Genomic DNA, 110,752 nt, shown 5'->3' with positions numbered 1-110,752 from the left:
CAGCAACGCCGCACCACCGATCGCGCCGATCGCACACGCCAGGACGACCGCGATCGTGATCGGCCGGGAGATTTCACGCAACTCACGGCGATACCCGAACGAGCCGCTCAGCGCTCCAGGGAGCAGTCCGATCGTGTTCGACGCGTTGGCCACCACCGGCGGAATCCCGAGCGCGATCAGGGCCGGGAAACTGATCAGCGACGCGACGCCGACCGTGGACGTCAGCATGCCGGCCCCGAGCCCTGCTGCGATGACGGCCAGCTGCTCCGGTCCCGTCACGACAGCACGCGCGGCGGACGGGAGGAGGACGGATGCACCCTGACAGCATAGGAACAGCGCCCTGGCCGATCCGTTCAGCCTCCGGATTCCGCTGCGAAGCGTTCGATCCGCGCCACGACGTCCGCCAGCGGCGCGGCCCCGTCCAGCTCCAGATCCGCGCCGTCGCGCAGCAACGGTTCGACCGTCTCCTTGAATTCCAGGCTCCGCGCCAACTCCTCCGGCTGCTTTCCGTACACATTGGTGGTCCGATGGGTCAGTCGCTCGGCCATCACCTCGGCCGTCACAATGAGCAGTACGACGCCGGCGAATCGATCCCGGAACTGCCCCATGTTCGACGCACAACCACTGACGAACAAGACACCGTCCCGCTCATCCGCCAGCAGCTCCTTGACCCGGTCCGCTCGCCACACCCAATCCCGTCCCGGCTCGGACGGCGACGGGCCGCCATCGGCGCTGTCCACCCATTCGGACCATGCGTCGGAGTCCAGATCCACCGCCCGATGACCGAGCTCGGCCAGCCGCGCGACGACGGTCGACTTCCCGACTCCGGACATCCCGGTCACCAAGATCCGTTTCATCGCGTCAGGCTACGACCCAGGCGAGCCAGTGGGGACAGGCTCAGAGCGAGCGGTGAGAGGAACAGGCCCGCGGTGGCGGCGAAGAGTGCAGTCCGGATGCCGAAGGCTCCGGCCGCGGCACCGCCGAGGAGGGCACCGAGCGGGGTCAGGCCCATGCCGAGGAAGTTAATCGTGGCCACGACACGTCCCTGGACCGGGAGCGGAGTGACCGCCTGCCGGATGGCCGTCACCGCGATGTCGACGGTCTGACTCAGTACGCCGTACAGGACGTTGATCGTGATTAGTGCGGCCACCACTGCCGGTCCGGAGCCGTGGAGCGCTGAGGTGCACAGCATGACCAGGTCGGAGATCAAGGCGGCGAACACCACGACCCGGCCGTAGCCGAACCATCGGGGCAGCCAACTGGACAGGAGCGAGCCGATCAGCACGCCCGGGCCGAACGCGGCGAGCACCAGGCCGACAACTGCACCCGGCAGGTCCAGCGTGCGCGTCACGAAGAGCAGGTACACGGTGGTCAGCGCGGTGAAGGAGAACTGGTACACGCAGGTCGCCGTCGCGATCGCCCGCAGCGACCCGTCGTGCACGACGATCCGCAGTCCGTCGCGGATCTGCCGCACCACGCCGCTGAACGCCTCGGAGCTCCTGCTCGGCAGCCGCCGGATGCGCCGGATCGACAAGCTGGACAGGGCGAACAGCACCGCGCTCGCGAGGACCGCGATCGGCGCGGTGAGCAACGACACCAGTGCGCCACCGAGCGCCGGGCCGCAGATCTGCGCGGCCGAGCGAGTGGTCTCCAGCATGCTGTTGCCCTGGGCAAGCTGATCACGCTCGACCAACCGCGGCAGGGCAGCCTGGTACGCCACGTCGAAACAGACCGTGAACACGCCGGCGGTGAACGCCACGACGTACAGGAACGGCAGACCGAGCATCCACCCGAGTGGGACGGCCGCGAGGACGAGCGCTCGGCCCAGGTCGGCGTACACCATCACGGTGCGGGATTGCCAGCGGTCCACCAAGACGCCGACGAACAGCGAGAAGATCAGGATCGGGAGCTGCTGGACAGCGCGGAGCGCGCCGAGCTGGGCCGCCCCGGCCCCGAGTGAGACGACGGCGACCAGTGGCAGGGTCACCTGGCCGGCAAAGCCAGCGAGTTGCGATGCGGTCTGGCCGAGCCAGAGGCTGAGGAAATCACGATGCGCCCACAGGCTGGGCGTGCGCGACGGCAGCGACACGAGGAAGTCCTTGGAGTCGGCCCCGGGCAGAACGCACCAGGGCAGGAGGAACCGTGCCGCTTACCCGCAAGCAGCACGCGATGACGATTGAGGTCAGCGCGTGCTCGATTGACCGGGCATCCCCAACTCCTCGAAGTGTCGACTCGGCCGACAGCCTATTTCACCGTCGCCGCGGTCGCACCGGATTTGATCAGCGGACCTTGACCGCGACAGCGCTGCCCTTGCGGACGTTGCGGCCGTCGGTCACCTCGACGTGGTAACCGAGGGTCTGGCCGCTGCTCAGGCGGCTGTCGGTGAACGTCGTGATGGTCGGCGCCGTCCACGGGTACGAGTAGCGCGACCACGTGCCGATCCTGGTCTTACCCCGGAACACCGTGTACGTCAGCAAGGTGTTGTCCAGGTCGACCACCGTGGAGAAGCTCACCGTCACCTTGTTCACGCGGCTGCTCGAGACCTTCGGCGCACCTGGCGAGGCCGGCACCGCACCCCCCGGAGCATTCGTGAACCGGGTGAGGCCCTGCTGCGGTACGCCGTTCACCTCGGTGAAGTCGCCGCCCGCCCACAGGTCGTTGCCGCCGGACGCGAACGCCAGCGGCCCGACCAGGGTCTCGCCACCGGCGTCGGTGTTCGGGAACCAGGGGCCGAGCTTGCCGGTGGACGTGCTCAACACCAGCAGGTGGTGCATGCCGGTGTTGTCGCCGAAGCCGCCGTCCCCACTGCAGTCGTGGGCATGCGAGCCCTTGTAGAGCCAGTTGCCGAGGGCTTTGATCGCCTCGGTCGCGCCCAGGCAGTGGTTCTGCCACAGCAACTTGCCGGTGGTCGCGTCGGCGGCGAGTACGCCGTCGTAGCAGCCGATGCCGCTGCCGGCATTGGCCACGAAGACTTTGTCGCCCTGCGTCTCGATGTCCTTGACCCGGCTGTCGCAGTCCGGCGTCTCCGCCGGGATCGCGGCGGCGGCCGGCATCGCGAACGCGGCACCGGTCCTGGCGTTCACCATGGCGAGTGCGTGATGATCCGCGCCGTTCAACGTCGTGAAGCCGCCGCCGACGAAGACGCGCGTACGGTCGACGGACAGGTCGATCGCGTGTACGTCGTCGTCCGCGTCCGGATTCCACGGCAGCAGCGCGCCGGTGTTCAGGGCCACGGCGGCGAGGCGATTGCGGGTGACCTTGCCCACCCGGCGGAAGGATCCACCCAGGTAGACGGTGTTGCCGGTGATCGCCAGCGCCGCGACGCGGTAGTTGACCGCCGGATCCCACCCGGCCACAAGGTTGCCGGTGGCAACGTTGAACAGCGCGACGCGCTGACGGGGCTGGCCGTTCACGGCCGTGAAGTCGCCGCCGATCACGACCCACTTGCCGTCCGGGGAGGTCGCGATGCTCCAGACCGGGCCGTTGACACTCGGGGCGAACCGCGTTGGAGCACCGGTGGTCCGATTGAAAGCCGCGACGTACTTCCGGGCCGCGTCCCCCTCGCCCACCGGCTTGCCCGGCGGCCTGATCCGGGTGAACAGGCCGCCCGCGAACACCGTGTTCCCGGCGACGGCCAGCGCGTTCACGCTGGCGTTGGTCTGCCACGTCGGGTACTTGACCGCGGACAGGGCCGAGGCGAACCCCGACGGGGCCTGGCCCGACCGGCCACCCGTCGCCGCCACCACTGGCCGGCCGGACGGGACCAGCGCCGCGGCGACCACGGCCGCGGTGGTGACAAGTGCCAGAACTGCCTTCTTCATGAGCGCCCCCAAGGGCCGCTCCGGCGGATGGCGCCAGCCCATGACTCGTGCGTTTGTGACGGTGTGCCAGCACACGATAACTCTCGGCTCACAGCGGCTGGTCATCGCGGTGGGTTGACGAGGTTTTATTAGACGGCTAAGTTTTCTGGTTAGCCGACTAAATGTTAGTGGAGGAGCGGTTCATGGAGCTGGGACTGAAGGACGCGGCCGTGCTGGTGACCGGTGGGTCGTCGGGGATCGGGCGGGCCACCGCGGTCGCGTACGGGCGCGAAGGTGCACGGGTCGCGATCACCTACAACTCCCGGAAGGACGCGGCCGAGGCGGTCGCGGAGGAGATCGAGGCGGCCGGCGGTACGGCGTACGTCGTACCGATGGAGCTGAACGAGCCGGAGACGATCGCGGCCGCGGCCGCCTCGACCATCGAGCGGTGGGGCGGGCTCGACGCGGTGGTGGGGAACGCGGTCAACTGGGGCAACCTGGGGTTCAACGACCGGCCGGAGAACATCGAGGACGCCAAGCCGGAGTGGTGGACCCCGATCCTGCGGGCCAATCTCGAGGGGAACTTCCATCTGGTGCAGCAGGTGGCGCCGGCGCTGCGGCGTTCGACCCACGGTCGCCTCGTGCTGCTGACGACGGATGTGGCTGTCCGTCCGCTGCCCGGGTCCTGGCCGTACGGCGCGGCGAAGGCCGGGCTGCACGGGTTCGTCACCGCGCTGCAGCACGACCTCGGGAGGGACGGCGTCCTGGTCAACCTCGTGATGCCTGGTATCACCCTGGAGAACGGCGAGCACCGGGTCATCCCCAAGCCGGCGCTCGACCGGATCGCGGCCGGGTTCAGCGCCCGCAAACTGCCGGACACCACCGATGTGGCCGACGCGATCCTGTTCCTCACCTCGCCGCGGACCACCGCGATCCAGGGCGAGATCGTGCGGGTGACCGGAGGTCAACTGCTGGCCGGGTGACCCACCGACGGCCCGCAATCCGGGGTCTGTGGGCGGGAACGCTTGTACCGTTGGCCTAGGACACCTGGCAAAGGAGCGTCGCGATGGCCCGCGCACTGATCGTGGTTGATGTGCAGAACGACTTCTGCGAGGGCGGGAGTCTGGCGGTCAGCGGCGGAGCGGATGTCGCGTTCCGGATCGGCGAACTGCTGCACAAGTGGCACGAGGACGACCCGGCGGACCGGCAGTACGCGTACGTCGTGGCGACCCGGGATCACCACATCGACCCGGGTGAGCACTTCTCCGACCACCCCGACTACCTGGACTCCTGGCCGCGGCACTGCGTGGCCGGCACCGACGGCGTCAGCTTCCACCCGAACCTGGACCCGCAGCCGTTCGACGCGATCTTCAACAAAGGCGAGTTCGCGGCCGCCTACTCGGGCTTCGAGGGCAAAGCCCACGAAGGCGGCCACGAACTCGAGCACTGGCTGCGGTCCAAGGGTGTCACCGAGGTCGACATCTGTGGACTCACCACCGACTACTGCGTCCGAGCGACCGCTCTGGACGCCCACCACGCAGGTTTCGCCACGACGGTCCTCACCACCTTGACCGCCGGAGTCGCACCCGCCACCACGCAACAGGCACTCAGCGAACTCCGCGCGGCCGGCGTCACCCTCACCTGACCGGCGCCCCCGGGCCGATCGGGGATCAGGACGGCGACGATCGCCACCGCCGCCGGCCCGAACACGACCGTTGCCCGCAGCAACCCTTGGTCAAGGCCTGCGGATGTCTCAGCGTTTGGCCGCGACCTTGAGGACCACGTCCTTGTCTCTGATCAGGAAGCCGCCCTTGACGAAGTAGCTCGCCGGCACCGTCTTGGGTGTGGTCACAGTGTTGCCCACGGTGAGCCGGTACTCGGGGACGGTGTAGCCGCGCTGCTTGAGGATCGCCAGGACCTGCCCGACCCGCAGGTTCTTGTACTTCACGCCCTGCAGGGCCTCGCCACGACCGTCGATGGCCCCGGAGAACGACAGATCCTCACCAGGCCGCGCGGCACGGGCGACGACCAGGGCCGCGTCGCCGGAGTAGTCCTTCGGGATCAGGAACTGCGGGACGCACGGGTAGGTCCCGGCCTGCACGCATCCGGCCGGATCCTCGCTCTGTTCGATGTCGGGCGAGTCCGGCCCGAACATGGCCGCGGGAGCCTGACCAACGACCGAGGGCGAACCGGGCAGCAGCTTGAGCGTGATGTTCAGATGACGCTTCTTGAATTCCTTGTTGTAGCGCGCGGTGTCGGCGAGCGGATCGACGATCCGCACCCTCAGGTAGTTCCCTTCGGGCGTGAACGACAACGCGGGGCCGAGGGCCTCGTGACGGGAGTCACCCGGCAGTTCGACGATGGTGATCGCGGCGGCCGCAACGACGGTGGCGACGACGAGCACCGGCGTCGCCCGCAGGTCGTCCCGCAGCTTGTCGGCGAGCCCGTGCCGCCGTGTCTCGCCGCGGCGATGGTTTGCGAGCACCCGCCGGGCCACGCCGTACAGCCAGGGGAGTGCCTGCGCAGCCGGTACGTCGTCCAGCCGCCGCCAGGCGATCAGGAACGTCTCGGCCACCAAGTCGGCCGCGTCCTCGCGGATGTCGAGCCGCCGTACGACGTACCGCAGTACGGCGTCGTGGTGACCGGTGAACAGGTTCTCGAAACGGGTCAGCCGGAGGTCGGGAGGAGGCTCGAGCACTTCGCCGGCCTCCCCCGACCCCACCGGGGTCATCGTCTGCAATCGCGTCATACCCGGTTTGTGTCCGGGCGGCGCGACTTCTTACGTCAAGGGTTCACGACGATGGGGGCACCGTTCGAGACCAGGGACCAGTCGACGGTGTGGAAGGCGGCCGGGTCGACCGTGCCGGTGCTGGTGACGTAGTCGATCATCAACTGGCGGATCTCGACCTGGCGGTTGTAGACGACCGGCGCGGTCTTGACGTGCGGGAAGTTGCCGCCGCCGGACTGCCGGTAGTTGTTGACCGCGACCACGAACTGCTGGTCGGCGGCCAGCGCGACCCCGTCGTACGCGAGGTCCGTGATCCGCGACCCCACCGCCTGGGCGATGTCGATCTTGTAGGTCAGGGGCTTCGACAGGCCGCCCATGATGTCGTAGTTGTAGTCCGGCGTACCGGTCGGTGCGGTCGGGGTCGGGGCATTGGTGACCTGGTCGGACGGGAACGGCCCGGTGCCGGTCACCTGCTTGAAGTACTGCGCGGAGAACTCGAGGTAGTCCTTGACCTGCGCACCCGACATCGTCACCGCGAGCAGCGTGTTGTCGAAGATGTAGAGCCCGGCCACGTCGCGCACCGAGACGTCACCGGCCGGGATCGCGGCCGCCCGGTTGAACGGCGCGGCGATCGCGAGCACCGGCAGCGAGGCCTGCGGCGTACCGGCCAGGGCCTTGGACACCGCGTCGGCCTGGATGAAGTTGACGAAGTCCAGCGCGGCGGTGTCCTCCCACGGCGCGGTCGCCGCGGACATCGCCTCCTTGCAGGTGCCGATCTTGCCGTTGACGTACTCGACGACCTTGTCGTGGTCCTTCTGCAGGACGGCGACCACCTTCGGGTCGGCGTCGACCGTGTTCGCGTTCAGCACCTGGCTGTGCCGGCCGACGACCTTCCAGCGGCCGTGGACCTTCTGCAGATCCAGGTCGATCAGCGACAGCCGCATACCCCACTTCAGCGGCTCGGTCAGCACGACCTGCTCGCCGCTGGTCGTGTTCGTGACGAGGCGCTCCGGGATCTCCAGGTGCGCGTGCCCGACGAGCACGGCGTCGATGCCGGGGACGGTCTCGGCCATCAGCACCGACGCGTTCTCCGGGTACGGCAGGGCGTCGCCGTACGACGAGGAGAGGTCCATGCCGGAGTGCGCGGACACGATCACCACGTCGGCGCCGGCCTTGCGGACCCGTGGGACCCAGAGCTTGGCCAGCTCGACGATGCCGCCGAATTTGACCTTGTGTTGTCGACGTTCGCCTTGTCCCAGATCGCGATGCCCGGATTGGTCAGGCCGAGGATGCCGACCGTGATCGGCTTCTCGCCCGGCACGTGCACCCGCTTCAGCACGTACGGCGGGAAGACCGGAAGGCCCGTGGTCCAGTCCTGGGCGTTGGCCCCGAGCAGCGGGAACCGCAACTGCCGCTGGAACTTGCGCAGGATGTCGAGCCCATAATTGAACTCGTGGTTGCCCAGCGCCGCAGCGTCGTACCCGATCTGGTTCATCGCGGCCGCCATCGGGTGGATATGCCCGCCGGTGATGGGTTCGATCCGGGCGAAGTAGTACGCCAGCGGGGTGCCCTGGATGGTGTCGCCGGCGTCGAGCATCAGCGGGCCCGGCGCGTGCCGCTCGGCGGCGATCCGGTCCCGGACCGCGGTGACCAGGGTGGAGATCTTGGCCAGGCCGATGTCGTTGTGCGCGGCGTCGTCGTACTCGGCGTTCTTGAAGTAGTCCCAGTTCAGGACGTTGCCGTGCAGGTCGGTGGTACCCATCACGGTCAGCCGGACCGCCTTGCCGCTGCCGCCATCGCCGTGGCCGGCGTACGCGGGCACCGCTTGGAACCCGGCCGCGGCCAGCGCCGCGGCACCGCCGATCACAGTTCGCCTCGTCATCGTCGTGCGCTCACCGCTGTCCGTCATCATTCGCCTCACGTGTGGTCGCTGCTGCCTGCGCCGGGGTCCCCGGCATCTGGTCACCCTAAGGCCGACACACCCCGGACCCCATGTCCGGATGGCCCCGCCGACGCGAGAGGATGCCGGTCATGACCAAGCCGCCCGGCAAGATCCTGCCGTTGGTCGCCGCCCTGCTCTGCGGTGCCGTCCTCGCCCAGGCCGCCAAGCCGTCCGACCACTCGATCACCAGCGCCGCGCCCGTCCTCCAGGCCGCCTCGGCGCATGGACCGCTGAGTCCGCCGATCACGCACAAACAAGACACATCGGTCGGGCCGCGGAAACCGCCGCACCCGTCCCAGCGCAGTATCACGCCGACGACCGCGCCGGACGACTGGAACCTGACCGCGCACGGCAAGGTCCTCTATCTGACGTTCGACGACGGACCGCAGCCCGAGTGGACGCCGAAGGTGCTGCAGGTCCTGCGCAAGCACAAGGCGCACGCGACGTTCTTCGTGCTCGGCATCCAGGTGGCGCAGTTCCCGGAGCTGGTCACGCTCGAACGGGCCGCCGGTCACCACGTCGGCAACCACACCTGGGACCACAAGACGCTGACCCTCCTGCCGGAGGCGAAGATGCGGCAGGAGATCGCGTCCGGCGTGAAATCGAAATGCCTGCGCCCGCCGACCGGGGCCACGAACGCCAAGATCGAGGCGACCGCGGCCGCCTTGCATCAGCGCCAGGTCCTGTGGGATGTCGACACCGAGGACTGGACCAAGCCGGGCACGGCGAAGATCGAGCACGAGATCCTCCGCGGCGCCAGGCCGGGCGCGATCATCCTGATGCATGACGGTGGCGGCAACCGCTCCCAAACCGTCGCAGCCCTCGACAGCGCCCTGACCAAACTGACCAAGCTGGGCTACACCTACCAGAGCCTGCCCTGCTAGCCGCTAGCGACGGACGCCGGCGGTGCCCCCGGAGAAGTGCTTGAGGGCCTCGTCGATGACGTGGACCGGCTGGTCCAGCGACTTGACCAGATACAGGCCGGTCGGGCGCAGGAGCGGATTGGGCTTCACGACGGTCCGGACCGCGGGCTGGTCGAGGCCACGGACGCCGGCCGTGGTGGCGCCGACGCCTGGAGCAAGGTCCAGCTCGAGGGCGTACTGACCGAAGAGCTTCTCCTGCCGGAAGCCGCGGACCGTCGACCACGGCAGCACGACCGGGTACGCCGCTCCTTCGCAAGCCAGCTCCAGCGCCTTGGGCGACATCCGCATGGCGACCGGCTGGAGCTCGTTGGCGGCGTACCAGCGTTGGCGCTCCGCCTGGAGCCGCAGCGCCAGGACGGTGCTGAGCACGAGCGGGATCATTGCCGCGATCAACAACACGGCGAACGGCCACATCCCCGCACCACGGAACGCGAACACCGCGTAGAGCGCGGCGACGATGCCCACGGCGCCGATCACCAGCGTCACCCAGGCGCCGCGCCGCTGCACCTTCGCGACGATCTCGCGCCGGCGCAGCACCGCATCCCGATCGACGCCGACGACAAAGGTCCGCGCCGCCTCCCCGTGCTCACTCACCGGTCAAGAATCCCACACGATCCAGGCCTACGAGCTGCGGCGGCCGGCCCAGGTCCAGGCGTAGACGCCGTCGTCGACCGCCTGACCGCCCTCGCCCAGCTCCAGCGGACGGAACGTGTCGACCATCACCGCGAGCTCCTCGAACCGCTCGGCGCCCAGTGAGGCCTCGATCGCAGACGGCTGCGGCCCGTGCGCGTACCCACCGGGGTGCAGCGAGATCGAGCCCAGTCCGATCCCCGACCCCTTCCGCGCCTCGTAGTCGCCGCCGCAGTAGAACATGACCTCATCGGAGTCGACGTTCGAGTGGTAGTACGGCACCGGCACCGACAGCGGGTGGTAGTCCACCTTCCGCGAGACGAAGTTGCAGACCACGAAGTTGATGCCCTCGAACACCTGGTGGACGGGTGGCGGCTGGTGGATCCGCCCGGTGATCGGCTCGTAGTCGCTCACGTTGAACGTGTACGGGTACAGGCAGCCGTCCCACCCGACCACGTCGAACGGATGCGTCGCGTACGTCATCCGGCTGCCGACGATCCCACCGGGACCGCTGCCCCGGTGCTTCACCAGCACCTCGACGTCCGTGTCCTCGACCACGAGCGGCTCGCTCGCCGCGTGCAGGTCTCGTTCGCAGTACGGCGAGTGCTCGAGGAACTGCCCGTAGCGGGACAGATACCGCTTCGGCGGCGCGATGTGGCTGTTCGCCTCGATGCAATACGCGTGCACACCGTTCGGGCCGGGGAGCCAGCGATGCGTGGTCGCCCGCGGGATGATCACGTAGTCGCCCTCGACCGCGTTCAGCACCCCGAACACCGTCTCCACGGTCGCCGACCCCTTCTCGACGTACACGCACTCGTCCCCGATGGCGTTGCGGTAGTACGGCGACGGCTGCTCGGCGACGACGTACGAGATCCGGACGTCGCCGTTCCCGAGGACGAGCCGGCGGTCGTCGACCGCATTGCTCTTGGAGGTGTCGGTGAACAGGTCATGCAGTTTCAGGTGCCGCGGGGTCAGTGGGTGATTGGCCACGGTGGCCAGGTCGGGCAGGTCCCACACCTGCGAGTCCACGATCGCGGACGGGACGCCGGCGTGGTACAGCAACGACGAGTCCGATGAGAACCCCTCCTCCCCCATCAGCTCCTCGTAGTACAGCCCGCCGTCCGGTTTCCGGAACTGCGTGTGCCGCTTCGGTGGAACCTGGCCGACCTGCCGGTAGAACGTCATGACCCCTGCTCCCGGACTTCTCACAGTCCATCCGATTATCGGACGCATGCGTCCGCTTACCGAAAGCATCCGTTAGGCTCAGGGCCATGTCAACCGTCCCTGCCCTGTTCCGGCACCTGGTCGACGACGCATCGATGTTCCCGCCCGGGGACCTGCCGCTGGCCGAGGCCGTCGCCGCCCACCGCGCGCACCGCCGGGCGCCGTACGCCGATCTGGTCGGACCGTTCGTGTGCACCGACGAGGACCTGGTGAAGGTCTCCGCGGAGGCCGCCCGCGACGGCGCCGGCCCGCTCGAGGTCGCCGTCGTGATCACCGGCGGCGCCGGCGGGATCGAGCCCGCGGTCCGGTACGGCGACCGGTCCCACGACGTCGAGGTGAAGGCGATCGAGGTCCGGCTGCGGAACGAGGACGACCTGTCCCGCAACGCGCTGCGCGTGGTCCGCGCGTGTGACGACTGCCTCGACGAGGAGACGGCGTACGTCGAAGTGGGTCTGGACGGGGCGTGGGAGCGCGCACTCGACGTCGTCGCCGATGCCGGGTACGCCGCCAAGCTGCGGACCGGCGGGCTCGATGCGGCGTTGTTCCCGTCGGAGATCCAGGTCGCGGCGTTCATCACCGCCTGTCTGGATCGCGAGGTCGCGTTCAAGTGCACGGCCGGGCTGCACAACGCAGTCCGACATACCGCGGCCGGCACCGGGTTCGAGCATCACGGGTTCCTGAACGTGTTACTCGCCACCCGGGCGTCTCTCGACGGCGCCTCACAGGACGAACTGGCCGCCGTACTGGCGTCGCGGGACGGTGACGCGCTCGCCGACCGGGCCCGCGAACTGTCCGAGGACCAGGCCGTGAGCACGCGCCGCTGGTTCACCTCGTTCGGCTCGTGCAGTATCGAGGAACCCCGCCACGACCTGACCGCGCTGAACCTGCTGGAGGGGCCCTCATGACCTGGATCGACATGCCGCCGAACTCGCCGTTCGGGCCGGACAACCTGCCGCTTGGCGTGTTCCGGCACGGCGACGAGGACCCGCGGGTCGGTGCCGCGATCGGTGACCAGGTGATCGATCTCGCGCCGCTCGCGTCCGCGCAGATGCTGGACGGCGCACAACTGTTCGCCGAGCCGACGCTGAACGCCTTTCTCGCGCTCGGCCGCCCGGCCTGGCGCGCGACCCGCAACTGGCTGCTCGAGCTCGTCCGCAACGAGAACGACCGGGACACCGTCGAGCCACACCTGATCCCGCAGTCCGCCGTCACGATGCAGCTCCCGTTCGACGTCGGGGACTACGTCGACTTCTACGCCTCCGAGCAGCACGCGACCAATCTCGGCCGGCTGTTCCGCCCGGACTCCGAGCCGCTGCTGCCGAACTGGAAACACCTCCCGGTCGGCTACCACGGCCGGTCCGGCACGATCGTTGCCAGCGGCACCGACATCGTCCGCCCGTCGGGTCAGCGCAAGGCGCCCGACGCGCCCGCTCCGACGTACGGTCCGTCCCAGCGCCTCGACATCGAGGTCGAGCTCGGCTACGTCGTCGGTACGCCGTCCGCACTCGGGAAGCCGGTGTCCGTGCGGGATTTCCGCGAGCACGTGTACGGCGTGGTGCTCGTGAACGACTGGTCCGCGCGCGACCTGCAGGCGTGGGAGTACGTGCCGCTGGGACCGTTCCTCGGGAAGTCGTTCGCCACGTCCATCTCGCCGTGGGTCGTCTCGCTGGAGGCCCTCGAGGCCGCAGCCGTCCCGCTTCCGGCGCAGGATCCGCCAGTCCTCCCCTACCTGGCGAGCGACGACCTGGTGAACTACGACATCACCTTCGAGGTCTATCTGAACGGCCAGCTGGTGAGCTCACCGCCGTACAAGGACATCTACTGGTCGCCGGCGCAGATGCTGGCGCACCTGACCGTGAACGGCGCCTCGGTCCGGACCGGGGACCTGTACGCGTCCGGCACGGTCAGCGGCCCGGCGAAGGACCAGCGGGGCTCGTTCATCGAGCTCACCTGGGGCGGGCGTGAGCCGCTCGTCCTGGACGGCAAGGAGCACACCTTCCTCGAGGACGGCGACAAGGTGACGATCACCGCCTGGGCCACGGCTGCCGACGGCACCCGCCTCGGCCTCGGCGAGGTCACCGGCACGATCCTCTCCTGAGCAAACCTGTTCATAAGTGTTCGTTTCTCTTGACGTGTTAGCGGTTACGTGCGAACTTTCTGCGCATGAAACCTTCAGTGGGGTGTGGAGTACTGACTGTAGCGATGGCTGCCGGCGTGTTGAGCGTGCCTGTGGGTGCGCACGCCGCCGGTGATCTGACGCTTCGGTCGAACGACTTGACGGTCACCGTCGGAGCCGACTTCCCGCGGGTGATCAAGTACGTCGACAATGCCTCCGGCCAGGCTCTCGGCGGCCAGCCGGATGCGATCTCGACGGTCACCATCGACGGAGTGGCCCGGACGGCGCACCTGTCCGCGCCACCCACGGTCAGTGGCGGGCGAGCGTCGTACCACTTGGCGTTCGACGCGCTGCCCGGGGTAGAGCTGGACGCGAGCCTGAGCGTGAGCGGCCGGGTGACGACGTTCGCGATCGACGCGGTCCGCGACACCGAGACCAGCCGCGTGCACACCATCGACATCCCTGATCAGGACCTGGTGTCCGTCGCGAGTACGGACGCCGGGGCGACCACCGCCTTCACCACGCTGGACCCGGACTCCACTCGCACCGCGGACAAGATCACGCCCGTCACCGCGGCGACCCCGGCCGAGCCATCCGCGACGGGAGCGGCGTACGCGTTCGTGAACACCAGCGGTCTGGCCGCCGGCATCGAGTCGAACTCCGTCTACGACAAACCCTCCGGCCAGTCCGTCGACGACGGCGCCCGGTTCTGGCACCAAGCCCGCAAGGCAGCCGACGGCAGCACCCGTGTCGGCGTGTGGAGCGGTCAGTGGACCTACCGCGCCGACACCTCGCCGTACACCGAGCCGTTGCCCTGGGCAAGGTCGTGGTGACGCCGGACGCGAACCAGGACCAGACCGTCGACTGGCAGGACGGCGCGATCGCGTTCCGCTCGATCATGACCGAGCCGCAGGGCGGCGACCAGGTCAAGGACCGGGTCGTCACGCACATCCCGTTCAACTTCGCCAGCCAGGCGACGCACCCGTTCCTGCGGACGCTCGACGACGTCAAGCGGATCTCCCTGGCCACCGACGGGCTCGGCCAAATGGCCCTCCTCAAGGGGTACGGCGCCGAGGGCCACGACTCGGCTCACCCGGACTACGGTGGCAACTACAACACCCGCGCCGGCGGCCTGACCGACCTGAACACGCTGCTGAAGCAGGGCAAGTCCTGGAACGCCGCCTTCGGCGTCCACGTGAACGCGACCGAGTCCTACCCGGAGGCCAATGCGTTCAGCGAGGACCTGGTAGACAAGAACTCCAAGGGCTGGAACTGGCTGAACCAGAGCTACTACATCAAGCAGCGCCCTGACCTTGCCACCGGCAACATCGTCAAGCGGTTCCAGCAACTCCGCGACGAGACCGACAAGAACCTGCAAGAGCTCTACATCGACGTGTACTACCAGTCGGGCTGGCTCGCCGACGGCCTGACCCGGCAGCTGGCCGGACAGGGCTGGCAGATCGCGACCGAGTGGGCCGACCGGCACGAGCGCACCTCGCTGTGGTCGCACTGGGCCAACGACCTCGACTACGGCGGTCCGACGAACAAGGGCCTGAACAGCCAGATCATCCGGTTCGTCCGCAACCACGAGAAGGACGTCTGGAACAACGACCCGATCCTCGGCCAGTCCGCCATCGTCGAGTTCGAGGGCTGGACCGGCGAGACCGACTGGAACGCCTTCTACGCCAACATCTGGCGGCGGAACCTGCCGGCGAAGTTCCTCCAGCAGCAGAAGATCACCGACTGGAACAGCAACGACATCGCCTTCACCGGTGGCGTCCGCGGTGCGGTCGAGAACGGCAAGCGGACCGTGTACGTCGGTGCCGCGAAGGTGCTCGACGGCGACAAGTACCTGCTGCCCTGGGACAACAACAAGAAGCTCTACCACTACAACCCGGCCGGCGGCCGGACGACGTGGCAGCTCCCGGCGGCCTTCGCGGGCGTACCGAAGTTCTCGGTCTACAAGCTGACCGACAACGGCCGGGTCAAGGTCGCGTCCGCACCTGTGCACAACGGCGCGATCAGTCTCGACGCGACCGCCGGTCAGCCGTACGTGATCTACCCGGACGCGGCGCCGTCACCGCGGAGCGCGAACTGGGGTGACAGCGCGCACCTTAAGGACCCCGGCTTCAACGCCGGCAACCTCGCCGCGTGGAACGCCACCGGCGGCGCGACGATCGACACGCTGGCCAACGGCCAACACGTCGCATCGCTCGGCAGCAAGACCTCGTCGCTGCGCCAGCGGATCACCGGCCTCACCCGCGGCCGCATCTACAGCGCCTCGGCCTGGATCGAGGTCGAACCGGGCAAGTCCCGACCGACCACGCTGACGGTCGACGGCGTACGCAACGTGGTGACGAGATCGACCGCCCAGAACATGGTCGCCTCCGACGACAAACAGGGCGCCTACTACCAGCGAGCCCGCGTCGTCTTCGATGCCAAGGGCGACAGTGCCGACCTCAGCATCAGCGCGGCCGGCGGGGCCGCCAAGGTTCGCATCGACGATGTCCGCGTGGTGGAGACGAAGCGTCCGGCCGCCGGACTTGTCGACGACTTCGAGAATGTGGACCAGGGCTGGGGACCGTTCGTGAAGGGCGATGCCGGTGGGGTCACCGACCCACGGACCGTGCTCGCTCGCAAGCACGCGCCGTACACGCAGGCCGGCTGGAACGGGAAGCTCGTCGACGACGTCCTCGACGGTGAGTGGTCGCTCAAGTCCCATGAGGAGAACCAAGGGCTGGTCTATCGAACCGCGCCGTGGACGGTGAACTTCCAGCCGGGCCACAAGTACAAGGTCAGCTTCGACTACGCCAGCGGTCGGGCCGGCCAGTATGCGTGGGTCCAGGGCGTCGACCGGCCGGACTCGGTCGAGGTCAAGTCCACGCCGATCGGCGAGCAGCGGACGAAGGCGGCCTTCAGCCAGGCGTTCGTGGCCGGATGCGGCGGCGACTACTGGGTGGGCCTGCGCAAACTGTCCGACGGCGGTGACCAGGCGGACTTCATCATGGACAACTTCGCCGTCACCGACCTCGGTACGACGTCGGAGCCGGCCGACTGTACTTCGGTCGGGGTGTCCGGTGTGACCGGTCTCGTCTCCGGTGAGGCGAACACGGTAGTCACCACGTTCACCAACGACGATGTCGTTGCCGCGAACAACATCACGCTGGGATTGACTGCTCCGGAAGGCTGGACCGTCGCGGCGACGACTCCGGCCACCCACGCGACTGTTGCCCCCGGCGCCAGTGTGACGACCAAGTGGGACGTGACCCCGCCGGCCGGCACGCCGGAAGGCAAGTACGTGCTGACGGCAACGGGTGGTCAGTCGACGATCAGTGCCGAGGCGACCGTTCTGCCGCCAGGTATCGTGCCGCAGTCCCGGATCACGGTGGCGGACGTGAGTAGTGAGGACGTCGCCACGGGCGGTGCGGCGACGTCGGCGCTCGACGGAAACCCCAGCACGCTGTGGCATTCGGCGTGGTCGGAGGTGCCGACGCCGGCGACCTTCCCGCACCACATCACGCTCGACCTCGGATCGACGTACCAGGTCGACGGGTTCAGCTACCTGCCACGGCAGAGCGGGACGAACGGGATGTTCAAGGGCTACGAGCTCTACGTCAGCGCCGACGGCCAGGACTGGGGTACGCCGGTCGCGACCGGCGAGTTCCCGAACACGACGGCGACGCAACGGCTGGACTTCGCCGCCAAACCCGGACGGTTCGTGAAGCTCGTCGGCACCAGCTCACTCAACGGCGCGGTCTTCGGATCCGCCGCGGAACTCAACGTCTACGGCACCCACTAAACGCCAAACCCCCACTTTCAGGGGCCAACCCCTGAAAGTGTTGTGGTTACTTGGTGATGGTGACGCTCGCGGTCTTGGCGGCGCGGTCGCGTCGTGAATGCTTGTGTTACGAGTCCGTCTCAGGTCCTGCCGGCAGGACCAGCCGGGCCAGCGCACCACCACCGGCGCACGCGCCAAAGGTCAGCTCGGCCCCGAGCACCTTGGCGTGGCCCGCCGCGATGGTCAGGCCGAGGCCGTGCCCGACTCCGCGCTCGGCCATCCCGGACCGGAACCGACGCGGGCCCTCGGCAATCAACTCCTCCGGGTAACCGTTGCCGTGGTCAACCACCTCGACGGTCCGGCCGCTGACCGTGACCTCGACCGGCGGCGCACCGTGGCGCAGCCCGTTGACGATCAGGTTGGCCAGGATGCGCTCAACCCGGCGCGAGTCCGTGGACACGGTGACGTCGGGACCGAGCTGATGCACCACCACGCTGTCCGGCGGAAGCGCCTGCTGCATCCGCAGCCGGCCGACCGCGGAACCGACGAACGCCCCAAGGCCGACCAGCTCGAGGTCGGCCTGCTCGACACCGGAGTCGAACCGGGCGATCTCCAGCAGGTCCTCGACCAGGCGGCGCAGCACCTTGGCTCGGTCCCGGACCAGCTCGCTCGGCCGCCCCGCGGGCAGCAACTCGGCCGCGGTGGTCAGCCCGGTCACCGGAGTCCGCAGGTCGTGCGCGACGTCGGCGGTGAACCGCCGTTCGGCCTCCAGCTGACCACGCAATGAGCTGGCCATCGTGTCCAGCGCGGCGGCCAGCGATTGCACCTCGTCCTTGCCCTTGCCGACCGCCTCGGCCGCCGACGCGTCCAGATCGCCGGCCGCGATCCGGCGCGCCGTCCCGGCCACCGCGACGATCCGCCTGGACAGGCTGCCGGCCAGGATCACGCTGACCAGGGCGACCAGCGCGACCGTCCCGAACCCGCCGAGGACGAGCGCCTGCTGCAGCGCCTTCATCGAGTCGTCGCTGGTCTCGTAGTCCTGCTCGATCGAGAGGATCTTGCCGTCCTTGACCCCGACCGCCGCCCACATCTTCGCGCGCGGCGACCCGGTCTTGAACGTCGCCCGCTTGCCCTCCAGCACCGCCTCGCGCAACTGGGGCGGCAGATCGGGGTCGTCCAACTTCGCCCCGAGCACCGGGACGTCGTTGGTGTCGTAGTTCTGCGCCGCGAGCTGGATCCGCTCGTCCGCGAAACTGCGTGTGCGGTCGAGCCGGGCCGACTGCGCCTGGGTGTAGACCGCGACACACAGCACGAGAATCGCGAGCGCCGAGACCAGCAGGAAGATCAGCCCGAGCTTGCCACGGAGACCCACTCCTAGGCCCGCAGCTTGTATCCGAATCCGCGGACCGTTTCGATCCGGTCCGCGCCGATCTTGGTCCGCAGCCGTTGCAGGTGGACGTCGACCAGGCGGCCGTCGCCACCCCACTCGTAGTCCCAGACCCGCTGCAGCAGGGTGGAGCGACTCAGCACGACACCCGGGTTGTTGGCGAACTCGATCAGCAGCTTGAGCTCGGTCGGTGTGAGCTGGACGGTCGACCCACCACGCCGTACCTCCAGGGCCTCGCGGTCCAGCTCGAGGTCGCCGAACGACTCCACTCCCGAGCCGGCCGTCGGAGTCGGTCGCTCCGGATCGGACACCGCCCGCCGCAGCACCGCCCGCAGCCGGGCCACCAGGACCTGCGTGTCGAACGGTTTGGTCACGTAGTCGTCCGCGCCCGCCTCCAGCCCGAGTACGACGTCGAGCGCGTCTCCGCGGGCGGACACCATCACGATCGGGACCGTGCTGGTCTCCCGGACCCGGCGGCACACCGAGATCCCGTCCAGCCCGGGCAGCATGATGTCGAGCATCACGACGTCGGGATGGATCTTCTCGAATCGTTCGATCGCTTCCAGGCCGTCCTCGGCCGTGGTCACGTCGTACCCGTGGCGTTCGAGGGTCAGTTGGGTCGCCTCACGGATCACCGCGTCGTCCTCGACCATGAGAATGCGCGCTGCCGGTTCTTCCGGTACCACCGAACTTCAGTCTCCCTTATTGGTCGGTCGAGCTCACCTTGGCCATCTGACGGCCGTCCCAACGGTAGACCTCGATCCGCCCGCCCGACGGGCAACAGACCTTGTCGTCGATCGTGAAGATCTTCGACTCGACGACCAACTCACCCTGCGGGCTGGCATTGACCGTCGGCAGATCGGCTTTCAGGCTCCAGATCGGTCGCGGGCCCGAGGGCTCGACGGCGATCAGGAAGAAACCGAAGACGAAATTCTCCAGGGTGTGGATGAAGACGATCTGCTGAGGAGTACCGCTGTGCATAACATCAACGGTCTTACCCCGGCTGAGGCAACGCGGAATCACCGTACATTTCTCCAGCACGCTCCGCGCGTACTGCGGCAGGTGCTTGTCGGCGAGCAGTTTGACCCGGACCTGGCCCAGGTCGACGGCCACCTCTGGCGTCAGCTTGGGCTCCGGTTGCACGCCGTTGGTGCCCAGGGCGATGGACGGCGTCGGGCTGGCCGGGGGCGCCTCGGCCCCCTCGACCCGCAGGCCGCCGCCGTTCGCGCAGGCGGACAGGACGGTCAGGGCGACGAAAGCTGCGACGGCAGGGATCGCGGTACGGCGAAGCGCGGCAGGCCACCGACGTCCCGAAGGCCGCGTGCGCATAGGGCGCCTCCTACCCTGCCTCATCGATTCCCCCGGGAGATTCAGACAACTACCTTCCATAGTGCTGGCCGGACGTCACAGTCGACGGGCATGGACGTCGAATGGCCTCGGCAGTTCCGTTGCGGTTGAGTCACAGCCGCTACCCGGCCACGACCTTGCCGGGATTCAGGATGTTCTTCGGGTCCAGGGCGGCCTTGATCGCGCGGTGCACGTCGATCGCGACCGGGCCGATCTCCTCGACCAGCCAGGTCCGTTTCAGGACGCCGACACCGTGCTCACCGGTGATCGTGCCGCCGAGCTCGAGCCCGATCTCCATCACCCGGTCGAACGCCTGCTGTGCCCGCGCGGCCTGGTCCGGGTCGGTCTGGTCGAAGACCACCGTCGGGTGCATGTTGCCGTCACCGGCGTGCCCCAGCACCCCGATCGTGATGTCCAGCTCGGCCGACAACTGCTCGATCCGGCCGATGAAGTCGGCCAGCCGCGACCGGGGCACGGCGACGTCGTCGATCATCGTCGTCCCGAGTTGCTCGAGCGCGGTCAGCGCCGCCCGCCGGCCCTCGAGCAGCAGCTCGCCCTCGGCGTCGTCCTCCGCCTCGATGCACTCCAGCGCACCGTGGTCGCGGCACAGCTTCGCCACCGCGGCGACGTCGGCCGCACCGGCCTCGCCACCCGCGTCGGACTGCGCGATCAGCATCGCCGCGGCGTCGTCCGGCAGATCCATCCGCTTGTACTTGTTCACGGCGCGGATCGTGGTCCGGTCCATGATCTCCAGCAGGCTCAGCGAGACCCCGCTGCGAATGATCTCGAGGATCGCCTCGCCCGCCACGACGCCGGAGCCGAACAGCGCCGCCATCGTCCGCGGCTTCGCCGCCTGCGGACGCAACGCGAGCGTCGCCTCGGTGATGATGCCGAGCGTCCCCTCGCTGCCCACGATCAGCTTGGCCAGGTCGTACCCGGCGACGCCCTTGACAGTCTTCCGGCCGGTCCGCAGCACCCGGCCGTCCGCGAGTACGACCTCCAGGCCGAGCACATAGTCCGTGGTCACGCCGTACTTCACGCAGCACAGACCGCCGGAGTTGGTCGACAGGTTGCCGCCGATCGAGCAGAACTCCCAGCTGGACGGGTCCGGCGGGTAGAACAGCCCGTGCTCGGCGACGGCCCGCGACAGTACGGCGTTGTAGACGCCGGGCTGGGTGACGACGTACCGGTCGACCGGCTCGATCGCCAGCACCTTGTCCATCTTCTCCAGCGAGATCACGATGCAGGCGTCCAGCGCGTTCGCCGCCCCGGACAGCCCGGACCGGGCACCCTGCGGCACCACCGGTACGCCGGCCTCCGCCGCGATCTTCACCGCCGCCTGCACATGCGCGGTCTCCCGGGCCAGTACGACGGCGAGCGGCATCCCGGCCGGGCAGAACATCGCCCGGTCGTACCGGTAACTCTCCATCCGGTCCGGATCCGTCACCAGCGCTTCGGGAGGTAACGCCTGGCGCAGTTGCTCGACAACGTCACTCATACTGCGAGCCTAGTAGCTGCCTCCGACGTGACGCGCCAGTAACGGTGTCCGCTTCCGGAAGATCACCCCACGCGTCACCCCACCGGGTGAGCGGGCTCAGCGGGTGCGCTTGGTGGCGTTCTCCGAGATCTCCTCGTAGCCGCCGCCGTAGTTGTGGAACTCGCGGCCGATCGCGGCGAAGGTGACAGAGCCGTCGGCCGACTTGACCTTCGGAGTCCGGCAGGTGCGCTGGCCCTGGACCACCGCGCCGTTGCCGCCGCTGGTGTCACAGCTGAGCACGCGACCACTGTTGGCGCCGCCGTACTGGATCAGGAAGGCGTTGGCCTTCGCGTTGGCCACCACCGGCGATGCCATGGTGATCTCGGCCCAGTACTGCGAACACCTGTCCCGGACCAGCCGGACCGTGCCCCAGCTGGGTGGTCTCTGATCGCGCAGCATCGGCGCCGACGAAATGGATCTCGCGCCCGAACAGCTCGCGGCTTCGGCCGCCTGGGCCGGTGTCGCGGCGAGGGCGATCGCGCCCACCCCGGCCAGGCCCACGGTGCTGAGCAGAATGCCCAGAGTCTTCATGACGAAACCCTTCCTGAGCATGCGCCCCGACGCACACTCAGGAAGGCACACTACGCGAACAGCCCCTGCCCCGACAGTCATTCCGGTAATCGGACGGCGACACGCCGTGTGCAGTTGCTATCGGCAAGCTTCAGGGGTGGCCGGCACTCCTAAAGGTTGCCCCGGCGCTCTTGTTCGCGCTCGATCGCCTCGAACAGGGCCTTGAAGTTGCCCTTGCCGAAGCCGAGCGAGCCGTGCCGCTCGATCAGTTCGTAGAAGACGGTCGGGCGGTCGCCGACCGGCGCGGTGAAGATCTGCAGCAGATAGCCGTCCTCGTCGCGGTCGACCAGGATGCCGCGGGACTGCAGTTCCTCGATCGGCACCCGGACCTGGCCGATCCGGGCCCGTAGCTCCGGGTCCTGGTAGTACGAGTCCGGCGTGTTGAGGAACTCGACCCCGTTCGCCCGCATGATGTCGACCGTCCGCAGGATGTCGTTGGTGGCGAGCGCGATGTGCTGGACGCCGGCGCCGTCGTAGAACTCGAGGAACTCGTCGATCTGCGACTTCTTCTTCGCGATGGCCGGCTCGTTCAGCGGGAACTTCACCCGGTGGTTGCCGTTGGCGACGACCTTGCTCATCAGCGCGGAGTAGTCGGTGGCGATGTCGTCGCCGATGAACTCGGCCATGTTCACGAAGCCCATGACCTTGTTGTAGAAACCGACCCACTCGTCCATCTTGCCGAGCTCGACGTTGCCGACGACGTGGTCGACCGCCTGGAACAGCCGCTTCGGGTGCCCCGCCGGCCGGGTCACCTGCGTGGTCGCCGCGACGAACCCGGGCAGGTACGGCCCGTCGTACTTGCTCCGGTCGACCAGCGTGTGCCGGGTGTCGCCGTACGCCGCGATCGCGGCCCGCCGGATCGTGCCGTGCTCGTCGGAGACGTCGTTCGGCTCCTCCAGTACGACGGCGCCCTGCTTGCGGGCGTGCTCGACGCACTTGTCCACGTCCGGCACCTCGAGCGCGAGGTCGGCCACGCCGTCACCGTGCTTGCGGTGGTGCTCGAGCAGCGGGCTCTTGGGGCTGACGCCACCGGTGATGACGAACCGGGCCGAGCCGGCCTTCAGGACGAACGCCTTGCTGTCCATGCTGCCCGTCTCGGGGCCGGAGTACGCGACCAGGTCCATCCCGAAGGCGAGCTGGTAGTACTTCGCGGTCTGGGTGGCGTTGCCGACCACGAAGACCACCGCGTCCATCGCGGTGACCGGGAACGGGTCGGTGCTCTCGTCGTACGGCACCAGGCCGACGAGCTGCTTCAGCTGGTCGAGGTCGAGATCGGCGTCGAGCTCTGCGGGGGTGAGGTCGGTGCTGGTCATCGTGATCCTCCCGGTTCGGATGCGTGCACCGAGCCTCGTGGTGGGGAGGCAGGTTGCGCAACAGTTCCTTGTTTCATTGCGCAGGTTGTTCAGTATGCTGGGGTGACTGCTGGACTATTTGGTCAGCCTGACCACTGCGGGAGGTGCCATGTCGGTGGATGCGCTGGACGCCCGGATCCTGGGGCTGTTCGCGGCCGAGCCGCGGGTCGGCGTACTCGAGGCGTCGCGGCGGCTCGGGGTCGCGCGAGGCACTGTGCAGGCCAGGCTCGACCGGCTGCAGCGTGACGGTGTCGTCCGCGGCTGGGGGCCGGACATCGACACGACCGCGATCGGCTATCCGGTGACGGCGTTCGCGACGCTGCAGATCGAGCAGGGCTCGGGCCACACGGCCGTGGCGGCGGCGCTGGCCCGGATCCCGGAGGTGCTCGAGGTGCACACGATCACCGGCGCCGAGGACCTGTGGTGCCGGATCGTCGCCCGCTCGAACGCGGACCTCCAGCGGGTGATCGACCAGGTCGTCATCGTCCGCGGCATCCAACGAGCATCCACAGTGATCGCGCTGGCCGAACAGATCCCGCATCGAGTGCTGCCCCTGGTCGAGGCGGCCACGAAGAACTAGGCGAGACGCTTGGCGACCTCCACCGCCGCGCGGGCCACTCGGGGGCCGACGAAGTCGCGGTCGAGTTTGCCGAGGACGACGACGCCGATCGAGGCTTCGACGCCCGGTACGCCGAGGACCGGGGACGACACGCCCTGCGCGCCGGCCTGCAACTCCCCCGACGTGACCACGAACGGCCGCCCGGCCGGGTCGGGTTTGCGGCGTCCGGCCAGGATCGCCTTCCCGGCCGCGCCCTGGTCGAGGGCATGGCGGGAGCCCATCCGGTAGGAGACGTGGAAATCGGTCCAGCTCGGCTCGATCACCGCGATCGCCAGCGCCTCATCGCCATCGGCCACGGTCAGGTGCGCCGTCGCACCGGTGTCCTCAGCGAGTGATCGCAGGACCGGCAGCGCCGCATCACGCAGAGTGGGCTGCACGCGCCGGCTGTAATGCAGCACGGCCAGACCGAGACGGGCCCGGCCTTCACTGTCACGGCGGACCAGGCGGTGCAGCTCGAGGGTGTTCACCAGGCGGTAGACGACGGTCCGGCTGACTCCCAGCGCGGCTGCCAGTTCGGTGATCGAGAGACCGTCCGGAGCGTCCGCCAGCAACTCGAGGACAGTGAGTCCCCGGTCGAGCGTCTGAGAGGTCTCCGCGGGCACCTCCGAAGAGTATCCGTTTTTCGGGCGCGGCCCGATGGCCCCGTATCTTGCTGCCGTGCGAAATTACTGGGCGCTCCTCCCCGCCGTCGCCGTGATCGTGGTGCTGATCCTGGTCTATGCCGTTCCGACCCTGATCAATCCGCAGTGGACCAGCTCGATCCTGGCGCTGTTCCGCCAGCACCCGGTGGACCCGCAGGCGACCCAGGACGAGGCTCAGCGGGCGGCCGGCGTGCTCGGCCCGCAGCAGATCAGGTCGCGGCGGATGCTCGCCGCCGCGATGGTGGTCGGCGCGGTCGCCCTGATCGGCTTCAACGTGTCCCTGAACCGGGAGGCGAACGGCTGCCACATCGCCGCCCGGGCGTTCGGCGCGGTCGAGGGCGATGGCAAGGACGCCAAGGACCCGTGCATCAACATGATCTTCGGCAGCTTCTTCGGCGACGGCACCGGAACGACCGAGGAGACGAAGCCGCAGCCGGTTCAGTCCTACCAGCTGGTCCGGAAGAAGCACCCGACCTACCTCCCGTGGATCCAGAACGCGCCGGACTACAAGGAGGCCGACCTGCTCATCGGGACCAGCATTGAGTGCAACGGGGATCTGCGGGTCGAGGAGGGCGACGACAAGATCACCGTGCTGGTCGACAGCGACTCGCCGTGCCCGCCCGCGACCGAGGTCTCGCTCACCGCGATCAAGCTGAAGAAGCCGCTCGGCGACCGCAAGATCGTCACCGTCGACGACCAGCCGATGCAGCAGATCGACCCGGACGTCGACTCCTGGCCGACCGTGCTCAAGAAGCTGGTGACGGGCGGCTAGCGCAACGCGCGGACCTGCGAGTCGTACTCGCGGAAGGGCCGGTTGCGGGCCAGCAGGATGAGCAGGCCGACGATGCAGACGGTCGCGCCGCCGAGCAGCGCGATCGTCGGGGTGGTGAGGGACGCCGCCGTACCCGCGACGAAGTCACCCAGGCGCGGTCCGCCGGCCACCACCACGATGAAGACACCCTGCAACCGCCCACGCATGGCGTCCGGAGCGGCGGACTGCAGGATGGTGTTGCGGTACGCCGAACTCACCATGTCGGCCGCCCCCGACATCGCGAGCAGCCCGACACCCAGCCAGATCGTGCGCGACAGACCGAACAGCCCGACCGCCGCGGCGTACACCGTGATCGCGACGACGATCGCCACGCCCTGACGACGCACCCGGCTCACCCAGCCGGAGAACAGCACGCCGACCAGCGCGCCGAGCGCCGGAGCCGCCTGCAGGACACCGACGGTCCGAACGCCACCGGCGAAGAACGCGCCCGCCACGGCCGGGAACAGCGCGCGGGGCTGGGCGAACACCATCGCGAGGATGTCCGCGAGGAACGTCGCCAGCAGCGCCGGCGCCGCCCGCAGGAACGTGAACCCCTCGAGCACCGACCGCAGCCCGGCCCGCCGGACCAGTCCCGTCGGCGGCACCGGCGGCAGCCGGAACAGCGCGTACAGCGCCGCCGTGAACGTGATCACGTCGACCAGGTACGCCGCCGCGAACCCGTGCCACGCGATCACCGCCGCCCCGAGCAGCGGGCCGGCGGTGAAGCCCAGGTTGAAGGCGGCCTGGCTGAGCGTGTTTGCGGCCGGCAGCAGCTCGGGCCGGATCAGCCGCGGGATGATCGCGGACCGGGCCGGGTTGTTCACCGCGAAGCACGCCGACTGGCAGGCCACGACGGCGTACAGGATCCACACCTGGTTCCAGTGCAGCTGCGACTGCAGCACCAGGATCATCGAGAGCAGCCACAGTCCGGATGACGAGACGAGCGCGAGGGTACGCCGGTCGATCGCGTCGGCCATCGCCCCGCCGTACAGGCCGAAGACGATCAGCGGCACCAGTGAGCACAACCCGACCAGCCCGACCGCGAACGTGGAGTGCGACAGCGCGTACACCTGGATCGACACGGTCACCGCGGTCATCTGCTGCCCGAGCTGCGACACCGTCGACCCGACCCACAACCGGCGGAAATCCGCTGACTCCTTCAGCGGGCGGATGTCGGTCAGCAGCGGCACTCTGACAACTTATGTCATCACGTGAAGTATCAGACCCGCGGGAAGTGTTCGTCATCGAACGGTTCGCCTACGGTCAGGCCGAGACCGTCGGTGACGACGTGGCCGACACCGGTGTACGTGGTGGCCGCGTCGATGTAGATCGCGACGTGCGCGATCCGCGGATCGTCGGTGTGGTTCGGCGTCGCGGAGTGGGCCAGGTAGGCGTTGTGGAAGGTGCAGTCGCCCGCCCGCAGGGGGATCGTCAGCCGCTCCTCCCAGCGCAGGTCGGGCGCGGCGCGGAACATGTCGTCCCGGTCGGCCAGATCCTGGCTGCGCAGATCCTGGTGTCGCTGCGAGCCGGGGATGAACGTCATGCACCCGCGCTCCACCGGTACATCGACCAGCGCGACCCAGGCCGACAGCGAGGCCCGCGACCCGGCGTGCGGCCAGTACGGCGCGTCCTGGTGGAACTCGGTTGCCGCGCCGTTGTGCGGCGGCTTGATCAACAGCTGGTCGTGCCAGATCCGCACCGGCACCCCGGCCAGCGCGGTGGCGGCCGCGGCGAGCCGCGGGTCGAGGGTGAGCTCCCGCAGTACGGCGTCGTCCCGCCAGACGTTGACGTGCTGCTTGAAGATCGGCGACCCGTTCGCGTAGTCGTCCGCCGACGCGCTCGCCGCGATCGCGGCATCGCGGAACCGGGCCGCCTCCTCCGTGCTGATGATGTTCCGGATCCGGACCACGCCGTCGCGACGATAGGCCGAAATGGTCTCTTCATCCAGTACGGCGGGTGCCGTAGGGTCGGTCGTGGTCATCGGTGTGCTCCTCGAAATCCGTTGCCGGGAAGGTACTTCCAGCCTGCGGCGTGCCGGCTGTGGATGACAGGCAGTGGTTGACCAAGACTTGACCGATCTTGACCTGTGAGGTGCGCGTGCACAACGTTCTGAGCAGCGAGGTGTTCCCCGACCAGCGTCTTCCGGTCGCCGGTGAGCGGCTCGAGCTGGTGGCCGATGTCGCGCCGCACAGCCACGCGTTCTTCGAGATCGCGGTCGTCGTCGCCGGCCGGGGTACGCACCTCTCGGCCGCCGGCGAGGTGCCGCTCCGGCCCGACTCGGTCGTCGTGCTGCGGGCCGGGCGAGTGGCACGGGTACACCGACTGCGCCGGCCTGGTGGTGCGCAACGCCTATCTCGGCCCGGACGTCTTCGGGCTGCTGTCCGGCGCCCTGGTGCCCGGCGGAGGAGCGTCGTACCCGGCTCATCCGGCGGTCCAGCAGGCGATGCGCTTGCTGGAGGCAAGCATCGACGAGCCGTGGACGCTGGACCGGCTCGCCGCGCTCGTCCACCTCGCTCCCGGGTATCTGGTCCGGCTGTTCGGCCGGACCGCGGGGATCGCCCCGATGGCCTACCTGGACCGCCTCCGCGCCGAGCGGGCCGCGGGTCTGCTGATCGAGACCGAACTGCCGATCGCGACCGTCGGCGCGATGGTCGGCTGGCACGACCCGAGCCATGCCAGCCGCCGCTTCCGCGCCACCTTCGGCCTCAGCCCCTCCCGCTACCGGTCCACCTTCCGACCGTAGGCAAAGATGGGTGCATGACGTCGCTGCGCACGCCTGACCCGAACCCCGGCTGGCTGTCCGAGTTCGCGCTTGCCGAGACCCGGTCGCGGGTCCCGATCCTGTACGTCGAGGCCGTCCCGGCCCGCGTCGACACCTTCGGCCAGATCGAGCAGATCGGGGTGCTGCTGCGCACCTCGGCCGCGACCGGCGAGATCACCCGGACCCTGGTGTCGGGCCGCGTGCTGCACGGCGAGTCGATCCGCGACGCGTTGCAGCGCAATATCGAGAAGGACCTCGGCCCGACCGCGTTCCCCCGGCTGCCGGTCAGCCTGGTGCCGGCCACGGTCGCCGAGTACCTCCCGTTCCCGGGCGTTTCACAACTGCACGATCCCCGCCAGCACGCGGTCGCGCTCGTGTACGTCGTGCCGGTCACCGGCGAGTGCGACCCGCGCCAGGACGCGCTGGAGCTCACCTGGCTGACCCCGGCCGAGGCGCTCCAGCCGAGCCTGCTCGCGGACCTCGAGGGTGGCCGCGGGCAACTGCTCAAGCAGGCCCTCGCCTGGTCCGGCGCCATCGTCTAGTCTCGCGCCCGCGTCACCACGGCAGGCGGCCCGCTTCGGCGTGCACCTCACCCGTCGCTGCGTCGGAGCCCAGGGTCGCCAGCCGGACCGCCACGGCGGCGCCCTCCGCGGGCGTGCGCGGCGCGTCCCAGCCGCCCATGTCCGTCGCGCAGTTCCCGGGGTCGGCGGCGTTCACCAGGATCCCGGTGCCACGCAGCTCGTTGGCCAGCATCACCGTGACCATGTTCACCGCGACCTTCGACGAGTTGTAGCCGAGCGTCAGTACGGTCGACATCCGCGACTCCGGATCCCCGACCTGCGCGAACGACGCCAGTGACGTCGACAGATTCACGACCCGCGCCTGTCCAGCCCGAGACAGTAGCGGCAACAGCGCCTGCGTCACCGAGACCAGCCCGATCACGTTGGTCTCGAACGCCTCCCGCAGTACGGCGGACTCCACTCGCGACACCGCGTCGTCACCGACCGGGATGATCGCGGCGTTGTTCACCAGTACGTCGAGGCGTCCGTACGTGCTCTCGATCTCCTCGGCCGCCGACCGCACCGACTGCTCGTCGGTCACCTCCAGCTGGATCCCGGTCGCATCGAGGCCCTCGGCAACCAGTTCCTTGGCGGCGGCCTCGCCGCGGGCCAGGTCTCGCGAGCCCACCAGCACAGTGAACCCGGCCTGCCCGAGCTGCCGTGCGATCTCCTTGCCGATGCCCTTGTTGGCGCCCGTGACGAGCGCGATCTTGTGCGTGGTCATGCGGTCCAGGCTGCTGCGGTCCGGCGTACGGAGGCAGAGCGAGTTGAGCCTGGGATCGGCAGTCCCTGGTTGCGGTTGGCGACGGCTGCGATCCTGGGTTCATGGATCGGGGACAGCTCGCGGAGTTCCTGCGCCTCCGGCGAGAGGCGTTGCAGCCGGCCGATGTCGGCCTACCGGCGGGCCTGCGGCGACGGACGCCGGGGCTGCGGCGGGAGGAGGTCGCGAGCCTTGCCACCATGTCGACCGACTACTACACCCGGCTCGAGCAGGGCCGCGGTCCACGCCCGTCCCGCCCGGTGCTGACCGGCCTGGCCCGCGCACTGCGGCTGTCCGACGACGAACGCGATCACCTGTTCCGGCTCGGCGGCGAGCAACCCGGTCCGCCTCCGGGTCCACCGGCCGACGTGCGGACCGGCGTACTGCGGATGCTGGCGCGGCTCGACGTACCAGGGCTGGTGCTGGACGCGAAGTACGACGTCCTCGCGTGGAACCCACTGGCGGCGGCGTTGATCACGGACTTCTCCGCCCTGCCGCCGCGGGATCGGAACCTGCTGCGCCTGCGGTTCCTGACCGACCGGCAGACCCGGCTGTTCGGCGAGGACGCGACCCGGGAGTTCGCGCGGGAGGCGGCCGCCGACCTGCGGGCCGCGACCAGCACCTACCCGGACGACCCGGCCATCGCGCGGTTGGTGACCGATCTGCTCGACGGCAGCGCGGAGTTCGCGGCGATCTGGGCGCGGCACGAGGTGCGCCGGCAGCAGACCCTGTGCCAGACGATCTTCCACCCGGAAGTCGGCCGGATCGACGTGATCTGCGAGGTCCTGGTCATCCCGGAGCGCGATCAGCGCGTCGTGCTGTACACCGCTGACCCCGGCTCCCCGTCCGACCAGGCGCTCCGGCTCCTCGAGGTGATCGGCACCCAGGAACTGACCCGGGGCTGAAACCTGCCGAGCCCGGGCCCGGGTCAGGCGCGGCGTTGGGTGGCCCAATCGCGGATCAGCTCGATGCGTTCCTTGAGCTGGGTCGAGGAGGCGTGGGCGGCGGCGGGGCCGCCCAGTTTGCGGCGGAGGTCGTTGTGGATGACGCCGTGCGGCTGGCCGGTGCGATGGTGCCAGGCGGCGACCAGGCCGTTCAGCTCGCGGCGCAGGAGGGCGATCTGCTCGTGGGTGGCGAGCTCGGTCGGCGTGGGGTCCTCGCGCTCCTCGGCCGCGCCGCGCCGGGTCCGCTTCTGCGCCGCCAGCGACTTCGCCTGCCGCTCGCGCAGCAACTCCCGTACCTGATCCGGCTCGAGCAACCCCGGCAGGCCGAGGAAGTCGAGCTCCTCGTCGGAGGCCTGGTCGCCACCGGTCCCATAGTCACCACCGTCGAAGACGACCCGGTCGAAGCTCGCGTCCGACCCGAGCGCCTCGAACTTCGCGTCCAGTTCGTCGCTGGCCGCCTCGGTCTGGTTCGCCTTGGCGAGCAGGTCGTCCTCGAGGGCGAAGATATCGCCGTCCTCGTTGCTGTTCTTCCGCCCGAGCACGTGGTCGCGCTCGGCCTCCATGTCGGCCGCGAACCCGAGCAGCCGGGTCACCGACGGCACGAACACCGACGCCGTCTCACCCCGCTTCCGGGCCCGCACGAACCGCCCGACCGCCTGCGCGAAGAACAGCGGCGTCGACGTCGGCGTCGCGTACACCCCGACCGCGAGCCGTGGCACGTCCACACCCTCGCTGACCATCCGGACCGCGACCATCCACCGCGAGTCCCCCTCGGAGAACTTCGCGATCTTCTTGCTCGCCGCCTTCTCGTCGGACAGCACCACGGTCGGCGCCTCGCCGGTCAGCTCCCGCAGCGTCTTCGCGTACGCGCGGGCCGTGTTCTGATCACCCGAGATCACCAGCGCGCCCGCGTCCGGCATGTGCCGCCGGACCTCGGTCAGCCGCTTGTCCGCGGCCGCCAGCACCGCCGGCATCCACTCGCCTGCCGGGTCCAGCGCCGTACGCAAGGCCTGAGCAGTCAGGTCCTTCGTCAACGGTTCACCCAGCCGGGCCGCGACCTCGTCCCCGGCCTTGGTCCGCCACCGCATCTCACCGGAGTACGACATGAAGATCACCGGGCGTACGACGTGATCGCGCAGAGCGTGACCGTATCCGTAGGTGTAGTCCGCCTTGCTCCGCGCGACGCCGTCCGGCCCGTGCTCGTAGGTGACGAACGGGATCGGGTTGTCGTCACTGCGGAACGGCGTACCCGTCAGGCACAACCGGCGGGCCGCGGGCTCGAACGCCTCCCGGACACCGTCACCCCAGCTGAGCGCGTCGCCGCCGTGGTGCACCTCGTCCAGGATCACCAGCGTCTTGAACCGCTCGGTCCGGACCCGGAAGGCCAGCGGGTTCACCGCGATCCCGGCGTACGTCACCGCGACACCCTGGAAGTCCTTGTTGGTCTTGCCGCGCCGGCCGGCGAACGCCGGGTCGATCGCGATCCCGGCCCGGTCGGCCGCCTCGGCCCACTGGACCTTCAGGTGCTCGGTCGGCGTCACCACCGTGACCCGCTCGATCTGCCGCCGGTGCAACAACTCGGCGGCCACGGTCAACGCGAATGTGGTCTTACCGGCTCCTGGGGTCGCCACGGCGAGAAAGTCCCGCGGCTGCTGGTCGAGATAAAGCTTGAGCGCCTCCGCCTGCCAGGCCCGCAGCTTGCTCGCGGTCCCCCAGGCGGCGCGGTCCGGATACGCCGGCGGAAGCACGGCTGGTCCAGCTGGCACGCTCGAATCCACGGACGGCATACTCCCCCGTTAGTCGACTGTCGGCCGTGCAGGAACGTTACCTGACTTCGCCGGCAAACCTCGACCGGCGTGTCGGGGTACGGGCGGTCTGTGGAGAAAGTTCCCGGGTTCGCTGGAGTTGCGTTCTACACTTTGGGGCATGAGTACTCAGCTGACCCCTGGCGCCGAGACGGTCGTCGACGAGCGGACCCAGCCGTCGCTGGAAGAGCCCGGCGATCACGAGCGGTTCTCGCACTACGTGCCGAAGGACAAGCTGACCGAGGCGATGGTGATGGGCACGCCGGTGGTCGCGCTGTGCGGCAAGGTGTGGGTGCCGAGCCGCGACCCGCAGCGCTTCCCGGTCTGCCCGGAGTGCAAGGAGATCTGGGACTCGCTCAACCCCGGTGACGACGGCGGCGAGGAGTAGGCCCGGACGTCAGTTCAGGGTCGGATCGTCCGGGTACGTCGCCAGATACGCCATCTGATCGTTCTGGCGGCGGAGCACCCGGCGCCACAGGGTGTCGGGGTGCAGGCTGAACACGTCGTCGGGTTCGGACTCGACGACGTACCAGGCGCCCTCGGTGATCTCGCCCTCCAGCTGCCCGCTGGACCAGCCGGCGTACCCGGCGAAGATCCGCATCCGCTGGATCGCGCCCTCGAGCAGCGCCGGCGGTACGTCGAGGTCGATCAGCCCGATCCGCCCGAAGCACTCCCGCCAGCCGGGCGGGTCTGCCGACTCGATCACCTCCGCGACGGCCAGCGCGCTGTCGGTGCCGACCGGACCGCCCATGAACAGCACGCCCGGCTCGTTCACCGTGTTGGACCAGTCCGGGAGCACCCGGTCCACGGCCAGGTCGGCCGCGCGGTTCACCACCACCCCCAGCGCGCCGTCGTCGTCGTGATCCAGCAGCAGGATCACCGACCGGCGGAAGGGCGGCTCGTCGAGCAACGGGGTCGCCACGAGCAGCGAACCGGTCAGGGTCGTGGCCGTCATAACTCCATCATGTCGTACGACGGAGCACTCGGAAGGCCAGCCAGGCACCGAAAGCAACACCGGCGAGGTCCGCGATCGCGTCGAACGGATCGCCGTCGCGTTGCGGCAGCAGGTAGTGCTGCACGATCTCGCTGACGATCGCGTTGGCGACCAGTGCCGCCAGCAACCAGCGCGCCTGTACTCCGACCTTCAGCCCGAGGAATGCGACGGACGCGAACAGGAAGAAGTGCGCGATCTTGTCCACCTGCGGGATCCCGACGTGCGGACCAGCCTCCCGCGGCGCGTAGACGCCGTACAACTGCAGCGCGCAGGCGGCGATGAAGCCGATCCGCCACGCCCACACCGTCACTCGCGACCCGGCCGTCGCCCCCGTCAGAGTAGATGTCACCCAACCACCGTACTCACAGCGCCGGAGAGTCGTCCGGGAAGCTCTCGGCCACCGGGGCCTTGCCGCCGGCCGCGTCGCGGACGGCGTGCGCGACCATCGTGTGCACCTCGGGGTGGAACACGCTGGGCACGATGTAGTCCGCGTTCAGCTCGTCGTCGGTGACGACACCGGCCAGCGCCTTCGCGGCGGCCAGCTCCATCTCGATCGACACCTTCGACGACTGTGCGTCGAGCAGACCGCGGAAGACGCCCGGGAAGACCAGCACGTTGTTGATCTGGTTCGGGAAGTCGCTGCGCCCGGTCGCCACCACGGCCGCGTGCTCGTGTGCCGCGGCCGGGTCGACCTCCGGGTCCGGGTTGGCCAGCGCGAAGACGATCGCGTCCTTGTTCATGGTGGCGATGTCGGCGCCGTTCAGGATGTTCGGCGCGGACACGCCGATGAACACGTCCGCCCCGCTCAGCGCCCCCTTCAGGTCGCCGCTGTACTTCGCCGCGTTGGTGTTCTCCGCGATCCAGCGCAGCTCCGGCGACAGCCCGTCGCGTTCGGTGTGGATGACGCCGGCGATGTCGGCGACGATCGTGTCCTGCACGCCGGCCTCGATCAGCAGCTTCAGGATCGCGGTGCCAGCCGCACCCGCGCCGGACAGCACCACGCGGACCTCACCGATGTCCTTGCCGACCACGCGCAGCGCGTTGAAGAGCGCCGCCAGCACCACGACCGCCGTACCGTGCTGGTCGTCGTGGAAGACCGGGATGTCCAGCTCCTCGCGCAGCCGGGCCTCGATCTCGAAGCAGCGCGGCGCGGAGATGTCCTCCAGGTTGATCCCGGCGAACCCGGGTGCGATCGCCTTGACCACCTGGATGATCGCCTCGGTGTCCTGGGTGTCCAGGCACAGCGGCCACGCGTCGATCCCGGCGAACCGCTTGAACAGCGCCGCCTTGCCCTCCATCACCGGCAGCGCGGCCTTCGGGCCGATGTTGCCCAGCCCCAGTACGGCGGAACCGTCGGTGACCACCGCGACACTGTTGCGCTTGATCGTCAGCCGGCGCGCGTCCTCGGGGTTGGCCGCGATCGCCAGGCAGACCCGCGCGACCCCCGGCGTGTAGATCATCGAGAGGTCGTCGCGGTTGCGGATCGGGTGCTTGGCCTCCATCGAGATCTTGCCGCCGAGGTGCATCAGGAACGTCCGGTCCGAGACCCGGGCGATCTCGACGCCCGGTACGGCGCGCATGGCCTCGACCAGCCGGCCGGCGTGCTCGGTGTCGGCCGCGGCGCAGGTGACGTCGATCCGGAGCCGCTCGTGACCGGACGCGGTCACGTCGAGCGCGGTGACCAGACCGCCGGCCTGCTCGACCGCGGTCGTCAGCTTGCTCACCGTCGAGCCACCTGCGGGCACCTCGAGGCGAACGGTGATGGAGTACGAAACACTCGGCAAGGCAGTCACGCGGGTGATCCTCTCATGTCACTGGTAAGCCCTGGAGGTTACGTACGCGATATGCAGGACAGAGGTCGGGCCTCAGCTCCCCGACACCGTCACCTTGGTGAACAACGGCCGGCCGCTCGGGGGCATCACGAAGTTCTGGACGCGGGAGCGGACGGCGGCGTTGGAGGCCAGGTCGGCGGGGAAGATGCCGACCGCGTCGTCCCAGATGATCTGACCGGCCTGTTGGTAGAGCTGCGGCCGTTGAGCCTGATCGACCGACGAGCGGGCGTCGAGGAGGAGTTTGTCCAGGGCCGGGTTGCAGTAGCCGTTGCGCTTGGCGGTGCAGACGTAGAGCCGGGCCAGTGTGTAGTCGGCGTCGCCGGTGCCGGTGACGTTGGTCTGCAGGTTCATGTCCCAGTTGAGCTTGCCGAAGTCCTCCAGCCACTGGGCGCGTTCCTTCTCCAGCGGCTTCACCGTGACGCCGATCTTGGCCCAGTCCGAGATCATCGCCTGCGCCAGCGCGCGGATGTTCGGTCCACCTTCCAGGGGCCACTGCATCGACGTGCTGAACCCGTTCGGATATCCCGCCTCGGCCAGGAGTTGCTTCGCCTTCGCCGGGTCGTAGTCGTACGGCGACAACTTCGGCGCGCCGATCACGCCCTGGGCCAGGGGCGCCTGCGCGACCGACGCGAGATCACCGAACAGGTCCTTGACCGTGCCCTCGAGGTTGAGCGCGTGCCACATCGCCTGCCGCACCCGCTTGTCGTCGAACGGCTTCCGGTTCGCGTTGAACCAGTCGAAGTAGTACGTCCAGCTCGGCGTCGTCGAGTAGCTGATCCCGTCGCCGCCCTTGACCGACCCGACCTGGTCCGGCGGGATCTGCGTCAGTACGTCGACCTCGCCGTTCTCCAGCGCGGTGATCCGCCCGGCGACCTCCGGGATGTTCACGAACTCCAGCTTGCTCAGCTTCGGCGCACCATCCCAGTACGCCGGATTGGCCGCGAGCTCGAGCTTCTCATCGGGCTGGAACGACGTGACCGTGAACGGCCCGGTCCCGATCGGCTTGGTGAAGAACCCGTCGGTGTTGATCTTGTCCGCCGGCCCGATGAACAGCAGCGTCAGCGAGCTCAGCAACGTGCCGAGCGGCTTGCTCGTCTTCACGGTCACGGTCTGGTCGTCGGTCGCCGCGAACGACGTCACCGTCGAGTACAGCGGTACCAGCGGGCCGTCGAGCTTCTTGTGCCGTTCGTACGACGCCACCACGTCCTTCGCGGTGAACGGCGTACCGTCGGAGAACTTCACACCGGACCGGAGCTTGAACACCCAGGTGTTCGGATCCGGGTTCTCCCACGAGGTCGCGAGGACCGGGACGATCTTGCCGTCGTCGACCCGGACCAGCGGCTCCATGATCTGCTGGATCGTGGTCTGCACGCTCTCCTCACCGGCGTACTTGTAGGTGTCCAGCGACACCGGGAACATCGCCGGTGCGTAACGCAGGCTCTGCTCTCCATCACTGCTCGGCTCACTCGCCGGCGAACACGCGCTTAGCGCTGCCAGTGCGGCGACGGCGACCGCCGCCACGATTCGCTTCCTCAACACAGGGTTCTCCTTTGCGGGGCAGGGGTCACGAGGCGGTGTCGCTGGGAGGCCGCGTGAAGGTGTAGGTGGCGACGACCGGGTAGTGGTCGGACGGAGCCCGGCCGTCGTGGAAGAAATCGACGACTTCACTGGTCCGCGCGGCGAGCGGCCCGCGGGCGAAGATCCAGTCGATCGCCTTCGGTGGTGAGGCGAGCGGCGACAACCGGGTCCCGATCGGACCGGTCGCAACCGTCGGCACGACCGGGTGCGTCACCGGTGCGTGCCGGCCGAGCGCGGTGAAGCTGTCCAGGAACCCGGCGTTCCCGAGTTCCCACTGCGGTGGACCGATGTCGTTGATGTCGACGGTGAACAGGCAGGCGGTGTCCCCGGCCAGCCGCTCCAGAGCTTCGGCGATCTCGCGTGCTTGACCGACCCGCCGGTTGACGTGATCGGATCGCTCGTCCGGATGCCCGGGCCAGGTCAGGTGCGCCGTACTGAAGATCAGCTCGACGTTGTCGATTGTCTGCAATCGGACCCAGAACAGGCGCGCGTCCGGGGAGAGGATGCCGACGTCTTCCGCGCCGTGCTCGACGTATGTGAAGAGCTCCCGTCGCCACCACAGATTGCTCTGCGTCTCCCACCCCGCCGCGCCGTCCACGCGCTCGTGACCCGGCAGCGCCTCGTCGAGCAGCTTGCGGGTGACCGGCCGCAACTCCTGTACGGCGAGGAGGTCGGGCGGGCGGGTCGCGAACAGCTGGGTGATCGCGTCCTGGCGCTGGTCGAGATGGAAGTCGGCCCACAGGTTGTAGGTCATCACCACGAAACTGAAGTTGCTCAAGGCAAGGGTCATGCCGGCTGCTCCTCGGTCGTTCCGGCGGTCGGGACGTTGTACGCCGTGAGTGTCGTGACCGCGAGCATGGCGTCGGCCTTCAGCGTTGTGAGCGAGCAGTTGACCGGTGGATCGAGCCACACCTCACCACCGGGCGGAAGCCGCAAGGTGGAGGCGGCGGCGACCCGGATCGGACCGCCGTGCGTCACCACGAGAACTCGATCGGCCCGGGAGCCGGCGATGTCGCGGATTGCGTCCCAGATGCGTTCTCGCAACTGCGCGAAGGTCTCGCCACCGCCGCGGGCGACGTCCTCGCCTCGCGCGAAGGCCTCCACGACTGCCGGCTCCTCGGCGTACACCTCCGCGAAGGTCCGCCCACCCCAGGTGCCGACGTCGATCTCCCGCCAGCGCCTGTCGACGCGAACATCCGCGCACGCACCACCGTCGACGTATGGCTGCAGGGTCTCGCCGACCCGCTGCAGGTCGCTCGCGACGATCCGATCGAACGGCCCGGTCGCCCGAAGGTACTCGGCGGCCAGCTTCGCCTGCCGGTGACCGAGTGGACTGAGGCCGGTGCCTTGCTGGCCTTGGTAGCGGTCTTCGGCATTCCACAAGGACTCGCCGTGCCGAAGCAGGACCAGTTCAGTGCGGCTCATCGGGCGGCTCCGGAGAGTTCGGTGGCGAAGTGACACGCGGCGGGGTGGAGGTCGAGCCTCGTAGCGAGCGCCGGGTCTTCGTGGGCGCAGATGTCTTCGGCCTTCCAGCAGCGCGTGCGGAAGCGACAACCCGATGGCGGGTCCGCGGGCGAGGGGACGTCGCCGCCGATGATGATCTGCTCGCGGGCCGGCTTGTCCCACGGCTTCGGATCCGGGATGGCCGACAGCAGCGCTTGGGTGTACGGATGCAGCGGCCGGTCGAACAGGTCGTCCTGCGGCGCGTTCTCGACCACTCGCCCGAGGTACATCACCGCGATCCGATCGGAGATATGCCGTACGACGGACAGGTCGTGGGCGATGAACAGGTACGCCAGGCCGAGTTCCCGGCGGAGGTCCGCCAGCAGGTTGAGCACCTGGGCCTGCACGGATACGTCGAGCGCGGAGACGGCCTCGTCGCAGATCACGAGTTTCGGGCGGAGGGCCAGTGCGCGGGCGATGCCGATCCGCTGCCGCTGACCGCCGGAGAACTGGTGTGGATATCGCTGCGCGTGATCCGGGTTGAGGCCGACGCGCTCGAGCAACTCGCGGACCTCGACGTGGAAGCGGTTGCGGGGCACGACGTCGGGGTGGATCTCCCACGCCTCGCTGATGATCTGGTCGACCGTCGCGCGCGGGTTGAGCGACGCGTACGGGTCCTGGAAGATCATCTGCAACTGCCGGCGGACCCCGCGCATCGATGCCTTGGGCAACGAGGTCAGCTCCTCGCCGTCGAACACGATGCTCCCCGACCGAGCCTTCTCCAACCCGGCGATCGTCCGCGCCACCGTCGACTTCCCCGACCCCGACTCCCCCACCAGCCCGAGCGTCCCGCCGGCGGGGATGTCGAAGGAGATGCCCGCCACAGCCTGGATCTGCCCGACGGTCCGTCGAAGCAGTGCGGACCGCAGCGGGAAGGTGGTGTGCAGGTCCCGCACCGACAACAGCGGAGTCTCAGCGGGCATTGGCGAGGACTCCTTCGGGGTGGTGGCACGCGGCTTGGTGGTGGGCGGGGCGGCCGGGGAGGGCCAGCAGGGTGGGCTGCTGTTCGGCGCAGAGGGAGTCGGCGTGCCGGCAGCGTGGACGGAAGGAGCAGCCGGAGGGGAGGGAAAGGAGGTCCGGTGGCGAACCCTGGATCGGGATCAGGCGGTCGCGGGAGCCGTCGAGGGCTGGGATCGAACCCATCAGACCGGACGTGTACGGATGGCCGCTGTGTTCGTAGACCTCGCGGATCGGGCCGGTTTCCACGACGCGACCGGCATACATGAGGACCACGCGGTCGGCGACGCCGGCCACGACGCCGAGGTCGTGGGTGATCAGAAGCAACGACATGCCGTCCTCGGCCTGGAGCCGGGTCAGGAGGTCCATGATCTGGGCCTGGACGGTCACGTCCAGCGCGGTGGTCGGTTCGTCGGCGATCAGCAGCCGGGGCGACAACGCGAGCGCCATCGCGATCATCACCCGCTGCCGCATCCCGCCGGAGAACTGGTGCGGATAGTCGTCCAGCCGCTTCGACGCGGCCGGGATACCGACCCGCTTCATCAGCTCCAGAGCAGCCGCCCGTGCCTCCCGCCGAGACGCACCGCGATGCCGCCGGAACATCTCCCCGATCTGCGCACCCACCCGGAACACCGGGTTCAGCGAGCTCAGCGGATCCTGGAAGACCATCGCGATCTCGCGCCCACGCAAGCCTTTCGCCGTACCAGGAGCGAGCAGGTCGCGACCGTCGTACGTGATCGACCCACCGGTGATGCTGCCGGCGGGCTTGGGCACGATCCCCAGCACAGCCTGTGCGGTGACACTCTTGCCGCTGCCCGATTCGCCGAGCAGCGCGACGGTCTCGCCAGCACCGACCTCGAACGACGCTCCGTCGACGGCCGTCACCACGCCACCCGACGTGGCGAACTCGACCCGCAGGTCGCGGACACTCAGCAAACCCATCACAGACTCCTCAGCCGGGGGTCGTAGCGGTCCCGCAGCGCGTCGCCGAGGACGCCGAGGGACACCACCAGGAAGGCCAGCGCGATCCCCGGGATGGTCGAGATCCACCACGCGTCCGCGAGATAGTTGCGCCCGTTCGCGATCGTCACGCCCCAGCTCGGCGTACTGGCCGGCGTACCGAGGCCGAGGAAGCTCAACGACGCCTCGGCCAGGATCACGTGCCCGATCTCGACCGTCGCCACCACCAGCACCGGCGCGACACACGCCGGAAGCACGCACCGCGTGATCAAGCGCCAGGTCCCCGCACCCAGCGTCCGCGACGCGTCGACGAACTCCCGCCGCCGCGTTGCCAACGCCTGCCCGCGGGCGACCCGGGCGAACGTCACCCAGTTCGACACCGCGAGCACGATCACCACGTTCACCACCGACGGCCCGAGCAGCGCCGCGATGAAGATCGCCAGCAGGATCGAGGGGAACGCCAGCTGGATGTCGGCCAGCCGCATCAGTACGCCGTCCAGCCAGCCACCGAAGTAGCCCGCGCCCAGCCCGATCGTCACCCCGATCGTCCCGGCCAGGAGCAGCGTCGCCAGCCCGACCGCGATCGAGATCCTTGCCCCCTGCAACATCTGGGCGAACAGGTCCTGGCCGACCTGGTCGGTGCCGAAGATCGCGAAGGACCCGTCGGACAGCCGGCTGAACGGCGGCTTCAGCCGATCCGCCGTCCGGGTGTCGACCGGGTTGTACCGGATCAGCCACGGCCCGATCGTCGCGGCGACGACGTACACGCCGATCACCGCCAGGCCGAACCGGATCCGGACCGAGCCGGCCCTGGTACGACGTGGCGCGGCCACCGGGGCCGCGACGGACAGCTCGACAGCCATGGTCAGTCACCCGCCAGACGGACCCGCGGGTCCAGGAAGCCGTAGAGAAGATCCACGAGCAGATTGATCAGGACGAAGATCGTTGCCACCAGCAAGATCGAGGCCTGGACGACCCCATAGTCGCGCCGCCCGATCGAGTCGATCAGCAGCCGACCGACGCCGGGCCAGGCGAACACGGTTTCGACGATCACCGTCCCGCCGAGCAACGCGCCGAACTGCAGCCCGACCACGGTCACGATCGGGATCAACGCGTTCCGCAGCGCGTGGACGAGGATCACGACCTCCTCGCCGAGTCCCTTCGCCCGGGCCGTCTGCACATACCCTTCGTGGACGACCTCGAGCAGGCCGCTGCGCGTCAGCCGGACCAGGATCGCCAGGAACGGTAACGCGAGCGTGATCGTCGGTAGCACCAGATGCGACCACGTCCCGGATCCCGCGCTCGGCAACACCTTCAGACCGCGCGCGAACACCAGGATCAGCACGATCCCCAGCCAGAACGACGGCGTCGACTGTCCCATCAGCGAGAACACCGAGATCGTCCGGTCCACCCAGCTGTGCGCCCGCAGCGCAGCGATCACCCCGAGCGGCAGCCCGATCAGCAGCGACAGCAGCAACGCGGTCGTCGCGAGCTGCATCGTGGCCGGAAGCCGTTGCAGCACCAGGCTCATCGAGTCCGCGTTGAGCCGGAACGACTGCCCGAAGTCGAGATGCACGACGTTCACCAGGTATGTCGCGTATTGCTGGATCAGCGAGTGGTCGAGTCCGAGCTGGGCGCGCAGCGCTTCGACCTGCGCCTGGTCCGCATCGGGCCCGAGCATGATGTACGCCGGGTCGCCGGGGACCAGCCGCAGTACGACGAAGATGATCGTCACCGCACCCCACAGCACGAACAGCGAGAACACCAGCCGCCGGACGACGTACGCCGCCATCAGACGCCGCTCCGCAGTACCGACACCACGCGCCGTACCTCCTCGATCGAACCGGCTTGGACCAACTCCGCCCCCAGCGCCCCGGCACACCGCCCGTCGGTGTCCCGCACCGGTACCGCGACCATCCGCGGCAGCGAGGCGACCGGCCGGGAGTTGTGCGCGAAACCGCTGACCCGAACGCGCTGCAACGTGTCCAGGAGGTCCGGCGTACCGGTGACCTGATCCGCCGGCAGAGCCGCGAGGTACGCACGTCCGAGCGCACTCTGGCGCAGAGACACCGCATGGCCCGGTCGGATCGAGCCGCCGCCGGCCACCGCGGCTACTTGCAGCACGGTGCCGACGCTCTTCGGCAGTGGCTTCGCGAGGACCACCAACCGGCCGAGCCGATCACCGAGCGCGGTCAGCGACTGCTCCGGCCCGGCCCGACGGTGCGCCGTTCGCCGCACCGCGGCCAGCCCGTCGAGCGCGGTGTAGCGGTGGTCGTCGACCCGGTCGGCCAGGCCGTGCTCACAGAACGTCGCGAGGATGCGGTGCACGGTGCTCTTGTGCAGGCCGACGCTGACGGCCAGCTCGGTCACGCCGTACGCGCGGTCCTCGCGGTTCAGCTCGGCCAGCACGGTCAGGGCACGGCTCAGCGACTGCATGATGCCTCGATTCCGTGAACGTTAACGGTAGCGTTAATGCACCGTAGAAGTGTGTTATTTACGTGTCAATAGACCACCGTTGCTGTGGGCGGAACAGCCGATTGACGGTCAGTTCCCGTGAACGTTAACTTCACTGACCATCCACCTGATCCCGCCTTCTGGGAGGCTTTGCGTGACGACATCCGACGTACGCGCCGCGCTGCTGGCCGCCGATCCCCGGCTGTCCAAGTTCTCGCCGTTGCCCCGCATCCTGGCCTTCGACGAGTTCGACAGCGGAACGCACGGCTGGTGCGAGCTGCTCGGCAACTACAACGGCCGGGGCGACCTCAGCACGGTCGACGACCACATGCGCGACTTCCGGCCGCCACAGCTGTCGGCCTGCAACTTCTTCGACATCGGTACGCACGGCGCCCTCAGCGGCACGTACGCCCTCAAGCTCGCCACCCGCCCGTACAAGGGCCACACCGCGGTCGCGATCCGCCGGCTCACCATGAGCGGTCGCGGGCTCGTCCAGCTGGAGACGTACTTCGCGTTCAAGTCCGAGGCAACCCTCGGCGGCGGCGCCGAGCTGGACAACTTCGGCGATGTGCAGTGGGACGGCAACACCCATCCGTCCGAGGCGCAGTTCGGCGCGTTCACGGTCGCGACCGACCTGTGCGGCGACGGCGGCCTGCGCTACCACACCGTCGCGCGATACCAGAACACCGATATGGACAATCACTTCACCCGGCAATGGATGGCTCCGGTCGTCCCCGAGCCGACGCCGCGTGAACACTTCGAGGGCAAGGTGAAGCTGGAGTACGCCGCCGACTTCACCGCACCGAACCCCGAGGACTGGCAGGCGTTCGGCGAGCCGCAGGAGCTCTGTTACAACGAGGTCCCGACCAAGGTGAACTGGCACTACCTGCGCTGGCTCGTCGACACCGAGAAGCGGCGCAATATCGAGCTGCAGGTCAACGACCGGGTGATGGATATGCGCGACGTGCCGGTTCCGCCGTACGAGGAGCGCTACGAGACGCTGGAGAACCTGCTGAACTTCTACTTCTCGGTCCGCACCCACAGCTCGGTCCGCAACTTCTTGTTCCTCGACTCCGTCCTCATCTCGGTTGATTGGTAGGCCCATGCGACAGTCCATGACGGCGGTGCTGGAACGCGACACCACGTTCGAAACCCGCTTCGCCACCGAGCCGTACGAGGTCGCCTGGGCCGGTGAGGCGCGCTGGTTCGTCCAGCACGTCGGCGGCGACGGTACGGCGACGTACGTCACCCAGGTCTCTCCCGACGGCATCACCTGGTGCGATCTCGACGACAGCGAGCACGTGGCCGAGCCGGGCACGCTGATCAGCTGGCCGGTCGCCGGCTTCGGCCACTGGCTCCGGCTGCGCGCCAAGGTCGACGGCTCGGTCCAGGTGCGGATCCACCTGGCCGTGAAGGCCTAAGCTGCCACAGGGGAGGTTGGATGACGGAGGTGCGGCGACCGACGTTGCGGGACATCGCGGCGGCGCTCGGGCTGTCGGTGAACACCGTGTCGCGCGCGCTCGGCGACAAGGACAGCGTCAGCGCGAGGACGCGCGCGGCCGTGCAGGCCGAAGCGGCCCGGATCGGGTACGTCCCGAACACGCTGGCCCGGTCGCTCGTGCTCGGCTCGGCCATGACGCTGGGCCTCGTCATCACCAACCCCTCGAACCCGTTCTACGCGCAATTGATCAGCAGCATCGAGCTCCGGGTCCGCGCCCAGGGGTACTCGTTGCTGCTGCTGGTCACCGACGAGAGTGCGGAGAACGAGCAGCGCGCCACCGACGCGTTGCTGCGGTCTGCGGTCGACGGCGCCGTGGTCGTACCGGTTCAGGCCGAGTGGGACCACTGGCGCCGGGTCCGCGACGCCGGCATCCCGCTGGTGTTCGTCAATCGCGATGTGCCCGAGCTCGACTGCGACATGGTCGGAGTGGACAACGAGCGCGGATCCTACGACGCAACCAGTCACCTGATCGCGGGTGGCGCACGGAGATTCCTCGTGCTGGAAGAGGATCTGCCCATCACGACGACCGCCGACCGCGTCACCGGCTTCCGCCGGGCGATGTCCGATGCCGGCTTGACGGTGGCCGACAACACGATCCGCGCCGTACCGACGAGGCGCTACGACTCTCTCGCCCTCCCCTGGCAGCCGGAGGAGGCCTATCGCTTCGCCCAGTCGATCCTGACCGACGGTCATCCAGATGCCATCGTCACCGGCAACGACTACTTCGCCCTGGGCCTCCTCCGGGTCCTGGCCGAGGCCGGGTTGGAGGTGCCGGGCGACGTTGCGGTCACCGGGTATGGCGACCACCCGTACGCGGCCTACCTGCAGACCCCGCTCACCACAGTCCGCCTCCCGGCTGCCGAGGTAGGAACCACCGCCGTCGACCTCCTCCTCCAACGGCTTCGCACAAGCACACAAGAGCGCCCACGCAAGACGCTGATCCGCCCGGAGCTCGTCGTCCGCGCGTCTACTCTGAGTCCAGCCAGGCTCTGACCGACTCGTTGTGCTCGCCGAGCCGTGGTGGTGGGAGGTTGGTCTCGCGGGCGCCGGCGTACGGCTGGTCGTCGAAGCGCAGCGGCGGACCGGGAAGCTGGATGCGGCCGAGGGTCGGGTGGTCGACCTCGATCAGCAGGCCCTGGGACTGTGTCTGCTCCCATTCGTAGACCTGCTGGAAGTCGCGGACCTTGCCGGCCGGAATCCCCTTGTCCGCAAGGCGTTCCAGCCACACGTCCGCCGACTCGGCCGCGAACGCCGCCTCGATCGCAGCCGTCAACTGGTCGCGATGCGCCACCCGCTGCGCGTTGACCGCGAACCGCTCGTCCTCCGGATCGAGCCCGACGATCGGCGCGAACGTCCGCCACTGCCCCTCGCTGCCGACCGCGACCTGGATGCTGTCGTCAGCGGTGCGATACATCCCGTACGGCGCGATCTGGGCATGGTGATTGCCGACCCGCTCGGGCAACTCGTGCGCCACCGTCCACTTCGTCCCGTGGAACGCGTGCACGCCGATCGTCGACGCGAGCAGGCTGGTCCGCACCACGCGGCCCTTGCCGGTGATCGATCGCTCGTGCAACGCCGCCAGCGCACCATAGGCGCCGTACATGCCAGCGAGCAGGTCCGCGATCGGAACGCCGACCTTCGTCGGCTCGACCGCGCCGGTGATGCTCATCAGACCGCCTTCGCCCTGCGCGATCTGGTCGTACCCGGCCCGCCCGCCGTCCGGACCGTCGTGCCCGAAGCCGGTGATCGACAGGATCACCAGGCCTGGGTTGAGCTCGTGCAGCTGCCCCGTGGAGAACCCGAGCCGATCGAGCACGCCCGGCCGGAAGTTCTCGATCAGCACGTCGGCCTTGCGGACCAGCTTGGTCAGGAACTCCTTGCCCTGATCCGATTTGAGGTCGGCGGTCACCGATTCCTTGTTCCGGTTCGCGGACAGGTAGTACGTCGACTCCCCTTCGACGAACGGCGGTCCCCAGCCGCGGCTGTCGTCCCCGCGCTCGGGCACCTCGACCTTGATCACCCGCGCGCCGAGGTCGCCGAGCATCATCGCCGCGTGTGGCCCGGCCAGGGCTCTGGTGAGGTCGACGACAACGACATCGGAGAGGAGGTTCTGCACGCCGCCACCCTAGGCGAGGACGCGCCGAGCAGCCGTGACGCGACTCTCAGGCTGACGCCTTGCGCGCCAGGGAGGCCAGGCGGTGGGTTACGTCGCGGGGGCGTTCCTGCATGAGCATGTGACCGGCGCCGGGGTACATCCACAGGCGTGCGGTCGGGAGCTCCGCGGCCATCCGGTTGGCGTGCCGGGGCGGGAGGAGCCGATCGCGGGTCCCGTGCATGATCTCGACCGGCACCTGGTCGAGCACCTTCAACGCGTGCGACCGCTCGTGCTGCAGGATCGCCTCGAAGAACCCGCCGTACGACGGCCCCGGCACCGCGGCCAGGTCCGCCAGGAACAGATCCACCTCGGCCGGGTCGACCTTCTTGCCGAACACCAACTGCTGCAGCGCGGGCCGCTGCAGCCGGGCCGCCAACGCACGCGATGCCAAGGCCCGGCGAGCGGCCCGTTGGGCGGCTCCGCGGAGTGCACGGCGTTCGATCCGGGCGCTGACCAGGTTCATCGCGCGGGGAGCGACCACCGCGGTTGCGGGGTCGAGACGTCTGGGGATGCCGAAGGCGCCCTCGGCGATGTGACCGGACGATGTGCTGACCAGGGCGGCGGCCCGGATTCGGGAGCCGAAGAGGTCGGGGTGGGCGTCGGCGAGGGCCATCAGGGTCATGCCACCCATCGAGTGACCGGCGTACACGACCGGGCCGTCGCCGACCACGGTGTCGAGCACCGTCACCAGGTCGTCGGCCAACTGCTCGATCCGCATCGAGCCCGGCGGCGCCGCGTCCGACCGCCCATGACCGCGGTGGTCGTAGCTGACGACCCGTACGGCGTCCGGCCCGAGGATCCGTGGCAGGTCCTCGACCTGGTTGTGCCACGACCGCGTCGAACACGTCCACCCGTGCACCAGCAGCACCGTCACCGGCGCGTCCACAGGTCCGGTCGTCTCGACGTTCAGCCGTACGCCGTCCGGCGTCGTCACGCCCGACCGCTCCAACTCGATCGTCACGCGCTCTCCCGTTCCCACTCGTCGGCGGCCAGATGAGCCGCACGCAACCGCCCGCCACGGGCTCCTCGTCCGACCAGCCAGGCGATCCCGGCGAGCTCGAGGAGCCCGACCACGCCCAGCAGGGCGTAGCCGCCGTTCCACATCCATCGTGGCACGTCGGTCCGCTCCTCGCGCCGCAGCACCTGTTGCTCGTTGATGAACTCGACCGGCTGCCCGTTCGACACCTGCACCGCAGGCTTCTCGATCGCCGCGTCCGCCGGCGCGTACACCCACGTCGCCACCAGGTCCCGCTGCCCCTGGTGCAGCCGGATCATCGACTTCCACTTGCCGTACATCGGCAGCGGGTCCGCCGACCGGTAGGTGCCATCGGCAACCTTCACCATCGGGTGCAGGATCATCCCGCCGCCCTGCCAGGCCATCGCCGAGAACCACCGTGCATCATCGGCCGCGTCACCCGGCTGCAGCACGACCGTGACGTACGCCGTCGGCTCGGCCCCCGTGGCCACCCGCTCCAACGACACCGTCCCGGACACCCCCGGCGCGGCCGACCGCGGCACGCAGAAGAACAACACAGCCAGTACGGCGATCAGCCCGGCGGCCCCGAGTTGGTGCGTACGGCGGATCGCGGCCGGCCGGGTGTACCGGATCCCGACCGCGCGTTCATCCCCCGCAACCTCGGCGTACCGGGTCGCGAGCCAGGCTCCGACCAGACCAGCGCCGGCTCCGACGACAACGCCGTACCCGAGGGCCGACGGGAGCATCGACGACGGCCACGCGATCGGCATCCAGACGTGACTCCAGGCGTACTCCGCGACCACGCCGACCGTGCCGATCAGGATGCCGGCGACCAGCCCGAGGCGGAAGCGGTTCTTGTTGCCCAGGGGAAACGCCACCACCTCTACCAGGATCGCCTCGACGATCAGCAGCGGGAAGTGCCCGACGATCTGACCGAGCGGCTGAGCGACGGCCCAGGCGATGCCGCCGCGGATCACCAGATACACCGCCAGCGCGGCGAACGTCGTACCGGGACCACGCCGCGCCCGCAGGATGGTGAACCCCATCGCGGCGCCGAACACGATCAGGATCGGCTGCAGGATCAGCGGGAACTGCGGCACCCCGTAGTTGAACTCGGTGCTGAACAGGTCCCACGCGATCAGCAACGCGCCGACCGACACGATCTCCTGGAACAGGCGGCGCTTGTTCAGGCCGATCAACTGCTCCACCTCGGCCAGCGCCAGCAGTCGCGCGAAGATCGAGAACACCACGCCGCCGATCATCAGCAAATGGGTCGGGCCCCACAGCGTGACGTCCTCGCCGAACAGGCGGTGCCACCCGTCGTCCAGCGGGAAACCGACCAGTGCGAACGTCCCGCACACCGTCACGAGCGCCGCACTGCAAGGGATCCGCCAGCCCTTGGTCAGCTTGATCGTGCGGGCCGGCAGCGGCTTGCCGGCCAGAGCGATCGGCACGACGCCGGAGATGATCACGCCGAGGATGCCGAAGAAGATCGGATAGTGCGCCGGCGTCCCGAACGGGCCGGTGTCACGGCCGCGGTCGATGTGCACCGCGATGTCCCACCAGACCCCGAACGCGCAGGCGAGCAGCGACACGGCGTGCAGGTACGGCGTCAGCGCGGCCCATCGGGGGACTCCGTCCAGTCTCCCGATGGTGTCCGCAAGCCGTCCTACCAGCGTGACGCGCCCGGTCCGTTCCTGCCACAGCAGGACGGCGAGTGCGACGTACATCAACGAGACCAGTCCGGTGACGATCGCGATCTGGTCGAACGTCGCCGTACCGGTGGTCGCCAGTGGGATCGCCATGACGGTCTCCTTAGATCCTTCATCGCTGATGTTACATCGGCTATGTAACGTTGAGTCTGGAAGACTGTCAAGGGTGGACCAGAAGCCGGACGGGGACCTCACCGTCGACCAGCTCGCCGCCAAGGTGGGCATGACGGTGCGGAACGTGCGCGCGTACGCCGGGCGCGGCCTGATTCCGCCGCCCCGCCTGGCCGGCCGGACCGGGTACTACGACCAGGACCATGTGGCCCGGCTCACGCTGGTCCGCGAGCTGCTCGGCAAGGGCTACACACTGGCCGCGGTCGAGCGGATGATGAGCGAGCTGCCCGACGGCGCGCTGGCGCTGGGCGTTTTCGAGACCCTGGTGAACCCGTGGACCCCGGCCGAGCCCGAGGTGCTCGACGAGTTCCAGCTGGCGGAGCGGGCCGGCGTACCGCACGATCCCGCGGTGATCGATCAGCTCGTCGAGCTCGGGATCGCCGAGCGCCAGGACGACGGCCGGCTCCGCATCTCGAACCCGGACCTGCTCCGCACCGGCCTCGAGGTGATCAAGCTCGGCGTCCCGATGCAGGCGATCTTCGAGATGCTCCCCAAGCTCTTCGCCCAGGCCGACGCGGTCGCGAAGACGTACGTCGAACTGTTCCGCAGCACCGTCTGGCGCGACTTCGCCGACGCCGGCCTTCCCGCCGACGGCTGGCCCGAGATCCAGCGCACCCTGGAAGGCATCATCCCGCTGGCCGGCCAGGCGCTGGTCGCCGCGTTCCGCGAAGCCATGGCCCGCGAGATCGAACAGGTCGCCTACGAGGAACTCGGCCTGGACCCCAAGGGTCTTCCCTCAGCCGGCTAGACCCGATCGCGCGGGTCGGCGTCCTGCGGCGGTTGCGGAGCCCCAGTGAGGTGAGCCCTGCGACGAGGACGGCGGCGGCCGCGATCAGGGTCGCACGGCGAGGCCGGCATCACGGCGACCAGGAAGGCGATGAGCAAACCTCCTAGCACCATGAACGTAGTCACGATCACCTAGTGCCCGCCCTGCGTACGCCGGAAACCACCCGGCCCGGTCTCGTCCCCTAGTGACCCCTGGACGTATCACCAGGGGTAGCTAGGGACTCAGATAGGTAAAGATCCGCATGTGCAGGACGGGCCTTACTTGGGACTGTTCTCTTACCAGGAACTCGAGGGCGGATCAGTCCCACCGCCCGCAGCAGGCAGGAGCACGACGATGCGTCAGATTCAGATCCGCCGGCGGCCGCGCACCACGACCACGACCACCCGCCGTCAGACGAAGGACCTCGACCTCCGTACGCCGTCCGGCCGCCCGCTGCCGTTCTGATCCCGTCCGCCTGTCCCCCGGAAGCCCACGACCATGAAGCTCAGACTGCACGTCCACCACGCGTTCACCGGCGGCTGGTGCGCCGACATCGACGACGACCTCGACCGCCAGCCCGACGACCCGTACTGGTGCGTCGACCAGTGGCCCACCCTCCAGGAAGCAATCGCCGCCGGCTGCGCCCAACTGGCCAGGCTCGCCACCACCACCCACCTCACCCGAGTCAGCGGCTACGCCGAACACGCCCTCGCCGCGTGAGCACTCTGTACCCGAAGAACGGGTAGTAGTGCCTCCCGCCGGGGGCCGGCAGGCGTGGGCGAGCCATCAACTCCCCCGGCTCGGGCGACCACTACCCGTTCTTCGGTACGGCGTCAGCCGGCCGGGGCTCGTCCTCGGATGGCAGGTCGCCGAGGTCGGCGTCCCAGTCGTCGTGGTCGTCGTCGGGGAGGCTCGCCTCGTTGCGGCGAGCGATCCGGATGAACGCGACGATCAGCAGGATCGGCCCGAGCACCATCGCCGTCTCCGGGACACCACCCATGTGCAGCGCGATCATGACGTCGTCACCAGCGCGATCCCGCCGGCCGTGAACGCGACCATCGCCGCCAGCATCGGGTACTGCGCCCGCCGCAACTGCCGACGCCGGAAGAGCTCCGCAGCGCGATCGTGCGCGGACACGACCCCAAGTACGTGTCCGAGCACGATCGCGCCGATCTGGACCCCCGCGATCAACCCTGTGCCGAGGAACGCGTAGTCGATCCGCGTCCCGCTCGTGCCGAGCAGATCCCATCCACGCCCGAACGGGTCTGTCGCCAGCAGCACGCCCTCCTGCCCCTGGAACATCGCGAACGAGAAGTAATGCGCCACCGCGTACCCGATCGCGATCGGCACCAGCGAATGGACGAACGCCCCCGGCAACCCGGCCACCCCGAGAGCGCCCGACCGGACCCGCGCCGATCCCGTCGTCCGCGCCGCCAGCACGAACAACCCCGCGACGATCGCGACCGCAACCATCAGACCGACCGTGTGTACGACGATGTGCTGCGTCCGACCGAGGTCGCCGGTCAGGCGCGTCCAGGCCGACCACCGCGAGATCCCGTCGAAGGCCGTTGACCCGAGCAACAAACACAGCAATCCGACGATGCCCGGCTGCTGGGGCATCGTAGCCAGTCCGGCCAGCGGATTCCGCAGTTCCAGCGGCCCGTCGGCGCCTCGACCGAACGGACTCAGTCGCGCGAGCACTTCGGCGTACACCTCGAAGCTGTCGCCGATCCTGAACCAGGCCGGCCCATAAACGATGCCTGCGGCAACATTCACCAGTGCGTAGCCGGTCACGAAGACCGCGACGACGAGCGGCTCGGAGCCGTCCGGGTACGCGAGTTCGAGCCAGAGGAATCCGGCCAGCCCGACGACCGCCGGCCAATACGCGATCCCCTCCGGCAACTTCCGGTACGACGACCGCCGGGCCAGGCCCGCGATCGTGCGCAACGGGTTGGCCAGCCGCCAGATCGGGCCGCAGAGCAGGGAGAGCGGGATGATGCCGACCCAGATCCACACGTACAACCAGGTCGGCGCCGGGTTCAGCGCCGGCGAACTGCTGCCGAACCATGCGGCGCCGAGCAGCATCACCAGCACTGCCAGACCGGCCAGCTTCAGCACCCAGCGAGTCGTGCGATTGTCGACAATCCCCGTGATGACAATCAGCGAACGCCCGGCGGCGACGTCGAATCGCGGCCGCGACCAGAACGCGGCGAGGGCGAAGAACGAGACGGCGACGGCCGCACCGGCAGAGTAGATCGCCAGCCAGAGCGGCACCGGCAGATCGCCACGACCGCCGATCCCGTGCAGCGGCAGCAACAACTCCACCACGGCAACGCCCTCCGATCCGCCAGGTATCTGACCGATCGAATGTAACACGGTCGATGTCACATAGCGAGGGTCTGATATTCCGCGGGATTGAAGTGCCGGGTCAACTGCCGGAACCGGAAGGTGAACGACGGCCAGAGCGTGGTGTTGCGGCCCTGCGCGTCGAGGTACCAACTGGTGCAGCCGCCGCGGGTCCAGACCGTGTTGCGCATCGACGACCGGACGCCGTCGACGAAGGCACGCTGCACCTCCGGCCGCACCTCGACCTCCCGCAGCTCCTGGGCATCCATCGTCTTCAGAGCGTCCAGGATGTAGGCGATCTGGGACTCGATCATGAACACCATGGAGCTGTGGCCGAGGCCGGTATTGGGGCCGATCAGCAGGAAGAAGTTCGGGAAGCCGGAGACCGCCGTACCGAGATGGGCCTCCATGCCGCCGGACCAGGCTTCGCGCAGTGAGAGACCGTCGCGGCCGTGGACCATGTCCATCACCGGTAGGTCGGTGACCCGGAAGCCGGTGCCGTAGATGATCGTGTCGACCTCGTGCTTCACGCCGTCCTCGGTGATGATCCCGGTCGGGGTGACCTCGGCGATCCCGTCGGTGACGACCTCGACGTTCGGCTGCACGATCGCCGGGTAGTAGTCGTCGGAGATCAGCACGCGCTTGCAACCCAGGGTGAAGTCAGGGGTCAGCTTCGCCCGCAGCAGCGGGTCGCGGACCTGATGGGTGAGGTGCCTCTCGGCCACCTTCTGCGCCTGCTTCATGATCGCCGGCAGCTTCGCGAACCCGAGCACCATCGACTCGCGACCCCAGTAGATCCCGGCCCGGACAGCCTTCTGCGCCAGCGGGAACCGACGGAACACCGCCTTCTCCACCTCGGTGATCTTGCGGTCCGGCCGCGGCATCACCCACGGCGGCGTCCGCTGGAACAGACGCAGTTCCTCGACCTCGGGCTGGATCGCCGGCACGAACTGGATCGCCGACGCACCGGTCCCGATCACCGCGACCTTCCGGCCACTCAGGTCCAGCTCGTGGTCCCACTGCGCCGAGTGGAAGACCTCGCCCTCGAACGACTCGACCCCAGGAAGCTTCGGGTACGACGGTTCCGCGAGCGGACCCATCCCGGACAGCAGCACGTCCGCGACGAACTCACCTTGACTCGTCTGGATCCGCCAGCGACCGTCCTCCCATCGCGCGGTCTCGACCACATGCCCGAAGCGGATGTGCGGGCGGATGCCGAACCGGTCGGTGACCTTGCGCAGGTAGTCCTCGATCTCGGGCTGGGGTGAGAACGTCGACGACCACTCCGGGTTGGGCGCGAAGGAGAACGAGTACAGGTGCGACGGCACGTCACACCGGCAGCCCGGGTAGGTGTTGTCCCGCCAGGTCCCGCCGACGTCGTCCGCACGCTCCAGTACGACGAAGTCGTCGTACCCGGCCTGCTTGAGCCGGACCGCCATCCCGATCCCGGCGAACCCGGTCCCGACCACCACGATCCGGTGTTGCGTGCTCTCCATCAGCCCTCCAGTCGAGCCCGCCTCGAGCAACTTACTCCCAGTAAGTTACTCGGAGTCAGTTAGACTGCGCAAGTGACCCCGACCACGGACCAGACGGCGGCCGACGTACCGGTGAAGCGGCGGCGCAACCGGGCCGCGCGGGAACGGGAGATCCTCGAGGCGGCGGAGCGGATCTTCGGCGAGCGGGGGTATCAGGGCACGTCGATGGACGACGTCGCCGCCGAGGTCGGGGTGTCGAAGCCGCTGATCTACCAGTACTACGGCTCGAAGGACGGCCTGTTCCTCGCCTGCCTGGCGCGACTCCGGGCTCAGCTGCTGGAGACCGTCGCCGATGCGGTGATGGCGGCCCGCGATCCCGAGGACGCGCTGTACGCCGGATTCGTCGCCTGGTTCCAGTTCCTCGACGATCACCCGCAGGCCTGGTCGGTCCTGATCGACGAAGGCATGCTCTCCACCAACCCGGCGGCCGGCCCCGCGACCGCCGCGACCGACGAGGTCCGCGCCGCCTTCATCGAACTCATCTCCACGATGGTCCGGATGAACCTCCCACCCGGCCGCACCGCCGACGACGAGGAGATCGAGATCGTTGCCCAAAGCATCTCCGGCGCCACCGAACGCCTAGCCATCTGGCGCAGCCGCACCCCCACCCCACCCACCCCCGAGAAGGTTGCCCGCACCCTCCAAAACCTCCTCTGGCAAGGCCTCCAAACCCTCCGCAACACCTGACCGAACCAGCAGACAAGCGCCCCAGTCGGCCACCGCCCAGAGGAGTCGTGAATGTTCAATCACGAGCCGGCTGATTACGAGTGCCCGTTCTGCCGACTAGCGTCCGGGGGCGAAGATCACCTGACCAGCCAGGACGACGTCGTCCTGCGGACGGACCGGACCCTGTCCTTCGTTGCGTCCCGCTGGTGGCCGAACAACCGGGGACACGTGCTAGTGGTACCGACCGCGCACTATGAGAATCTCTACGACCTGCCGGCACCCGATGGTCACGCCGTTCACGACGCCGTCCGAGAGATCGCCATCGCCATTCGTCACACCTACGGCTGCGAAGGCATCTCCACCAGACAACACAATGAACCAGCCGGCTACCAGGACGCGTGGCACTACCACGTCCACGTCTTCCCGCGGTACCCCGACGACAACCTCTACAACACCACCCACCTCGCCGACCCAGCGACCGCGGAAGAACGCCAACCCTACGTACGTCGCCTGCGCCCACACCTCGCATCTGTGCACTGACAGCGGAAGGTTGGCCAGTGGTCTGCGAGTGGTGCGCTGTGCCACCGCCACTTGGTGCCCACGTCAGGCAGTCCGGGAGCGAGATCCGGCCGGTTGCCCATTGGAGCGCGGCCCAGGGATCGAGGTCTGCTGAGTGGAGTGACGCGCGCTCGGCCTGCCGGTCCGGGAACATGCGGGCGAGGACCCACGCGCAGACGTCCTGCGGCGGCTCGAACGGCAGACCGAGACCGGCCGCGATGTCGCCGCCGTGGACGAGCAGTTCGATGCAGCCCATGCCGGCGGTCCCTTCGGCGTCGGCCATCCCGTACGGATGGAAACCGCGGTCGGGCGGCTTCGCCGCGCGTACGACGGCCGACTCGAGGCGACCGCTCGCCTCGAGGAGTTCCAGAACCTGGGGATTGGTGGAGTCCTCGATCGCGTGCGAGAAGAAGCGCACGTAGTGCGCGGGAGCGCGGCTGGCGAGCTGCATCGCGTAGGCCAGTTGGCAATGCGCGACGTGTTCAGCGGTGAAACGGCACGACCAGTCGAGCGAACCGGCTGGTGCCTGCCAGTCCCGACCAGTCCCGGGGATGAGCGCGGCGACCACGCTGTCGACTGCCCGATCCAGATTGTCGGCCGGCTGCACTGAATCCTCCGTTTGCTGTAGCTCCCGAGAGCTTAGCGGGGACCCGTGGACCGGTGCGGCGCTCGTCCCAGGATCCCCGCTCCTGCCTGAGCCCACCCTGCAACTTCGGGGGATATCCGGCTCTTCCGTCGTTTCCGCGGGTCGCTCGCTGACGGCGGCGGAGCGGGTGGCACCGACGTTCGTTCGCGTCCTTCGCGTCCCGGGCCGTCGGCCGTGTTCTGTCGGCTGCCGCCGCCAGGGTTGACAGGGGTGGGGAGGATCTCGCCCCGGATCGGGGGGGAGGATCCTCCCCAGGCTGGACCGGCCGGCCGGCCGGAGTCCTGGGGCTCGGTCCCGACGGCCGACATTCGCGACCGCGACTACTGGGACGAGGCCGGCCCGTGGGTCTCGACCTTGGGCGGACGTGGGGCACTCACTAACCCGGTCGGTCGGCCGCCGAGTGCTCGCGGCCAAGCGGGGCATCGCCGGCATCGCGCCGCTTGGTGAGTGGCGCAGGTCCGCACACCGGACCGGCATCGCCAAACCCGCCACTGCCACCGCCACCGCCACCGGGGCGGGGTATGGCGGACTCCCAGGCCATCACAATCACCGAGACGCCGCGATCGCCCGTGGGAGACCTTCGTCCTGACCGCGTTGTGATGGCCTGGCGATCCGATCGACGCCGCGCAACAGCCACGCAACCGACCAGAGCGCCGGATATCCCCGCGCGTTGTGTTCTCCCCTGGTGCACCAACGGAGAACCCACAACGGCAGCGGATAACCCGTGACACGGACGCCGTCGCGGGGCGCCGGACCGGTCGGCATGCACGGATCCAGGCTTAGGCGACTTCCTGCACGAGGCACCACGTGATCCTGGGGCTCACGCGAAGCCCAGGACGCGGGCTCGTCGGTGGAGTGTGGACGGAGAATTGGTTGACCGTGGCAACTTCCCGGCTGATGGTGAGGCTTCGGGAGTGGGCTTGTCCAGCCACGGCGGCGGACAAAAAGGAAGGCAAGGAGCTCACACTCCTTGCCACTACTAACTTATAACGCACCCCGGGGCTTGCCGCAAGGCCGGGGTTGTGCTGGAGAATCTCCAGCCGAAGCCGGAAAGCCGTGCGAATTCAGGGATGCGCGAAGGACGTGCGCCTGCGCGAGCAGCTGGCTGAAAGTGCAACCTGTCGAAACTTGGGGGTTTCGTGATTGACGTGATCATTGCCGGTGGTGGACCGACTGGCATGATGCTGGCGAGTGAGTTGCGGCTGCACGGCGTACACGTGGTTGTGGTGGAGAAGGACGTGGAGCCGACCAAGGTCGAGCGCTCGACCGGACTGCACGTGCGCAGCATCGAGGTGATGGACCAGCGCGGATTGCTGGAGCGGTTCCTCGCCCTCGGGAAGCAGTACCCGGTCGGTGCGTTCGTCGGCATCCGCAAGCCGCCGCCGGACCGGCTGGACACCGCGCACGCGTACATCCTCGGCATCCCGCAGACCACGACCGACCGCCTGCTGGCCGAGCACGCCGCCGAGGTCGGCACCGAGATCCGGCGCGGGTGCGAACTGGTCGGGCTGAGCCAGGACGACGACGGCGTCACCGTCGAGCTGGCCGACGGCACGCAGCTGCGCTCGCGCTACCTCGTCGGCTGCGACGGCGGCCGCAGTACGGTGCGCAAGCTGCTCGGCGTCGCCTTCCCCGGCGAGCCGAGCACGGTCGAGACACTCCTCGGAGAGATGGCGTTGACCGCGTCGCCCGAGACACTGGCCGAAGCGAACGAGGAGATCCGCAAGACCCAACTGCGGTTCGGCACCGCACCCGTCGAGGACGGGTTCTACCGCGTCGTCGTACCCGCCGAGGGATTGGCCGAGGACCCGCGGGTCCCGCCGACTTTCGAGGAGGTCAAGCGGCAGTTGCGAGTGACCGCCGGCACGGACTTCGGCGCGCACTCACCGCGCTGGCTCTCCCGCTTCGGCGACGCCACCCGGCTGGCCGAGCGCTACCGGACCGGCCGCGTGCTGCTGGCCGGCGACGCGGCCCACATCCACCCGCCGGCCGGCGGGCAAGGCCTCAATCTCGGCGTCCAGGACGCGTTCAATCTCGGCTGGAAGCTGGCGGCCGAGGTCAACGGCTGGGCGCCCGAGGGCCTGCTGGACAGCTATCACACCGAACGGCACCCGGTCGCCGCCGACGTACTGGACCTCACCCGCGCCCAGATGGAACTGATGGCCCTCGAGCCAGGTCCCCAGGCCGTACGGCGACTGTTGACGCAGCTCATGGACTTCGAAGACGTCCACCGCTACCTGGTCGAGAGGATCGCCGCGATCGGGATCCGCTACGACTTCGGCAAGGGAGACGAACTTCTCGGTCGCCGTCTCCGCGACGTACAACTCAAACGCGGCCACCTCTACGCCCAGATGCATGCCGGCCGAGGCCTGCTCCTCGACCAAACCGGCAGCCTCTCGGTCGAAGGCTGGGCAGACCGGGTCGACCACATCGTCGACACCACTGAGGAACTCGACATCCCCAGAGCGGCCCTCCTACGCCCCGACGGCCACGTCGCGTGGATCGGCGAAGACCAGCAAGACCTCGTCACCCATCTCCCCCGGTGGTTCGGCCCCGCCACCACCTGACCGCCGAAGATTCGTTATCGATCGACAGGTAGACGCCGCGCGACGATGGCGGCATGGGGTCGTTTCCCGTCAGCGCGGGTTTCCGTCGCTTCGACCTGAAAGCCCGATGCCGCCAGCCGCTGCGACATCTCTTCGACCGACCAGAAGTAGGCGGTCGTCACAGTGTGCGCGAACGGCTCGACCTGGGCGCCTTCGACCATCCCGAGCAACAGACTGCCACCGTCGCACAGGCATCGTGCGAACTCGTCGAGGATGCGGGGGACGTCGTCCGGATACGTGTGGATGATCGAGTACCACGACAGGATCCCCGCCACCGAGCGATCGGGTACGCCGAGGTTCGTCAGCTCCCCGACACGATAGGGAACGGCGGGAAACCGCGAGCGGGCGATGTCCACGAACCGCGGCACAAGATCGACACCCTCGACGTCACAGCCCTGCCGGCTCAGAAAGTCAGTCCACTGCCCCGGCCCGCACCCGGCGTCGATGATGCGGCCCGTGATCCCACCGGCCCACTGGGACACCAGCTTGCGGTCCAGTTGGTGCATAGCCTCCGTCGAGGCGAACAGGTCGGCGTACTCCTCCGCCCACCGACCATACGCATCCCGCACATCATCCACAGCCACAGGCAAACCCCTGACAACCCGACAATAGATTTCACGATGCCGCCCCATCGCTACGGCGCAGACCCTGAGACGGCACGACATGCTCCCACGTCCGCGAGCCACCGCCGGAACCTCCCGATCGCCGCGATGCGGCCGCCCGGCCGGCTTGGTCGGGCGCGGACACGACAGGAGAGCCCGAAAAGCAGTCGCAACTTCGATGATCGTCGCAGAAACTTGACGGGCAAATCGACGTGGTTGCCGACGTTGCTGGAGCGAGAGAAAAGGCGGTTGGATGGACGCCGAGACGGTTGCCTCGCGCAAGCGCGCGCCCGCACCACGACGTACGCCGGTTGGCGGTCTGCTGCGGACACGGAACTTCGGCTTGTTCTGGGCCGGCGAGTCGACCAGCGGATTCGGCTCGGCGATCACGACGGTGGCCCTGCCCCTAGTGGCGGTGTCCACCCTGCACGCGGGCACCAGCATGGTGGCGCTGCTGACAGCGGCGAACTGGGCACCGTTTCTGGTGATCGGGCTCCCGGCCGGGGCGTGGGTCGATCGGTGGCCGAGTCGACGCGTCTTGCTGGCCGCCGATCTCGTGTCGGCGGTGGTGCTGGCCGGTGTCCCGACCGCGGCCTGGACCGGAGTACTCACCATGGGCATGCTGCTGGCGGCAGCGCTGCTCGCCGGTATCGCCAAGGTGTTCTTCGACCTTGCGTACAACGCTTTTCTGCCCGATCTGCTGGCCCCCGAGGACCTGCTCGAGGGCAACTCCAAACTGCAGACCAGCGCGTCGGCGGCCGAGCTCGCGGGTCCAGGCCTCGGGGGGCTGTTGGCCCACGCTGCCGGCGCGGTCTGCGGGATCCTCATCGACGCGCTGACGTTCCTGGTCTCGGCGGCCTGCTTGGCGGGCCTGCGGGCCCGGCCTGAGAAGCGGCGAAACCGGGTCGGTGATCTGGCGTGTTCCGTCAGATCGCCGAGGGTTTCGGGTTCATCCGGCGCGAGAGCTTCCTAGTGGCGATGACCGTGATGGCGGCGATCGGCAACTTCGCGATGATGGGGCTGACCGCACTGCGGGTCGTCTACCTGGTGCGTACCGAAGGCGCGAGTCCGGGCACCGTGGGACTGGTGATGGGTGCGAGCAGCCTCGGCGGCATCCTGGGCGCCGTGCTCGCCTCCCGGATCGTGCGCCGCTTCGGCAACGCACGCGCCTACCTGGTGTCGAATCTCGCGATCGCGCCGTTCATCCTGCTCCTTCCGGCAGCCGGTTCCGGGTGGCGGCTGTCGCTGTTCGCGGCCGGATCCCTCGTGGTGCTGACCGGCTCCACAGTCTCGAACATCATCACCGCCACCTTCCGCGGAAGCTACGTCCCCGTTCAGCTGCTCGGCCGGGTCACAGCGTCCTCTCGGTTCCTCGTCTTCGGCACAGCCCCGCTCGGCGCGGCGACCGCCGGAGCGTTGGCGACCACCTTCGGAATCCGAACCGCCATGTGGGCACTGGCAATCCTGTTCGCCTTCACCCGCACCCTCCCACTGGCCACATCGATCCGCCCCTTGCGCGACTTCCCCACCTACCGTGTCACCTCCCTGGGCTGACCCCTGAGAGGCGACCCTGAGGGGTGGCTGACGGATGTCATGGGTGGGTCGTGACGGTCGATCCAGGGGCTGACCGGCGTACGACGGGAAGCTTTCGGCATGACGACAACGACTGCGGTCAGCCTGCGGGGTGTGACCAAGAAATATGGGACGGTGCAGGCGGTTGCCGGGGTGGATCTGACCATCCGGTCCGGTGAAGTGGTGGCGTTGCTGGGGCCGAACGGCGCGGGCAAGTCGACCACGATCGAGATGCTGCTCGGCCTGGTCAAGCCGGACCAGGGCAGCGTCCAGGTGTACGACGGGACGCCGGTCGACGCGATCGCGCAGGGCACCATCGGGGTGATGTTGCAGAGCGGCGGGATCATCGAGGACGCGAAGGTCGGCGAACTGATGAACCTCGTGGCCGGCCTGCACAAGAAGCCGATGCCCGTGAGCGAGGCGCTCGAGCGGGCCGGGATCGCGGACCTGACGGACCGGAAGATCAAGGGCCTGTCCGGCGGCCAGAAGCAGCGGGTGCGGTTCGCGATGGCGATCATCCCGCAGCCTGACCTGATCGTCCTGGACGAGCCGACCACCGGCATGGACGTCGAGTCCCGGCGCGACTTCTGGGCGTCGATGCACGCCGAGACCGCGCGCGGCCGCACGGTCCTGTTCGCGACCCACTACCTGGAAGAGGCCGACGCGTACGCCGACCGCGTGGTGCTGATGCGGAACGGCAAAGTCGTTGCCGACGGCACCGCTGCGCAGATCAAGGCGAGCGTGTCCGGCCGGACCATCCGCGCGACCGTTCCCGGAGCCGACCTGGCGGCGCTTGCATCGCTCCCCGGCGTACGGAACGTCGAGACCCGCGGCGAGGTCGTCCTGCTCCAGTGCGCGAACTCGGACGACACCCTGCGCTACCTGCTGGACAACACGTCAGCCCACGACATCGAAGTCACCTCCGCCGACCTCGAGGACGCGGTCCTCGCGATCAGCGCAGGCAGTGACCTTCAAGAACGGGAGAGCCTGGCATGAACCGCGACTACCTGATCTTCGACATCCGCCGCACACTGCGGAACCGGCGGGTGCTGATCTTCTCGATCCTGATGCCCCTGGTGCTGTTCGTGATCTTCGGTACGACGATCCCGAAGGACGCCAACGAGGCCGGCATCTCCGCGATCGCCTACGTGATGGTGAGTATGGCGATGTTCGGCTCGATGTCCGCGGCGATGAGCAGCGGTGGTGTGATCGCGGCCGAGCGCGACGGCGGCTGGAACCGGACGCTCCGGCTCACCCCGCTGAAGCCGCAGGCCTACGTCGCCACCAAGGTGATCCTGTCGCTGCTGCTGGCGATCCCGCCGCTGCTGGTCGTCTTCATCTCCGGCATGACCTTCGGCCACGTGCACCTGAGCATGAACCAGTGGGCCACGGTCGCGCTGGTGTCCTGGCTCGGCGCCCTGCCGTTCGCCGCCCTCGGCCTGGTCATCGGGTACGTCGCCAAGCCGGACAGCGTGCAGCCGATCACCGGACTGAGCACGATGCTGATCGCGGCCTTCGGCGGACTGTGGTTGCCGGTCAGCCAGATGCCGTCGGCGATGAAGCACATCGCCCAGCTGACCCCGGCGTACTGGACCAGTCAGACCTCACGCAGCGCGCTGACGCAGAGCGGCCTGGACACCCACGCGCTGCTGGTGGTGCTCGGCTGGACCGTCGTCCTCGGCTTCATCGGCCTCCGCCGGTTCCGCGCCGACACCGCGCGGGCCTGAGCGCGGGAGCCCATCGAGGGGCACTACCGTGAAGTTCATGAAGACTCCGCCAACCCTGCTGGACGGCCTGGGCCGCGATCGGCCCGGGCCCAACCGGTGGGGTTGGCTGGCGGCCGGGATCTGGTTGTTCTACCTGTCCCAGCCGTTCGAGGCGATCCTCCAGCACCACGGTGCGACCCGGGTGATGGGGCTGATCGTCCTCTTCCTCTTCGCGCTCTCGTACATCGCGTTCTTCGGCTGGCTCCGCCGGGTCGGCCTCGCCGGTGGGCTGCCGACCTGGCAGCGGCTGGCGTACCTGGCCGGGATGCTCGCCCTGTGCTTCCTGATGCTGCCGTCGGCCGGTCAGAAGGCGCTCACCTGCCTGGTCTACATCGCCGCGATCGCGATGATGACGCTCGACGTCCGGATCGCCGTGGTCATCGTCGCCCTCCTGCTCGGTGGCGCCGAGCTCTCGATGCGGCTGGTGCCGGGCTGGAGCGACGACGGCAGCTACGGGTTCGCGATCTTCCTCGGCGCGCTGGCGGTGTTCGGCCTGCGGCGCGCGATCCAGCGCAGTATCGAACTGAATGCCACCCGGCAGGACATGGCCAAGCTGGCCGTCCAGGAGGAGCGGAACCGGTTCGCCCGGGATCTGCACGACATCCTCGGCCACTCGCTCACCGTGATCACGGTGAAGGCTGAGCTGGCCGGCAAGTTGATCGAGGCCAACCCAGGGCGGGCCGCGGCCGAGGTGGCCGATGTGGAGAGTCTGGCGCGGGCGGCACTGGCCGATGTCCGGGCCGCGGTCGCGGGCTACCGCGAGCTGAGTCTGGCCGGTGAGCTGGTGTCGGCGCGGGCCGCGCTGCAGGCGGCCGAGATCAAGCCGGATCTGCCGACCACGATGGACGAGGTGCCGGAGGAGAACCGCGAACTGTTCGCCTGGGTGGTCCGCGAAGGCGTGACGAACGTCGTCCGCCACTCGGGCGCGAAGCGCTGCACGATCCGCATCAACGCCACGCAGATCGAAGTACTGGACGACGGGAAGGGCCCGACGCCCGGCGGCGGCGCGTCCGGGCACGGGCTCGTGGGGTTGCGCGAGCGGGCGGACCAGGCGGGCGCGAGTCTGCAGGTCGGCCAGGCGCCGGGTGGCGGTTTCCGGCTAGCTGTCAGGGTGGGCCAGTGAGCATTCGACTGCTGATCGCCGACGACCAGGCGCTGGTCCGTGGAGCCCTGGCCGCGTTGCTGGATCTCGAGCCCGACCTGGAGGTGGTGTCCGAGGTCGGCCGCGGCGACGAGGTGATCGAGGCGGCGAGGGCGACCAAGCCGGACGTCGCGTTGCTCGACGTCGAGATGCCTGGACTGGACGGGATCGAGGCCGCCTCCGCGCTGCGGGCCGCCGTACCGGGGGTTCGGGTGCTGATGGTGACCACCTTCGGCCGGCCCGGGTACCTGCGCCGCGCGATGGAGGCCGGTGCGGCCGGTTTCGTCGTGAAGGACACCCCGGCGACCCAGCTGGCAGACGCCGTACGGCGGGTGCACCAAGGGCTCCGCGTGGTCGACCCCTCACTCGCCGCCGAGACCCTGGTCGCGGGGACGAGCCCGCTCACCGGCCGCGAATCCGACGTACTGCGGGCCGCCCGCGAAGGCGGCACGGTCGCCGACATTGCCAAGGAGCTCCACCTCTCCGAAGGCACCGTCCGCAACCATCTCTCCGCCGCCATCGGCAAGACCGGCGCCCGCACCCGAGCCGAAGCCGCCCGCATCGCCCTCGACAACGGTTGGTTGTAGCCGGTCCGGACCTCTAGGCTGATGCCAAGGGGAGGAATGTGCGATGTCGATCGAGCAGTTCAGTGTGCGGGGGCGGTTGGCGGACACCGGTGAGGGCATCACCGGGGACGAGTTGCAACTGGCGGCGCGGAACCACGGGATGCCGTTGGAGAGCCTGCGGTACGACGTGACGCCGCCGGGACTGCACTACGTCCTGGTGCATTACGACATCCCGGCAACCAATGCGGGCACTTGGCGACTCGAGGTGGACGGGTGCGTCGAGGAGCCGTTGTCGTTCGGGCTGACGGAGCTGCGCGCGATGGGGCGCCGTACCGTCCGGGTGACTTTGGAGTGCGCAGGCAACGGTCGGGCCGCGCTGCACCCGCGGCCGATCAGCCAGCCCTGGTTGACCGAAGCCGTCGGTACGGCGGAGTGGACCGGCGTGCCGGTGTCCGATCTGTTCCGGGCGGCGGGGATTCGCGAGGATGCTGTGGACGTCGTGTTCACCGGCGCGGATCACGGTGTGGAGCGTGGGGTCGAGCAGGACTACCAGCGCGGGCTGTCGCTGACCGAGGCGATCGACTCGGGCGCGATCGTGGCGTGGGAGATGAACGGGCAGCCGCTGCCGCCGCAACACGGTTATCCGCTGCGCCTCGTCGTACCGGGGTGGTACGGGATGGCAAGCGTCAAATGGCTGCGGTCGATCGAGCTGATCGACCACGAGTTCGACGGGTTCCAGAATGCGGTCGCGTACCGGATCCGGAAGGACGCGGATGATCCCGGTGAGGCGGTGACGCGGATCGAGCCGCGGGCGCTGCTCGTCCCGCCGGGCTTCCCGGACTTCATGAGCCGGCACCGGTTCGTTGCCGCTGGCACCGTTCCGCTGTTCGGCCGGGCCTGGTCCGGCTGGGCCCCGATCGAACGGGTCGAGGTCAGCACCGACGCCGGCGTGAACTGGCACGAGGCCACGTTGGATGCCCTCGGCAACGACGAGCTCGCGTGGCGGGCCTTCGCCTACGACTGGGAGGCCACGCCGGGCGAGCACGTGCTCACGGTTCGCGCGTACGACGCCAGCGGCCGCGAGCAACCCATCGAGGCCGACTGGAACCGCGGCGGCTTCGCCAACAACACCGCCCAGCGGATCACCGTCCTGGTGACCTGAACCGCGTGTCGTTCGCGCGTTCCGCCGTACTCGCGTCACATCCTGAAGAGGTACACGGTCTCACTCCAGGAGTGGTGCGGTGAACGAACTGGGCACGGACATCCACCTGCACGCGCGGATCTTCCGAACCGCCGGCGAGTGGTACGCCGACATCGACGACGAACTCGACCCACAGCCGGACAACCCGCTCTGGTACGGCTCCTACACCACCCAACGCGCCGCCATCGACGCCGCCTGCACGCGGATCGCCGCCATGCACCTGACGCAGACGCACATCGAGCAACAAGCCTCCTGACCTCACTCAGGTTCGTTGTGGGATTCGCCGCCGACGCGGTAGGGGGTTGTAATGCCTTCGTACATGAGGTGGGTGATCAGGCCTTGGGAGGCGTGCGGCAGGTTGTGGCAGTGGTCCATCCAGAGGCCGGGGTTGTCGGCGACGAAGGCGATCTCGTAGGTCTCCTTGTTGCCCACCTCGAGGGTGTCGATCCACCAGGGTGAGCCAGTGGCGCGGACGCCGTTGCGGGACAGGACGACGGCGTGGTGGCCGTGCAGGTGCATCGGATGCGCCTGGCCGCTGGTGTTGGCGATCGTCATCCGGACAATGTCGCCCTCGGCAACCATGAACATCGGTACGTCGGGAAACTTGTGCCCGTTGATCGTCCACCACAACCCCGGCTTCCCGTCGAGGAACCCAGGCCGCCGCCCGATCCGGTACTCGAAGTTCCGATCAGCGCCGGCCGGGTCGAACCCGAGCGGCGCCGGCGTGCCGTAGGTCAGCAGATCAACTGTCTCCCCCGGCAACTCGCCGGTCGGAGCGTCACCAGGACCGATCCCCAGCGACGTCGCCGCGGCACCCGCCACCAACCGCATCCCGCCGGCCGGAACGACCGCCTCCAGATCCACCCGAGCCCCAGCAGCCAACGGGTACGCCGCGGTCACCGGACTCGGCCCGTGAACGTCCCGCCCGTCCACCGCGACCACCTTGTACGGCGTCCCGAGCAGACCGACCCGCAGGATCGCGTTGTCGGTGTTGATCACCCGCACGCGCGCCGTCGTACCCGCCGGGAGATCGACGCGGCCACTTCCCGTCCGCCCGTTGATCGTCCGCTTCCCGTTGTACGTATGGATCGCGGCCACGACCTCACCGGGCGCCGACGGTGCGATCACGATCGCCCCGAACAGCCCGCCCTTCACCTCATCACTCGACACCTGATGCGAGTGGTACCAGTACGTCCCGGCCTGCTCGGCCCTGAAGCGGTACACGAACTTCCCACCCACCGGTACGGCGTCCTGCGTCACGCCGGCGACCCCGTCCTCGGCATTGGGTACGTCGATCCCGTGCCAGTGCAGCGTGGCACCATCGGGAACGGACTCGTTCACCAGAGTCACCTGGACCAACTCGCCGACGCGAGCCCGGATCAGCGGACCCGGCGACGTCCCGTTGAGCGTGTAGCCGTCGACCGTCTCGCCGCTGGCCAGCTGGAACTTCTGCTTCCGCGCGATCAGCGTCACCGCGACATCCGGCGTACCGGTCGTAGGCCCGGTCAGGTCCTTGACGCTCATCGCACCGTGGTGGTGCGCGTGCCCATCCGAAGACCCGCCACCGTAGTCGGCGTACCCCATCTCGGCCGCGTTGTACGAGCCCGGGACGAGGCTGGTCACCCAGAGATACCCCAGCGGTACGAGTACCGCCAGGGTGATCCCCAGAGCGACCAGCAGGCCCCACCGGCGCCGCGGTTTCGGCTCAGGCACTGGCCACAGTCTGCTTCGGTACGACGGCCCGTCGCGCCGCAGCACCCGCCACACCGGCGATCACCAGACCGTTGATGCCGTGCAGGACTCCGAGCGCCGGCACCCCGAAGGAGACCACGGCGAGGAGGAATTGGACGACGACCAGGCCGACCACGATCCCGGCCAGCATCCGGCCGCGAGGAACATCGGTCAGGAAGGACACGATCAGGAAGACCAGCGCGAGCAGGGCGATCACCATCCCGGCGATGCTGTGGTAGGCCTGCCCGAAGTTGCTGTAGTCCGCCCCGATCGACGTCCCGTCGTCGGCGTCCTTGGCGATGGTGAATCCGCTCAGCGCGATCGACGCGACCTGCAGCACGACCGCCACCGCGATCAGCTGACCGAGCACCCGGTAGACGGCCCTCATGCCCGCCGCTCCATCCGCCGCTTGCGGATGACGACGACCGCGGCCACGATCAGCGCGATCGGCAGCGCCGGCGGATGCCCGGCTCCGACCACACACGCGATCGACGCCAGCACCCCGACCACGCCGAGCGCGATCAGCAACGGGACCGGCAGCTTGCCGATCCGCCCACGAGCCGCCGCCCACTCCGGCCGCTGCCCTCCGAACGGCGGACGCGGACCTGTCTGGCCGGCCTGCTGCTGGCCGGCCTGCTGTGTTCCTGGCAGGTCGCTGAACAAAGCGGCCAGATCGGTGTCGGTCTTCGCTTCCAGTGCACGGCCGACGCGCTCGGCGTGTTCCTCGGCGCTGAGGCGACCGGCTTCGTAGTGCTCGCCCAGACGCTTGACCGCGTCCTCGCGTTCGCTGTCGCCGATGCGGATCGGTCCGCCCGGCCTCTCGTCGCTCATGACACTCCTCGGTGCTCGTGGTTCTTGCGATTGCACCAAGGTTGTCGTTCGAACCACCCTCACCGCGTCGCCCGGGCGGCGACACCTCACCTACCCCCGGAGGAGCACACTGCGCCGCACGACGCAGGACGACGTACTCCCCCGGGCGTAGGCGGGACCCGGGTAAACCCTCAGGCGTTGGCCGAGAGGATCTTGTTCACATCGTTGTTGGCCTTGCTCAGGGAACCCGGATCAGCCTCGAACGACATCACCGCGTCCATCGCCGGCGTCATCACCGCGGTCACGTCCGCCGCGTTCGGGTTGGCCGGGTACGGGAACACGTTCCCCGCCTCGACCGGCTCCAGGAACGGCGTGACGTCCCAGCCGTTCTTCGCGAACGCCGCCTTCGCCGCCGGCATGCTCGCCGCCACCGCCGGGAACACGACACCCGCCTTGGCGACGATGTCCTGCGCCGTCTGCGAGCCGAGGAACTTCACCCAGGCCCACGACGCCTCCCGCCGGGTCGTACCGGCCCAGATGGTGTCCGCGAGACCGTTCATCATCGACATCCGTTTCCCGATCGGGCCGATCGGCAGCCTGGCCAGCTTGGTCTTCACCTGCTTCAGCCCGCCGTAGGTCCCGAGCATCCAGGAGCCGTTCGGGGTCATCCCGTACTTCCCCGCACCGAAGCTCGTGGTGACGTCCACCCCGGACTTCGCCTGCGCGTACGTCGGCATGTACCCCTTGGTGATGAGTCCGCGCCACCACCCGATCGTGTCGGTGAACTTCGGGTCGCCGTAGAAGAACTTCGTCCCCCAGGGCTCGCCCTCGGAGTACTTCCAGCCGTTGATCGCGGCGTACCAGCTCCAGCTGGTCTGACCGTCGCCACCGCCGGCATCGGCGTACCCGAGTCCGTAGACCTTGACGTCGTCCTTGTCGAACCCGGGCTGGTCACCGCGGCGGCCCTTGGAGTCGACCGTCAGCCGGCGGACGATCTGCTCGAGCGTGCCGCCGTCCTGCGGGTTCCAGGTCATCGAGTTCAGCTGCTCGGTGCTGATTCCAGCCGCCTCGGTGAACGCGCTGTTGTAGAAGTAGACCTCGGTGTCCCAGTCCTTCGGCAGGCCGTACCGCTTGCCGTCGGCCCCGATCCAGCGATCCGCCAGGCCCTTCTGGTAGATGCTCAGGTCAACATTGTCCTTGGCGACATAGTCATCGATCGGCAGCACCTGGCCCTTGTCGGCGAACAGCGGATACTTCGACGAGTGCCCGGTGAACACATCCGGCGCGGTGTCGGAGATGAACCCGGTCACCAGCTTCGACCAGTAGTCGTTCCAGCCGTACTGCTCGATCTTCACGCTGTACTGCGGGTTCTGCTCGTGGAACACCTTCGCGCACTCGGTGTACATCGGCAGCTGGGCCGAGTCCCACAGCCAGTAGATGACCTCACCCTGACCACGCGCGGCGGCTCCGTTGTTGCACCCGGCAACCGCCGACCCGGCGAGTCCGGCCAGCCCGGCCTTCAGCAACGTCCTTCTCGAGAGTTTCATCGGATACCTCACTTGATCCCGGAGAAGCCGATGGAGTTGGTGATCCGCTTGGCGAACGCGAGGAACAGCACGATCATCGGCAGTGCCGCGATCAGCGTCGCCGCCATCAGCCCGGCCCAGTCCGGCCCACCCTGCGGAGTCTGCGACCGGAACACCCCGAGCGCGACGGTCAGCACCCGGACGTTCTCCTGCTGACCCACCAGCAGCGGCCAGAAGTAGTCGTTCCAGGAGTTGATGTACGTCAGGATCCCCAAGGTGGCGATCGGCGCCGCACTCATCGGGATGATCAGCCCGAAGAAGATCCGCCGGTGCCCGGCGCCGTCGATCATCGCCGCCTCCTCCAGTTCCCGGTTGATGCCGAGGAAGAACTGGCGCAGGAAGAAGATCGCGAACGGCGTCATGAACGCCCCTGGCAGGATGATGCCGGCGAAGCTGTTCAGCAGTCCGAGGTTCTTGATCAGCACGAAGTTCGGCAGCGTGGTGAAGATCGGCGGCACCATCAGCGCGGCCAGGAACAGCGCGAACACCTTGTCCCGGCCCGGCCAGCGCAGCCGGGCGAACGCGTACGCCGCCATCGCGCTGAAGAACACCTGGCAGACCGTCGTAATCGTTGCCACGACCAACGAGTTGCGCAGGTACAGCCAGAAGTTGACGGCCGCACCGGACCCGCCTTGCGCCTGCGCCTCCTCGATCGTCGACAGCCCGAGCACCCGCTTGAACGCGCCGAGGGTGGACTCCACCGGCAGCAGCGAGCTCGGGTGGCCGGGGAGCTGGGTGTTGTCGGACAGCGCCGTACGCAACATCCAGTAGAACGGGAACAGCGTGACGATCAGCAGCACGACCAGGAAGATCCAGGCGACGGTGCGACCGACGTTGAGTTCCTTCCTTCTCATGCCAGATCACTCTCCTTCGCGCGCAGCAGGCGGAGCTGCAGCAAGGAGACCAGCGCGAGGATCGCGAACAGCATCAGCGCCATCGCGGAGGCGTACCCGAAGTCGAAGCGGGTGAAGGCCCGCTCGTAGATGTAGTAGTAGATCACCCGGGTCGCGTTGATCGGACCGCCTTGTGTGGTCACCGCGACGGTGTCGAAGATCTGGAACGACCCGATCATGGTGACCACCAGGACCATCACCAGAACAGGTCGCAGCAGCGGCAGCGTGATCCGCCAGAACGTCTTCCACTCGGTCGATCCGTCCACCTCGGCCGCCTCGTAGACGTACGCCGGAATCGTCTGCAGCCCGGCGAACACCAGCAGGGCCGTGTAGCCCATGTGCCGCCAGACGTTGATGCCCGCGACCGTCGGGATCGCCCAGTGCGAGTCGCCGAAGAACGCGACCGGGTCGATCCCGATCCAGTGCAGGCCCTGGTTCACGATGCCGACCTGGAAGTCGAGCATCCAGTACCAGACCAGCGCGACGACCACGTTCGCGACCAGGTACGGCAGCAGGATCGCCGCCCGGATCGTGATCGACTTGGTCAGCCGGTACATCAGCATCGCGATGACGACCGCCAGGACCGTCTGCACGCCGATGTTGATCACGACGTACTCGACCGTGACCGCCAGGGCGTTCCAGAAGAAGCTGTCCTGGACCATCCGGCGGTAGTTGTCCAGCCCGTTGAACTGCGGTGCGGAGAGCAGGCTGTACTCGGTGAAGCTCAGGTAGGCGCCGCGCAGGGTCGGCCAGATGTAGAAGACGACGAAGCCCAGGGTCGCCGGGGCCAGGAAGATCATCGCGACCTTCAGGTCCCCCAGACTTCGCCGCCGACTCGGCGCCTCCGGATCCCCGCGACGGTTCTGCTGATGGGGCGGTGCATTGGTCGTCACGGTCACGGGGATCTCCTCCTTGGTCGGCGATCGACCGGGCTAGTCGATCGCGGTCACATCCAGCAAGATCGCGTTCTCGGGCCACTGAGCCGGGAGCAGGACCCCGACCGAGGCCAGGGCGGCACCGTTCAGTTCCACACTTCCACCGTTGGCAGACCAGGGTGCCGTCCGCGACTCGAGTCCGGGTGTCGCGGTCTTGCTGACGCGGTAGGTTCGCCGTGGGTCGAGCCCGGGCAGCCGGACCCGGCCGACCGCCGAGGTGACCGACTGCGTCAGCTGTACGGCGGCGTACACGGCGCGGGAGCCGTCCGGCGCGACCACGCCGTGCAGGAGGAAGTCCTCTGGACCGCGGTCGGCGCGGACGACCTTGCCGGTGTGCAGCAGCGGCCGCAGTTCCTTGTGCAGGGCAACCCAGCCGGCCAGCTCCTCGCGCTCCTGCGGCGACGCGGACGCGATGTCCCACTCGATGCCGAAGTGGCCGAACAGCGCGGTGATCGCGCGGAACGACAGCGCCTGGGTGCGGCCGGTGGTGTGCGCCCGCGGCGGGCCGACATGGCAGCCGATCAGCTCCGGCGGCAGCAGCAGTTCGGTGTAGCGCTGGATCGTCTGCCGCTCGAGCGCGTCGTTGCTGTCGCTGCCCCAGATCCGGTCGGTGCGCTCGAGGATGCCGAGGTCGACCCGGGCGCCACCGGACGAGCACGACTCGATCTCCAGACCGGGGTGCCGGCGCTTCAGCTCGTCGATCAGCCGGTACACGGCCAGGGTCTGTTCGTGGATACCCGCCGTACCGGTCAGCTGGTTGCCGCCGTCAACGAAGTCCCGGTTGTGGTCCCACTTCAGGTACGCGATGTCGTACTCGGTCAGGAGGCTGTCGAGCCGCTCGAGGATGTAGTCGTACGCCGCCGGGACGCCGAGGTTCAGCCCCTGCTGGTGCCGCGCGGTCGGCGGCATCCGGTGGCCGGCAGCAAGGATCCAGTCCGGGTGCTCGCGAGCCAGGTCGGAGTCCGGGTTCACCATCTCCGGCTCGACCCACAGCCCGAACTGCAGGCCGTGGCTCTTCACATGATCCACGAGCGGGTGCAGGCCCTTCGGCCAGATGCCTTCGTCGACGTACCAGTCGCCGAGCCCGGCGTGGTCGTCGCGCCGGCCGCGGAACCAGCCGTCGTCGAGCACGAAGCGCTCGGCCCCGACCTCGGCGGCCGCATCCGCGAGCGCCTTCAGCTTGTCCAGGTCGAGATCGAAGTAGACCGCTTCCCAGGTGTTCAGTACGACGGGACGCTCGGTGCGCGGGTGGTTCGGCCGAGCCCGCAGGTACTCGTGGAAACGGGCGGACAGCTGGTCGAGGCCGACGCCGTACGAACCGTAGATCCACGGAGTGCTGTAGGTGCCCTCCGGCTGCACGCGCCCCTCGCCGGGGAGGAGCAGTTCGCCGCCGCCGATCACGGCGTACCCGCTCATGCCGCGCTCGGCGTACGAACGGTGGTTGCCGCTCCAGGCGGTGTGCACGGCCCAGCTCTCGCCGGTGCCGAAGTCGAAGCCGGGCGCGCCGGCGATCAGCAGCAGGGTCGCGTCGGCGCCGGTGCGGCCACGACGGTTGTCGCGGATGTGCGCGCCCTGCGTGAACTCGTGCCGCTGCGGGTGCCGCTCGCCGATGTGGCGGCCGGTCAGGTCGAGCAGTTCGGTCGCCTCGGTCGGGACCGGCAGCGCGAGGACCAGACCATCGACCGTGTACGGCGTCGCGCCGGTGTTGGTGAGGTCCGCCTTGGCCCGGACGAGGCCGCTGTCGGTCAGCTCGATGATCAAGCGGATCGTCAGACCGGCCTCGGGATCTTCGGCGTCGACCAGCACGGTGCTGTCCCAGCGCGCGACGCTCGTCAGCCGGAAGCTCGCGGAGAAGTTCTGACCGTCGCGATGGCCGCTCAGACCCGGCAGCCCGAACCAGCCGGCGGCGTATTCCGGCACGATCGCGATCGGCTGGTTGTCGTCGAGGCCGTTGCCGTCCTGCACCGCGCCGGCGCCACGCCTCAGTTCCAGCAGAGCTTTCTCGGTCAACTCACCCAGATCCGCACCCCAGTGCAGGACGGACGGAAGGGCCGGACCAGAGCAGTCCAGCACCAGGCTGACGCCGGCAGCCCGGAGCTGCACCACCTCGATGTTCGACACTGTTGATTCACTCTGCTTTCTGATTGATTTCAGGACGGAACTATTTACCCCGCGACCCCAGATGTCAACGCCTCGAACCCAATGCTTCACGAAGTTAAGTAAGTACCTTACGGCCGTCGAGCCCATCCGCCCAGACCCGGGACAATCGCTCTCCAGCACCTGCTCACCTGTGCTCTTGACAGATTTTCCTGTCAAGAGCAGATTGAGAGCATGCTTGTCGAGGAGCCGGAGAAGGTGCGCCTGGCGTTGTCGCCGATCCGGCGCCGGCTGCTCGAGCTGCTCCGGGAGCCCTCGTCGGCCACGCAGCTCGCGGCGGTGCTGGAGCTGCCGCGCCAGCGGGTGAACTACCACCTGCGCGAGCTCGAGAAGGCCGGCCTGGTCGAGCTCGTCGAGGAGCGGCAGCGGCGCGGGTTCACCGAGCGGATCCTGCGCGCGTCGGCCGCGACCTTGGTGGTCGACCCGGCTGTGATGGGTCGCGCGTTCATCCAGATCCAGGACCAGTACGCCGCCGAGCACCTCGTGGACGTTGCCTCCGGCACCGTTCGGGACGTGGCCCGGATGCAGAGCGCGGCCGATGCCGAGGGGAAGCGGCTGCTCACGTTCACCCTCGAGACCGAGGTACGGTTCGCCGAGCCGGGCGACGTCCACGCCTTCACCGACGCGTTGACCGAGGCGGTGCGACGGACGGTCGCCGAGTTCGATGCCGAGGGCGGGCGCCCGTATCGGCTGATCGCGGGCGGCCACCCGGCACCCCGTCGTACCGAAGGAGACTCATGAGCGAGGACAGGCCACAGATCGTGGTGACCGTGGCGGCGCCCGTCGAGGCGGTGTGGGACGCGCTGCGCGACAAGCAGAAGATCCGGCACTGGCACGGCTGGGAGTACGAGGGCCCCGAGGGCGGCCTGGACGAGGAGATCGACCTCATCTACTTCACCCGCGCCGTCGAGGAGGGCACGACCCTGACCCTCGGCAACGGCGACGAGTTCGTGGTCGAGCCGGTCGAGGGTGGCGCGCGGATCACATTGACCCGGGCTCCGCGCGGCGCCGATCCCAAGTGGGAGGCATACTACGACGACGTCACCGAGGGCTGGACGACCTTCCTCAACCAGCTGCGGTTCGCCGTCGAACGCCACCCCGGCGAAGCCCGCCATACGCTGTTCTACTCCGGGACCGGCCCCGTCTCCCCGATGGCCGAGCTCGGCATCTCCCCCGGCCCCGCCGGCAGCTCCTACGAACTCGTGCTGGTGGGCGAGCAGGTGAAGGGCGAGGTCTGGTACACCTCCGAGCACCAGATCGGCCTGACGGTAGATGCCTGGGGCAACGGTCTGCTGGTGCTCAGCCACATCCCGCCCGGTGACCAGAAACCCGACGGCGCCACGATGGCCGTCCTCAGCCTCTACGGAGACACCGACGGCGCCGAGCTCGACGCCCGCTGGCGCGCGTGGTGGGAGCCGCGCTACCCCGACAAGCTCGACCTCGGCGGCTGAGCCTGGCACGAGAGTGCTGACACGACGGTGACACGGCGGTGACAGGGCGCAAAGGTGTCAGCACTCTCGGTCTACCGGTGAGTGGTTACCCGGAAGTACATTTCTGCCGACGGTGATCGGGTGGGGGGTCCTGACGATCACCGAACTCCGGCGAGAGAGGCCTTCCGGTGGTCCTTCCGAGAAGTCGTCGAGTGTCCCTGATCCTTGTGCTCTCCATGACCGGGCTCGGCCTGGTCGCATCCCCCGCGCTGGCCGACGGCCCCGGGTCCGGTACGCCGTACGTCGTCACCGTCGGCGACTCCTACATCTCGGGCGAGGCCGGCCGGTGGGCCGGGAGCTCGAACAACTCCGAGGCGCCGGCCGACGCACTCGGCGCGCATGCCTATCACGACAACGCGAGCCATACCGCCGAGCTGATCCCGAAGTGCCACCGCAGCCAGTCGGCGGAGGCGTACATCGGCGGCGGGGTCGGCGGACTGGACCTGGCCTGCTCCGGCGCCCGCACCACGACCAGCACCGGTGACGACTTCAAGCCGGGCATCGACTTCTACGACGACGGCGCCGGGCACCTCGGCCAGGCGAAGATGCTGCAGCAGTTCGCGGCCGGCCACAACGTCACGCAGGTGGTCGTCTCGATCGGCGGCAACGACTTCAACTTCGCATCGATCGTGACGTCGTGCGTGACCGACTTCCTGACGTCGCCGTCGTGGTTCCCGGACTACTGCAAGGACGACTCCTCGGTCGTCGCCAACTTCACGTCCGCCAACGTCACCGCCGTACGTGGGCGGATCGCGACCGCCTTCCAGAACGTCCGCACTGCCATGCGGAACGCGGGGTACGGCGACAACGCGTGGACCCTGCTCGTCCAGACCTACCCGTCACCGATCCCGGCCGCGAGCGGGTTCCGGTACGGGCAGAGCGGTTACACCCGGCAGAGCGTCGGCGGTTGCGGCTTCTGGAACTCCGACGCCGACTGGGCGAACAGCACCGCTCTCAACACCATCAACACCACGGTCCGCGCCGCGATGGGCCAGTCCGGCCTGACCAACACGCGACTGCTCGAACTCCAGTCCGCCTTCAACGGCCGCCGCCTGTGCGAGAACACGGTCGGCCTGTACGAGGAAGTCGGCCTGAGCTCCTGGACCCAGCCGACCGCCGTCGACAAGACCGAGTGGATCAACCAGATCCGCACCGTCACCACGATCGGCTCCAACTACTACATCCAGGAATCCCTCCACCCCAACTACTGGGCCCAGCTCGCACTCCGCTCCTGCGTCCGCCAGACCTACACCCAGAACCGCGGCGGCACCTGCACCATCTCCGCCCCCGGCCTCACCAACGGCGAACCCCGGATGACCCTCAACTGACCCCGAACGAACCGGCCGCCGTACCCCTGGCTGGGGTACGGCGGCCGGTGTCGTCAGGCTGGGATCAGCTCAGGTTCAGGCCTGTGTCGTCGATGACGAACGAGGTCTGGAGGGAGCTGTCCTCGGTGCCGGTGAAGCTGATCGACACCGTCTGACCGGCGAACGACGACACGTTGAACGACTTCAGCGAGTAGCCACTCGCCTTGTTCAGGTTCGAGTACGTCGCCAGCGTGGTCGAGCCGGCCTTCACCGTCAGCTTGTCGTACTGCGTCGTGGTGGTGGTCTCGGCGGAATCGATGTGCAGGTAGAACGACAGCGTCGCGCTGCACCCGGCCGGGATCGCCACCGACTGGCTCAGCGTGTCGGTGTGCGTGCTGCCATAGCCGTCCAGCCACGCCTTCCAGGTCCCGCTGTGCGCGGGCTGGGAGGTGGTGTTGTCGATCACTCCGGTCGACGCCGACCACGGCGTCGCCGTACCGGTCTCGAAGCCCGGGTTGCCGAGCTTCTGGCCGGAGCAGCCGCCGGTGCCACCGACGGTGATGGTGAACGACGTGCTGCCCGAACCACCGGCACTCGCGGTCGCCGTCGCGGTGACGTTGAAGGTGCCGCTGGCGGTCGGGGTGCCGGACACGGTCCCGGTGGAGGAACCGATCGTGACGCCGCCCGGCAGGCCGGTGGCCGACCAGGTGTACGGCGCGGTGCCGCCGGTCGCCGTCAGCGTGAACGGCGTGATCGCCGTACCGACGGTGCCGGTCTTGTTACCCGGGTTGTTGACCGTGACGCCGCCGGTGCTGCTGCAGGTCGGGTCGGCCGACTGCGCCGGAACGCTGACCGCGTCCCACGCCGCCTTCACGGTGTTGAACTCGGTGCAGCTGCCCGGGTACAGGTTCTTGGCCGCGGTCAGGGTCCAGGTCCGGTACTTCAGGTACGAGCTGCTGCTGGTCTTCATCAGCATCGCGTTGTACATGATCCGGATCGCCTTCTGGATGCCCAGGCCGGTGACCGTCGAGCTGTTGCAGGTCGGGACGTTCGGCGAGCCGCCGCTGCCCTGGGACAGCAGGACGAACCAGTGGTCGCCCGGACCGGCAGCGGCGTGCACCTCGGCGCCCGGGATCGAGCTCGAGTAGCAGTTCGGGTCGCCGACCGCCGACGGGTTGTACATGTTGCGGATCGGGCCGCTGCCGACCAGGTTGACCTCTTCGCCGACCAGGAAGTCCGGCGGGTCGTAGGCCGAGGCCTGGTTGCTGTACCACTCGGAGGCCGCGCCGAAGGTGTCGGCGACGAACTCCTGCGTACCGGAACCCGAGATGCCACCAGGCGTGTGGTCGTCGATGCCGTGGCCCAGCTCGTGACCCACGACGTCCAGCGAACCGATCCAGCCGCCGGCTGTGTTGTGACCGACCTGCACCTGCGTGCCGTCGTAGTACGCGTTCTCGTCGTTCAGGCCGACGCGGATCGGCCAGCCGCCGCCGTTGCCGTCGAAGCCGTTACGGCCGAGCCAGTCGGTCAGCATGTGCCGCTCGGTCTGGGCGGTGTACAGCGCGTCGACGCAGCCGGTTTCCTTGCTGGTCGCGTTGCCGTTGCCCCAGTTGTCGTCCGGGCCGGAGAACGTGGTGTTGTTCGCCGCGTCCTGGCAGGACTGGTTGGTGGTGTTCGGGTCCTTCATCGAGTACGTGCTGCCCGACAGCGTGGTGTCCAGGTGGACCGGGCTCGGTCCGCTGTACGCCGCCGTACCGTTGCCGGCCATCACGTGTTCCTGGGTGCCGAGCACCTTGCCGCTCTGCGCGTCGACGTACACCGACAGGCTCGACGGCTCCTTGCCGTTGCTGCCGGTGACACGGGACTGCCACGCCAGCTTCGGTGTGCCGTTGAGGGCGTACACGGCCAGCGTCGGCGTGGTCGACGAGTCGACCCGCTTCAGTTGCTTGGTCGCGGTCGCCTTGGCGTCCGCGGCGGTGACCTTGGCGGACGTCGACAGGTCGGGTACGGCGGTGGTCTGGGCCACGGACGCGGCCTGCACCGCACCCTTTTCGTCGGTGACGACGACAAAGTCACCACCGACGACCGGGAGTCCCTTGTACGAGCGCTCGTAGGGGACGTACTGCAGGCCGGACGGCTCGGAGATCACCGCTTTGGCGGTGAACTTGTCGTCCTTGCCGGCATGCAGACCGGCCGGCCGGGTCGCGACCAGCGAGGCGGCAGCGTCGGCGGCGTACGCCTTCGACTGTGCCTGCGTGGGCCGGGGAGGTGGTGCCGCATTCGGCGCGGCACCGGCCGCTGAGGTTCCGAATCCGGCGAGCGCCGCTACCGCGAGGCTGGTGACCGCGAGAACGGCAGCAGGCGTGCGGGAACGCTGAAACAAGACCATGGATGTGGTCCCTTCGCGAAGATGGTGCTGGGCGGGTTGCGCCTCGCCGGACTGCAGGCAGCTGCACCACCTCTGCCTGGGACCTCCGGCCTATCCACCGATTTGTTGCCCTCGCCTTTCTATCGGCCGCCGATGGATCGCGCGGACGGACACTATGCCCGCGCCGATCGCCGGGCAAGGCGCTCCGATGCCGCTGGCACGACTCGGACAATGACCGCGTTGTCATCGCGCGATTACAGAGAAAATCGGCCTTTGAGCTGACAAAGTCGGGAACATCACGCAGGTCGAGGACGGGGCGGCCTGGACCAATCGCCGATGCTGCAGGCAGAATCGCGCAGACGGGTTGGCTGCCGGGCTGGGGTGTGAGTGGAAACCGAATTCGCGCTGTCACTCGGCACGCAGCGCTGGACGCTGCCGGCCGAGAGCGACACGATCACGATCGGGCGTGCCTCGAACGCCGACATCCGGTTGCAGGCCGACGACCAGATCTCCCGGATCCACGCCCGCCTGGGCCGCACCGGCACGACCTGGACCCTGTACGACGAGTCCCGCAACGGCACCGGCCTCAACGGCCGCCGCCTGGCCGCCCCCACCCCCCTCACCGAAGGCGACCGGATCCACATCGGCCGCTCAGTCCTGACGTTCCACGAAACCCCGGTCCAGGCCCCGGCGGAGCCCGCCCCGAGCCCTGCAGCCTCCGCTCCCGGCCCCGCGGCCTCCGCGCCTGCCGCAATGCCGCCCACCGCTGCCGCCCCACCTCCCGCGCACTTCGGCACTCCAAGCCCCGCCACACCGCCCCCACCCGCCGCCCCGGTCCCCGAGAACCCGTCCCCCTTCATCCCCGCGGACCTCACCTCACCACGCCAAACCCCACCCGCGGACGCCAACCGCCCGAGCCCCTTCGCCCCCGTGTCCGAGCCGGGCTATTTCACCCCCGCCGACCCCGAGCCGGACGCGCGGCCCTTCACCCCCACCGACCCCGAGTCAGAGGCCGGCCGGTTCACCCCCGCGGATCACGCGTCGGACGCCGGCCCCTTCACCCCCGCGGATCATGCGTCGGAGTCGGGTCCGTTTGCGGCTGACGAGGCTGAGGGGAGTCCGTTCGGGTCTGCGGGCTCCGGGTCGCTGGACAACGCAGCGCCGCCGCCCGCCCCGCCGGACATCCCGCGCCGGGAGGATGCTCCCGGCAACTTCCCGCTCTTCCCGGACGAACCGTCGTACGAAGGCACCGACGAGGACGCCCCCTGGGCCGCCTACCCGTCCGACAACTCCGAGCTCGCCAACCCTCCATGGGACCAGGGCAACTCACCGGCCGCACAGCCGAGCTGGAACGAGTCGGCCAGCTGGCCCGACACCAGCCGAGCGCACCAGGCCGACCGCCTCCCGCCGACCGACCGCGTCGGGTCCGACGACGACGGCTCCGAAGAGGTCGGCACGGTCCGTCTCCTGCGCGTGCTGCTGATCGCCGGCGCGGTGATCGTCCTCGGCCTCGTGATCAACCTGATCGTCACCTTCCTCGCGGACGGCCCAGGCGGCGCGCTGCGCTGGTTCGTCCCGCCGGCGATCGCCCTGGTCCTGGCCATGATCATCGCCCTCCTCGACGCCGCCGCACCGAAGGGCCGCGCCGCCGGCCGGCTCGACGTCTCGATCGTCGTCGCGATCGTCGTCGTACTCGTCGGCGTCGGTGTCGGCGGATTCGCCCTCACCGCGGGCGCGGAGTACGTCGGGGGCTACCTGACCGGCAACGAGTCCGGCGAGGCCCGCCTGATCAAACCCGTCGCCAAGACCGTCGACGGTCTCACTGTCACCGTCCAGAACGTCACCTACACGAGCCACTTCACCCGCGTCGACCTCCTGGTCAAGAACACCGGCAAGCAGGCGGTCAGGCTGCCTCTGAAAGGCAACGCCACCTTCAGCGGCGGCGAGGGCAACGGTCTGCGCGCCGACGCCGCACGCAGCCAGTGGCCCGGCAGCATCCCCGCCGGCGGGTCCGAACACGGCACCATCACCTTCACCGGTCACCTCCCCGACGCCACCACGGCGGCGGCCCTCACCCTGAAGTCCGGCGACACCGACGTCGCCGTCTCCGGCATCGTCCTGACCAAGTGACACAGCTCAGCGCTTGGTGATCGCCCGGTCCAGGAGTTGCTGCAGCGTGTGCTGTTCCGCCGCGCTCAGGCCCGCCAGCGGTGATTCCTGAGCGAGGAGCTCGAGCAGCTCGGCGCGCAGCGCGTTCCCCTTCGTGGTGAGCACGAGGTGGCGCGCCCGCCGGTCGGTCGGGTGCGGGCGACGTTCGATCAGGCCCTGGTTCTCCAGCTTGTCGACCACGAACGTCGCGTTCGACGGCTCGCAACTCATCCGCTCGGCCAGCTCGCCCATCGTCATCGGGCCGGTCAGCTCGCGCAGCGCGGTCGCCTGCGGAGCGGTCAGCCCGAGCTTCACCGCGCGCGCCCGCAGATGCTCGCCGATCTGGTGGGACAGTCCGTTCACCAGCCCACACAGCTGCCGCTCGGAGGCCTCCGGACTCGTCATGCCCGCACCCTACCCCATTCATCAAGCCAGAATATTTACAGCTTGAATCTTTCAAGTCAGATGTTTTATCGTCATCGGCGTTCGATCCACTTTCGACGAAGGGCGCACGATGACCGCATCACCCGACGAACGTCTCCGCCGCCCGGCCCGCCTTCGTTCCGTCGACCTCGGCCCGATCCGGGTGAGTTACGTGCCGGACGGCGCCGTCCAACTCGTCCCGCACGGCTGGTTCCCGGAGACGACCGAGGAGATCTGGGCCCGACATCCCGAGTACGTCGACGACACGGGCCACCTGGCCGGCAGCCTCGGCGGCCTGCTGATCGAGTACGGCGAACGCGCGCTGCTCGTCGACGCCGGCTTCGGACCGGATACGTGGCCGGCCACACCCGGCAACCCGATCGGCGTGATTCGCGGCGGCGCACTGCTGGACAATCTCGCCGCGCTGGGCCGCATGCCGGAGGAGATCGAGGCGGTCGCCTTCACCCATCTGCATATCGACCACCTCGGCTGGGCCTGGCACCCGGCACCGGGCAGCGACGAACCGGCGTTCGCCCATGCCGACTACCTGCTGACGGAGCCCGAGTGGTCGAATCCCGAACTGGCCGAGGCCAGTGGCACGAGCCGCGAGATCCTCGACGTACTGCGCCCCCGGGTGCGAACTGTGGCCGACGGCAACGAAATCTTCCCCGGCGTCCGCGTCCAGGTGACCGGTGGTCACACGATCGGCCACGCGGCGTACGTCGTCGAGGCGGCCGGCCGGCGCCTGATCGCGTTCGGCGACGCGCTGCACTCGCCGATCCAGATCGCCCATCCGGAATGGTGGGCCGCGCCCGACCACGACCGCGCCCTCTCCACCGCACACCGCCACCGCCTGATCAAGGAACTCTCGCAGCCGGACACCCTCGGCTTCGGCATCCATTTCGCCGACGTCCCCTTCGGCCACGTCGAAACCCACGACGGTCACCCCGAATGGCACCCCGTCGACGCCTGAACGCCGGCCGGTCGGCCGCCTCCGCCACGGCAACCGGGACCGCCCTGCTGGCTTATATCGAAGATTGATATAGTTCAGGGCATGGCGGACGGGTTGGATGTTGACCGGTTGACCACGGTGATCGAGGACTTCAACACGATCTTCATCCGGTTGCCGTCGGTGCGGAAGTTCAACTTCTCCACGTTGTCGGTGCTGCACACGCTGTCGCGCAAAGGCCCGCTCCGACTGACCGATCTGCTGGCGACCGAGCAGCTCAAGCAGCCCGCCCTGACCAGCCTGGTCGCGAAGCTGGTGCAGGACGGACTGCTGCGACGCCGCCCCGATCCGAGCGACGGACGGGCGATGCTGCTGTCGCTGACTCGATCGGGCCGGCAGATCGTCCGCTCCCGCCATGCGAACCGGGTCGCGAAGCTCACCCGCCTCGTCGACCAGCTCACCCCCGAGGAGCGCGCCGTACTCGCGGGGTCCGTCCACGTACTGACCCGGCTGACCGAGATCGCCGCTGAGGAGCAACCATGACCGGCTTTCCCCTGGAGCCCACCCCGATCCATGTCCCCGACGAGGTCCTCGACGATCTGCGCCGCCGGCTCACCGCGACCAAGTGGCCGCTCGACGTCGGGAACGACGACGGCTTCTACGGCGTACGTCGTACCCAGCTGCAGGCCCTGGTCGAGTACTGGGCCGACGGGTTCGACTGGCGGGCGGCGGAGCGGGCGATCAACGCGTACGAGCATTACCGCGTCGACGTCGGCGGCGTACCCGTGCACTTGATGCGCAAGGCCGGCGTCGGGCCGCGGCCGATCCCGCTGATCCTGAGTCACGGCTGGCCGTGGACGTTCTGGCACTGGTCGAAGGTGATCGATCCGCTCGCGGACCCGGCGTCGTACGGCGGTGATCCGGCCGACGCGTTCGACGTGATCGTGCCGTCGCTGCCCGGGTTCGGGTTCTCCACGCCGCTGACGAACCAGCCGGACATGAACTTCTGGAAAATCGCCGACGTCTGGCACGAGCTGATGACCGGAGTGCTCGGCTTCGAGCGGTACGCCGCCGGCGGGTGCGATGTCGGCGCGCTGGTGACCGGCCAACTCGGGCACAAGTACGCCGATGAGCTCTACGGGATCCACATCGGTTCGGGGCTGAAGCTGACGTTCTTCAACGGCGATCGCGGCTGGGATCTGAGCGGCGGCAACCCGATCCCACCCGACCTGCCGCCGATTGTCCACAATCGGATTGTCGAATTCGAGCGCCGCTTCGCCGCCCACCTCGCGACTCACGTGCTCGATCCGAGCACCCTCGGGTTCGGCCTCGCCGACTCACCGGCCGGCATGCTCGCGTGGATCCTCGAGCGCTGGCTCAGCTGGTCCGAGGGCGACAAGGCGTTCAGCGACGACGACCTGCTCACCCACGCGACGATCTACTGGGCGGGCAACGCGATCGACACCTCGATCCGCACCTACGCCAACAACAACCGCTACCCCTGGACGCCGTCGCACGACCGCACGCCGGCGATCGAGGCCCCCACCGGCATCACCTTCGTCGGCTACGAGAACCCACCCGGCGTCAACACGCCGGAGGAACGCATCCTGAACTTCCTCAACAGTGATCGCGCGGCTTGGTACAACCACGTCAACCTCACCGCGCATCCGCAGGGCGGTCACTTCATCCCGTGGGAGCTCCCCGGCGAGTGGACGGACGACCTGCGCCGTACCTTCCGCCCCTACCGCTGAGCTCAGTGGTCCGCCAGGCGGGGGTGCTCACACAGAATGTCCACCCCGCCTCATCCATCGTCAATCCCGATGGATCCGCGCCTGCCGGACGGCCATCGGTGCCCCGTGCTCCACGTGCGGCCGCTCCGCACGGACGATCAGACGGCGAATCTGCTGCGCCACGTCATCCGGGGCGTTCTCGTCGGGCGCGTTGTGGTCGAGACCGGGCAATACGGCGTACTCGGCGCTCGGGATGATCGCGGCGAGGCGCGGGAGGATGCCGGTCAGGTACGCGGGCGACTTCTCACCACCGAGGAGAAGAGTCCGCGACGCGATCCCGGCGTACCTGCTGCCATCGGAGTCGAGGCGCACGATCTCCCCGATCTCGGCCGGTGTCGTCGGCATCAGGTCCCGCGTCTCACGCCCGCCGGACCCGTGCAGCATCAGGAATGCGATTGCCCGGAGCAACGAGGTCGCCTTGTACGGCAGCAGATCCGTGCCCTTGAGGAACGTCGCCATCGCCGCGGTCGGATGTCCCCCATCGAGTTGCTGCGTGAACGTGCTCAGCCAACTCGCGTCGAACGACCCCTCGATACTCACCGCCGGCTCGTACGCAACCAGCGCGTCCAGGGGCCGCCGCCGTCCCACATGCAACGCCACCAACCCGCCATAGCTGTGCCCGAACACCATTCGCGCACCGGTCCGCTCCATCACCGCCAGGACATCGTCGACCTCGGTCTCCACGCCGTACGACGCCCCTTGCGCCCCACTCACCCCACGGCCACGCCGCTCAACCACGTGCACCTCGTGGGCCCCAGCGAGCCCTCGAGCCAGGCCCTCGTAATGATGAGCCCGCCGATTGTTCCCCGGAACCACGACAATCCCAGGGCCAGCCCCCAAGCTCAGAACCCCGATCGCCGCCCCATCCCCAGCCACCTCCACGCCCCGCCGCCACTCACGTCTCCGCACCCCAAGCCTCCCTCGTCCGTTTCCCCACCATCCCCGCCCCCACTGTCACACCCCTGTCACCTCTCTGGCATAACCCACCCGCAGCGGAATATCTGCCCATAACGGACATATTCATTGCCAATCTGGGCCCGGATGGCTGTGCGTTCGTACGTGCGCGACGGAAAGTCACGAGGAATCGGGCGCTCGCGGAACGCACTTCGGTGGGGCTGGTCGCCGAAATCGCCCAGGTGAAGTCAGCCGGTAGGGGTGATGACGGGGTTACCGGCCGGCTGTGAGCCTGATGGCAGGACGCGACCGGTCCGTTGAGGAAGCGGGATGCCGATGGTCGATGCAGAGGGCTCGAGCGGTGAGCCTGCGAAAGTCGTCCTCGTCCCCTACCAGAGTGCCTACGAGGGCCGTTCCCCGTTCGCCTCGTCGACCAAGCCACCGTGGACGCGCCGCTACGTCCCGTTGGTCGACTCGCTGAAGAGCTACTCACGGGACAAGCTCCGGGTCGATGCGCTGGCGGGGCTGACGGTCGCCGCCCTCGCCCTCCCCGCGTCGATGGCATACTCCGAGCTCGCCGGGCTTCCCGTCACCGCCGGCCTGTATACCCTGCTGCTGCCCGTGCTGGCCTACGCGCTGCTCGGGTCGGGCCTACGCGTCGTGATCGGTCCCGAAGGTGCCGTGGCACTGCTGGTCGCCAGTGCCCTCGCGCCGCTCGCCGCCGCGGGCTCGGCGCAGTACGCCACGTTGGCAGCCGCCCTGGCCATCGCCGTCGGCGCCATCTTCCTCATCGCTCGGCTCCTGCGCCTGGGCTGGATCGCGGACTACTTCTCGCAGTCGGTGCTGGTCGGCTACATCACCGGCGTGGCGGTGCTGATGATCCTCGGTCAATTGGAGAAGCTGACGGGCCTGTCCAGCACGTACAGCGGTGCCATCCGGGCGGCGATCGACAACGTCGCACACATCGGCCATGCGAATCTGGCGACGCTGGCCGTGGCGGGCGGCGCCTTTGTCGTCCTGATCCTGCTCGGCCGTTTCCTTCCGCGCTGGCCCGGAGCCCTGGTCGTGGTCGTGCTCGGCATCGTGGTGTCCTGGCTGTTCGACCTGGAGGCGCACGGTGTCTCCGTCACCGGCTCGATCCCGGCCGGATTGCCGTCGTTCGACCGGCCGCACATCACCGGCTCGGAGTGGCTCTCCCTGGCCCTGCCGGCCGCGGCGATCTTCCTGGTGAGCTTCTCGGACTCGATCCTGACCGCTCGATCCTTCGCAGCTCGACACGGCGAGACCATCGACGCAGACCAGGAGCTGCTCTCCTTCAGCGCGGCGGACGTCGCGGCCGGCTTCACGCACGGCATGCCGGTCGGCACCAGCGGATCCCGCACGGCCGTCAACGACTCGATGAAGGCCACCAGTCAGGTCAGTGGCCTCTTCGCCTTCGGCACCATCCTGCTGATCCTCCTGTTCCTCACCGCCCCCATTCGCTACCTGCCCTCCGCGGTCCTCGGCGCGGTGATCGTCTACGCATCGCTGAAACTCATCGACCCGGCCCAGTGGCGAGAACTGGCCAGGAGCAGCCGCACCGAGGTTGGCATCGCTGCGATCACCTCTGTGGTCGTGGTCGCGATCGGCGTGCTGCCGGCGATCGTGGTCGCCATGGGGCTGTCCATAATCGACGTGATCCGCCGCACCGCCATCCCGAGCGACGCCGTGCTGGGCTACTCGGAAGCCGACCAGCGGTACGCCGACGTCGGCACCCACCCCGACGCGGGTATCACCCCCGGAGTGGTCGTCTACCGGATCCAGGAACGGCTCTTCTTCGCCAACGCCCACTTCTTCAAACGCCGGGTGTGGGCTGCCGTCGATGGCGCACCCAAGCCCGTCGGCCACCTGATCCTGGACGCCACCATGATCAGCGGGATCGACGCCAGCGCGGTCGGGGCGATCAGCGAGGTCCGGGCCGGACTGCACAGCCGCAACATCACGTTCGAGGTCGCGCACGCAACCGACGAACTCCGCGAGCAGTTCGACCAGACGGGCCTGACCGGTGTGATCGGCGCCGAGCACATCCATGGCACCATCGAGGCCGCCGTGCAAGCGTGCGCCCCGCAGCCTCGATCGAGCTCCCCTGAGTGAACCCGCCCGAGGGGGGATGTGAGCATCCGCCCGCCGGCGGCGTCACTGGTCGCGGAACGACGAAGTGCCTGGTCGCTGTTGCTCTGACCAGGCACTTCTCAAGGGGTGGAGGTGGCGGGAATCGAACCCGCGTCCTTCAGCGTTGCTCCAAGACTTCTCCGGGCGCAGTCTGTTAGGCGATTTTCTCGGCCCCAGCGCTCTCACAGACACGTCGCTGACAGGCTCAGTCACTGTAAATGTCCCGTACTAACCCCGTGACCGGGCTAGCACAGCAAGCTTCCTAGCTGAGGCCAGGAACCGGGTCGGAAGCATCCCCGGGCTGACCCTTCGTTTACCTCAGGCCGTCAGGCGGCGAGAGCGAAGTTAGTGCGCGTGTTATTGGCACTTATTGGTTTCCAGAGATCGTTAACGAGATAACCCTGGATCCTCGGCCCGCTTCCCTTGGAACTAACGTCCAAAGTCGAAACCGTTCACCCCCTGTTGAGTTGTCAAACTCCCACCAGCCCCGAAGGGTGTGGAAGATCCACACTACCAAGTCCAACAGACCGCCCGCACCTCACATTCCCGGCGGCAGCGCTCAGGCGGCCGGATCCGGGGCCGGGGCGGGCGCAAACAGGAAGATGAGCGCCGCGGCGGCCACCACAGCGCCGGCCAGAGCGATGACACCAGAGACGGTCTTCTGGAGCAGCAACGCCCCGATCGCCGCACCCACGAGCATGGCCGCGATGGAGCCCAGCCGACGGTGCGGCTTGGCCGAGCGACCGGTGCCCAGCGCGCTGTCCGCCGCCAGCCCTGTCAGGGTCAACGTCAGCACGGTCGTGGTCAGATCCCGCGGCGCCACATGCCGCACCGTCGCGTTCTGCAACCCGAAACAGCCCGCCAGCGCCACGATCAGCACGTACGACGTCCCGCCCGTCTCCCGCAGTACGCCGACATCCACCAGCAGCGCGCACACCCACAGCACCACCGCCTGCGCCCCGAAAGCAGTCCCCAGCCACCGCCGGGGTCGCCCATCCAGCACTCGAGCCGCCCGCCCGCCACCAAGTGACCCGAGCACGAAACCAAGCACCGCCGCCACCGGCGGCCCGAAGCGAAACCCTGACGCCGGCACCACCGCGAACCCCAGGAACACGACGTTCCCCGTCATGTTCGCCACGAAGGTGTGCCCGAGCGACAGATAGCTCACCGCATCGATCAGCCCCGTGGCCCCGGTCAATCCCAGGAACCCGGCGACCTCCCAGCGCGCCGCGACAGGAACAGCCATGCCGCCTAGCGTAAGAGACGAGCTACTTGATCAGCCGCAGCGTGAACGGGTAGCGGAAGTTCGTGCCGACCGCGGTGGCGAGCCCGCCGATCCCCGTGAGGACGAACCACAGGATGCCGAGCAGCGGGAAGAGGAATCCCAGGAACCCGTGGGTCACCCCGGTCGCGATGCCCAGCAGCGCGAACGCTCCGAACGCGCTCAGCTGGAAGTTCAACGCCTCGACCGCATGCTTACGCACCGCCGGGTTCTTCTGACCCGTCGTCGCGACCACGATCGCCGGCCCGACGAAGAACGTCGGGTACCCGAGCCAGTGCGCCAGCGTCCCCATCCCGCGGCCGCTCGAGTCGTACCGCTGGAGCTGCGCCGGCCGGGTGAAGGCGGCGGGTGCGTACGTCGGGACCGGCCGGGACACAAGTCCGTCGAACGTGCTGTTCAGCTCGGCTCGGGTGCGGGCCTTCAGCGCCAACTCGAGCCGGGTGTCGAACTCGAAGTGGTCCAGCCGGCCGTCGGCGTACATCTCTTTCAGGATCTCGACTGCGCGGTCCCGTTGGGCCGGCGTCACCAGCAGGTCTGAAGTGCTCATGCCTCCACTCTGCGCGCCGGACGCCGCTCACCCCATCGGGTTCAGCCCCCAGGCACCCCTGACCGGACCCCAGGCAGCCCTCGGGTACGCCGGTCAGCGGCAACGCGACCGGATCAGTGGCCGCGGGTCCGCTCCGACAGGGCGCGCCGGGCCTCACGGTCGGCCTGGCGCTCGGCCAGGGCGTGCCGCTTGTCGTAGTCCTTCTTGCCGCGCCCGGTGGCGAGTTCGACCTTCGCGTAGCCGTCCTTGAAGTACAGCGAGAGCGGGATCAGCGAAACCCCCTGCTGCTCGACGGCCTTGATCAGCTTCTGCACCTCGTCCTTGTGCAGCAGCAGCTTGCGGGCCCGGCGCGGCTCGTGGTTGGTCCACGTCCCGTGCTTGTACTCGGGAATGTGCATCCCCTGGAGCCAGAGCTCGTTCCCCCGGACCGCGGCGAACGCGTCGACGAGGGAGGCCCGGCCCTGCCGCAGGGACTTGACCTCGGTTCCCGTCAGCACCAGGCCGGCCTCCACCACGTCCTCGATGTGGTAGTCGTGTCGCGCCTTCCGGTTCTGCGCGATCGGCTTCTGCTGGCCGGTCTGTTTCACCATCCGACCAGTATCTCACCCTGCTCAGAGCCACTTCATCGGATTAACCACGTTGCCGTCCTGGTAGACCATGAAATGCAGGTGGCAGCCGGTGGAGTAGCCCGTGGTGCCGACGTACCCGATGATCTCGCCCCGGGAGACGCGCTCGCCGACGTGGGCCCTGTACTTCGACAGGTGGTTGTAGACGGTGGTGATGGAGGAGCCGTCGATCACTCCGTGCGAGACGAACAGCCGGTTCCCGTAACCACCGTTGTAGTACTTGTCCGTGACGACCCCGCTGGCGGCCGCGCGGATCGGCGTACCGCAGCCGGCGCCGAAGTCGGTGCCGTCGTGCAGCTTCCAGTAGTGCAGGATCGGGTGGAAACGCATTCCGAACGGCGACGTGATGTAGGTGTCGATCGGCTTGCTCAGCCGCCCACCGTTGTCGGACGGCTCGTCGGGTACGTTGCGCGGCGCCCGGTGCTCCTTGCGCGCCCGCTCCCGCTCGGCCTTCTCCCGGGCCGCCTTGCGGCGGGCGGCAGCCGCCTTCTCGGCGCGAGCCCGGGCGATCAGGATCTGCTGGACCCGGGTCCGCTCGCGCAGCAGCGAGTTGTACTGCGCCAGTTCGGAGTTCTTCTCCTTCTCGGCGGCCTTGAAGGCGACCAGCTTGACCTGAGCGACCGCGGCGGCCTCGGCCTTGTCGGCCGCGACCTGCTGGGTCAGCACGGTGACCTGCTGGACCGTCTGGGCCGCCTCGGCCCGTGCGGCCGCGGCGGCCTGCTCGGCCACTGCCACCTTGGCGCGCTTGCTCGCGAGCTGCGCCTGCGCGTTGTTCAGGTTGGTGATCGCGTTGCCCTGGATGCCGAACACGTTCCGCTGCACCTGCATCCCGGTGGCGATGTCGGCCGGCGCCGCGCCACGCAGCGCGATCGACAGCCCGACCAGGCTGTTCTGCTGCTGGTACGCCGATCGCACCGCCCGGCCGGCCACCTTCCGCTTCTCCGTGATCAGCTGCTCACCTGCCGCGACATCGGAGATCGCCGTACGCAAGGCTTCTTCGGCGCTCGCGAGCTTGCTCGCGGCAACCACATCGGCGGCCTTCGCGGCGGCCAGCTTGCCCTGGGCGGCGGCGTACCGGACCTGGACGGCCTGGTACTTCACCTCCGCCTGGTTGTAGGCGGCAACGGACTTGCCGAGCTGGTCGGACGCCTCGGCGAGATCAGCCTTCTGCTGGGTGATCTGCGAGTCGAGTTGCTTCTTCTTGGCGGCTGGATCGGGCGGGTCCGCCTGAGCAGACGGGACCGCCGCCAGGACTCCGGCGGACAGGGACAGGACAAGGCAGCAAGCGGCGACCACCGTCGGCCGGCCCCGCGGTCCGGTGCGTGATCGCGGGTACAGCGGTGCGGAGGTGCCGGTGCTGTCGTCTCGCTTGATGCTCCCCCGCGGACGCGGGTTCGCACCGGGGAAGTGCGGGACCACAGGTCGACCCCTTGCTCTGGATGAAGTTGTCGTGCGGTACAGGAGTTACTGTTGTGACTCCTGATACTGCACGATAAGTCACCCGGGTCAGACTTTGAGGTATTTCCGCGTTGTCAGGAATGTCGGGACCACGGCCAGGATCAGGCCGACCACGACCATGATCAGCGTGGCCCGGAAGGTTTCGCTCGCGCCGACCCACTGCCAGACGCGGAAGGTCTCCTGGGCCCGCTGCATCACCACGAAGTAGACGCCGACCCACAACGTGCCGCAGGCAAGGACCGCGCCGATCAGGGCTGCCAGCACCGCCTCGAGCAGGAACGGTAGCTGGATATAGAAGTTCGACGCGCCCACCAGGCGCATGATGCCGATCTCCCGTCTCCGCGCGTACGCCGCCAATCGGATCGTGTTCGAGATCTGCATCAGCGCGGCGACCAGCAGCAACGCCGCGGCGACCAGGGCGCCGACTTGCAAGCCGTTGAGTGCCTTGAACAACGGATCGAGGTACTGGCGCAGGTCCTGGACCGTGTCGACGCCGGGCAGGCCGGCGACCGCGCTGACCAGGTTCTGATAGCGCTGTGGATCGCGCAGTTTGACCCGGAAGGACTCCTGCATCTGGTCCTCGGTGACCGTGCTGACGATCGGCGAGTCCTTGTACAGCTTCTTGAACGAGTCGAACGCTTCCTTCTTCGACTCCGAGAACACCCCGTCGGGCGCGGTGTCCGGGTTCGCCGAGATCACCTGCTGGATCCGGTTCTTCTGCTCCTGCGTCACCTCGGCGCCGGTACAGCCGCGGCCGCCGGAGTCCTTGGTGCACAAGAAGACCGAGATCTGGATCTTGTCGTACCAGTTCCCCTTCATCAGGTCGACCTGCTCGCGGGCGAGCAGCGCGCTGCCGAACAGCGACAGCGAGACCCAGATGGTGACGACGACCGCGATCGTCATCGAGAGGTTCCGCTTCAGCCCGATGCCGAGGTCGGAGAGGATGTAGTTCAGACGCATTCTTCAGTCAGTCCCTGTGTCAGCCCGGTGACAGGCAGCCGTCTCAGTGCTGGTAGCCGTAGACGCCGCGCGACTCGTCGCGGACGACATGACCGTTCTCCAGCTCGATCACGCGCTTGCGCATCTGGTCGACGATCGACACGTCGTGAGTGGCCATCACGACGGTCGTTCCGGTCCGGTTGATCCGGTCCAGCAACTTCATGATGCCGACCGACGTCCCCGGGTCGAGGTTTCCGGTCGGCTCGTCGGCGATCAGGATCATCGGCCGGTTCACGAACGCGCGGGCGATCGCCACCCGCTGCTGCTCGCCGCCGGACAGCTCGTCCGGCATCCGGTCCTCCTTGCCGTCCAGGCCGACCAGCTCGAGCACCTCGGGCACCGTCTTGCGGATGTGCGAGCGGGGCTTGCCGATCACCTGCAGCGCGAACGCCACGTTCTCCGCGACGGTCTTGTTCGGCAGCAGCCGGAAGTCCTGGAACACGGTTCCGATCTGCCGCCGCATCTGCGGGATCCGCCAGCTGGCCAGCCGGTTCAGATCCTTGCCGGCGACCATGATGTGACCCTTGGTCGTCCGGTGCTCACGCAGGACCAGGCGAAGGAACGTCGACTTGCCGGACCCGGAGGTGCCGACCAGGAAGACGAACTCGCCCTTCTCGATCTCGACGTTGACGTTCAGCAGAGCGGCCTTGGACTGGCCCTCGTACGTCTTGGACACATTCTCGAAGCGGATCACGGGATCATCCGGCCGTGGTCGGGAACAGGGAGCGACGCGACGGTAACCACGTTGTGCACCGTACGCCACCGGAGCGGCCGTCGATCAGTGTAGGTGCTCCACGGCGTGCCGCCGACCTGACGGGCCGGTCCGTACGCGCGCGTCCGATAGACGGTGCACGACGAACGACGTACGACGCCTCGGATCAGGCCGGGCTGGGAGCCGTGCCGTTGTCCGGGCGGGCGTCGGCGATGCGGGCCACGCCCGGCTCGGGTTTGCGGCCGGCTCGGCGGGCCGCCTCGACGTGCAACCGGGCCAGCTCGACGGCCTGGCGGGAGACCCTCACGGTCCTCTTCTCAGCCATGCTCACCGTCTCCCTCGACGACCTCGATGTCCGCGTCCGCAATATCAGCGTACGCGGCCGCGCCGACCCGGTCGATCGCGACGGAGCCGGTCAGCGCGGCGACCAGTTCGTAGTCCTCGGGCTGTAGCAGCTCGGAGCGCATGAGCGAACGCAGCGTGACCACGCCCGCATCCGTGCCCGCGTCCGTACCCTCGAGGATCTGCTCGACCGCCCACCGGACCATTCGCATGGTCTCCTCGCGATGTCGCCAGGTGTTCAGCTCGCGATCCGACTTGCGGACCATGTACGAACCCAGCGCGACGCCAGCGAGGACGAGCAACGGACTGAGGGCGGCCATGATGACACCCACCACCCCGATCCAGGTCGGAATCACGGACACGCCCCGGCACTCATCAATGTTCTCCCAATTCCGTGGTGCTGACCGGTCGATGATGCTACGAAGGAGCATCCCACCGGCCACCGACAGAACCGCCAGCATGACAAGGAGCAGTGTCATCGTGATGAACAAGTCCGACGCCTACGACGTGTTCGTGCAGGGGACCGTGTTCCTCGACATCGTGATGACCGGTCTGGAGTCCGCCCCGACCACCGGCACCGAGATCTTCGCCGAGGGGATGGGCTCGTGCCCCGGCGGCGTCGCGAACTTCGCCATCGCGGCCGCGCGGCTCGGCCTGAAGAGCGGCCTGGCCGCGGTCTTCGGCGACGATGTGTACGCCGACTTCTGCTGGCGGACCCTGGCCGACCAGGAGGGGGTGGATCTGTCCCACTCCCGCCGGATCGGCCACTGGCACTCCCCGGTGACGGTGTCGATGTCGATCGACCGGGACCGGGCCATGGTCACCCACGCCCACGAGGCCCCCGGCGATCCGAGCAAACTGGTCGGCCCCGGCCTGAAGACCCGCTCGGCGATCGTCCCGGTCGCCGACGAACTGCCCGACTGGACCATCGAGGCGATGCAGTCCGGCACCCTGCTGTTCGGCGACGTCGGCTGGGACCCGACCGACGAGTGGTCGCCCGCGGTGCTCGACGTACTCGAGGGCTTTCACGCCTTCACGCCGAACGCGACCGAAGCGATGGCCTACACCCGCACCGACACGCCGAAGGCCGCGCTGCACAAGCTGGCCGAGCGTGTCCCGCTGGCGGTCGTCACCAACGGCGCGGACGGCGTACTCGCGATCGACTCCGCGACCGGCGAAGAGGAGCAGGTGCCGGCGCTGCCGGTCCGCTCCTACGACCCGACCGGCGCCGGCGACGTCTTCCTCGCATCGCTCGTCCTCGGGACGCTCCGCGGCTGGCCGCTCGCGCACCGACTCGCCTTCGGCAATCTCTGCGCGGGACTGTCCGTCCAGCACTTCGGTGGCTCGCTCGCGGCCCCCGGCTGGGGCGACATCATCGACTGGGTCCGCGACCACAGCCGGCACCGGCCCGGCGGCGTCGATCCCGACATCCTTCGGCACTACACCTTCATCGGCGACGTCCTTCCCGAAGGCCCTGTCCCGATCGTCCGCCGAGCCTCAGCCACCATCGCCCGCCTGTCGGACGCCTGACACCCAGACGATCGCGGCGACGACAGCAAGCAGTACGCCGCCCGCCAGGAACCCGTGCGACGGCGTGGTCCGCTGGATCAGCAGCCCGGCCAGCGCGGAACCCGCCGACGAGCCGAGGTTGTTGGCGGTGTTGATCCACGTGCTCGCCTCGGTGCGCTGGTGCGGCGGAGTGACGTTGTCCGCAGCCAGGTAGGACACCACGAAGAGCGGCGCCACGGCGACACCGGCCGCACCCATCACAACTCCGAGCACGAGCAGATTGGTCGCGAACGAGGCCGCGAGCAGACCGACAGCCAGTACGGCGATCAGCCCGCCGAGGTGAGTCGACCACGAGCGGGTGTGGCTGCGACGAGCCCACAGCAGCCCACCGGTGACACTGCCGAGCCCGATCGCGGCCTCGACGTACCCCGCCGCGCCGGGATGGCCCGCGCGCTGAGCGACTCCGGCCACACAGAGGTAGGCGAGACTGACCCCGGACGCCGTGACCATGATGACGACCAGAATCCGTCGCAGGCCCGGGATCACCAGTGGTCCCAGCGGATGGCGGGTCGCCGGTGCCACTGTTGCGTGTCGCGTGACCGGACTGGTCACCATGGCGAGGGTGCCGACGACCATCAGGCCCGCGGAGCAGCCGAGCGCGGCGGGCGCGGACGCCACGCTGATCAGCGCACCGGCGAGCAACGGACCGCCGAGGAAGAGGCATTCCTCGCTGACCGCATCCAACGCATTGGCCCGTTCTTTGAGGGCCGATCCGTCGGTGAGCAGTCGCCAATTGGACCGCATTGACGGTCCCAGCGGAGGTGCGAGCAGTCCTGCCGCAGCCACGAGTACGAGGTTGCTCGTCGTACTCGCAATGACAACAAGGGCGGCGGAACAGCCGACAGCGAGGGGCGGGAGCACCCGGCGCTGACTGAAGCGGTCGACGAGCCGCGCCTTGTAAGGCATCGACAGCGACGCGAGCCCGAAGATCGCGACCGCGGCACCCGCCGTGGCGAAAGAGTTGGTGGACTGCTGGACGGTGAAAAGCAACGACAGCGGGAGCAGACCGTACGACAACCGGCCGAGCAGCGCCGGCACGAACGTGCGCAGCGCCAACGGCAACAACAGCACATCACGGTAGCTCCCGGCACGAACTGTGCCGGACAAGAGAACACTCCTGGAGATCGACGACGCCCCAACCGGACGCCGCACCACGAATTCGGCCTCGACCGCGCAAACCACGCGCAGGAGCGATCCCTAGTCACAGAAGCAGAACATGCCGACCAGCATACGTGATCCGACGACCCCCCGCAGTTCGTAGGGTCTGGGGTGGTGCGCGGGCTGTGGGACTGCGCGGGATGGAGATACGGCGGATGGCTGGGGTTAGCAGGCGGCGGTTGCTGGCGGTGGGTGGCGGGATCGCGGCGATGGCGGTGGCTGGGTGTGGATCCAACACCGGGCGGTCGGACGCGGCGTCGGGAGACAAGCCGGCGTTGGCGCAGTGGTATCACCAGTACGGCGAAGCCGGGACGCAGCAGGCGGTCGAGAGGTACGCGAAGGCGTACCTGGACGCGACCGTGACCGTGCAGTGGTCGCCGGGCGACTACGACAAGAAGATGTCGACCGCGCTGCTCACCGACCAGGGTCCGGACGTGTTCGAGTCCGTCAACGGGCCGACCATCGACATGATCAAGGCCAACCAGGTGGTCGAGCTGACCGATCTGCTCGGTGACGCCAAGTCCGACTTCACGCCGTCGCTGATCGACCGGATGACCTACCAGGGCAAGCTGTACGCGGTCCCGCAGGTCACCGACATGCAGCTGCTCGTCTACCGCAAGAGCCTGCTCGGCGCGGCCGCCGTGCAGCCGCCCGAGACCGTCGACGACCTGCTCGCGGCCGCTCACAAGCTGACCACTGACAAGGTGAAGGGCCTGTTCGTCGGCAACGACGGCGGCGTCGGCGTCCTCGGCGGACCGGCGCTGTGGTCGGCCGGGTTGGACTACCTGACGGAGGACAACCAGTTCGGCTTCGACGACCCGGCCGCGATCGAGTCGCTGCGCAAGCTGCGCGAGCTGTTCACCTCGAAGACTCTGTTGCTCGGGGCACCGACCGACTGGTCCGACCCGTCGGCGTTCACGCAGGGCCTGACGGCGATGCAGTTCACCGGCCTATGGACCCTGTCGGCCATCCAGAAGGCGTTCCCCGACGACTTCGGCGTACTCCCGTGGCCGAAGCTGAACGCGACCACCGGCAAGCCGAGTGTCCCGGTCGGCGCCTACGGTTCGTGTGTGAACGCCAAGTCGAAGAACGTCGACGCGGCGAAGAAGTTCGTCAAGTGGCTGTGGGTCGACCAGACAGACGACCAGCTCGACTTCGCGCAGTCGTACGGCTTCCACATCCCGGCCCGCAAGAGCCTGGCCGCGAAGGCGGACAAGCTGAAGTCCGGCCCGGCCGCCGACGCGGTCAGGTTCGTCAACGAGAACGGCCACGCGCAGACGCCGATCCTCTGGTCGCCGAAGTCCAGTACGGCGTACTCCGACGCGCTGAACCGGATCATCCGCAGCGGCGCCGACCCGGCCACCGAGATCAAGACAGTCAAGACCGTAGTTGACGCCGAGCTGAAACGGATCAACAACTGATGGACATCCAGCCCTTGACCGACTACGACCGCGAGCTGATCGAACTGGCCCGCCGGACCGTGGACGCGAACACCGACGGACCGGACGGCGTCTACACGATGGGCGCCGCCGTACGCGGTGTCGACGGCCGGATGTACGCCGGGATCAACCTCTACCACTTCACCGGCGGCCCCTGTGCCGAACTGGTCGCCCTCGGCCGCGCCCGCGCCGAAGGCGCCCGCGAACTCACCACGATCGTGGCCGTAGGCAACGAAGGCCGCGGCGTGATCGGCCCCTGCGGCCGCGACCGCCAGATCCTCGTCGACTACCACCCAGCCATCCGCGTCATCCTGCCAACCCCCGACGGCGCCGGCTCAGTCCTCGCCACCGACCTACTACCGGGGGCCTACCGCTGGACCCCCAACCCGTAGACCCCGTTGCCCGGCAGCCGCCGCTCGGCTCCGGTCAGGCCAGGTGGATTTCGCCGGTGCGGAACCACCACGTGATTGGTTCGGCCTCGAGGAGACCTGCCTGGACGGCCCGGTCGAAGCGGGTGATCAGGCCGGCGAGCACGCCTGCTGGATGTGTTGGCGAAGTGAGCGAGGTCGGCTGGTGTGCAGCTCGACAGGAAGTGTCGGTCCAGGGGTACTGGTTGGGCGAGGCACTCAGGCCTGGCCCCTGCCGGCTTGTCCGGGGCCAGGGCGGACACCTCCTGTCCAGCTGCCCCAGCCACCGTCCGCACCCGAGCGGCCCGCACCGGCGGGCAGGTGCGGTGACAGGACGCGCTCGTCTTGCCGGTCGCCGGGGGTACCGACCCGGGCGACCTCGGACACCATCTGGTGACCTCGGACAGGCTGTGCCGTGGCCGAGGTCCCGACTACCTGTCCGAGGTCGCGGGCTCGTCAGCGCCGGCACCAGGTCCCGTCAACCGGTCGGGGTGCTGCGCGTGACAGGCTAAAGGGATGATCACTGTGCATCCCTTGACCGACGAGGACCGCGAGCTGATCGAACTGGCCCGCCGGACCGTGGACGCGAACACCGACGGACCGGACGGCGTCTACACGATGGGCGCCGCCGTACGCGGTGTGGACGGCCGGATGTACGCGGGATCAACCTCTACCACTTCACCGGCGGCCCCTGTGCCGAACTGGTCGCCCTCGGCCGCGCCCGCGCCGAAGGAGCCCGCGAACTCACCACAATCGTAGCCGTAGGCAACGAAGGCCGCGGCGTGGTCGGCCCGTGCGGCCGCGACCGCCAGATCCTCGTCGACTACCACCCAGCCATCCGAGTCATCCTGCCAACCCCCGACGGCGTCGGCTCAGTCCTAGCCACCGACCTACTCCCAGGGGCCTACCGCTGGACCCCCAACCCGTAGAACCTTCAGCCTTGGCGGACAAGCTTGCCGACGGGCTCAACGGCGGCGTCAGGCGACCTTCCAGGTCCTGTCGCCGAGGGTTGCGACCAGGTCCACAGTGCCACCGAGGGCGGTGACGTACGCACGAATGACCTCGATCCCCGAGATCTCACCGTTCTCGATCTTCGAGATGCGCGCCTGCGAGACGTGCAGCAACTCCGCGAGACCTGCCTGGGTAACCCCCGCCGCCTTGCGCATCTCGGCGAGCTGATGCCCACGAATGTAGGACTCCCGACGCTCACGGGCCACATCCTTGCCCGCGGCGCGCTCGGCGGCAGTGCGCGGATCGGCGGCGCGTGCCCTGGCCTTGACGTCTTTCCAGTCGGCGTAGTCGCTCATCCTCAGCCCTCCTCCTTCAGCGCGATCAGGTGCTCCGCGAACCTCTCGTCCGCCAGCGGAACAGCCGTCCGGTACCAACTCTCCCACCGACCCGACTTGTCGCCTGCCACCAGCATGATGGCTTCGCCGTCACTGAGAGATCGAGTGGTCAACGCAGGTGGATCTCGCCTGCGCGGAACCACCAGGTGATTGGGTCGGCCTCGAGGAGGCCTGCCTGGACGGCTGGGTCGTCGGAGGCGTGGCGGCGGGCTTCTTCGATGCCGGTTCGGTAGACGCACAGGCCGCGGAGGGTTTCGTCGGCGTGGTCGCGGAACGGGCCCGCCGCGCCCATCACGCCTTCCTTGCGGAGTCTGTCGAGGAAGGCGAGGTGGGCTTCCTGGATCCGGTCTTGCTCGTTGTCGGGCAGGACCGGCGGCTCGGCCGGGCGGCGCAGCAGGACGAGTGTCAGGCTCTCCATCCCCGGCCGCGGCGGCGTGCTCACGACTCCCCGGCGAGCGCCCGGGATCTCATGATCCCCAGGCCGTCGGGGCGGCCGGGGCTCATGACTCCGTGGCCGTCGGGCGGGCGAGGGCTCATGACTCCGTGGCCGTCGGACGGGCGGGGGCTCATGACTCTCTGGCCGTTGGGCGTGCTACCTCGACGAGCCGCTGGGCGAGCATGAACGTGTTGCCGTCCGGGTCGTAGAACGTGGCGAGGCGTACCTCGTCCGCGATCTGCCGGGTCTCCCCGTCGAAGCGTGTGCCGAGCGACTCGAGGTGTGCGCGAGCCTTGTCGATGTCGTGGACCCCGAACGTGACGACGACCCCGCCCTCGGTCTTCGGCTTCTCGGTCTGGCCGATCCCGATCGAGATCCCGGGTAGCGGCGTACTCAGCTCGGCCCAGCCCCAGGACTCCAGCCGGTGGACGACCTCGAATCCCAGCGCCTGCTCGTACCACCGGAGCGACTGCTCCAGGTCGGCGACCTCGAGCGCGCAGACCGCGCGCCCGTCGTACTCGATCCCACTCATGGTCCTGTTTTTATACTAAGCTTACTTTCGTGTCAACGCTGGCGACCCTGGTCCACCTCCGCTGGGCCGTCCCGGTGCTCGCCGAACTGCACCGCGGCTACGGCGGGCGCTTCGTGAACCTGACCCACAACCTCGGCGTCGGCCGCGAGTCCCTCAGCCGGACGCTCGCCTTCCTGACCGAGGCCGGCCTCATCCGGCGCAACCCCGGACACGGTCACCCACTGCGACCGGAGTACCTGCTGACCGAGGTCGGCGCGCAACTCGCCGAGCCTGCCGCCGCGCTGACGGACCTGCTGCACGAGCTCGGCGCAAGCGAGGTCGGCCTGAAGAAGTGGTCCCTGCCGATCCTCGTGCTGCTCACGGCCGGCGAGCGCCGCTTCTCCGAGCTGCGCAACGCCCTGCCCGGCACCTCGAACCGCGCGCTGACGCTGGCGTTGAAGGACCTCGAGTCCGCCGAACTGGTCACCCGGACCGTGACCACGGGCTACCCGCCCACGACGTCGTACGGTGCGACGCAGACCGGACTGCGGTTGGCACACGCAGCCGAGCAGCTCCAGCTCAGAACGCCGGGATGATGTCCTTGCCGTAGGCGGCCAACGTCTCTTCCTTCGCGTCGTGCTGCAGGTACACCGCGAACTGATCGACGCCGAGCGCCTTCAGCTCCTCCAGCCGGGCCAGGTGATTCTCGACCGGGCCGAGGATGCAGAACCGGTCGACGACCTCATCCGGGACGAAGGCGGTGTGGGTGTTGCCCGCGCGCCCGTGTTCCTTGTAGTCGTAGCCCTTGCGCCCCTCGATGTAGTCCGTCAGCGCCTTAGGCACCGCGCCGGAAGTGCCGTATCTGGAGACGATGTCGGCCACGTGGTTGCCGACCATCCCGCCGAACCAGCGGGTCTGCTCGCGCTGATGGTCCAGGTCGCCCCCGACGTACGCCGGTGCCGCGACGCAGAACTTGATCGCGGCCGGATCCCGGCCGGCCTGCTCGGCAGAGCGCCGTACGGCGGTGATCATCCACTCGGCGATGTCAGGGTCGGCCAACTGCAGGATGTAGCCGTCGCCGACCTCGCCGGTCGCGGCCAGCGCCTTCGGTCCGTACGCTGCGACCCAGACGTCCAGCGCACCATCGTCGACCCAGGCGAACTTGAGCTGCTGACCGCGGTACTCGACCGTTTCGCCGCGGGCCAGCGAGCGGACGATCTCGACGCACTGCTTCAGCTCGTCGATCGTGCCGGGTTTGGCGCCGAGCGTCCGCAGCGCGGAGTCGCCGCGGCCGATGCCGCAGATCGTCCGGTTGCCGAACATCTCGTTCAGGGTGGCGAACTGGGACGCGATCACGGTCCAGTCCCGGGTGCCCGGGTTCGTCACCATCGGGCCGACGATCACCCGTTGCGTCGTGGCCAGGATCTGGCTGTAGATGACGAACGGCTCCTGCCAGAGCAGGTGCGAGTCGAACGTCCAGACGTAGCCGAACCCGGCGTCCTCGGCCTTCCGCGCCAGGTCTACGACCGTGGACGCGGGCGGATCGCACTGGAACACCACTCCGAAGTCCACGGTTGTCCCCTTACATCAAGTACGACGACAGGCCACGCTTCAGGAACTTCCCCCGGCCCTTGCGGCCATGGTAGTTGCCGTCAGCCACGATCACCTCGCCGCGCGAGATCACGGTGCCCACCCGGCCCTGGATCTCGACCCCTTCGTACGCCGAGTAGTCCATGTTCATGTGATGCGTCTCGACACCGATCCGCGTCGTACCGTCCGGGTCGTAGACGACCAGGTCGGCGTCCGAGCCGGGCTGGACGATCCCCTTCTGCGGGTACAGCCCGAACATCCGGGCCGGCGTCGTCGAGATCGTCTCGACCCAGCGCTCCAGCGAGAGCTTGCCGTCCACGACGCCTTGGTAGATGAGGTCGACGCGGTGCTCGACGCCGCCGATCCCGTTCGGGATCTTGGAGAAGTCGCCGATGCCCAGCTCCTTCTGGTCCTTCATGCAGAACGGGCAGTGATCGGTCGACACGATCGCCAGATCGTTGCTCCTGAGGCCCTTCCACAGATCCTTCGCGTGCGACTCGTACTTGCTGCGCAGCGGGGTCGAGCAGACCCACTTCGCCCCTTCGAACCCGGGCGCGCCGAGCTGGTCCTCCAAGGTCAGATAGAGGTACTGCGGGCAGGTCTCGGCGAACACGTTCCGGCCGTTGTCACGCGCCTGGGCGACGGCCTCCAGGGCTCCGCTCGCCGACAGGTGGACGATGTAGAGCGGGCAGTCCTGGGCGACCTCCGCCAGCGCGATCGCCCGGCTGGTCGCCTCGGTCTCCAGCGCCGGCGGACGCGTGATGCCGTGGTAGATCGGGTCGGTCTCACCGCGAGCCAGCGCCTGCTGCACCAGGACGTCGATGGCGATGCCGTTCTCCGCGTGCATCATGATCATCGCGCCGTTCTCCCGCGCGGTCTGCATCGCCCGCAGGATCTGGCCGTCGTCGGAGTAGAAAACGCCCGGGTAGGCCATGAACAGCTTGAAGCTGGTGATGCCCTCGTCGGCGACCAGTTGGTCCATCGCCTTCAGCGCGTCGGTGTCGACGCCGCCGAGGATCATGTGGAACGCGTAGTCGATGTGACAGTTGCCTTCGGCCTTGGTGTGCCAGGCGGCGAGTCCGTCCTGCACCACTTCACCGGTCCTCTGGACGGCGAAGTCGATGATGGTCGTCGTACCGCCCCAGGCGGCCGCCCGGGTCCCGGTGTCGAAGGTGTCACTCGCCGCGGTGCCGCCGAACGGCAGTTCCATGTGCGTGTGCGCGTCGATCCCGCCCGGGATCACGTACTTGCCGGTGGCATCGATCACCTCGTCCGCGGTGACCGCCGGGGTGAACGACGGGTCCAGTACGGCGACGATCTTCTCGCCCTCGACCAGTACATCCGCGACCCTCGTCCCGGTCGGTCCGATGACAGTTCCACCCTTGACCAGCAACGACATATCCGCTCCTCTTTGAGACGGTGTTGTGCGGTTACGGCTTCGTCAGGTCTCCGTAGGCGTCCGGGCGGCGGTCGCGGTAGAACTGCCAGCGGTCGCGGACCGTGTCCAGCAGGCCGAGGTCCAGGTCGCGGATGATCAGTTCCGGATCGTGGTCGTGGCCGACGTCGCCGACGAACTTCCCCTCCGGGTCGACGAAGTACGACGTACCGTAGAAGTCGTTGTCACCGAAGTCGGCCTCGATCCCGACCCGGTTGATCGCGCCGATGAAGTACTCGTTGGCCACCGCACTCGCGGGCTGCTCCAGCTTCCAGAGGTACGCCGAGAGCCCACGGCTGGTCGCGGACGGGTTGAACACGATCTTCGCACCAGCCAGGCCGAGCGCCCGCCAGCCCTCGGGGAAGTGCCGGTCGTAGCAGATGTAGACGCCGATCCGGCCGACCGCGGTGTCGAAGATCGGATAGCCGAGGTTCCCCGGGCGGAAGTAGAACTTCTCCCAGAACCCCTTCACCTGCGGGATGTGGTTCTTCCGGTACTTGCCCAGATACTTGCCATCGGCATCGATGACGGCGGCGGTGTTGTACAGCACGCCCGGCTGCTCCTGCTCGTACACCGGGAGCACCATCACCATCCCGAGTTCCTTGGCCAGCGCGGCGAACCGCTCGGTCGTCGGTCCCGGCACAGACTCGGCGTACTCGTAGTACTCGGTGTCCTGGAGCTGGCAGAAATACGGCCCGTAGAACAGTTCCTGGAAACAGATCACCCGCGCTCCGGCGGCCGCCGCCTGCCGCGCGTACTCCTCATGCGCCTTGATCATGGACTCTTTGTCCCCGGTCCACGACGTCTGCACCAGCGCCGCCCTGACAACCTCAGCCACCAGAACCTCCCCAACTAGCCGAGCACCCATCCTTCATCCGCTCCCCCACACCCGTCAACGGATGCCGGATTCCGGGCGGTCAGATCGTGATGGTGCGCGGCTCGGTGGGGTGGACGTGGCCGCCTACGGTGGCGTGGGTGGGGGGATCGTAGGTGGTGTGGAGGTGGGAGCCGGCGCCTTGGACGACTAGGAGGTTGCGGGCCAGGTGGGCCGTCAGCTGGGTGACGGCGGAGCCGGTGGCTTCGTCTTCTTCGACACCCATGGCGGGGGCGAAGGCCCGGGCCCGGATGATGCCGTTGGGTTCGTCTTGCCAGGACCAGATGAAGGTGTGGCCGGCCGAGTAGGACGTGGGGGCGGCGGCGAGGACGTCCTCGGGGGTCGGCAGTTGGTGCCAGTCCCAGTCGCTGCCCCAACTGCTGTTGGCGCGGACTGAGATCAGGTCGCCGTCTCGCGTGACGGGGATGTCGCCTGCGGGGACGCGGAGGGTGCCGACGGAGTGGCCCTGGGATTGGAGCCACCAGGCGACGCCGACGGTGGGGTGGCCGGCGAAGGGCATTTCGGTGGTGCCGGAGAAGATCCGGATCGCGCCGGTTGCCGCGTCGTCGACGTACACGGTCTCACTGAAGCCCAGCGCGGCGGCGACCCGCTGCCGGTCGGCGGGCGGGACGAGGGCGCCGTCGACGATGCCGAGGGGGTTGCCGAACCGGCCGTCGGAGTCGGTGAAGACTCTGACGACCGCGACCTGAACTTTGGTCAAGTTCAGAAAACGGCGATCGCGGCAATGACGGCGATCAGGACCACAGCGGCACCGACGACGGCCAGGACGCGGCCGTTCAGCTTGGGTTCGGTGGTGGCCTCGGTCTGGCCCTCGTTGACGAAGGCGCGGAACATCTGCGTGTTCGCGCCCGGATCCTGCTCGTTCTGCACGTTCTGCGGGACGTTCTGGTCAGCCATGGCCCCAGACCCTACCTGGCAGCGGCGGAAGTGCCACGAGTGCCTATGGAACCCTGACGAAGACCTGATGTACCATTTGGTACATGCGCTTCGATCATTCCAGTACGATTCAGGCCCCACCCGAGCGGGTGTGGGAAGTGTTCAGCGACGTCGAGCGATGGCCCGACTGGACCCCGACGGTCGATTCGGTCGAGCGGCTCGACGCCGGCCGGATCCACATCGGCGCCAAGACCCGCATCCGCCAGCCGAAGCTTCCGGTCGCGATCTGGGAGGTGACGGAACTCAAAGAGGGCGAGTACTTCGAGTGGGTCTCCAAGGCCCCCGGCATCAAGACCACCGGCGTTCACCGGGTCACCAGTACGCCGGAAGGCACGGTGGCGACGGCGACGATCATCCAGGAAGGCCCGCTCGGTTGGCTGTTCGGCAGGCTGTACGCCGGTCTCACCAAGCGGTACATCGCCACCGAGACGGAGAAGCTGAAGCAGATCAGTGAGTCGTGAATCGCTGCTCTCCGATGCCGTTGAGCATTTTGCGAAGAACGGCATCGGAGACGCCAGCCTGCGGAGCATCGCCGGCTCGATCGGCACCAGCCACCGGATGCTGATCTACCACTTCGGGTCCCGGGAGGGACTGCTCGCCGAGGTGGTCCGCACCGTCGAGCAGCAACAACGCGACCTGCTTGCCACGCTCAGCCGGACCGACCGGCCGATCGCGGAGCAGGCCGACGAGTTCTGGCGCCGCGTCACCGAGGCGGCGTTGATCTACGGCCCGCTGTTCTTCGAACTGAGCGCCCACGCGATGCAGGATCTCCCGCACACCGAGGCACTCAAAGGCGACCTGATCAGCGTCTGGCTGCCACCGCTCATCGATTTGTGTGTCCGAGCGGGAATCCCGCCCGACGAGGCTCCGGCGTACGCGCGGCTCGGTCTGGCAGCCTCACGCGGCCTGCTGTTCGACCTGCTCCTCACCGGCGACCGCGTGGGCGTCGACGAGGCGTCCGCGCTGCTCAACCGGCTGTTCAGTCTCCCGGCACAGTAGGTGTCGCGACCCAGCCGGCCACGATCGGCAGGCGTGACTCCCGCAGTACGGCGGCGAACGCGAACGGCTGGTCCAGCGCGACCTCGAGCCGGCGCGCCTGCCGCGTCGGCATCGAGGTCCGCATCAGCGCCATCGACGTGACCGCCGCGGCCTCGAACCCGGTCGCATAGAACCGCGCGAGCACCTTCTGCTTGGCCTGCCCAACCGCGAGCGGCGTCGGACTGATCGCACTGAAGTGACCGTGCTCGCCCGGATCCGTGGTGACCGCGCTCAGCCCGAACAGCTCACGCAACGCCAGCAGATCGTGCTCCGCCTCGACGTTGAACGCGGGCAACGTCAGCTTCAGATCCTGCCGCAGCGCCGTGGTCTGCCCGACCTTCACCCCAGGCGCGAGCTGCGTGCCGGGCTGACCCTGGTCGATCAGCTGACTTCCCGGTACGCCGTCAGCCGGGCGAGCCGCGGCCCCGAGCAGACCCGCGAGTACGTCGGCCTGCCCACCCGGGCCGACTCCGAGCAGTACGTCGACATCCGCGTCGCCGCGCACCGTGATCACGGTCAGGTCGTCGTCGTAGCGCCGTACAGCGTCGAGGTCGTTGTCGACGCGCTCCAGCCAATGCCACGAGCCGCCGGACCACGGACCGTCGTACACACGCTTGATCTGCTCGGTGAACGGGCGGACCCAGGTGGTGCGCAGCGACAGGGCCGACGCGAGGACGAGCATGACGTCGGGGGTGATCTCGAGCGGCATCTCGCGGATCAGGTCGTTGGTGTGCTCCGCGGCCCAGGCGTCCAGCTTCGGCTTGTCGACCGCGGACTTCCCGGTGAGCATGCCGACCAGCGGAGCCGGCAGCACGCTGTCGAAGGACTCGGCGAGCTTGAGGTGCTCGCTCACCCACACGGCCAGCGCCGCATGCAGATCGGCCGACCCGTCGATCGCCTGCATCAACCCCAGCGCCTGCGCGGAACCCTGATCGGCGGGTAGACCGGCGGCTGCGGCGAGCTCGGCGCGGCCTGGTTCGTCGGCGGCCGTTGCCAGGATCGCGAGCAACGGCCACAGCCCGAGCCCGGACACGAGGGTGTTGCCCTCTGGGAGCTCGCGAGCCCAGCGGGTGGTGAGGTCGTTGACTGCGCGCACGACGTCGGCATCCATACCCTCCACCCTGCCACCTGTCGTCATGCACCGGCGATCCACCCGGCGACCACGGGGACGCCGGTCGGCCGATGGACCGCGATGAAGCCGAACGGTCCCTCCAAGGAGATGAGCAGGGCCTTGGCGCCTGGGGTTGGGGCGGATCCGGCGGCCATGGCCATTGCGGTGACGGCGGCTGCCTCGAAGCCGGTGGCGGAGAAGCGTGCCATGACGGCCTGCTTGGCCTGGTCGACGGCGAGGGGCTGCGGACTCAGCCCAGGGAAATGTCCTTGGCTGTTGTCCATCGCCGCTCGCAGACCGAACACCTCGGGATGCTCGAGCAGATCGTGCTCCGCGTCGACCTCGAAGTACGGCAGCGACAGGATCACGCTCGGCACCGGCGACATCGACTCGATCACCTCCAGAGCCGGCGCGGACCTTTCCCGAGCCAGCAACTCCGACCCACTCACCCCGTCCCCGGTCAGCTCGAGCGCAGCCGCGAGTACGGCGCCCCGACCGGCCTCACCCGCCACCAGGCGTACGTCGAACTCCCCGGTGCCGACGACCGTCACGACGGTGAGCAGACCGGCCGGACTCTCGAACACGCGAACCGTGTCGAGGTCATAGTCGGTCCGGCTCAACCAGCGACGCTCTCCGCGCGGGTACTCGACAAACGGCAACGCCCACTTGGTCCTCAAGGCCAACGCGGACGCCAGCACCAGGAGCACATCCGGGTTGAGCTCGATCGGCATCCGCCGTACCAGACCGTCGGTGTGCTCGACCACCCACGCGTCCAGCGCAGCCTGATCGGTCAACGTGCCCCGGACCTCCGGCGGCAGGAATCGATCCACACCCGGCTGCAACTCGATCTGCGGTCGCGTCCACAGGCCCAGGGCCATCCGGAGTTCGGGCGTCTGCAGGAGACCGCCGTACCGTCCACCGGCGGCTTCGGCGAGCTCGGTGCGCGCGGGGTCGTCGGCGAGCTCGGCGAGGAGCGCGAGGAGTGGCTGGACTCCGAGGCCGGAGACGACGGTGCTGCCCTCGCCGGGGAGGTTCTCGATCCAGCGTGCGGTCAGCCGGCTGACTTCGTGAGCGTCCACTCACACATCCTGGCGCACCAACGTTCCATCAGCGTGAAGCGAACCGTTGAACCCAAGGTCCTGTATTTCGGCACGCCGGTCGTGCTGATCAGCTCCCGCAACCCCGACGGCAGCACGAACCTCAGCCCGATGTCGTCGGCCTGGTGGCTCGGCTACACCGCGATGCTGGGCATGGGCACCAGCGCCCAGGCCGTCAAGAACCTCACCGAGCGGCCCGAGGTGGTCCTCAACCTGGTCGATCCGGACATGGTCGCCGCCCTCGACCGGATCGCGTTGCTCACCGGGTCGGAGCAGATGTCCGACGCCAAGCGCGCCCGCGGCTACCGCTTCGAGCCGGACAAGTTCGCGGCGGCCGGGCTGACTCGCGAACCGGGTGACCTGGTCGATGTCGACGCGGTCCAGGAGAGCCCGATCAACCTCGAGGGCCGGATCGTGAACATCCACGACATCGGCGGACCCGACTCTCACCTGTGTGCTCTGGAGATGAAGGTCGAGCGCGTGCACGTCCGCGAGGACCTGTTGATGAGCAACGACCGCTACATCGACCCGCTCCGCTGGGATCCGCTGATCATGAAGTTCACCGAGTACTTCGCCGGTGGTGCGCCGGCGTACGAGTCCTCGCTGGCCCGCGGCTGGCAGATGCCGCCGATGCGGCTGCCCGTCGGATCAGACAGCTGACTCCACCACGACCCGCTCGCCGGACTCCGCCGCGCGCGGGGTCCGGCGCCGGATCACCGTGCACGCCATCCCACCGATCACCAGGACCGCCGCGATCCCCTGCTGCAGGCCGACTGCCTCGCCGCGCAGCAGCCAGGCAGCCGCCATCCCGACGATCGGCACCAAGAGGGAGAACGGCGCCACGGTGCTGGCGTCGTACTGGCGCAGCAGATAGCCCCAAACGCCGAAGCCGAACAGGGTGGCAGCGAAGGCGACATAAGCGATCGCACCGACGCCGGTGAGCCTGATCCGGTGCAGCGCGTCCAGGTCCGCCTGCGCGCCCTCGGTGAGGAGGGACAACAGCAGCAGCGGTACGACGGCTACCGCGCTGACCCAGATCATGAAGCGCAACGTGTCCTGCGGCTTCGCATAGCGGGTGATCGTGTTGGAGACTCCCCAGAACGCGCCGGCCGCGATCACCAGCGCGAGTGCACCCAGCGGGGCGGACAGCCCGTGGTCGAGCATGATCAGGACCATTCCGAAGCAGGCGATCAGGATGCCGGCCATCTGCGCCAGACGCGGGCGTTCGCGCAGTACGACGATCGCGAACAGGACCGTGAAGATCACCTGGCACTGCAGCACCAGCGACGCCAAGCCGGCCGGGACGCCGTTCTTCATCGCGATGAAGAGCAGCCCGAACTTCGCCACCCCGAGCGCGAGGCCGACGCCGATCACGTACCGCCAGGCCACCCGTGGCTTGCCGAGCAGGAAGATCGCCGGGACGGCGGCGAAGAAGAACCGCAGCGCGGAGAACAGCAGCGGCGGGAAGTCTTCCAGCCCGACCTCGATGACGACGAAATTGACACCCCAGACGACAACGACGGCGAGCGCGAGCAGCAGGTCACGAGGCTTCATGCGATCCAGTCTGGGCGGGACTACACTTAAGGACCAGCACTGATTGCTATCGCCTTCGATGTAGGAGTGCTACATGATCGATCTCGGCAGGCTCCGCGCTCTGCACGCCGTCGCCCAGTACGGCTCGGTCAATCGCGCGGCCGAGGTGCTCGGGTACACACCGTCGGCGGTGTCGCAGCAGCTGGCCAAACTGGAGCGGGAGACGCGCACGACGCTGGTCGAGCGCCAGGGACGCGGGATCGTCCTGACCGATGCGGCGCGGGAGCTGGCAGCGACGGCATCGCGCATCCTCGAGCTGGTCGAGGATGCCGAGCTGACCCTGGAAGAGCAGCGCGGCCAGGCGATCGGCACGCTCAGCATCGCCGCGTTCCCGACCGCCGCCCGGGGATTGTTGCCGCCGGCCCTGGCACGGTTGATCGACGACAATCCGGGACTCGACGTCCGCGTCGTCGAGACCGATCCGTTCGAGGCCGTTGCCGCGGTCAACCGTGGCGAGATCCACGTCGCAGTCGTCCACGACTGGCACAACGCGCCGCTCGGTCTGCCGGAGGGCTTGTCGCGCGTGAAGCTCGGATCGGATCCCGCTGACGTGCTGATCCCCACGACGCATCGCCTGGCAGGCAAGGAGTTCGTCCGCGCGGAGGACCTGGTCGGCGAGCGGTGGATCTGCCAGCCGGCCGGGTCGATCTGCCACGAATGGCTGGTCCGGACGATGCGTCGCGCCGGCGTCGAGCCGAACGTCGCCTACTCGGTCGCGGAGTACCAGACCCAGCTGGCCATGCTTGCCCGCGGCATCGGTATCGGCCTGCTTCCCCGGCTCGGCCGCGGCCCGATCCCCGACGGTGTGGTCGTCGTACCGCTCCAGCCCGCCCCGAGCCGCCGCCTGTACGCCGTCTGGCGCACGACCACCGCCCGCCGCCCGGCGATCGCCGTCACCCTCCAGACCCTCAAGGCAGCCTGGCCGGACCGCGACACCGCCTGATCGGAACCACTCCGGCCCGCTCAGGTGGCGCCGGCGAGGGCTTGGAGCTTTGCTTCTGTGGCCTCGTCGGCGGGGGTGTAGACCGTCGCCCGGATCTGGCCGAGCTGCGACAGCCAGAGGTTGACCGGCTCGATCCGCAGTACGCCGGCCTTCGCATTCTCCAGCACCTTGATCCGGGTGCTCGGGGCAGCAACCTCGTACCGCTCCCACAGCTCCGCGAACAGCTTCGACCCCGCGAGCAGCCGCGCGACCAGGTCCTGCCAGGCCGGCTCGCCCACGTGGTCGGCCATCGCCGCCCGGAACCCCGCGACCATGTGCAGCTTCATCGACTCGGACTCCACGAAGCTGCACCGCCACTCGCTCGCCACGAACGTCACCCAGAGCATGTTGCGTTCCTCGACCGGGATCTCGCGCAGGTCCAGCACCACGCGGCAGTACGCCTCGTTGAACGCGAGGATGTCGTAGCGCGCGTTCAGGACCAGCGCCGGGTAGGGCGAGACCGCGTCGAGCGTCTTCTGGAGCGACGCTGGCAGCACCGCGCACTCACCCCGCGCCGGACCGAGCTGGAGCCCCGCCAAGGTGAACAGGTGATTGCGCTCCTGCCGGTCGAGCCGCAACGTGTTGGCCACCGCCTCCAGCACCTGTGCCGAC

The 110,752-nt window shown here is 68.6% G+C and carries 117 protein-coding genes and 1 other RNA gene (2 of these 118 running past the window's edge); 47 read left to right on the top strand and 71 right to left on the bottom strand.

Features of this window, described 5'->3' with window-relative positions:
• From ACXC9Q_RS41510 to ACXC9Q_RS41495, 4 genes are all read right to left on the bottom strand, one after another.
• Positions 1–279, bottom strand: the start of a protein-coding gene (locus ACXC9Q_RS41510) for a TSUP family transporter (RefSeq protein ID WP_457062513.1). Its footprint begins 477 nt before the window's first position; only the first 279 of its 756 coding nucleotides appear in the window; its start codon is at positions 277–279; its stop codon lies off the left edge, out of view.
• A gap of 74 nt (positions 280–353) precedes the next feature.
• Positions 354–857, bottom strand: coding sequence for an AAA family ATPase (locus ACXC9Q_RS41505; protein ID WP_457062511.1), 504 nt, complete (start codon positions 855–857; stop codon positions 354–356).
• Positions 854–2,089, bottom strand: a complete 1,236-nt coding sequence (locus tag ACXC9Q_RS41500) for an MFS transporter (RefSeq protein WP_457062510.1) — start codon at positions 2,087–2,089, stop codon at positions 854–856. The genes ACXC9Q_RS41505 and ACXC9Q_RS41500 overlap by 4 nt, the downstream gene beginning before the upstream one ends.
• Positions 2,090–2,279: 190 nt before the next feature.
• Positions 2,280–3,821 (bottom strand): fibronectin type III domain-containing protein, encoded by a 1,542-nt coding sequence (locus ACXC9Q_RS41495; protein WP_457062509.1) that lies wholly within the window; start codon positions 3,819–3,821, stop codon positions 2,280–2,282.
• A gap of 182 nt (positions 3,822–4,003) precedes the next feature.
• On the opposite strand from ACXC9Q_RS41495, the gene ACXC9Q_RS41490 reads away from it, so the two are divergent.
• Both ACXC9Q_RS41490 and ACXC9Q_RS41485 read left to right on the top strand, forming a co-directional pair.
• The gene (locus tag ACXC9Q_RS41490; protein WP_457062507.1) at positions 4,004–4,783 is read left to right on the top strand and encodes an SDR family NAD(P)-dependent oxidoreductase; all 780 of its coding nucleotides are present in this window, start codon (positions 4,004–4,006) and stop codon (positions 4,781–4,783) included.
• Between the two features lie 83 nt (positions 4,784–4,866).
• Positions 4,867–5,445, top strand: coding sequence for an isochorismatase family protein (locus ACXC9Q_RS41485; RefSeq protein WP_457062506.1), 579 nt, complete (start codon positions 4,867–4,869; stop codon positions 5,443–5,445).
• 108 nt (positions 5,446–5,553) lie between these two features.
• On the opposite strand, the gene ACXC9Q_RS41480 is transcribed toward ACXC9Q_RS41485, so the two are convergent.
• Genes ACXC9Q_RS41480 through ACXC9Q_RS41470 form a run of 3 tightly spaced genes read right to left on the bottom strand, consistent with a single transcriptional unit; the run spans position 5,554 to position 8,410 of the window.
• A complete protein-coding gene (locus ACXC9Q_RS41480; RefSeq protein WP_457062504.1) occupies positions 5,554–6,549 on the bottom strand; it encodes an RNA polymerase sigma factor in 996 nt (331 codons plus the stop codon).
• A gap of 35 nt (positions 6,550–6,584) precedes the next feature.
• Complete coding sequence (locus tag ACXC9Q_RS41475) at positions 6,585–7,679, bottom strand: 5'-nucleotidase C-terminal domain-containing protein (protein WP_457062503.1); 1,095 nt, start codon at positions 7,677–7,679, stop codon at positions 6,585–6,587.
• A gap of 2 nt (positions 7,680–7,681) precedes the next feature.
• Positions 7,682–8,410 carry a hypothetical protein gene (locus tag ACXC9Q_RS41470; protein WP_457062502.1) on the bottom strand — a complete coding sequence of 243 codons (729 nt, stop codon included), beginning with the start codon at positions 8,408–8,410 and terminating at the stop codon, positions 7,682–7,684.
• Positions 8,411–8,559: 149 nt separating this feature from the next.
• On the opposite strand from ACXC9Q_RS41470, the gene ACXC9Q_RS41465 reads away from it, so the two are divergent.
• Positions 8,560–9,354 (top strand): polysaccharide deacetylase family protein, encoded by a 795-nt coding sequence (locus ACXC9Q_RS41465; RefSeq protein WP_457062501.1) that lies wholly within the window; start codon positions 8,560–8,562, stop codon positions 9,352–9,354.
• A gap of 3 nt (positions 9,355–9,357) precedes the next feature.
• Here the strand turns inward: ACXC9Q_RS41465 and ACXC9Q_RS41460 are convergent, their stop codons facing one another.
• On the bottom strand, positions 9,358–9,987 hold the full coding sequence (locus tag ACXC9Q_RS41460; protein WP_457062500.1) for a hypothetical protein: 630 nt from the start codon (positions 9,985–9,987) through the stop codon (positions 9,358–9,360).
• A gap of 27 nt (positions 9,988–10,014) precedes the next feature.
• Positions 10,015–11,208, bottom strand: coding sequence for a homogentisate 1,2-dioxygenase domain-containing protein (locus tag ACXC9Q_RS41455; protein ID WP_457062499.1), 1,194 nt, complete (start codon positions 11,206–11,208; stop codon positions 10,015–10,017).
• 86 nt (positions 11,209–11,294) lie between these two features.
• Here ACXC9Q_RS41455 and ACXC9Q_RS41450 point away from each other — a divergent pair, with 86 nt between their 5' ends.
• From ACXC9Q_RS41450 to ACXC9Q_RS41435, 4 genes are all read left to right on the top strand, one after another.
• Positions 11,295–12,152, top strand: coding sequence for a hypothetical protein (locus ACXC9Q_RS41450; RefSeq protein WP_457062497.1), 858 nt, complete (start codon positions 11,295–11,297; stop codon positions 12,150–12,152).
• The gene (gene fahA / locus ACXC9Q_RS41445; protein ID WP_457062496.1) at positions 12,149–13,345 is read left to right on the top strand and encodes a fumarylacetoacetase; all 1,197 of its coding nucleotides are present in this window, start codon (positions 12,149–12,151) and stop codon (positions 13,343–13,345) included. The genes ACXC9Q_RS41450 and fahA overlap by 4 nt, the downstream gene beginning before the upstream one ends.
• 104 nt (positions 13,346–13,449) lie before the next feature.
• Positions 13,450–14,196, top strand: a complete 747-nt coding sequence (locus ACXC9Q_RS41440; RefSeq protein WP_457062495.1) for a hypothetical protein — start codon at positions 13,450–13,452, stop codon at positions 14,194–14,196.
• Positions 14,133–17,162 carry an endo-alpha-N-acetylgalactosaminidase family protein gene (locus ACXC9Q_RS41435; RefSeq protein ID WP_457062493.1) on the top strand — a complete coding sequence of 1,010 codons (3,030 nt, stop codon included), beginning with the start codon at positions 14,133–14,135 and terminating at the stop codon, positions 17,160–17,162. The genes ACXC9Q_RS41440 and ACXC9Q_RS41435 overlap by 64 nt, the downstream gene beginning before the upstream one ends.
• Positions 17,163–17,268: 106 nt before the next feature.
• On the opposite strand, the gene ACXC9Q_RS41430 is transcribed toward ACXC9Q_RS41435, so the two are convergent.
• The 6 genes from ACXC9Q_RS41430 to hppD all read right to left on the bottom strand — a co-directional run bounded on the left by ACXC9Q_RS41430 (position 17,269) and on the right by hppD (position 23,295).
• Positions 17,269–18,513 (bottom strand): HAMP domain-containing sensor histidine kinase, encoded by a 1,245-nt coding sequence (locus ACXC9Q_RS41430; protein WP_457062491.1) that lies wholly within the window; start codon positions 18,511–18,513, stop codon positions 17,269–17,271.
• A 2-nt stretch (positions 18,514–18,515) separates the two neighbouring features.
• The gene (gene cseB, locus ACXC9Q_RS41425) at positions 18,516–19,181 is read right to left on the bottom strand and encodes a two-component system response regulator CseB (protein ID WP_457062490.1); all 666 of its coding nucleotides are present in this window, start codon (positions 19,179–19,181) and stop codon (positions 18,516–18,518) included.
• 49 nt (positions 19,182–19,230) lie between these two features.
• Positions 19,231–19,857: a hypothetical protein gene (locus ACXC9Q_RS41420; RefSeq protein WP_457062489.1), complete on the bottom strand. Its 627-nt coding sequence runs from the start codon at positions 19,855–19,857 to the stop codon at positions 19,231–19,233.
• Between the two features lie 139 nt (positions 19,858–19,996).
• Positions 19,997–21,373 carry an FAD-binding oxidoreductase gene (locus ACXC9Q_RS41415; protein ID WP_457062487.1) on the bottom strand — a complete coding sequence of 459 codons (1,377 nt, stop codon included), beginning with the start codon at positions 21,371–21,373 and terminating at the stop codon, positions 19,997–19,999.
• A gap of 96 nt (positions 21,374–21,469) precedes the next feature.
• Complete coding sequence (locus tag ACXC9Q_RS41410) at positions 21,470–21,943, bottom strand: hypothetical protein (RefSeq protein WP_457062485.1); 474 nt, start codon at positions 21,941–21,943, stop codon at positions 21,470–21,472.
• Between the two features lie 149 nt (positions 21,944–22,092).
• The gene (gene hppD / locus ACXC9Q_RS41405) at positions 22,093–23,295 is read right to left on the bottom strand and encodes a 4-hydroxyphenylpyruvate dioxygenase (RefSeq protein ID WP_457062483.1); all 1,203 of its coding nucleotides are present in this window, start codon (positions 23,293–23,295) and stop codon (positions 22,093–22,095) included.
• Between the two features lie 148 nt (positions 23,296–23,443).
• Here hppD and ACXC9Q_RS41400 point away from each other — a divergent pair, with 148 nt between their 5' ends.
• A complete protein-coding gene (locus ACXC9Q_RS41400) occupies positions 23,444–23,914 on the top strand; it encodes an Lrp/AsnC family transcriptional regulator (RefSeq protein WP_328523403.1) in 471 nt (156 codons plus the stop codon).
• Here the strand turns inward: ACXC9Q_RS41400 and ACXC9Q_RS41395 are convergent.
• The gene (locus ACXC9Q_RS41395; RefSeq protein WP_132150562.1) at positions 23,911–24,555 is read right to left on the bottom strand and encodes an IclR family transcriptional regulator; all 645 of its coding nucleotides are present in this window, start codon (positions 24,553–24,555) and stop codon (positions 23,911–23,913) included. The two genes, ACXC9Q_RS41400 and ACXC9Q_RS41395, sit on opposite strands and share 4 nt — an antisense overlap.
• Before the next feature lie 55 nt (positions 24,556–24,610).
• Between ACXC9Q_RS41395 and ACXC9Q_RS41390 the strand changes: the two genes are divergently transcribed.
• Complete coding sequence (locus tag ACXC9Q_RS41390) at positions 24,611–25,366, top strand: hypothetical protein (protein ID WP_457062481.1); 756 nt, start codon at positions 24,611–24,613, stop codon at positions 25,364–25,366.
• Here the strand turns inward: ACXC9Q_RS41390 and ACXC9Q_RS41385 are convergent.
• Together ACXC9Q_RS41385 and ACXC9Q_RS41380 are read right to left on the bottom strand one after the other, a co-directional pair.
• Positions 25,363–26,595 (bottom strand): MFS transporter, encoded by a 1,233-nt coding sequence (locus ACXC9Q_RS41385; RefSeq protein WP_457062479.1) that lies wholly within the window; start codon positions 26,593–26,595, stop codon positions 25,363–25,365. The genes ACXC9Q_RS41390 and ACXC9Q_RS41385 overlap by 4 nt on opposite strands.
• 29 nt (positions 26,596–26,624) lie before the next feature.
• Positions 26,625–27,386, bottom strand: coding sequence for a phytanoyl-CoA dioxygenase family protein (locus tag ACXC9Q_RS41380; RefSeq protein ID WP_457062477.1), 762 nt, complete (start codon positions 27,384–27,386; stop codon positions 26,625–26,627).
• Between the two features lie 354 nt (positions 27,387–27,740).
• Between ACXC9Q_RS41380 and ACXC9Q_RS41375 the strand changes: the two genes are divergently transcribed.
• Positions 27,741–28,148, top strand: a complete 408-nt coding sequence (locus ACXC9Q_RS41375; protein WP_457062476.1) for a helix-turn-helix domain-containing protein — start codon at positions 27,741–27,743, stop codon at positions 28,146–28,148.
• A gap of 14 nt (positions 28,149–28,162) precedes the next feature.
• Complete coding sequence (locus ACXC9Q_RS41370) at positions 28,163–28,708, top strand: NUDIX hydrolase family protein (RefSeq protein ID WP_328523408.1); 546 nt, start codon at positions 28,163–28,165, stop codon at positions 28,706–28,708.
• Between the two features lie 13 nt (positions 28,709–28,721).
• Here the strand turns inward: ACXC9Q_RS41370 and ACXC9Q_RS41365 are convergent, their stop codons facing one another.
• Positions 28,722–29,450, bottom strand: coding sequence for an SDR family oxidoreductase (locus tag ACXC9Q_RS41365; protein ID WP_457062474.1), 729 nt, complete (start codon positions 29,448–29,450; stop codon positions 28,722–28,724).
• Between the two features lie 101 nt (positions 29,451–29,551).
• Here ACXC9Q_RS41365 and ACXC9Q_RS41360 point away from each other — a divergent pair, with 101 nt between their 5' ends.
• Complete coding sequence (locus ACXC9Q_RS41360) at positions 29,552–30,391, top strand: helix-turn-helix transcriptional regulator (protein WP_457062473.1); 840 nt, start codon at positions 29,552–29,554, stop codon at positions 30,389–30,391.
• Positions 30,392–30,414: 23 nt separating this feature from the next.
• Here ACXC9Q_RS41360 and ACXC9Q_RS41355 read toward each other — a convergent pair whose 3' ends face one another.
• On the bottom strand, positions 30,415–32,217 hold the full coding sequence (locus ACXC9Q_RS41355; RefSeq protein ID WP_457062471.1) for a DEAD/DEAH box helicase: 1,803 nt from the start codon (positions 32,215–32,217) through the stop codon (positions 30,415–30,417).
• Positions 32,218–32,356: 139 nt separating this feature from the next.
• Here ACXC9Q_RS41355 and ACXC9Q_RS41350 point away from each other — a divergent pair, with 139 nt between their 5' ends.
• Positions 32,357–32,623 (top strand): DUF3039 domain-containing protein, encoded by a 267-nt coding sequence (locus tag ACXC9Q_RS41350; RefSeq protein ID WP_328523412.1) that lies wholly within the window; start codon positions 32,357–32,359, stop codon positions 32,621–32,623.
• Positions 32,624–32,632: 9 nt separating this feature from the next.
• On the opposite strand, the gene ACXC9Q_RS41345 is transcribed toward ACXC9Q_RS41350, so the two are convergent.
• From ACXC9Q_RS41345 to ACXC9Q_RS41295, 11 genes are all read right to left on the bottom strand, one after another.
• Positions 32,633–33,190: a YqgE/AlgH family protein gene (locus ACXC9Q_RS41345; RefSeq protein ID WP_457062469.1), complete on the bottom strand. Its 558-nt coding sequence runs from the start codon at positions 33,188–33,190 to the stop codon at positions 32,633–32,635.
• A gap of 7 nt (positions 33,191–33,197) precedes the next feature.
• Positions 33,198–33,578 (bottom strand): VanZ family protein, encoded by a 381-nt coding sequence (locus tag ACXC9Q_RS41340; RefSeq protein WP_457062467.1) that lies wholly within the window; start codon positions 33,576–33,578, stop codon positions 33,198–33,200.
• Between the two features lie 13 nt (positions 33,579–33,591).
• Positions 33,592–35,022, bottom strand: coding sequence for a malic enzyme-like NAD(P)-binding protein (locus ACXC9Q_RS41335; protein ID WP_457062465.1), 1,431 nt, complete (start codon positions 35,020–35,022; stop codon positions 33,592–33,594).
• A 72-nt stretch (positions 35,023–35,094) separates the two neighbouring features.
• On the bottom strand, positions 35,095–36,600 hold the full coding sequence (locus tag ACXC9Q_RS41330) for an ABC transporter substrate-binding protein (RefSeq protein WP_457062464.1): 1,506 nt from the start codon (positions 36,598–36,600) through the stop codon (positions 35,095–35,097).
• 25 nt (positions 36,601–36,625) lie between these two features.
• Complete coding sequence (locus ACXC9Q_RS41325) at positions 36,626–37,429, bottom strand: hypothetical protein (protein WP_457062463.1); 804 nt, start codon at positions 37,427–37,429, stop codon at positions 36,626–36,628.
• Positions 37,426–38,064 carry a histidine phosphatase family protein gene (locus tag ACXC9Q_RS41320; protein WP_457062462.1) on the bottom strand — a complete coding sequence of 213 codons (639 nt, stop codon included), beginning with the start codon at positions 38,062–38,064 and terminating at the stop codon, positions 37,426–37,428. Before ACXC9Q_RS41320 ends, ACXC9Q_RS41325 begins: the two co-directional genes overlap by 4 nt.
• A complete protein-coding gene (locus ACXC9Q_RS41315; RefSeq protein ID WP_457062460.1) occupies positions 38,061–39,065 on the bottom strand; it encodes an ABC transporter ATP-binding protein in 1,005 nt (334 codons plus the stop codon). Before ACXC9Q_RS41315 ends, ACXC9Q_RS41320 begins: the two co-directional genes overlap by 4 nt.
• The gene (locus ACXC9Q_RS41310) at positions 39,055–40,041 is read right to left on the bottom strand and encodes an ABC transporter ATP-binding protein (RefSeq protein ID WP_457062458.1); all 987 of its coding nucleotides are present in this window, start codon (positions 40,039–40,041) and stop codon (positions 39,055–39,057) included. Before ACXC9Q_RS41310 ends, ACXC9Q_RS41315 begins: the two co-directional genes overlap by 11 nt.
• Entirely contained in the window at positions 40,041–40,922 is an 882-nt protein-coding gene (locus ACXC9Q_RS41305) for an ABC transporter permease (protein ID WP_457062457.1), read from the bottom strand. Before ACXC9Q_RS41305 ends, ACXC9Q_RS41310 begins: the two co-directional genes overlap by 1 nt.
• A gap of 2 nt (positions 40,923–40,924) precedes the next feature.
• Positions 40,925–41,851: a nickel ABC transporter permease gene (nikB, locus tag ACXC9Q_RS41300; RefSeq protein ID WP_457062456.1), complete on the bottom strand. Its 927-nt coding sequence runs from the start codon at positions 41,849–41,851 to the stop codon at positions 40,925–40,927.
• Complete coding sequence (locus ACXC9Q_RS41295) at positions 41,851–42,495, bottom strand: helix-turn-helix domain-containing protein (RefSeq protein ID WP_457062454.1); 645 nt, start codon at positions 42,493–42,495, stop codon at positions 41,851–41,853. Before ACXC9Q_RS41295 ends, nikB begins: the two co-directional genes overlap by 1 nt.
• Before the next feature lie 172 nt (positions 42,496–42,667).
• On the opposite strand from ACXC9Q_RS41295, the gene ACXC9Q_RS41290 reads away from it, so the two are divergent.
• From ACXC9Q_RS41290 to ACXC9Q_RS41280, 3 genes are read left to right on the top strand one after another with little or no spacing between them, the layout of a single operon-like run.
• Positions 42,668–43,612 (top strand): DUF6772 family protein, encoded by a 945-nt coding sequence (locus tag ACXC9Q_RS41290; protein ID WP_457062453.1) that lies wholly within the window; start codon positions 42,668–42,670, stop codon positions 43,610–43,612.
• 4 nt (positions 43,613–43,616) lie between these two features.
• Positions 43,617–43,934 (top strand): hypothetical protein, encoded by a 318-nt coding sequence (locus ACXC9Q_RS41285; protein WP_457062451.1) that lies wholly within the window; start codon positions 43,617–43,619, stop codon positions 43,932–43,934.
• A 20-nt stretch (positions 43,935–43,954) separates the two neighbouring features.
• The gene (locus ACXC9Q_RS41280; RefSeq protein WP_457062450.1) at positions 43,955–45,007 is read left to right on the top strand and encodes a LacI family DNA-binding transcriptional regulator; all 1,053 of its coding nucleotides are present in this window, start codon (positions 43,955–43,957) and stop codon (positions 45,005–45,007) included.
• Here the strand turns inward: ACXC9Q_RS41280 and ACXC9Q_RS41275 are convergent.
• The 3 genes from ACXC9Q_RS41275 to ACXC9Q_RS41265 are packed head-to-tail and all read right to left on the bottom strand — an operon-like array spanning position 44,982 to position 48,950.
• Positions 44,982–46,130 carry a CaiB/BaiF CoA transferase family protein gene (locus tag ACXC9Q_RS41275; RefSeq protein ID WP_457062448.1) on the bottom strand — a complete coding sequence of 383 codons (1,149 nt, stop codon included), beginning with the start codon at positions 46,128–46,130 and terminating at the stop codon, positions 44,982–44,984. The two genes, ACXC9Q_RS41280 and ACXC9Q_RS41275, sit on opposite strands and share 26 nt — an antisense overlap.
• A gap of 46 nt (positions 46,131–46,176) precedes the next feature.
• The gene (locus ACXC9Q_RS41270; RefSeq protein WP_457062447.1) at positions 46,177–47,130 is read right to left on the bottom strand and encodes an alpha/beta fold hydrolase; all 954 of its coding nucleotides are present in this window, start codon (positions 47,128–47,130) and stop codon (positions 46,177–46,179) included.
• Positions 47,127–48,950, bottom strand: a complete 1,824-nt coding sequence (locus ACXC9Q_RS41265; protein WP_457062445.1) for a hypothetical protein — start codon at positions 48,948–48,950, stop codon at positions 47,127–47,129. Before ACXC9Q_RS41265 ends, ACXC9Q_RS41270 begins: the two co-directional genes overlap by 4 nt.
• 73 nt (positions 48,951–49,023) lie before the next feature.
• Here ACXC9Q_RS41265 and ACXC9Q_RS41260 point away from each other — a divergent pair, with 73 nt between their 5' ends.
• Both ACXC9Q_RS41260 and ACXC9Q_RS41255 read left to right on the top strand, forming a co-directional pair.
• Positions 49,024–49,776 (top strand): MerR family transcriptional regulator, encoded by a 753-nt coding sequence (locus ACXC9Q_RS41260; RefSeq protein ID WP_457062444.1) that lies wholly within the window; start codon positions 49,024–49,026, stop codon positions 49,774–49,776.
• 516 nt (positions 49,777–50,292) lie between these two features.
• Positions 50,293–50,514: a hypothetical protein gene (locus ACXC9Q_RS41255; RefSeq protein ID WP_329474477.1), complete on the top strand. Its 222-nt coding sequence runs from the start codon at positions 50,293–50,295 to the stop codon at positions 50,512–50,514.
• Positions 50,515–50,605: 91 nt separating this feature from the next.
• On the opposite strand, the gene ACXC9Q_RS41250 is transcribed toward ACXC9Q_RS41255, so the two are convergent.
• Genes ACXC9Q_RS41250 through ACXC9Q_RS41240 form a run of 3 tightly spaced genes read right to left on the bottom strand, consistent with a single transcriptional unit; the run spans position 50,606 to position 53,636 of the window.
• Complete coding sequence (locus ACXC9Q_RS41250) at positions 50,606–50,809, bottom strand: hypothetical protein (protein WP_457062442.1); 204 nt, start codon at positions 50,807–50,809, stop codon at positions 50,606–50,608.
• Complete coding sequence (locus ACXC9Q_RS41245; RefSeq protein ID WP_457062441.1) at positions 50,806–52,182, bottom strand: hypothetical protein; 1,377 nt, start codon at positions 52,180–52,182, stop codon at positions 50,806–50,808. Before ACXC9Q_RS41245 ends, ACXC9Q_RS41250 begins: the two co-directional genes overlap by 4 nt.
• Positions 52,179–53,636, bottom strand: coding sequence for a flavin-containing monooxygenase (locus tag ACXC9Q_RS41240; protein WP_457062440.1), 1,458 nt, complete (start codon positions 53,634–53,636; stop codon positions 52,179–52,181). Before ACXC9Q_RS41240 ends, ACXC9Q_RS41245 begins: the two co-directional genes overlap by 4 nt.
• A gap of 72 nt (positions 53,637–53,708) precedes the next feature.
• Between ACXC9Q_RS41240 and ACXC9Q_RS41235 the strand changes: the two genes are divergently transcribed.
• From ACXC9Q_RS41235 to rox, 4 genes are all read left to right on the top strand, one after another.
• On the top strand, positions 53,709–54,362 hold the full coding sequence (locus ACXC9Q_RS41235) for a TetR/AcrR family transcriptional regulator (protein ID WP_457062438.1): 654 nt from the start codon (positions 53,709–53,711) through the stop codon (positions 54,360–54,362).
• Positions 54,363–54,413: 51 nt separating this feature from the next.
• Entirely contained in the window at positions 54,414–54,881 is a 468-nt protein-coding gene (locus ACXC9Q_RS41230) for an HIT family protein (protein WP_457062437.1), read from the top strand.
• 247 nt (positions 54,882–55,128) lie between these two features.
• Positions 55,129–55,509: a hypothetical protein gene (locus ACXC9Q_RS41225; protein ID WP_457062435.1), complete on the top strand. Its 381-nt coding sequence runs from the start codon at positions 55,129–55,131 to the stop codon at positions 55,507–55,509.
• A 1,175-nt stretch (positions 55,510–56,684) separates the two neighbouring features.
• Complete coding sequence (gene rox / locus ACXC9Q_RS41220) at positions 56,685–58,112, top strand: rifampin monooxygenase (protein WP_457062434.1); 1,428 nt, start codon at positions 56,685–56,687, stop codon at positions 58,110–58,112.
• Between the two features lie 14 nt (positions 58,113–58,126).
• Here the strand turns inward: rox and ACXC9Q_RS41215 are convergent, their stop codons facing one another.
• A complete protein-coding gene (locus ACXC9Q_RS41215) occupies positions 58,127–58,783 on the bottom strand; it encodes a class I SAM-dependent DNA methyltransferase (RefSeq protein WP_457062433.1) in 657 nt (218 codons plus the stop codon).
• 223 nt (positions 58,784–59,006) lie between these two features.
• On the opposite strand from ACXC9Q_RS41215, the gene ACXC9Q_RS41210 reads away from it, so the two are divergent.
• The 8 genes from ACXC9Q_RS41210 (at position 59,007) to ACXC9Q_RS41175 (ending at position 65,255) form a co-directional block, all read left to right on the top strand.
• The gene (locus ACXC9Q_RS41210; RefSeq protein WP_457062432.1) at positions 59,007–59,726 is read left to right on the top strand and encodes an MFS transporter; all 720 of its coding nucleotides are present in this window, start codon (positions 59,007–59,009) and stop codon (positions 59,724–59,726) included.
• A complete protein-coding gene (locus ACXC9Q_RS41205; RefSeq protein ID WP_457062430.1) occupies positions 59,672–60,307 on the top strand; it encodes an MFS transporter in 636 nt (211 codons plus the stop codon). Before ACXC9Q_RS41210 ends, ACXC9Q_RS41205 begins: the two co-directional genes overlap by 55 nt.
• 99 nt (positions 60,308–60,406) lie before the next feature.
• Positions 60,407–61,321: an ABC transporter ATP-binding protein gene (locus ACXC9Q_RS41200; RefSeq protein WP_457062428.1), complete on the top strand. Its 915-nt coding sequence runs from the start codon at positions 60,407–60,409 to the stop codon at positions 61,319–61,321.
• Positions 61,318–62,052, top strand: a complete 735-nt coding sequence (locus ACXC9Q_RS41195; RefSeq protein WP_457062427.1) for an ABC transporter permease — start codon at positions 61,318–61,320, stop codon at positions 62,050–62,052. Before ACXC9Q_RS41200 ends, ACXC9Q_RS41195 begins: the two co-directional genes overlap by 4 nt.
• A gap of 37 nt (positions 62,053–62,089) precedes the next feature.
• On the top strand, positions 62,090–63,214 hold the full coding sequence (locus ACXC9Q_RS41190) for a sensor histidine kinase (protein WP_457062426.1): 1,125 nt from the start codon (positions 62,090–62,092) through the stop codon (positions 63,212–63,214).
• Positions 63,211–63,819, top strand: coding sequence for a response regulator (locus ACXC9Q_RS41185; protein ID WP_457062424.1), 609 nt, complete (start codon positions 63,211–63,213; stop codon positions 63,817–63,819). Before ACXC9Q_RS41190 ends, ACXC9Q_RS41185 begins: the two co-directional genes overlap by 4 nt.
• 43 nt (positions 63,820–63,862) lie before the next feature.
• A complete protein-coding gene (locus tag ACXC9Q_RS41180) occupies positions 63,863–64,960 on the top strand; it encodes a sulfite oxidase (protein ID WP_457062422.1) in 1,098 nt (365 codons plus the stop codon).
• Between the two features lie 79 nt (positions 64,961–65,039).
• The gene (locus ACXC9Q_RS41175; protein WP_457062421.1) at positions 65,040–65,255 is read left to right on the top strand and encodes a hypothetical protein; all 216 of its coding nucleotides are present in this window, start codon (positions 65,040–65,042) and stop codon (positions 65,253–65,255) included.
• A 2-nt stretch (positions 65,256–65,257) separates the two neighbouring features.
• Here the strand turns inward: ACXC9Q_RS41175 and ACXC9Q_RS41170 are convergent, their stop codons facing one another.
• From ACXC9Q_RS41170 to ACXC9Q_RS41140, 7 genes are all read right to left on the bottom strand, one after another.
• Positions 65,258–66,712 (bottom strand): multicopper oxidase family protein, encoded by a 1,455-nt coding sequence (locus ACXC9Q_RS41170; protein WP_457062420.1) that lies wholly within the window; start codon positions 66,710–66,712, stop codon positions 65,258–65,260.
• Entirely contained in the window at positions 66,705–67,118 is a 414-nt protein-coding gene (locus tag ACXC9Q_RS41165) for a hypothetical protein (protein ID WP_457062419.1), read from the bottom strand. The genes ACXC9Q_RS41170 and ACXC9Q_RS41165 overlap by 8 nt, the downstream gene beginning before the upstream one ends.
• Positions 67,115–67,561, bottom strand: a complete 447-nt coding sequence (locus ACXC9Q_RS41160) for a DUF1707 SHOCT-like domain-containing protein (protein WP_457062418.1) — start codon at positions 67,559–67,561, stop codon at positions 67,115–67,117. Before ACXC9Q_RS41160 ends, ACXC9Q_RS41165 begins: the two co-directional genes overlap by 4 nt.
• A 170-nt stretch (positions 67,562–67,731) precedes the next feature.
• Positions 67,732–69,087 (bottom strand): ABC transporter substrate-binding protein, encoded by a 1,356-nt coding sequence (locus ACXC9Q_RS41155; RefSeq protein ID WP_457062417.1) that lies wholly within the window; start codon positions 69,085–69,087, stop codon positions 67,732–67,734.
• A gap of 8 nt (positions 69,088–69,095) precedes the next feature.
• On the bottom strand, positions 69,096–69,980 hold the full coding sequence (locus ACXC9Q_RS41150) for a carbohydrate ABC transporter permease (RefSeq protein WP_457062415.1): 885 nt from the start codon (positions 69,978–69,980) through the stop codon (positions 69,096–69,098).
• The gene (locus ACXC9Q_RS41145) at positions 69,977–70,918 is read right to left on the bottom strand and encodes a carbohydrate ABC transporter permease (RefSeq protein WP_457062414.1); all 942 of its coding nucleotides are present in this window, start codon (positions 70,916–70,918) and stop codon (positions 69,977–69,979) included. The genes ACXC9Q_RS41150 and ACXC9Q_RS41145 overlap by 4 nt, the downstream gene beginning before the upstream one ends.
• A 33-nt stretch (positions 70,919–70,951) precedes the next feature.
• Positions 70,952–73,075, bottom strand: a complete 2,124-nt coding sequence (locus ACXC9Q_RS41140) for an alpha-galactosidase (protein ID WP_457062413.1) — start codon at positions 73,073–73,075, stop codon at positions 70,952–70,954.
• A gap of 210 nt (positions 73,076–73,285) precedes the next feature.
• Here ACXC9Q_RS41140 and ACXC9Q_RS41135 point away from each other — a divergent pair, with 210 nt between their 5' ends.
• From ACXC9Q_RS41135 to ACXC9Q_RS41125, 3 genes are all read left to right on the top strand, one after another.
• The gene (locus ACXC9Q_RS41135) at positions 73,286–73,852 is read left to right on the top strand and encodes a helix-turn-helix domain-containing protein (RefSeq protein WP_457062412.1); all 567 of its coding nucleotides are present in this window, start codon (positions 73,286–73,288) and stop codon (positions 73,850–73,852) included.
• Positions 73,849–74,562: an SRPBCC family protein gene (locus tag ACXC9Q_RS41130; RefSeq protein ID WP_457062410.1), complete on the top strand. Its 714-nt coding sequence runs from the start codon at positions 73,849–73,851 to the stop codon at positions 74,560–74,562. Before ACXC9Q_RS41135 ends, ACXC9Q_RS41130 begins: the two co-directional genes overlap by 4 nt.
• Positions 74,563–74,753: 191 nt before the next feature.
• Positions 74,754–75,929 carry a hypothetical protein gene (locus tag ACXC9Q_RS41125; RefSeq protein ID WP_457062408.1) on the top strand — a complete coding sequence of 392 codons (1,176 nt, stop codon included), beginning with the start codon at positions 74,754–74,756 and terminating at the stop codon, positions 75,927–75,929.
• Between the two features lie 64 nt (positions 75,930–75,993).
• Here the strand turns inward: ACXC9Q_RS41125 and ACXC9Q_RS41120 are convergent, their stop codons facing one another.
• A complete protein-coding gene (locus ACXC9Q_RS41120; protein WP_457062407.1) occupies positions 75,994–78,297 on the bottom strand; it encodes a M4 family metallopeptidase in 2,304 nt (767 codons plus the stop codon).
• A gap of 366 nt (positions 78,298–78,663) precedes the next feature.
• On the opposite strand from ACXC9Q_RS41120, the gene ACXC9Q_RS41115 reads away from it, so the two are divergent.
• Complete coding sequence (locus ACXC9Q_RS41115; protein WP_457062405.1) at positions 78,664–80,406, top strand: FHA domain-containing protein; 1,743 nt, start codon at positions 78,664–78,666, stop codon at positions 80,404–80,406.
• A gap of 6 nt (positions 80,407–80,412) precedes the next feature.
• Here the strand turns inward: ACXC9Q_RS41115 and ACXC9Q_RS41110 are convergent, their stop codons facing one another.
• Complete coding sequence (locus ACXC9Q_RS41110) at positions 80,413–80,829, bottom strand: MarR family winged helix-turn-helix transcriptional regulator (RefSeq protein WP_457062404.1); 417 nt, start codon at positions 80,827–80,829, stop codon at positions 80,413–80,415.
• A gap of 109 nt (positions 80,830–80,938) precedes the next feature.
• Between ACXC9Q_RS41110 and ACXC9Q_RS41105 the strand changes: the two genes are divergently transcribed.
• The 3 genes from ACXC9Q_RS41105 (at position 80,939) to ACXC9Q_RS41095 (ending at position 83,547) form a co-directional block, all read left to right on the top strand.
• On the top strand, positions 80,939–81,820 hold the full coding sequence (locus ACXC9Q_RS41105) for an MBL fold metallo-hydrolase (RefSeq protein ID WP_457062403.1): 882 nt from the start codon (positions 80,939–80,941) through the stop codon (positions 81,818–81,820).
• A gap of 81 nt (positions 81,821–81,901) precedes the next feature.
• On the top strand, positions 81,902–82,339 hold the full coding sequence (locus ACXC9Q_RS41100; RefSeq protein WP_457062401.1) for a MarR family winged helix-turn-helix transcriptional regulator: 438 nt from the start codon (positions 81,902–81,904) through the stop codon (positions 82,337–82,339).
• Positions 82,336–83,547: an epoxide hydrolase family protein gene (locus ACXC9Q_RS41095; RefSeq protein ID WP_457062399.1), complete on the top strand. Its 1,212-nt coding sequence runs from the start codon at positions 82,336–82,338 to the stop codon at positions 83,545–83,547. Before ACXC9Q_RS41100 ends, ACXC9Q_RS41095 begins: the two co-directional genes overlap by 4 nt.
• A 60-nt stretch (positions 83,548–83,607) precedes the next feature.
• Here the strand turns inward: ACXC9Q_RS41095 and ACXC9Q_RS41090 are convergent, their stop codons facing one another.
• On the bottom strand, positions 83,608–84,402 hold the full coding sequence (locus tag ACXC9Q_RS41090) for an alpha/beta fold hydrolase (protein ID WP_457062398.1): 795 nt from the start codon (positions 84,400–84,402) through the stop codon (positions 83,608–83,610).
• A 408-nt stretch (positions 84,403–84,810) separates the two neighbouring features.
• Here ACXC9Q_RS41090 and ACXC9Q_RS41085 point away from each other — a divergent pair, with 408 nt between their 5' ends.
• Positions 84,811–86,613, top strand: coding sequence for a SulP family inorganic anion transporter (locus ACXC9Q_RS41085; protein ID WP_457062397.1), 1,803 nt, complete (start codon positions 84,811–84,813; stop codon positions 86,611–86,613).
• 103 nt (positions 86,614–86,716) lie between these two features.
• On the opposite strand, the gene ssrA is transcribed toward ACXC9Q_RS41085, so the two are convergent.
• From ssrA to ACXC9Q_RS41040, 9 genes are all read right to left on the bottom strand, one after another.
• Positions 86,717–87,091: a transfer-messenger RNA gene (ssrA, locus tag ACXC9Q_RS41080) on the bottom strand.
• A gap of 99 nt (positions 87,092–87,190) precedes the next feature.
• Complete coding sequence (locus ACXC9Q_RS41075) at positions 87,191–87,877, bottom strand: YoaK family protein (protein WP_457062395.1); 687 nt, start codon at positions 87,875–87,877, stop codon at positions 87,191–87,193.
• Between the two features lie 22 nt (positions 87,878–87,899).
• Entirely contained in the window at positions 87,900–88,460 is a 561-nt protein-coding gene (locus ACXC9Q_RS41070) for a DUF4870 domain-containing protein (protein ID WP_457062394.1), read from the bottom strand.
• Positions 88,461–88,573: 113 nt separating this feature from the next.
• Entirely contained in the window at positions 88,574–89,050 is a 477-nt protein-coding gene (gene smpB, locus ACXC9Q_RS41065) for an SsrA-binding protein SmpB (protein WP_457062393.1), read from the bottom strand.
• 21 nt (positions 89,051–89,071) lie between these two features.
• Positions 89,072–90,505: a M23 family metallopeptidase gene (locus tag ACXC9Q_RS41060; RefSeq protein WP_457062392.1), complete on the bottom strand. Its 1,434-nt coding sequence runs from the start codon at positions 90,503–90,505 to the stop codon at positions 89,072–89,074.
• An 87-nt stretch (positions 90,506–90,592) separates the two neighbouring features.
• Entirely contained in the window at positions 90,593–91,504 is a 912-nt protein-coding gene (gene ftsX / locus ACXC9Q_RS41055; RefSeq protein WP_457062391.1) for a permease-like cell division protein FtsX, read from the bottom strand.
• A gap of 43 nt (positions 91,505–91,547) precedes the next feature.
• Positions 91,548–92,237 carry a cell division ATP-binding protein FtsE gene (gene ftsE / locus ACXC9Q_RS41050; protein ID WP_328523461.1) on the bottom strand — a complete coding sequence of 230 codons (690 nt, stop codon included), beginning with the start codon at positions 92,235–92,237 and terminating at the stop codon, positions 91,548–91,550.
• Positions 92,238–92,421: 184 nt separating this feature from the next.
• Positions 92,422–92,580 carry a hypothetical protein gene (locus ACXC9Q_RS41045; RefSeq protein ID WP_457062389.1) on the bottom strand — a complete coding sequence of 53 codons (159 nt, stop codon included), beginning with the start codon at positions 92,578–92,580 and terminating at the stop codon, positions 92,422–92,424.
• Entirely contained in the window at positions 92,573–92,959 is a 387-nt protein-coding gene (locus ACXC9Q_RS41040) for a hypothetical protein (RefSeq protein WP_457062388.1), read from the bottom strand. The genes ACXC9Q_RS41045 and ACXC9Q_RS41040 overlap by 8 nt, the downstream gene beginning before the upstream one ends.
• 97 nt (positions 92,960–93,056) lie before the next feature.
• Here ACXC9Q_RS41040 and ACXC9Q_RS41035 point away from each other — a divergent pair, with 97 nt between their 5' ends.
• On the top strand, positions 93,057–94,127 hold the full coding sequence (locus ACXC9Q_RS41035) for a carbohydrate kinase family protein (protein WP_457062387.1): 1,071 nt from the start codon (positions 93,057–93,059) through the stop codon (positions 94,125–94,127).
• Here ACXC9Q_RS41035 and ACXC9Q_RS41030 read toward each other — a convergent pair.
• Positions 94,095–95,273, bottom strand: coding sequence for an MFS transporter (locus ACXC9Q_RS41030; RefSeq protein WP_457062386.1), 1,179 nt, complete (start codon positions 95,271–95,273; stop codon positions 94,095–94,097). The two genes, ACXC9Q_RS41035 and ACXC9Q_RS41030, sit on opposite strands and share 33 nt — an antisense overlap.
• Before the next feature lie 206 nt (positions 95,274–95,479).
• On the opposite strand from ACXC9Q_RS41030, the gene ACXC9Q_RS41025 reads away from it, so the two are divergent.
• The 3 genes from ACXC9Q_RS41025 to ACXC9Q_RS41015 all read left to right on the top strand — a co-directional run bounded on the left by ACXC9Q_RS41025 (position 95,480) and on the right by ACXC9Q_RS41015 (position 97,929).
• Positions 95,480–96,745: an ABC transporter substrate-binding protein gene (locus ACXC9Q_RS41025; RefSeq protein WP_457062385.1), complete on the top strand. Its 1,266-nt coding sequence runs from the start codon at positions 95,480–95,482 to the stop codon at positions 96,743–96,745.
• Positions 96,745–97,155, top strand: coding sequence for a cytidine deaminase family protein (locus tag ACXC9Q_RS41020; protein ID WP_457062384.1), 411 nt, complete (start codon positions 96,745–96,747; stop codon positions 97,153–97,155). Before ACXC9Q_RS41025 ends, ACXC9Q_RS41020 begins: the two co-directional genes overlap by 1 nt.
• 531 nt (positions 97,156–97,686) lie before the next feature.
• Positions 97,687–97,929, top strand: coding sequence for a hypothetical protein (locus ACXC9Q_RS41015; RefSeq protein ID WP_457062383.1), 243 nt, complete (start codon positions 97,687–97,689; stop codon positions 97,927–97,929).
• 218 nt (positions 97,930–98,147) lie between these two features.
• On the opposite strand, the gene ACXC9Q_RS41010 is transcribed toward ACXC9Q_RS41015, so the two are convergent.
• From ACXC9Q_RS41010 to ACXC9Q_RS40995, 4 genes are all read right to left on the bottom strand, one after another.
• Positions 98,148–98,477, bottom strand: a complete 330-nt coding sequence (locus tag ACXC9Q_RS41010) for a helix-turn-helix domain-containing protein (RefSeq protein WP_457062381.1) — start codon at positions 98,475–98,477, stop codon at positions 98,148–98,150.
• Between the two features lie 2 nt (positions 98,478–98,479).
• A complete protein-coding gene (locus ACXC9Q_RS41005; RefSeq protein WP_457062379.1) occupies positions 98,480–98,629 on the bottom strand; it encodes a hypothetical protein in 150 nt (49 codons plus the stop codon).
• A complete protein-coding gene (locus ACXC9Q_RS41000) occupies positions 98,626–98,958 on the bottom strand; it encodes a YciI family protein (RefSeq protein ID WP_457062377.1) in 333 nt (110 codons plus the stop codon). The genes ACXC9Q_RS41005 and ACXC9Q_RS41000 overlap by 4 nt, the downstream gene beginning before the upstream one ends.
• A gap of 124 nt (positions 98,959–99,082) precedes the next feature.
• Positions 99,083–99,484, bottom strand: coding sequence for a VOC family protein (locus ACXC9Q_RS40995; protein ID WP_457062375.1), 402 nt, complete (start codon positions 99,482–99,484; stop codon positions 99,083–99,085).
• A gap of 29 nt (positions 99,485–99,513) precedes the next feature.
• Here ACXC9Q_RS40995 and ACXC9Q_RS40990 point away from each other — a divergent pair, with 29 nt between their 5' ends.
• Positions 99,514–100,059 carry a winged helix-turn-helix transcriptional regulator gene (locus ACXC9Q_RS40990; RefSeq protein WP_457062373.1) on the top strand — a complete coding sequence of 182 codons (546 nt, stop codon included), beginning with the start codon at positions 99,514–99,516 and terminating at the stop codon, positions 100,057–100,059.
• Here the strand turns inward: ACXC9Q_RS40990 and ACXC9Q_RS40985 are convergent.
• The 5 genes from ACXC9Q_RS40985 to ACXC9Q_RS40965 form a co-directional block, all read right to left on the bottom strand.
• A complete protein-coding gene (locus ACXC9Q_RS40985; protein WP_457062371.1) occupies positions 100,043–101,035 on the bottom strand; it encodes a TIGR03842 family LLM class F420-dependent oxidoreductase in 993 nt (330 codons plus the stop codon). The two genes, ACXC9Q_RS40990 and ACXC9Q_RS40985, sit on opposite strands and share 17 nt — an antisense overlap.
• A gap of 10 nt (positions 101,036–101,045) precedes the next feature.
• Positions 101,046–102,452, bottom strand: a complete 1,407-nt coding sequence (gene hydA, locus ACXC9Q_RS40980; protein WP_457062370.1) for a dihydropyrimidinase — start codon at positions 102,450–102,452, stop codon at positions 101,046–101,048.
• A gap of 31 nt (positions 102,453–102,483) precedes the next feature.
• Positions 102,484–103,326, bottom strand: coding sequence for a nitrilase-related carbon-nitrogen hydrolase (locus ACXC9Q_RS40975; RefSeq protein ID WP_457062369.1), 843 nt, complete (start codon positions 103,324–103,326; stop codon positions 102,484–102,486).
• A 79-nt stretch (positions 103,327–103,405) separates the two neighbouring features.
• Positions 103,406–104,083, bottom strand: a complete 678-nt coding sequence (locus ACXC9Q_RS40970; RefSeq protein ID WP_457062367.1) for a PhzF family phenazine biosynthesis protein — start codon at positions 104,081–104,083, stop codon at positions 103,406–103,408.
• Between the two features lie 2 nt (positions 104,084–104,085).
• Positions 104,086–104,280, bottom strand: a complete 195-nt coding sequence (locus ACXC9Q_RS40965; protein ID WP_457062365.1) for a hypothetical protein — start codon at positions 104,278–104,280, stop codon at positions 104,086–104,088.
• An 83-nt stretch (positions 104,281–104,363) separates the two neighbouring features.
• Between ACXC9Q_RS40965 and ACXC9Q_RS40960 the strand changes: the two genes are divergently transcribed.
• Together ACXC9Q_RS40960 and ACXC9Q_RS40955 are read left to right on the top strand one after the other, a co-directional pair.
• Positions 104,364–104,780, top strand: a complete 417-nt coding sequence (locus ACXC9Q_RS40960) for an SRPBCC family protein (protein WP_457062364.1) — start codon at positions 104,364–104,366, stop codon at positions 104,778–104,780.
• Positions 104,770–105,318 carry a TetR/AcrR family transcriptional regulator gene (locus ACXC9Q_RS40955; protein ID WP_457062362.1) on the top strand — a complete coding sequence of 183 codons (549 nt, stop codon included), beginning with the start codon at positions 104,770–104,772 and terminating at the stop codon, positions 105,316–105,318. The genes ACXC9Q_RS40960 and ACXC9Q_RS40955 overlap by 11 nt, the downstream gene beginning before the upstream one ends.
• On the opposite strand, the gene ACXC9Q_RS40950 is transcribed toward ACXC9Q_RS40955, so the two are convergent.
• Together ACXC9Q_RS40950 and ACXC9Q_RS40945 are read right to left on the bottom strand one after the other, a co-directional pair.
• Positions 105,299–106,468, bottom strand: a complete 1,170-nt coding sequence (locus tag ACXC9Q_RS40950; protein WP_457062360.1) for a serpin family protein — start codon at positions 106,466–106,468, stop codon at positions 105,299–105,301. The two genes, ACXC9Q_RS40955 and ACXC9Q_RS40950, sit on opposite strands and share 20 nt — an antisense overlap.
• A 23-nt stretch (positions 106,469–106,491) precedes the next feature.
• On the bottom strand, positions 106,492–107,547 hold the full coding sequence (locus tag ACXC9Q_RS40945) for a serpin family protein (RefSeq protein WP_457062359.1): 1,056 nt from the start codon (positions 107,545–107,547) through the stop codon (positions 106,492–106,494).
• Between the two features lie 33 nt (positions 107,548–107,580).
• Between ACXC9Q_RS40945 and ACXC9Q_RS40940 the strand changes: the two genes are divergently transcribed.
• A complete protein-coding gene (locus ACXC9Q_RS40940; protein ID WP_457062357.1) occupies positions 107,581–108,225 on the top strand; it encodes a flavin reductase family protein in 645 nt (214 codons plus the stop codon).
• Here the strand turns inward: ACXC9Q_RS40940 and ACXC9Q_RS40935 are convergent.
• Positions 108,214–109,119, bottom strand: a complete 906-nt coding sequence (locus ACXC9Q_RS40935) for an EamA family transporter (RefSeq protein WP_457062356.1) — start codon at positions 109,117–109,119, stop codon at positions 108,214–108,216. The genes ACXC9Q_RS40940 and ACXC9Q_RS40935 overlap by 12 nt on opposite strands.
• Positions 109,120–109,192: 73 nt before the next feature.
• Between ACXC9Q_RS40935 and ACXC9Q_RS40930 the strand changes: the two genes are divergently transcribed.
• Positions 109,193–110,101: a LysR family transcriptional regulator gene (locus tag ACXC9Q_RS40930; RefSeq protein WP_457062354.1), complete on the top strand. Its 909-nt coding sequence runs from the start codon at positions 109,193–109,195 to the stop codon at positions 110,099–110,101.
• 20 nt (positions 110,102–110,121) lie between these two features.
• Here the strand turns inward: ACXC9Q_RS40930 and ACXC9Q_RS40925 are convergent, their stop codons facing one another.
• On the bottom strand, positions 110,122–110,752 hold the 3' portion of the coding sequence (locus ACXC9Q_RS40925; RefSeq protein WP_457062353.1) for a helix-turn-helix transcriptional regulator. Its footprint extends 266 nt past the window's final position; the window shows 631 of its 897 coding nt (coding positions 267–897); the start codon falls outside the window, past its right edge — the gene reads right to left on this strand; it ends in the stop codon at positions 110,122–110,124.

The organism is Kribbella sp. CWNU-51, assembly GCF_054073265.1.
The sequence above is the reverse complement of the archived record's forward strand: the minus strand, read 5'-3'. Positions and strand labels throughout refer to the sequence as shown.

Coding starts and splice junctions, on each gene's coding strand:
- ACXC9Q_RS41505 (WP_457062511.1), bottom strand. CDS start 857: ATGAAACGGATCTTGGTGACCGGGATGTCCGGAGTCGGGAAGTCGACC.
- ACXC9Q_RS41495 (WP_457062509.1), bottom strand. CDS start 3,821: ATGAAGAAGGCAGTTCTGGCACTTGTCACCACCGCGGCCGTGGTCGCC.
- ACXC9Q_RS41490 (WP_457062507.1), top strand. CDS start 4,004: ATGGAGCTGGGACTGAAGGACGCGGCCGTGCTGGTGACCGGTGGGTCG.
- ACXC9Q_RS41485 (WP_457062506.1), top strand. CDS start 4,867: ATGGCCCGCGCACTGATCGTGGTTGATGTGCAGAACGACTTCTGCGAG.
- ACXC9Q_RS41480 (WP_457062504.1), bottom strand. CDS start 6,549: ATGACGCGATTGCAGACGATGACCCCGGTGGGGTCGGGGGAGGCCGGC.
- ACXC9Q_RS41470 (WP_457062502.1), bottom strand. CDS start 8,410: ATGACGAGGCGAACTGTGATCGGCGGTGCCGCGGCGCTGGCCGCGGCC.
- ACXC9Q_RS41465 (WP_457062501.1), top strand. CDS start 8,560: ATGACCAAGCCGCCCGGCAAGATCCTGCCGTTGGTCGCCGCCCTGCTC.
- ACXC9Q_RS41455 (WP_457062499.1), bottom strand. CDS start 11,208: ATGACGTTCTACCGGCAGGTCGGCCAGGTTCCACCGAAGCGGCACACG.
- ACXC9Q_RS41450 (WP_457062497.1), top strand. CDS start 11,295: ATGTCAACCGTCCCTGCCCTGTTCCGGCACCTGGTCGACGACGCATCG.
- fahA (WP_457062496.1), top strand. CDS start 12,149: ATGACCTGGATCGACATGCCGCCGAACTCGCCGTTCGGGCCGGACAAC.
- ACXC9Q_RS41440 (WP_457062495.1), top strand. CDS start 13,450: ATGGCTGCCGGCGTGTTGAGCGTGCCTGTGGGTGCGCACGCCGCCGGT.
- cseB (WP_457062490.1), bottom strand. CDS start 19,181: ATGGTCGAGGACGACGCGGTGATCCGTGAGGCGACCCAACTGACCCTC.
- ACXC9Q_RS41420 (WP_457062489.1), bottom strand. CDS start 19,857: ATGCGCACGCGGCCTTCGGGACGTCGGTGGCCTGCCGCGCTTCGCCGT.
- ACXC9Q_RS41415 (WP_457062487.1), bottom strand. CDS start 21,373: ATGAGTGACGTTGTCGAGCAACTGCGCCAGGCGTTACCTCCCGAAGCG.
- ACXC9Q_RS41410 (WP_457062485.1), bottom strand. CDS start 21,943: ATGAAGACTCTGGGCATTCTGCTCAGCACCGTGGGCCTGGCCGGGGTG.
- hppD (WP_457062483.1), bottom strand. CDS start 23,295: ATGACCAGCACCGACCTCACCCCCGCAGAGCTCGACGCCGATCTCGAC.
- ACXC9Q_RS41400 (WP_328523403.1), top strand. CDS start 23,444: ATGTCGGTGGATGCGCTGGACGCCCGGATCCTGGGGCTGTTCGCGGCC.
- ACXC9Q_RS41380 (WP_457062477.1), bottom strand. CDS start 27,386: ATGACCACGACCGACCCTACGGCACCCGCCGTACTGGATGAAGAGACC.
- ACXC9Q_RS41370 (WP_328523408.1), top strand. CDS start 28,163: ATGACGTCGCTGCGCACGCCTGACCCGAACCCCGGCTGGCTGTCCGAG.
- ACXC9Q_RS41365 (WP_457062474.1), bottom strand. CDS start 29,450: ATGACCACGCACAAGATCGCGCTCGTCACGGGCGCCAACAAGGGCATC.
- ACXC9Q_RS41360 (WP_457062473.1), top strand. CDS start 29,552: ATGGATCGGGGACAGCTCGCGGAGTTCCTGCGCCTCCGGCGAGAGGCG.
- ACXC9Q_RS41355 (WP_457062471.1), bottom strand. CDS start 32,217: ATGCCGTCCGTGGATTCGAGCGTGCCAGCTGGACCAGCCGTGCTTCCG.
- ACXC9Q_RS41350 (WP_328523412.1), top strand. CDS start 32,357: ATGAGTACTCAGCTGACCCCTGGCGCCGAGACGGTCGTCGACGAGCGG.
- ACXC9Q_RS41345 (WP_457062469.1), bottom strand. CDS start 33,190: ATGACGGCCACGACCCTGACCGGTTCGCTGCTCGTGGCGACCCCGTTG.
- ACXC9Q_RS41325 (WP_457062463.1), bottom strand. CDS start 37,429: ATGACCCTTGCCTTGAGCAACTTCAGTTTCGTGGTGATGACCTACAAC.
- ACXC9Q_RS41320 (WP_457062462.1), bottom strand. CDS start 38,064: ATGAGCCGCACTGAACTGGTCCTGCTTCGGCACGGCGAGTCCTTGTGG.
- ACXC9Q_RS41315 (WP_457062460.1), bottom strand. CDS start 39,065: ATGCCCGCTGAGACTCCGCTGTTGTCGGTGCGGGACCTGCACACCACC.
- ACXC9Q_RS41310 (WP_457062458.1), bottom strand. CDS start 40,041: ATGGGTTTGCTGAGTGTCCGCGACCTGCGGGTCGAGTTCGCCACGTCG.
- ACXC9Q_RS41305 (WP_457062457.1), bottom strand. CDS start 40,922: ATGGCTGTCGAGCTGTCCGTCGCGGCCCCGGTGGCCGCGCCACGTCGT.
- nikB (WP_457062456.1), bottom strand. CDS start 41,851: ATGGCGGCGTACGTCGTCCGGCGGCTGGTGTTCTCGCTGTTCGTGCTG.
- ACXC9Q_RS41295 (WP_457062454.1), bottom strand. CDS start 42,495: ATGCAGTCGCTGAGCCGTGCCCTGACCGTGCTGGCCGAGCTGAACCGC.
- ACXC9Q_RS41285 (WP_457062451.1), top strand. CDS start 43,617: ATGCGACAGTCCATGACGGCGGTGCTGGAACGCGACACCACGTTCGAA.
- ACXC9Q_RS41280 (WP_457062450.1), top strand. CDS start 43,955: ATGACGGAGGTGCGGCGACCGACGTTGCGGGACATCGCGGCGGCGCTC.
- ACXC9Q_RS41265 (WP_457062445.1), bottom strand. CDS start 48,950: ATGGCGATCCCACTGGCGACCACCGGTACGGCGACGTTCGACCAGATC.
- ACXC9Q_RS41255 (WP_329474477.1), top strand. CDS start 50,293: ATGAAGCTCAGACTGCACGTCCACCACGCGTTCACCGGCGGCTGGTGC.
- ACXC9Q_RS41250 (WP_457062442.1), bottom strand. CDS start 50,809: ATGATCGCGCTGCACATGGGTGGTGTCCCGGAGACGGCGATGGTGCTC.
- ACXC9Q_RS41240 (WP_457062440.1), bottom strand. CDS start 53,636: ATGGAGAGCACGCAACACCGGATCGTGGTGGTCGGGACCGGGTTCGCC.
- ACXC9Q_RS41230 (WP_457062437.1), top strand. CDS start 54,414: ATGTTCAATCACGAGCCGGCTGATTACGAGTGCCCGTTCTGCCGACTA.
- ACXC9Q_RS41215 (WP_457062433.1), bottom strand. CDS start 58,783: ATGGGGCGGCATCGTGAAATCTATTGTCGGGTTGTCAGGGGTTTGCCT.
- ACXC9Q_RS41210 (WP_457062432.1), top strand. CDS start 59,007: ATGGACGCCGAGACGGTTGCCTCGCGCAAGCGCGCGCCCGCACCACGA.
- ACXC9Q_RS41200 (WP_457062428.1), top strand. CDS start 60,407: ATGACGACAACGACTGCGGTCAGCCTGCGGGGTGTGACCAAGAAATAT.
- ACXC9Q_RS41195 (WP_457062427.1), top strand. CDS start 61,318: ATGAACCGCGACTACCTGATCTTCGACATCCGCCGCACACTGCGGAAC.
- ACXC9Q_RS41190 (WP_457062426.1), top strand. CDS start 62,090: ATGAAGACTCCGCCAACCCTGCTGGACGGCCTGGGCCGCGATCGGCCC.
- ACXC9Q_RS41180 (WP_457062422.1), top strand. CDS start 63,863: ATGTCGATCGAGCAGTTCAGTGTGCGGGGGCGGTTGGCGGACACCGGT.
- ACXC9Q_RS41165 (WP_457062419.1), bottom strand. CDS start 67,118: ATGAGGGCCGTCTACCGGGTGCTCGGTCAGCTGATCGCGGTGGCGGTC.
- ACXC9Q_RS41160 (WP_457062418.1), bottom strand. CDS start 67,561: ATGAGCGACGAGAGGCCGGGCGGACCGATCCGCATCGGCGACAGCGAA.
- ACXC9Q_RS41155 (WP_457062417.1), bottom strand. CDS start 69,087: ATGAAACTCTCGAGAAGGACGTTGCTGAAGGCCGGGCTGGCCGGACTC.
- ACXC9Q_RS41150 (WP_457062415.1), bottom strand. CDS start 69,980: ATGAGAAGGAAGGAACTCAACGTCGGTCGCACCGTCGCCTGGATCTTC.
- ACXC9Q_RS41135 (WP_457062412.1), top strand. CDS start 73,286: ATGCTTGTCGAGGAGCCGGAGAAGGTGCGCCTGGCGTTGTCGCCGATC.
- ACXC9Q_RS41130 (WP_457062410.1), top strand. CDS start 73,849: ATGAGCGAGGACAGGCCACAGATCGTGGTGACCGTGGCGGCGCCCGTC.
- ACXC9Q_RS41120 (WP_457062407.1), bottom strand. CDS start 78,297: ATGGTCTTGTTTCAGCGTTCCCGCACGCCTGCTGCCGTTCTCGCGGTC.
- ACXC9Q_RS41110 (WP_457062404.1), bottom strand. CDS start 80,829: ATGACGAGTCCGGAGGCCTCCGAGCGGCAGCTGTGTGGGCTGGTGAAC.
- ACXC9Q_RS41105 (WP_457062403.1), top strand. CDS start 80,939: ATGACCGCATCACCCGACGAACGTCTCCGCCGCCCGGCCCGCCTTCGT.
- ACXC9Q_RS41100 (WP_457062401.1), top strand. CDS start 81,902: ATGGCGGACGGGTTGGATGTTGACCGGTTGACCACGGTGATCGAGGAC.
- ACXC9Q_RS41095 (WP_457062399.1), top strand. CDS start 82,336: ATGACCGGCTTTCCCCTGGAGCCCACCCCGATCCATGTCCCCGACGAG.
- ACXC9Q_RS41085 (WP_457062397.1), top strand. CDS start 84,811: ATGCCGATGGTCGATGCAGAGGGCTCGAGCGGTGAGCCTGCGAAAGTC.
- ACXC9Q_RS41075 (WP_457062395.1), bottom strand. CDS start 87,877: ATGGCTGTTCCTGTCGCGGCGCGCTGGGAGGTCGCCGGGTTCCTGGGA.
- ACXC9Q_RS41070 (WP_457062394.1), bottom strand. CDS start 88,460: ATGAGCACTTCAGACCTGCTGGTGACGCCGGCCCAACGGGACCGCGCA.
- smpB (WP_457062393.1), bottom strand. CDS start 89,050: ATGGTGAAACAGACCGGCCAGCAGAAGCCGATCGCGCAGAACCGGAAG.
- ftsX (WP_457062391.1), bottom strand. CDS start 91,504: ATGCGTCTGAACTACATCCTCTCCGACCTCGGCATCGGGCTGAAGCGG.
- ACXC9Q_RS41045 (WP_457062389.1), bottom strand. CDS start 92,580: ATGGCTGAGAAGAGGACCGTGAGGGTCTCCCGCCAGGCCGTCGAGCTG.
- ACXC9Q_RS41035 (WP_457062387.1), top strand. CDS start 93,057: ATGACAAGGAGCAGTGTCATCGTGATGAACAAGTCCGACGCCTACGAC.
- ACXC9Q_RS41025 (WP_457062385.1), top strand. CDS start 95,480: ATGGCTGGGGTTAGCAGGCGGCGGTTGCTGGCGGTGGGTGGCGGGATC.
- ACXC9Q_RS41020 (WP_457062384.1), top strand. CDS start 96,745: ATGGACATCCAGCCCTTGACCGACTACGACCGCGAGCTGATCGAACTG.
- ACXC9Q_RS41015 (WP_457062383.1), top strand. CDS start 97,687: ATGATCACTGTGCATCCCTTGACCGACGAGGACCGCGAGCTGATCGAA.
- ACXC9Q_RS41010 (WP_457062381.1), bottom strand. CDS start 98,477: ATGAGCGACTACGCCGACTGGAAAGACGTCAAGGCCAGGGCACGCGCC.
- ACXC9Q_RS40995 (WP_457062375.1), bottom strand. CDS start 99,484: ATGAGTGGGATCGAGTACGACGGGCGCGCGGTCTGCGCGCTCGAGGTC.
- hydA (WP_457062370.1), bottom strand. CDS start 102,452: ATGTCGTTGCTGGTCAAGGGTGGAACTGTCATCGGACCGACCGGGACG.
- ACXC9Q_RS40965 (WP_457062365.1), bottom strand. CDS start 104,280: ATGGCTGACCAGAACGTCCCGCAGAACGTGCAGAACGAGCAGGATCCG.
- ACXC9Q_RS40960 (WP_457062364.1), top strand. CDS start 104,364: ATGCGCTTCGATCATTCCAGTACGATTCAGGCCCCACCCGAGCGGGTG.
- ACXC9Q_RS40950 (WP_457062360.1), bottom strand. CDS start 106,468: ATGGATGCCGACGTCGTGCGCGCAGTCAACGACCTCACCACCCGCTGG.
- ACXC9Q_RS40935 (WP_457062356.1), bottom strand. CDS start 109,119: ATGAAGCCTCGTGACCTGCTGCTCGCGCTCGCCGTCGTTGTCGTCTGG.
- ACXC9Q_RS40930 (WP_457062354.1), top strand. CDS start 109,193: ATGATCGATCTCGGCAGGCTCCGCGCTCTGCACGCCGTCGCCCAGTAC.